107 protein-coding genes (1 of these 107 running past the window's edge) are annotated in these 115343 nt (G+C 38.9%); 65 read left to right on the top strand and 42 right to left on the bottom strand.

Going from position 1 to position 115343, the window contains the following annotated elements:
* The 4 genes from PSF42_RS06960 to PSF42_RS06945 form a co-directional block, all read left to right on the top strand.
* A protein-coding gene (locus PSF42_RS06960) for a pyridoxal phosphate-dependent decarboxylase family protein (protein WP_272679756.1) crosses the window boundary here: on the top strand, window positions 1-474 show its 3' end. It extends 1467 nt beyond the left edge of the window; the window shows 474 of its 1941 coding nt (coding positions 1468-1941); its start codon lies off the left edge, out of view; the stop codon is at window positions 472-474.
* Window positions 475-494: 20 nt separating this feature from the next.
* Complete coding sequence (gene tyrP / locus PSF42_RS06955) at window positions 495-1703, top strand: tyrosine transporter TyrP (protein ID WP_125894384.1); 1209 nt, start codon at window positions 495-497, stop codon at window positions 1701-1703.
* 270 nt (window positions 1704-1973) lie between these two features.
* Window positions 1974-2516, top strand: coding sequence for a PadR family transcriptional regulator (locus PSF42_RS06950; RefSeq protein ID WP_272679709.1), 543 nt, complete (start codon window positions 1974-1976; stop codon window positions 2514-2516).
* A gap of 1 nt (window position 2517) precedes the next feature.
* Window positions 2518-2721: a DEAD/DEAH box helicase gene (locus PSF42_RS06945; RefSeq protein ID WP_272679708.1), complete on the top strand. Its 204-nt coding sequence runs from the start codon at window positions 2518-2520 to the stop codon at window positions 2719-2721.
* 224 nt (window positions 2722-2945) lie between these two features.
* On the opposite strand, the gene PSF42_RS06940 is transcribed toward PSF42_RS06945, so the two are convergent.
* On the bottom strand, window positions 2946-4691 hold the full coding sequence (locus PSF42_RS06940; protein WP_272679707.1) for an ABC-F family ATP-binding cassette domain-containing protein: 1746 nt from the start codon (window positions 4689-4691) through the stop codon (window positions 2946-2948).
* Between the two features lie 435 nt (window positions 4692-5126).
* Between PSF42_RS06940 and PSF42_RS06935 the strand changes: the two genes are divergently transcribed.
* Entirely contained in the window at window positions 5127-5603 is a 477-nt protein-coding gene (locus tag PSF42_RS06935) for a GNAT family N-acetyltransferase (protein ID WP_213912759.1), read from the top strand.
* A 47-nt stretch (window positions 5604-5650) separates the two neighbouring features.
* On the opposite strand, the gene PSF42_RS06930 is transcribed toward PSF42_RS06935, so the two are convergent.
* Window positions 5651-6748, bottom strand: coding sequence for a mandelate racemase/muconate lactonizing enzyme family protein (locus tag PSF42_RS06930; RefSeq protein WP_213912758.1), 1098 nt, complete (start codon window positions 6746-6748; stop codon window positions 5651-5653).
* A 637-nt stretch (window positions 6749-7385) separates the two neighbouring features.
* Between PSF42_RS06930 and PSF42_RS06925 the strand changes: the two genes are divergently transcribed.
* The 8 genes from PSF42_RS06925 to yajD all read left to right on the top strand — a co-directional run bounded on the left by PSF42_RS06925 (window position 7386) and on the right by yajD (window position 17847).
* On the top strand, window positions 7386-8456 hold the full coding sequence (locus PSF42_RS06925) for an HlyD family secretion protein (RefSeq protein ID WP_125894396.1): 1071 nt from the start codon (window positions 7386-7388) through the stop codon (window positions 8454-8456).
* Entirely contained in the window at window positions 8453-11209 is a 2757-nt protein-coding gene (gene rbbA / locus PSF42_RS06920; protein ID WP_272679706.1) for a ribosome-associated ATPase/putative transporter RbbA, read from the top strand. Before PSF42_RS06925 ends, rbbA begins: the two co-directional genes overlap by 4 nt.
* 5 nt (window positions 11210-11214) lie before the next feature.
* Window positions 11215-12339 (top strand): ABC transporter permease, encoded by a 1125-nt coding sequence (locus tag PSF42_RS06915; protein ID WP_185746949.1) that lies wholly within the window; start codon window positions 11215-11217, stop codon window positions 12337-12339.
* Window positions 12340-12540: 201 nt separating this feature from the next.
* Window positions 12541-13104: an alkyl hydroperoxide reductase subunit C gene (gene ahpC / locus PSF42_RS06910; RefSeq protein WP_004910793.1), complete on the top strand. Its 564-nt coding sequence runs from the start codon at window positions 12541-12543 to the stop codon at window positions 13102-13104.
* Between the two features lie 118 nt (window positions 13105-13222).
* Window positions 13223-14797 carry an alkyl hydroperoxide reductase subunit F gene (gene ahpF, locus PSF42_RS06905; RefSeq protein WP_125894402.1) on the top strand — a complete coding sequence of 525 codons (1575 nt, stop codon included), beginning with the start codon at window positions 13223-13225 and terminating at the stop codon, window positions 14795-14797.
* A gap of 491 nt (window positions 14798-15288) precedes the next feature.
* A complete protein-coding gene (locus tag PSF42_RS06900) occupies window positions 15289-16266 on the top strand; it encodes a DUF1852 domain-containing protein (RefSeq protein WP_272679705.1) in 978 nt (325 codons plus the stop codon).
* A 29-nt stretch (window positions 16267-16295) separates the two neighbouring features.
* Window positions 16296-17327: a methionine synthase gene (locus PSF42_RS06895; RefSeq protein ID WP_272679704.1), complete on the top strand. Its 1032-nt coding sequence runs from the start codon at window positions 16296-16298 to the stop codon at window positions 17325-17327.
* Window positions 17328-17499: 172 nt separating this feature from the next.
* Window positions 17500-17847 (top strand): HNH nuclease YajD, encoded by a 348-nt coding sequence (yajD, locus tag PSF42_RS06890; protein ID WP_102140678.1) that lies wholly within the window; start codon window positions 17500-17502, stop codon window positions 17845-17847.
* 82 nt (window positions 17848-17929) lie between these two features.
* Here the strand turns inward: yajD and PSF42_RS06885 are convergent, their stop codons facing one another.
* The gene (locus PSF42_RS06885) at window positions 17930-18511 is read right to left on the bottom strand and encodes a YebB family permuted papain-like enzyme (protein ID WP_125894467.1); all 582 of its coding nucleotides are present in this window, start codon (window positions 18509-18511) and stop codon (window positions 17930-17932) included.
* Window positions 18512-18604: 93 nt separating this feature from the next.
* On the bottom strand, window positions 18605-20092 hold the full coding sequence (gene pdxR / locus PSF42_RS06880) for a MocR-like pyridoxine biosynthesis transcription factor PdxR (RefSeq protein ID WP_272679703.1): 1488 nt from the start codon (window positions 20090-20092) through the stop codon (window positions 18605-18607).
* Between the two features lie 103 nt (window positions 20093-20195).
* Between pdxR and PSF42_RS06875 the strand changes: the two genes are divergently transcribed.
* The gene (locus PSF42_RS06875; RefSeq protein ID WP_125894471.1) at window positions 20196-20654 is read left to right on the top strand and encodes a GNAT family N-acetyltransferase; all 459 of its coding nucleotides are present in this window, start codon (window positions 20196-20198) and stop codon (window positions 20652-20654) included.
* A 98-nt stretch (window positions 20655-20752) separates the two neighbouring features.
* Here the strand turns inward: PSF42_RS06875 and PSF42_RS06870 are convergent, their stop codons facing one another.
* The 4 genes from PSF42_RS06870 to PSF42_RS06855 all read right to left on the bottom strand — a co-directional run bounded on the left by PSF42_RS06870 (window position 20753) and on the right by PSF42_RS06855 (window position 23707).
* Complete coding sequence (locus PSF42_RS06870) at window positions 20753-21301, bottom strand: NADAR family protein (protein WP_272679702.1); 549 nt, start codon at window positions 21299-21301, stop codon at window positions 20753-20755.
* Between the two features lie 99 nt (window positions 21302-21400).
* The gene (locus PSF42_RS06865; RefSeq protein ID WP_272679701.1) at window positions 21401-22123 is read right to left on the bottom strand and encodes an amino acid ABC transporter ATP-binding protein; all 723 of its coding nucleotides are present in this window, start codon (window positions 22121-22123) and stop codon (window positions 21401-21403) included.
* Entirely contained in the window at window positions 22110-22874 is a 765-nt protein-coding gene (locus PSF42_RS06860; protein WP_102140354.1) for an amino acid ABC transporter permease, read from the bottom strand. Before PSF42_RS06860 ends, PSF42_RS06865 begins: the two co-directional genes overlap by 14 nt.
* Before the next feature lie 65 nt (window positions 22875-22939).
* Window positions 22940-23707: a basic amino acid ABC transporter substrate-binding protein gene (locus PSF42_RS06855; protein ID WP_125894476.1), complete on the bottom strand. Its 768-nt coding sequence runs from the start codon at window positions 23705-23707 to the stop codon at window positions 22940-22942.
* Window positions 23708-23993: 286 nt separating this feature from the next.
* On the opposite strand from PSF42_RS06855, the gene PSF42_RS06850 reads away from it, so the two are divergent.
* The 6 genes from PSF42_RS06850 to PSF42_RS06825 all read left to right on the top strand — a co-directional run bounded on the left by PSF42_RS06850 (window position 23994) and on the right by PSF42_RS06825 (window position 29485).
* Entirely contained in the window at window positions 23994-24902 is a 909-nt protein-coding gene (locus PSF42_RS06850) for an AEC family transporter (RefSeq protein ID WP_272679700.1), read from the top strand.
* A gap of 125 nt (window positions 24903-25027) precedes the next feature.
* Window positions 25028-26488: an AMP nucleosidase gene (locus PSF42_RS06845; protein WP_442959221.1), complete on the top strand. Its 1461-nt coding sequence runs from the start codon at window positions 25028-25030 to the stop codon at window positions 26486-26488.
* Window positions 26469-27032 (top strand): GNAT family N-acetyltransferase, encoded by a 564-nt coding sequence (locus PSF42_RS06840; RefSeq protein ID WP_213912750.1) that lies wholly within the window; start codon window positions 26469-26471, stop codon window positions 27030-27032. The genes PSF42_RS06845 and PSF42_RS06840 overlap by 20 nt, the downstream gene beginning before the upstream one ends.
* A gap of 30 nt (window positions 27033-27062) precedes the next feature.
* Window positions 27063-27485, top strand: a complete 423-nt coding sequence (locus PSF42_RS06835) for a helix-turn-helix domain-containing protein (RefSeq protein ID WP_272679698.1) — start codon at window positions 27063-27065, stop codon at window positions 27483-27485.
* A 104-nt stretch (window positions 27486-27589) separates the two neighbouring features.
* The gene (gene accA, locus PSF42_RS06830) at window positions 27590-28549 is read left to right on the top strand and encodes an acetyl-CoA carboxylase carboxyl transferase subunit alpha (RefSeq protein ID WP_125894486.1); all 960 of its coding nucleotides are present in this window, start codon (window positions 27590-27592) and stop codon (window positions 28547-28549) included.
* Between the two features lie 45 nt (window positions 28550-28594).
* Window positions 28595-29485, top strand: coding sequence for a LysR family transcriptional regulator (locus PSF42_RS06825; protein WP_213912747.1), 891 nt, complete (start codon window positions 28595-28597; stop codon window positions 29483-29485).
* Here PSF42_RS06825 and PSF42_RS06820 read toward each other — a convergent pair whose 3' ends face one another.
* The 5 genes from PSF42_RS06820 to PSF42_RS06800 form a co-directional block, all read right to left on the bottom strand.
* Window positions 29486-29944 carry an RES family NAD+ phosphorylase gene (locus PSF42_RS06820; protein ID WP_272679697.1) on the bottom strand — a complete coding sequence of 153 codons (459 nt, stop codon included), beginning with the start codon at window positions 29942-29944 and terminating at the stop codon, window positions 29486-29488.
* A complete protein-coding gene (parS, locus tag PSF42_RS06815; RefSeq protein ID WP_125894492.1) occupies window positions 29941-30402 on the bottom strand; it encodes a type II RES/Xre toxin-antitoxin system antitoxin in 462 nt (153 codons plus the stop codon). The genes PSF42_RS06820 and parS overlap by 4 nt, the downstream gene beginning before the upstream one ends.
* 86 nt (window positions 30403-30488) lie before the next feature.
* Entirely contained in the window at window positions 30489-30956 is a 468-nt protein-coding gene (locus PSF42_RS06810; protein WP_125894493.1) for a DUF1456 family protein, read from the bottom strand.
* A gap of 187 nt (window positions 30957-31143) precedes the next feature.
* Complete coding sequence (locus PSF42_RS06805; RefSeq protein ID WP_125894496.1) at window positions 31144-31458, bottom strand: AzlD domain-containing protein; 315 nt, start codon at window positions 31456-31458, stop codon at window positions 31144-31146.
* On the bottom strand, window positions 31455-32156 hold the full coding sequence (locus PSF42_RS06800; RefSeq protein WP_272679696.1) for an AzlC family ABC transporter permease: 702 nt from the start codon (window positions 32154-32156) through the stop codon (window positions 31455-31457). The genes PSF42_RS06805 and PSF42_RS06800 overlap by 4 nt, the downstream gene beginning before the upstream one ends.
* Window positions 32157-32620: 464 nt before the next feature.
* Between PSF42_RS06800 and leuE the strand changes: the two genes are divergently transcribed.
* Window positions 32621-33262, top strand: a complete 642-nt coding sequence (gene leuE, locus PSF42_RS06795) for a leucine efflux protein LeuE (RefSeq protein ID WP_125894689.1) — start codon at window positions 32621-32623, stop codon at window positions 33260-33262.
* A gap of 278 nt (window positions 33263-33540) precedes the next feature.
* Window positions 33541-34014, top strand: a complete 474-nt coding sequence (locus tag PSF42_RS06790; RefSeq protein ID WP_125894767.1) for an NUDIX hydrolase — start codon at window positions 33541-33543, stop codon at window positions 34012-34014.
* A gap of 23 nt (window positions 34015-34037) precedes the next feature.
* On the opposite strand, the gene PSF42_RS06785 is transcribed toward PSF42_RS06790, so the two are convergent.
* Window positions 34038-34652: a LysE family translocator gene (locus tag PSF42_RS06785; protein ID WP_272679695.1), complete on the bottom strand. Its 615-nt coding sequence runs from the start codon at window positions 34650-34652 to the stop codon at window positions 34038-34040.
* A 153-nt stretch (window positions 34653-34805) separates the two neighbouring features.
* On the opposite strand from PSF42_RS06785, the gene PSF42_RS06780 reads away from it, so the two are divergent.
* Both PSF42_RS06780 and ddlA read left to right on the top strand, forming a co-directional pair.
* Complete coding sequence (locus PSF42_RS06780; protein ID WP_125894693.1) at window positions 34806-35690, top strand: LysR substrate-binding domain-containing protein; 885 nt, start codon at window positions 34806-34808, stop codon at window positions 35688-35690.
* Window positions 35691-35823: 133 nt separating this feature from the next.
* Window positions 35824-36927, top strand: a complete 1104-nt coding sequence (ddlA, locus tag PSF42_RS06775; RefSeq protein ID WP_272679694.1) for a D-alanine--D-alanine ligase — start codon at window positions 35824-35826, stop codon at window positions 36925-36927.
* 52 nt (window positions 36928-36979) lie between these two features.
* On the opposite strand, the gene PSF42_RS06770 is transcribed toward ddlA, so the two are convergent.
* The 3 genes from PSF42_RS06770 to PSF42_RS06760 form a co-directional block, all read right to left on the bottom strand.
* Entirely contained in the window at window positions 36980-37528 is a 549-nt protein-coding gene (locus PSF42_RS06770) for an adenylate kinase (protein WP_272679693.1), read from the bottom strand.
* A 118-nt stretch (window positions 37529-37646) separates the two neighbouring features.
* A complete protein-coding gene (locus tag PSF42_RS06765) occupies window positions 37647-38420 on the bottom strand; it encodes a GNAT family N-acetyltransferase (protein ID WP_125894699.1) in 774 nt (257 codons plus the stop codon).
* Between the two features lie 3 nt (window positions 38421-38423).
* On the bottom strand, window positions 38424-38774 hold the full coding sequence (locus PSF42_RS06760) for a hypothetical protein (protein ID WP_272679692.1): 351 nt from the start codon (window positions 38772-38774) through the stop codon (window positions 38424-38426).
* Window positions 38775-38939: 165 nt separating this feature from the next.
* Between PSF42_RS06760 and PSF42_RS06755 the strand changes: the two genes are divergently transcribed.
* Window positions 38940-39863 carry an alpha/beta hydrolase family protein gene (locus PSF42_RS06755; protein WP_272679691.1) on the top strand — a complete coding sequence of 308 codons (924 nt, stop codon included), beginning with the start codon at window positions 38940-38942 and terminating at the stop codon, window positions 39861-39863.
* Between the two features lie 85 nt (window positions 39864-39948).
* On the opposite strand, the gene PSF42_RS06750 is transcribed toward PSF42_RS06755, so the two are convergent.
* The gene (locus PSF42_RS06750) at window positions 39949-40731 is read right to left on the bottom strand and encodes a GNAT family N-acetyltransferase (RefSeq protein ID WP_272679690.1); all 783 of its coding nucleotides are present in this window, start codon (window positions 40729-40731) and stop codon (window positions 39949-39951) included.
* Between the two features lie 185 nt (window positions 40732-40916).
* Here PSF42_RS06750 and yqfB point away from each other — a divergent pair, with 185 nt between their 5' ends.
* Window positions 40917-41246: a N(4)-acetylcytidine aminohydrolase gene (gene yqfB / locus PSF42_RS06745; RefSeq protein WP_272679689.1), complete on the top strand. Its 330-nt coding sequence runs from the start codon at window positions 40917-40919 to the stop codon at window positions 41244-41246.
* Window positions 41247-41374: 128 nt separating this feature from the next.
* Here yqfB and PSF42_RS06740 read toward each other — a convergent pair whose 3' ends face one another.
* From PSF42_RS06740 to PSF42_RS06725, 4 genes are all read right to left on the bottom strand, one after another.
* Entirely contained in the window at window positions 41375-42241 is an 867-nt protein-coding gene (locus tag PSF42_RS06740) for an SDR family oxidoreductase (RefSeq protein ID WP_272679688.1), read from the bottom strand.
* Window positions 42242-42494: 253 nt separating this feature from the next.
* On the bottom strand, window positions 42495-43484 hold the full coding sequence (locus PSF42_RS06735; protein ID WP_272679687.1) for a D-cysteine desulfhydrase: 990 nt from the start codon (window positions 43482-43484) through the stop codon (window positions 42495-42497).
* Between the two features lie 15 nt (window positions 43485-43499).
* Complete coding sequence (locus tag PSF42_RS06730) at window positions 43500-44927, bottom strand: Na+/H+ antiporter NhaC family protein (RefSeq protein WP_125894709.1); 1428 nt, start codon at window positions 44925-44927, stop codon at window positions 43500-43502.
* A gap of 175 nt (window positions 44928-45102) precedes the next feature.
* Entirely contained in the window at window positions 45103-45645 is a 543-nt protein-coding gene (locus PSF42_RS06725; protein ID WP_125894711.1) for a GNAT family N-acetyltransferase, read from the bottom strand.
* A 153-nt stretch (window positions 45646-45798) separates the two neighbouring features.
* On the opposite strand from PSF42_RS06725, the gene PSF42_RS06720 reads away from it, so the two are divergent.
* Window positions 45799-46659, top strand: coding sequence for a helix-turn-helix domain-containing protein (locus PSF42_RS06720; RefSeq protein WP_272679686.1), 861 nt, complete (start codon window positions 45799-45801; stop codon window positions 46657-46659).
* Window positions 46660-46829: 170 nt separating this feature from the next.
* On the top strand, window positions 46830-47912 hold the full coding sequence (gene ada, locus PSF42_RS06715; protein WP_272679755.1) for a bifunctional DNA-binding transcriptional regulator/O6-methylguanine-DNA methyltransferase Ada: 1083 nt from the start codon (window positions 46830-46832) through the stop codon (window positions 47910-47912).
* Between the two features lie 121 nt (window positions 47913-48033).
* On the opposite strand, the gene PSF42_RS06710 is transcribed toward ada, so the two are convergent.
* Window positions 48034-49278 (bottom strand): MFS transporter, encoded by a 1245-nt coding sequence (locus PSF42_RS06710; protein WP_272679685.1) that lies wholly within the window; start codon window positions 49276-49278, stop codon window positions 48034-48036.
* 537 nt (window positions 49279-49815) lie between these two features.
* Here PSF42_RS06710 and PSF42_RS06705 point away from each other — a divergent pair.
* Window positions 49816-50970 (top strand): MFS transporter, encoded by a 1155-nt coding sequence (locus tag PSF42_RS06705; RefSeq protein WP_125894717.1) that lies wholly within the window; start codon window positions 49816-49818, stop codon window positions 50968-50970.
* A gap of 43 nt (window positions 50971-51013) precedes the next feature.
* Here PSF42_RS06705 and ydeE read toward each other — a convergent pair whose 3' ends face one another.
* Window positions 51014-52204 carry an efflux MFS transporter YdeE gene (gene ydeE, locus PSF42_RS06700; protein WP_125894719.1) on the bottom strand — a complete coding sequence of 397 codons (1191 nt, stop codon included), beginning with the start codon at window positions 52202-52204 and terminating at the stop codon, window positions 51014-51016.
* Between the two features lie 304 nt (window positions 52205-52508).
* The gene (locus tag PSF42_RS06695) at window positions 52509-53666 is read right to left on the bottom strand and encodes an iron-containing alcohol dehydrogenase (RefSeq protein ID WP_272679684.1); all 1158 of its coding nucleotides are present in this window, start codon (window positions 53664-53666) and stop codon (window positions 52509-52511) included.
* Window positions 53667-53908: 242 nt separating this feature from the next.
* Between PSF42_RS06695 and PSF42_RS06690 the strand changes: the two genes are divergently transcribed.
* Window positions 53909-61228 carry a C80 family cysteine peptidase gene (locus PSF42_RS06690; RefSeq protein WP_272679683.1) on the top strand — a complete coding sequence of 2440 codons (7320 nt, stop codon included), beginning with the start codon at window positions 53909-53911 and terminating at the stop codon, window positions 61226-61228.
* A gap of 195 nt (window positions 61229-61423) precedes the next feature.
* Window positions 61424-62308, top strand: a complete 885-nt coding sequence (locus tag PSF42_RS06685) for a DUF362 domain-containing protein (RefSeq protein WP_213912725.1) — start codon at window positions 61424-61426, stop codon at window positions 62306-62308.
* Between the two features lie 41 nt (window positions 62309-62349).
* On the opposite strand, the gene PSF42_RS06680 is transcribed toward PSF42_RS06685, so the two are convergent.
* Window positions 62350-63231 carry an alpha/beta fold hydrolase gene (locus PSF42_RS06680; protein WP_272679682.1) on the bottom strand — a complete coding sequence of 294 codons (882 nt, stop codon included), beginning with the start codon at window positions 63229-63231 and terminating at the stop codon, window positions 62350-62352.
* Window positions 63232-63474: 243 nt separating this feature from the next.
* Here PSF42_RS06680 and PSF42_RS06675 point away from each other — a divergent pair, with 243 nt between their 5' ends.
* Window positions 63475-64011 carry a metallophosphoesterase family protein gene (locus PSF42_RS06675; protein WP_102138544.1) on the top strand — a complete coding sequence of 179 codons (537 nt, stop codon included), beginning with the start codon at window positions 63475-63477 and terminating at the stop codon, window positions 64009-64011.
* Here the strand turns inward: PSF42_RS06675 and PSF42_RS06670 are convergent.
* The 3 genes from PSF42_RS06670 to PSF42_RS06660 all read right to left on the bottom strand — a co-directional run bounded on the left by PSF42_RS06670 (window position 64008) and on the right by PSF42_RS06660 (window position 66133).
* Window positions 64008-64637, bottom strand: a complete 630-nt coding sequence (locus PSF42_RS06670) for a helix-turn-helix transcriptional regulator (protein WP_102138545.1) — start codon at window positions 64635-64637, stop codon at window positions 64008-64010. The genes PSF42_RS06675 and PSF42_RS06670 overlap by 4 nt on opposite strands.
* Window positions 64638-64735: 98 nt before the next feature.
* Complete coding sequence (locus PSF42_RS06665; protein ID WP_272679681.1) at window positions 64736-65701, bottom strand: threo-3-hydroxy-L-aspartate ammonia-lyase; 966 nt, start codon at window positions 65699-65701, stop codon at window positions 64736-64738.
* A gap of 27 nt (window positions 65702-65728) precedes the next feature.
* Window positions 65729-66133, bottom strand: a complete 405-nt coding sequence (locus tag PSF42_RS06660; RefSeq protein WP_272679680.1) for a RidA family protein — start codon at window positions 66131-66133, stop codon at window positions 65729-65731.
* Between the two features lie 356 nt (window positions 66134-66489).
* On the opposite strand from PSF42_RS06660, the gene PSF42_RS06655 reads away from it, so the two are divergent.
* The 5 genes from PSF42_RS06655 (at window position 66490) to PSF42_RS06635 (ending at window position 77209) form a co-directional block, all read left to right on the top strand.
* Window positions 66490-70224, top strand: a complete 3735-nt coding sequence (locus PSF42_RS06655; protein WP_272679679.1) for a DUF4132 domain-containing protein — start codon at window positions 66490-66492, stop codon at window positions 70222-70224.
* A gap of 24 nt (window positions 70225-70248) precedes the next feature.
* The gene (locus tag PSF42_RS06650; protein ID WP_272679678.1) at window positions 70249-71358 is read left to right on the top strand and encodes an ATP-binding protein; all 1110 of its coding nucleotides are present in this window, start codon (window positions 70249-70251) and stop codon (window positions 71356-71358) included.
* 105 nt (window positions 71359-71463) lie between these two features.
* Entirely contained in the window at window positions 71464-74010 is a 2547-nt protein-coding gene (locus PSF42_RS06645; RefSeq protein WP_272679677.1) for a DUF5682 family protein, read from the top strand.
* Window positions 74010-75164, top strand: a complete 1155-nt coding sequence (locus tag PSF42_RS06640) for a VWA domain-containing protein (RefSeq protein ID WP_272679676.1) — start codon at window positions 74010-74012, stop codon at window positions 75162-75164. Before PSF42_RS06645 ends, PSF42_RS06640 begins: the two co-directional genes overlap by 1 nt.
* Complete coding sequence (locus PSF42_RS06635) at window positions 75161-77209, top strand: SWIM zinc finger family protein (protein ID WP_272679675.1); 2049 nt, start codon at window positions 75161-75163, stop codon at window positions 77207-77209. Before PSF42_RS06640 ends, PSF42_RS06635 begins: the two co-directional genes overlap by 4 nt.
* Window positions 77210-77255: 46 nt before the next feature.
* On the opposite strand, the gene PSF42_RS06630 is transcribed toward PSF42_RS06635, so the two are convergent.
* A complete protein-coding gene (locus PSF42_RS06630; RefSeq protein ID WP_272679674.1) occupies window positions 77256-77750 on the bottom strand; it encodes a MarR family winged helix-turn-helix transcriptional regulator in 495 nt (164 codons plus the stop codon).
* An 84-nt stretch (window positions 77751-77834) separates the two neighbouring features.
* On the opposite strand from PSF42_RS06630, the gene PSF42_RS06625 reads away from it, so the two are divergent.
* The 4 genes from PSF42_RS06625 (at window position 77835) to PSF42_RS06610 (ending at window position 81536) form a co-directional block, all read left to right on the top strand.
* Entirely contained in the window at window positions 77835-78707 is an 873-nt protein-coding gene (locus PSF42_RS06625) for an EamA family transporter (RefSeq protein WP_272679673.1), read from the top strand.
* 116 nt (window positions 78708-78823) lie between these two features.
* On the top strand, window positions 78824-79459 hold the full coding sequence (gene alkB / locus PSF42_RS06620; RefSeq protein WP_272679672.1) for a DNA oxidative demethylase AlkB: 636 nt from the start codon (window positions 78824-78826) through the stop codon (window positions 79457-79459).
* A 193-nt stretch (window positions 79460-79652) separates the two neighbouring features.
* Window positions 79653-80678 (top strand): threonine aldolase family protein, encoded by a 1026-nt coding sequence (locus tag PSF42_RS06615; RefSeq protein WP_272679671.1) that lies wholly within the window; start codon window positions 79653-79655, stop codon window positions 80676-80678.
* Between the two features lie 102 nt (window positions 80679-80780).
* Complete coding sequence (locus PSF42_RS06610) at window positions 80781-81536, top strand: DUF4184 family protein (protein ID WP_272679670.1); 756 nt, start codon at window positions 80781-80783, stop codon at window positions 81534-81536.
* Here PSF42_RS06610 and PSF42_RS06605 read toward each other — a convergent pair.
* A complete protein-coding gene (locus tag PSF42_RS06605; protein ID WP_272679669.1) occupies window positions 81533-82120 on the bottom strand; it encodes a TetR/AcrR family transcriptional regulator in 588 nt (195 codons plus the stop codon). The two genes, PSF42_RS06610 and PSF42_RS06605, sit on opposite strands and share 4 nt — an antisense overlap.
* Window positions 82121-82231: 111 nt before the next feature.
* Between PSF42_RS06605 and PSF42_RS06600 the strand changes: the two genes are divergently transcribed.
* From PSF42_RS06600 to PSF42_RS06585, 4 genes are all read left to right on the top strand, one after another.
* Window positions 82232-83449 carry an MFS transporter gene (locus PSF42_RS06600; RefSeq protein ID WP_272679668.1) on the top strand — a complete coding sequence of 406 codons (1218 nt, stop codon included), beginning with the start codon at window positions 82232-82234 and terminating at the stop codon, window positions 83447-83449.
* A gap of 64 nt (window positions 83450-83513) precedes the next feature.
* Window positions 83514-84005: a GNAT family N-acetyltransferase gene (locus tag PSF42_RS06595; RefSeq protein ID WP_272679667.1), complete on the top strand. Its 492-nt coding sequence runs from the start codon at window positions 83514-83516 to the stop codon at window positions 84003-84005.
* A 78-nt stretch (window positions 84006-84083) separates the two neighbouring features.
* Window positions 84084-84548, top strand: coding sequence for a YaiI/YqxD family protein (locus tag PSF42_RS06590; protein ID WP_102138560.1), 465 nt, complete (start codon window positions 84084-84086; stop codon window positions 84546-84548).
* A gap of 106 nt (window positions 84549-84654) precedes the next feature.
* A complete protein-coding gene (locus PSF42_RS06585) occupies window positions 84655-85308 on the top strand; it encodes a LysE family transporter (RefSeq protein ID WP_272679666.1) in 654 nt (217 codons plus the stop codon).
* Window positions 85309-85392: 84 nt separating this feature from the next.
* On the opposite strand, the gene mnmH is transcribed toward PSF42_RS06585, so the two are convergent.
* Window positions 85393-86481: a tRNA 2-selenouridine(34) synthase MnmH gene (gene mnmH / locus PSF42_RS06580; protein ID WP_272679665.1), complete on the bottom strand. Its 1089-nt coding sequence runs from the start codon at window positions 86479-86481 to the stop codon at window positions 85393-85395.
* 156 nt (window positions 86482-86637) lie between these two features.
* Between mnmH and PSF42_RS06575 the strand changes: the two genes are divergently transcribed.
* Both PSF42_RS06575 and PSF42_RS06570 read left to right on the top strand, forming a co-directional pair.
* On the top strand, window positions 86638-86901 hold the full coding sequence (locus PSF42_RS06575; protein ID WP_125894759.1) for a DUF3811 domain-containing protein: 264 nt from the start codon (window positions 86638-86640) through the stop codon (window positions 86899-86901).
* Between the two features lie 82 nt (window positions 86902-86983).
* Entirely contained in the window at window positions 86984-87517 is a 534-nt protein-coding gene (locus PSF42_RS06570; protein WP_125894761.1) for a beta/gamma crystallin-related protein, read from the top strand.
* Between the two features lie 24 nt (window positions 87518-87541).
* Here the strand turns inward: PSF42_RS06570 and PSF42_RS06565 are convergent, their stop codons facing one another.
* Window positions 87542-88270 (bottom strand): GntR family transcriptional regulator, encoded by a 729-nt coding sequence (locus PSF42_RS06565; protein WP_272679664.1) that lies wholly within the window; start codon window positions 88268-88270, stop codon window positions 87542-87544.
* Between the two features lie 248 nt (window positions 88271-88518).
* Between PSF42_RS06565 and PSF42_RS06560 the strand changes: the two genes are divergently transcribed.
* The 3 genes from PSF42_RS06560 (at window position 88519) to PSF42_RS06550 (ending at window position 91413) form a co-directional block, all read left to right on the top strand.
* Window positions 88519-89682: a mandelate racemase/muconate lactonizing enzyme family protein gene (locus PSF42_RS06560; protein WP_272679663.1), complete on the top strand. Its 1164-nt coding sequence runs from the start codon at window positions 88519-88521 to the stop codon at window positions 89680-89682.
* Between the two features lie 64 nt (window positions 89683-89746).
* Window positions 89747-91045: an MFS transporter gene (locus tag PSF42_RS06555; protein ID WP_213912708.1), complete on the top strand. Its 1299-nt coding sequence runs from the start codon at window positions 89747-89749 to the stop codon at window positions 91043-91045.
* 38 nt (window positions 91046-91083) lie between these two features.
* Window positions 91084-91413 (top strand): cupin domain-containing protein, encoded by a 330-nt coding sequence (locus PSF42_RS06550; protein WP_213912707.1) that lies wholly within the window; start codon window positions 91084-91086, stop codon window positions 91411-91413.
* A 325-nt stretch (window positions 91414-91738) separates the two neighbouring features.
* Here PSF42_RS06550 and PSF42_RS06545 read toward each other — a convergent pair whose 3' ends face one another.
* Window positions 91739-91921, bottom strand: coding sequence for a hypothetical protein (locus PSF42_RS06545; protein WP_272679662.1), 183 nt, complete (start codon window positions 91919-91921; stop codon window positions 91739-91741).
* Window positions 91922-92249: 328 nt separating this feature from the next.
* Here PSF42_RS06545 and PSF42_RS06540 point away from each other — a divergent pair, with 328 nt between their 5' ends.
* Window positions 92250-92726: an Hcp family type VI secretion system effector gene (locus tag PSF42_RS06540; RefSeq protein WP_272679661.1), complete on the top strand. Its 477-nt coding sequence runs from the start codon at window positions 92250-92252 to the stop codon at window positions 92724-92726.
* Between the two features lie 52 nt (window positions 92727-92778).
* Here PSF42_RS06540 and PSF42_RS06535 read toward each other — a convergent pair whose 3' ends face one another.
* The gene (locus PSF42_RS06535) at window positions 92779-93000 is read right to left on the bottom strand and encodes a hypothetical protein (RefSeq protein ID WP_272679660.1); all 222 of its coding nucleotides are present in this window, start codon (window positions 92998-93000) and stop codon (window positions 92779-92781) included.
* Between the two features lies 1 nt (window position 93001).
* Entirely contained in the window at window positions 93002-93919 is a 918-nt protein-coding gene (locus tag PSF42_RS06530; RefSeq protein WP_272679659.1) for a hypothetical protein, read from the bottom strand.
* A gap of 290 nt (window positions 93920-94209) precedes the next feature.
* Between PSF42_RS06530 and PSF42_RS06525 the strand changes: the two genes are divergently transcribed.
* The 4 genes from PSF42_RS06525 to PSF42_RS06510 all read left to right on the top strand — a co-directional run bounded on the left by PSF42_RS06525 (window position 94210) and on the right by PSF42_RS06510 (window position 97390).
* Window positions 94210-95832 carry a DUF4139 domain-containing protein gene (locus PSF42_RS06525; protein ID WP_272679658.1) on the top strand — a complete coding sequence of 541 codons (1623 nt, stop codon included), beginning with the start codon at window positions 94210-94212 and terminating at the stop codon, window positions 95830-95832.
* Between the two features lie 76 nt (window positions 95833-95908).
* A complete protein-coding gene (gene ydfG / locus PSF42_RS06520; protein ID WP_272679657.1) occupies window positions 95909-96658 on the top strand; it encodes a bifunctional NADP-dependent 3-hydroxy acid dehydrogenase/3-hydroxypropionate dehydrogenase YdfG in 750 nt (249 codons plus the stop codon).
* A gap of 81 nt (window positions 96659-96739) precedes the next feature.
* Entirely contained in the window at window positions 96740-97111 is a 372-nt protein-coding gene (locus PSF42_RS06515) for a DUF1283 family protein (RefSeq protein ID WP_272679656.1), read from the top strand.
* A gap of 45 nt (window positions 97112-97156) precedes the next feature.
* Window positions 97157-97390 (top strand): DUF1161 domain-containing protein, encoded by a 234-nt coding sequence (locus PSF42_RS06510; RefSeq protein ID WP_125893206.1) that lies wholly within the window; start codon window positions 97157-97159, stop codon window positions 97388-97390.
* 69 nt (window positions 97391-97459) lie between these two features.
* Here the strand turns inward: PSF42_RS06510 and bioD are convergent, their stop codons facing one another.
* The 3 genes from bioD to PSF42_RS06495 all read right to left on the bottom strand — a co-directional run bounded on the left by bioD (window position 97460) and on the right by PSF42_RS06495 (window position 100491).
* On the bottom strand, window positions 97460-98134 hold the full coding sequence (gene bioD, locus PSF42_RS06505; RefSeq protein WP_125893205.1) for a dethiobiotin synthase: 675 nt from the start codon (window positions 98132-98134) through the stop codon (window positions 97460-97462).
* Between the two features lie 142 nt (window positions 98135-98276).
* Complete coding sequence (locus PSF42_RS06500; protein WP_272679655.1) at window positions 98277-99488, bottom strand: ROK family protein; 1212 nt, start codon at window positions 99486-99488, stop codon at window positions 98277-98279.
* A 91-nt stretch (window positions 99489-99579) separates the two neighbouring features.
* Window positions 99580-100491, bottom strand: coding sequence for a LysR family transcriptional regulator (locus PSF42_RS06495; protein WP_125893201.1), 912 nt, complete (start codon window positions 100489-100491; stop codon window positions 99580-99582).
* A 124-nt stretch (window positions 100492-100615) separates the two neighbouring features.
* On the opposite strand from PSF42_RS06495, the gene PSF42_RS06490 reads away from it, so the two are divergent.
* The 3 genes from PSF42_RS06490 to tus all read left to right on the top strand — a co-directional run bounded on the left by PSF42_RS06490 (window position 100616) and on the right by tus (window position 103590).
* Window positions 100616-101887, top strand: a complete 1272-nt coding sequence (locus PSF42_RS06490) for an MFS transporter (protein ID WP_125893199.1) — start codon at window positions 100616-100618, stop codon at window positions 101885-101887.
* Between the two features lie 84 nt (window positions 101888-101971).
* Entirely contained in the window at window positions 101972-102535 is a 564-nt protein-coding gene (locus PSF42_RS06485) for a lytic polysaccharide monooxygenase (RefSeq protein ID WP_248466562.1), read from the top strand.
* Window positions 102536-102672: 137 nt separating this feature from the next.
* Window positions 102673-103590 carry a DNA replication terminus site-binding protein gene (tus, locus tag PSF42_RS06480; protein WP_272679654.1) on the top strand — a complete coding sequence of 306 codons (918 nt, stop codon included), beginning with the start codon at window positions 102673-102675 and terminating at the stop codon, window positions 103588-103590.
* Between the two features lie 55 nt (window positions 103591-103645).
* Here the strand turns inward: tus and fumC are convergent, their stop codons facing one another.
* A complete protein-coding gene (gene fumC, locus PSF42_RS06475) occupies window positions 103646-105043 on the bottom strand; it encodes a class II fumarate hydratase (RefSeq protein WP_125893193.1) in 1398 nt (465 codons plus the stop codon).
* Window positions 105044-105222: 179 nt separating this feature from the next.
* On the opposite strand from fumC, the gene manA reads away from it, so the two are divergent.
* From manA to add, 3 genes are all read left to right on the top strand, one after another.
* The gene (manA, locus tag PSF42_RS06470; protein WP_272679754.1) at window positions 105223-106398 is read left to right on the top strand and encodes a mannose-6-phosphate isomerase; all 1176 of its coding nucleotides are present in this window, start codon (window positions 105223-105225) and stop codon (window positions 106396-106398) included.
* A 106-nt stretch (window positions 106399-106504) separates the two neighbouring features.
* Window positions 106505-108148: a YdgA family protein gene (locus PSF42_RS06465; RefSeq protein ID WP_213912700.1), complete on the top strand. Its 1644-nt coding sequence runs from the start codon at window positions 106505-106507 to the stop codon at window positions 108146-108148.
* 193 nt (window positions 108149-108341) lie between these two features.
* The gene (add, locus tag PSF42_RS06460; RefSeq protein WP_213912699.1) at window positions 108342-109343 is read left to right on the top strand and encodes an adenosine deaminase; all 1002 of its coding nucleotides are present in this window, start codon (window positions 108342-108344) and stop codon (window positions 109341-109343) included.
* A 243-nt stretch (window positions 109344-109586) separates the two neighbouring features.
* On the opposite strand, the gene PSF42_RS06455 is transcribed toward add, so the two are convergent.
* Both PSF42_RS06455 and PSF42_RS06450 read right to left on the bottom strand, forming a co-directional pair.
* On the bottom strand, window positions 109587-110564 hold the full coding sequence (locus PSF42_RS06455) for a bile acid:sodium symporter family protein (protein WP_213912698.1): 978 nt from the start codon (window positions 110562-110564) through the stop codon (window positions 109587-109589).
* 59 nt (window positions 110565-110623) lie between these two features.
* Window positions 110624-111667, bottom strand: coding sequence for an oxidoreductase (locus tag PSF42_RS06450; RefSeq protein WP_272679653.1), 1044 nt, complete (start codon window positions 111665-111667; stop codon window positions 110624-110626).
* Window positions 111668-111796: 129 nt separating this feature from the next.
* On the opposite strand from PSF42_RS06450, the gene PSF42_RS06445 reads away from it, so the two are divergent.
* From PSF42_RS06445 to rsxC, 4 genes are all read left to right on the top strand, one after another.
* The gene (locus tag PSF42_RS06445) at window positions 111797-112237 is read left to right on the top strand and encodes a DUF2569 domain-containing protein (protein ID WP_125893183.1); all 441 of its coding nucleotides are present in this window, start codon (window positions 111797-111799) and stop codon (window positions 112235-112237) included.
* Between the two features lie 84 nt (window positions 112238-112321).
* The gene (gene rsxA, locus PSF42_RS06440; RefSeq protein WP_004910983.1) at window positions 112322-112903 is read left to right on the top strand and encodes an electron transport complex subunit RsxA; all 582 of its coding nucleotides are present in this window, start codon (window positions 112322-112324) and stop codon (window positions 112901-112903) included.
* The gene (rsxB, locus tag PSF42_RS06435; protein ID WP_125893181.1) at window positions 112903-113517 is read left to right on the top strand and encodes an electron transport complex subunit RsxB; all 615 of its coding nucleotides are present in this window, start codon (window positions 112903-112905) and stop codon (window positions 113515-113517) included. Before rsxA ends, rsxB begins: the two co-directional genes overlap by 1 nt.
* Window positions 113510-115343: electron transport complex subunit RsxC (gene rsxC / locus PSF42_RS06430; RefSeq protein WP_272679652.1), on the top strand; the 1834-nt coding region annotated here is incomplete at its 3' end. The genes rsxB and rsxC, both read left to right, overlap by 8 nt.

Below are 115343 nucleotides of genomic sequence, written 5' to 3'. Positions count from 1 at the left end.
ATGATTGACAAGATAAATCAATGTGAGCCCTTTATTATTGAAGAGCGCCAGTTTTCAATTATTGCGATGCCCACACCGGACTTTCACATGATTAATTTTATGTTTCGTGAAATCGGTAACACATCTTTAGAAAAACAAAATCAATTAAATAAACGGTTATATGAATTATGTTCTTATGCCGCAGGTCGAAGTTATTCTAATGATTTTCTCACCTCATCAACCTCACTAACACATGAAGAGTATGGCGATAACCCACTGAGCTTATGCCGAGATGCACAGTTTTCTGATAATGAATGGCATAAAGTACGGTCAATTTATGTGCTACGGGCAGCGATAATGACGCATTGCTTGCGCGATAAGGCTCATTTTGAAACCTATTGGATGGAATTAAAAAATATTTTTGAAGACAAACTGCAACATCTCATTAATGAAGAAAATAAGTTAAATCATTCCAATTATAAAATTAAAATTTAATTACTTGTTAGGATCTCAATATGAAAAATCGCACACTTGGTAGTGTATTTATTGTTGCAGGTACTACGATTGGCGCAGGTATGTTAGCTATGCCTATCGCTGCCGCTGGTAATGGTTTTTTAGTGAGTTTGGCGATGTTATTAGTATTGTGGGCATTGATGTGTTACACGGCATTGCTTTTGGTTGAAGTTTACCAACATGAATCTCACGAAACTGGGATCGGTAGTGTTGCTCAACGGTACTTAGGGCCCAGCGGTAAATTTATTACAGGTTTCAGCATGATGTTCCTTATGTATGCATTGACAGCGGCTTATGTGAGTGGCGCAGGGGAAATTATTACTTCAAATTTAAAAAGTAGTTTTGCCATTGATATGGCTGATTGGATGGGAATTGTTGTATTTACCATTATTGGTGGGGGAGTTGTATGTTTTGGGACTTCATCAGTAGATTTTATCAACCGTATTTTATTTGCTGCGAAAATTGTTTTCTTAGTCATTATATTGGCGTTAATGATACCTCATGTTGAGCAACAGAATTTATTAGCAGCACCAACTGAAAAAGTCCTCATTTTATCGGCGATCCCCGTATTTTTTACCTCATTTGGTTTTCATGGCAGCGTTCCCAGTATCGTTAAATATATGGGGGGAGATGTCAAAAAACTCCGTGTTATCTTTATCATCGGCAGTGCTATCCCGTTAATCGCTTATATTTTATGGCAAATTGCAACATTAGGGAGTATTGGCACAACAACATTTGTTGGTATTCTGGCTGAAAACGCAGGGCTTAATGGGTTGCTCGATGCAATTAAGGATGTAGCTCAATCAGGAAAAACAGAATTAATCGCACAGATGTTCATGAGTTTGGCTTTAGCAACTTCTTTCCTTGGGGTCGCTTTGGGGTTATTTGACTTTTTAGCTGATTTATTTAAACGCCAAGATAACGCCTCTGGGCGCATACAAACGGGGTTACTCACCTTTGGACCACCGCTAGTTTTTGCTTTATTTTATCCGAAAGGGTTTGTGATGGCGTTAGGGTATGCTGCGATTGCACTTTCAATACTGGCCTTATTGTTGCCTAGCGCAATGGCATTCAAATCAAGATCATTAAATCAACGGAAATATCAAGTATTGGGGGGTGGGTTAGGCCTATCATTGGTATTTATTTGTGGAATTATCGTTATTGGTGTTCAGTTAGGGATTGTCTTCAACATATTACCAAATATTGGTTAATAGAATACATGTATACCAGCCAGCCATCTCTTGATGGCTGGCTCAATTCCTAAAAGCCTTTCCTAAATTTACTGCATAATTTACTCAGCTAGACAATTTACCGCACATTTTTACTGTTGTATCGACAGTTAGTCGGTATAATCCATATAAGAATGATTATCATTAGCACGTTATGCACAAAACAGATATATCTAAAGCTAGCATTTTCTGTAAAAGTAACTATTATATTAGATATATCGGTTTTAGTGCGAATAACCACTGAGAATTTTAATGGCAAGTGAACAACAACTAGACCTGTGTTTGTGTAACGGTAAAAGTGTTAGCCGTATGTTTAACCCTAAACAGTTGAGGATTTATATCCTGCATCTACTGACAGGGGGAATTAATTACGGCTATGAGCTAATAAAAAAAATTGCAGAAGAGACAGCAGGTTTTTATTGCCCAAGCCCAGGGGTGATATATCCAACTCTGACGTTGCTAGAGGAGTTAGGGTTTATTTCAGCAGGTAAAGATAATGGAAAAGGGCGAAAGTGTTATGTCATTACACCTGAAGGCCGCTGTTTTTTATTACTCAAGGCTGAAATATTGGCAGAAGTTCAACTAAAATTAAAATATGCACAGGAATTAAAAGCAGGTAATCAATTTGCAAATGAAATTGAATGTGCTGTAGACAAATTTAAGTCATTGTTAAGACACCAAATCGTGATACAACAGTTGACGAAAGAAGAGACAACAAGAGTCGTTGAGATCATTAACCGAGCAGTGGAACGAATAGAGCAAGTCAATGCCGTGTTAGTGGCAGAGGAAAAATAAAATGGCTAAAACGAATGATATTATACAAGCAAAAGAGCGTTTATATATGAAAGAAACAAGTGAAATACCACAAACTGACGTCCCGGTTTCATCTGAAAATGAACAGCCTGTAAATACGAATAAAGATGTTAAGTTTAAAGAGGTTGTATGTCCGAGTGTCCCAACTTCATATTTTAAGCGAGCTAAGAAACAAAAAATAAAATAACAATTTGGATAGTTTACAAAATCTTTATTCACATAAAATGCATAAAGAATAAACTTTGTTTATTCTCATTATTGGTAAAAACGGGATTTAAATTTCTGTAATGTCGTCAATAAGGTAAATTTCAGGGTGTATATAATTATTTTGTAAACTGTAACTATCATCCTATATTAATATACAACTTCTTCAGAAAATCCCCTGGTCACTAATGTGACCAGGGGTATTGGTTACAAGCCCAATTTAGCGTGTATTTTGGCTATTTCGTTGCTCCATTGTTGTTGTAACTGTGGTTTTTGGTGGCTTAATTTGCGTTTTTGATCCGCAAGTAATTTTTGCTCCAATATTAGCAATGTCTCTAATAACACATCCTCATGAGCAGTTTCTCCTCGAGAAATTTCAATCGTCGATTTAATTGGGGCATCTCCCCCAAGCGTAGCCGCTAATAATGGTTGTGCTTGCTGCTCGATTTTATGATAGATATCATCAAGATTAAGGTATTCCTCTAACCGATTATCATCGATAAACCAGAATCGTTGACAGCTATTTTCAATGAGCCACCTATCATGGCTTACAATTAATAGCGCCCCTGAAAATAAGCTAATTTGCTCGCAAAGTGCTTCCTTACCTTCTAAATCAAGGTGATTGGTCGGTTCATCCAACAAAATCAACTCGTACTGGGCCAAACTTAAGCCAATAAACAACAATCTAGCGCGTTCGCCACCGCTGAGTGTAGCGACTTTTTGTTGATGGCGAGAGTAGGAAAAACCGGCGCCAATCAATGCCATTTTTCGTTGTTCATCGGTTAAAGGTGCAAAATGCCGTAATGCATCTAATAGGCTATCATTATCATTTAGCTGCTCTAATTGTTGGTCATAATACCCAGCACTAATTGCCGGATGAAACTTCAATTGTGCGCTATAGCGTAAATCTTGCTGATAATGTTGCCAAAGTAGACGCAGTAGTGTTGATTTACCGCAGCCATTGGCCCCCATGATAGCGATGCGATCACCACTTTTTACTTGATGAAATGCCGTTTTAAATAACGGATTTCCTTTCGGTGTTGAGACAACGGCGCCTTCCAATTCCAAAACTCTATCTGCTGGAATGGCTTTGCCATTTAATGCAAGCCTCCATTGATAGCCTTCGGTTAATTCAGTTTGAGTGTCTTTAAGGCGGTCAATCTGTTTTTCCATTTGCTTAGCTTTACGTGATAAGGCTTCATTATCATAGACATGTCCCCAAATCGCTAAACGCTTGGCGCTTGATGCAATACGGTCAATCTCTTTTTGCTCTGCTTGATTACGGCGTGCATCTGTGATGTCTTTTTCACTCAATGCTTGCCGTGCTGCACTGCAAGGTAATCGATAAAAATGCAGTGATTTATCTCGTAAGATCCAAGTGCAGTTACTGACCTTATCTAATAACGATTGGTCATGGGAAACTAGCACAAAACTACCTTTCCATGATTGTAAGAAATTGCCTAACCAAATAAGTGTGGGTAAATCTAAATGATTACTTGGTTCATCGAGTAACAGTAAATCGGGTTGTTCAATTAAAGCACGCCCAAGAAGCAAACGTGTATGTTGCCCGCCACTGATTGCATTCGCTTTTTGTTCCCATTGCTCAGACGTAAAACCTAATTCTGATAATATAACTTCCGCCCGCCAACGGTCAGTGACTTTATCTTGTTCAGGTAATTTTTGAACAAGTGCATCAAGCAGTGTCAAACTGGCAACATCATCGGGTAAGTGTTGTTCAATATAAGCAGTAACACAATGATTCGAATAAGTGATACTGCCACTATTGGGGGAGAGTTGTTGGGTTATTAGCTTCAACAATGTACTTTTGCCACTTCCGTTATGGCCAATTAAACCAATACGGTCACCTTGTTGAACAGTAAAAGAGATGTCATTCAATAAGGTAGAGGTTGAGGTATCGTAATTTAATGATTTTACAGTTAATAAAGTGCTCATAGCTTACTCAAATTTTAGGCATAAAAATGCCAGGGTATAGTCGTTACGACAACCCAGTAAGCTGAGGGAAGGTTTTCTTTAGTGACTTCGCTCAGGCAGGGTTATCGCAGTATAAAACTGTGAAAGCCTGAGCTCTGGCGATTACCAAAGAAGTGTGAATATTCAATAAGATCACACAACAACATAAATTAGCCTCCTTAATATTCATCTAGTTAATCGATGAGGTAATTATAGCAAATATATTATTTAATCAACAATGTCTAGAAATGCGTTGTTTAATGATTATTGTAAAAGCAGTATTGTTGTAGATGTAAGTATATTCGCAGGTATAAATGATACTTATATCATGCGGGAAGAGATGAATAATATTGCTGTGAATTGGGTTCTTGTTATGTAACGTTTAAAATCATGATTCAAATAACAAGAGAGCCCCAAATGAATGTAGAAATAAAAACCGCAACCCGTGATGACGCTGCTTTGATATTAGATATGATCATTGAATTGGCAGATTATGAAAAAGCACGTCATGAAGTTAAAGCCTCGGTGGCCGATATTGAAAACTCCCTATTTGGCGCTAATTCAAGCACAGAAGCTTTAATCTGTTATGTGGATGGGACGCCAGCAGGATATGCCGTATTCTTTACTAGCTATTCAACATGGTTAGGCAATAACGGTATTTATTTAGAGGATTTATATGTCTCCCCTGATTTTCGTGGTGCGGGAGCAGGAAAAAAATTATTAAAGCATATTGCAGTGCTAGCCGTCGAACGAAAGTGCCAACGGTTGGAATGGAGTGTGTTAGATTGGAATCAGCCTGCAATTGATTTTTATAAAAGTATTGGTGCAGAGCCTCAAGATGAATGGGTTCGCTACCGAATGGATGCGAAAACAATTGCGCAATTTGCTAATTAGCTTGCTCACCCCCCGATGTTCTCGGGGGAAGTTAACTAGTTTTAAAATTATTTATCACAACGGTAATAGGTTAGTTTATCTTCATCTACCATAATACCCGTCCCCGGTGCCGTTGAAGCCTCTGCGAAACCCTCTTTAATGACTAAAGGAACTGCGCTCAAATCATCTGCAATTTCAAGGAAATTTGTTAGTTCTGCTGCATGTTGGCAAGTATTTTTTCTTGCGCAGGCAAATTGGATATTAGCTAGCGTACCTAACTGAGTATCTCCTTGATTACCCACGTATACCGGCACTTGTAAACCTTCACATAATGCCGCAATTTTAGCGGATTCAGTAAAGCCTGTACGCGCTGTTTTGATACAAATAAATGAAACCATTCCGTCATTGATTTCTTGAGCAACATCATTAAGAGATGTGCAACTCTCATCACCGCAAATAGGTTGAGCCAGCACATTCGCCAATTTTTTGCGACCTATACGATCACTGGCTGGGGAGGGTTCTTCGAAAAATAAAAAATTTTCATCGCGCAAAGATTGAGCTGCATAAATAGCATCATGAGCAGGCCAGCCATGATTAGAGTCAAGATATAAACAGGCTTCTGGCATAGCTTTGCGTAATGCTTTGCATGCAGTGATGTCCGCATGAACGTTACGACCCGTTTTTACCTTAAATGTTGTCACTCCATATTTGTCTTTCATCATCAACGCGTGTTCAACCATTTTTTGTGGTTGGTCGTAACCTATCATATGGCTAACTGCGATTTTATTATCCCATCCACCCAAAAGTTGATAACAGGGGCGTTGGTATAACTGACCTAATGCATCCCAAATGGCCATATCTATTGCCGCCCGGGCGGTTTGATTTCCAGTGACCCACCGCATTGCATGATAGACACGTTCAATATTTCTAAGATCAATATTTGCCAGTGAAGGCCAAAACCAAGATTGGATAGCATAAATGATAGACGCTTGGGATTCGCCATAAATATAAGGTCGTGATGGGGCTTCTGCGCAGCCTATTATCCCTTCATCAGTATGAATACGGACTAATACATTTTCCACTTCAGTAATGCTACCTGTGGCAAACTCAAGTGGTGTTAAATAAGGAATTTTATAAGGAATAGTCTCTATTCGTATGATTTTCATTATATTTCACTCATGTTATAAAGAAAAAAACAGCCATATTGGATTTACTATGAGTAAATTTAGCGCTAATTACCGGATTAAAAATGAGAGCTAAGTCAAATTATAGTCTTAAAACGATTGGTTAAAGATATGAGGAAGACGAAAAGCACAATGAGTGCAAAAAAGTGGCTAAAATGATGGGTCTTGAGTTATCTAATTTAGTTGATAAAATTTAACATGTATTTTCTTTGCGGAATAAATACAAAAGTATTTTGAGTCATTAATTTATTATTTATGGTATTTACGCATAAAGTATTTGTTAAATTTAGATAATTTATTGTATCGAAAAGTTAAGCCATTTAGCATGATATAAAACATTTTTGGGCATTAAATGCGGTATCTGTACCATATTCGTTTATGCAATGATTTTTGTGATGAAAGACAGTATATGTTTGTTAGTTAACTGATAAAATTTTATAAAATATAAAAAAATATAATAATAAACCAGATCTGCTTTTTATCGGATCTAAGAATAGCATCACCTATTGAGATATACGTATTTCAGCTGTAAACAGTTATTCCATTTTATTAATTCACCTGGGGTAATAATCATAAATAATTGTTGAATGTTGTTTTTCATATAAAGAAAAGGGATGGTATGAAAATAAATAAGCAAAAAATATCTTTTTACATCATTTTAATATTAATTATTGTAGCGGGTGGTCTTTATTACTGGAATGTTAATTCAGGCGGGCTACCTGCTGGGTTCGCGCAAAGTAATGGTCGCATAGAAGCAACGGAAATTGATATTGCTACTAAGACTGCCGGGCGCATTGAGACAATTAATGTTAAAGAAGGGGATTTTGTTAAAGAAGGGCAAGAACTTGCTCGTATGGATACGCGAGCACTCCAAGAACAACTCCATGAAGTACAGGCTCAGTTACGCCAAGCGGTTAGCGCGGTGACGACAGCCGAATCAGCATTAGCGCAACGTAAAAGCGAAAAAGTTGCAGCCCAAGCGGTTGTTCGTCAACGTGAAGCGGAATTAGATGCTGCACAGAAACGACTAAATCGCTCTAGAGCTTTGGTGAGAACAAACGCAGTTTCCCAACAACAAGTGGATGATGATACCGCACAGATGCAAGGTGCTCGCGCAGCACTGGAAGCGTCGAAAGCCCAAGTGGCTGCTGCGACATCAGCGATTGATTCTGCGAGCGCGGGTATTGTTCAAGCTAAAAACCGTGTTGATGCAGCGACAGCAACGGAACGTCGTATTATCGCGGACTTAGATGACAGTATTCTCAAAGCACCGAGAAACGGACGTATTCAATATCGTGTAGCAGAACCCGGTGAAGTCCTTGGTGCTGGTGGACGAGTTTTGAATATGGTCGATTTGAGTGATGTGTATATGACCTTTTTCTTACCAACAGAAGACGCAGGTAAAGTTGCCCTGGGGAGTGATGTCCACATTATACTCGATGCTGCACCAAATATCGTGATCCCAGCGAAAGCCACCTTTGTAGCAAGTGTCGCACAATTCACGCCGAAAACCGTAGAAACACAAAATGAACGCTTAAAATTAATGTTCAGAGTACGTGCGCGTATTTCTCCTGAATTATTAGAGCAACACCTCGAATATGTGAAAACTGGGCTACCTGGAAAAGCGTATGTGCGTTTAGATCCGAATGAATCTTGGCCTGCTGAACTTGAGGTGAGATTACCACAATGACCAATAAACTGATGGATGATGTGATTATCGATATACAGCATGTCAGCCAACATTATGGTGATAATTGTGCGTTGGATGACATTGTACTTTCCATCCCAGCCAGAAAAATGGTTGGGTTGATTGGCCCAGATGGTGTAGGGAAATCAAGCCTGATTTCTCTGATCGCAGGGGCAAGAGTGATTCAACAAGGCCAAATAACAGTACTTGATGGTGACATGAATGATATTGAACACCGTCGTGCAGTTTGCCCTCGTATCGCTTACATGCCTCAAGGGTTAGGAAAAAACCTTTACCATACGTTGTCGGTTTATGAAAACGTTGATTTTTTTGGCCGCTTATTTGGCCAATCAAAAGCTGAGCGTGAATATCGCATTCAAGACTTACTTGAAAGTACTGGCTTAGCACCCTTTAAAGATCGTCCTGCTGGCAAGTTATCAGGGGGAATGAAACAAAAGCTGGGGTTATGTTGCGCCTTGATTCATGACCCTGACTTATTAATTTTGGATGAACCTACCACTGGAGTTGACCCCTTATCTCGCGCACAATTTTGGGATTTGATTGATCGCATTCGTTTACGACAAACCAATATGAGTGTTTTGGTCGCAACCGCTTATATGGAAGAAGCGGAACGTTTTGATTGGCTAGTGGCAATGGATGATGGCAAGGTGCTCGCTACAGGCCATGCATCTGAATTAAAAGCCCAAACGCAATGTGATGACCTTGAAGCTGCATTTATTGAATTACTACCTGAAGAAAAACGCAGTGGGCACAAAAAGGTGGTGATCCCTGCGCGTGATACCTCGAAAGACAATATTATTGCCATTGAAGCCCAAGACCTTACCATGCGTTTCGGTGACTTTGTGGCGGTTGACCATGTGAATTTTAAGATCCCAAAAGGGGAGATTTTTGGTTTCTTAGGCTCGAATGGTTGTGGCAAGTCAACCACGATGAAAATGTTGACGGGTTTGTTACAAGCCAGTGAAGGGCAGGCATGGCTATTTGGCCAAGAAATAGACCCGAAGGATATCGAAACACGCAAGCGTGTCGGCTATATGTCACAAGCATTCTCGTTATATAGTGAACTGAGTGTTGAGCAGAACCTCGTGCTTCATGCCAAGCTTTTTCATATATCTGAGGATAAAATCCCTCAGCGAGTTGACGAAATGTGCCAACGTTTTGAGCTTGAAGAAGTCAGGGATACCATGCCAGATGACCTGCCTCTGGGTATTCGCCAGCGCTTATCGTTGGCCGTAGCGGTGATCCACGAACCAGAGATGCTAATACTGGATGAGCCAACTTCAGGCGTAGACCCCGTTGCCAGAGATATGTTCTGGAATTTAATGGTTGATTTATCAAGACGTGACGGTGTCACAATTTTTATCTCCACCCACTTTATGAATGAAGCGGAGCGCTGTGACCGTATTTCATTGATGCATGCAGGCAAGGTCTTAGATTGTGATACTCCCGCTAACCTGACCAAAAAAAGAGGGCTTGGCACGCTTGAAGAAACCTTTATCGCCTATTTACAGGATGCCGTGGGGGATGCAGGACAAGGACAAGAGACCGCGCCAGAGTTCCACGTTGACCCTGAACTAAAAGAACAAGCGACTGAAGCATTGAAAAAACGTTTTAGTTTGCGTCGGTTATTCAGCTATTCCATACGGGAAGGCATGGAGTTACGTCGTGATCCAGTACGTTCAACATTGGCGTTATTGGGAACGGTCATTCTTATGTTTATCATGGGTTACGGTATCAGTATGGATGTGGAAAACTTACGTTTTTCAGTGCTAGATCGTGACCAAACTGGGCTAAGCCAGGGATATACGTTGAACTTAGCTGGTTCACGTTATTTTATCGAACAACCACCAATCAAGGATTATGATGATTTAGAGGCGGGTATGCGTAGCGGTAATATTACTGTTGCGATAGAAATTCCACCTAATTTTGCAAGGGATGTGGCCCGAGGGAGTAACGTTAAAATTGGTGTATGGATTGATGGTGCCATGCCAAACCGTGCTGAAACTGTGCGTGGCTATGTACAAGCGATGCACTTAGCATGGCTGAGCACGATGGCTGCACGCCAACCAGCTGGCGTTGCTGGGATGCCGGCTATCGACATTGAAACTCGATATCGCTATAACCCAGATGTTCGTAGCTTGCCGGCAATTGTTCCCGCAGTTATTCCATTATTATTAATGATGATCCCAGCCATGCTGAGCGCGTTGAGTGTTGTTCGGGAAAAAGAGCTCGGTTCGATTATCAACCTTTATGTTACTCCGATCACCAAATTAGAGTTTTTGCTTGGAAAACAGCTCCCTTATATTTTATTGGGTATGTTTAACTTTGTGTTACTTTGCATATTATCGGTATATATATTTGGTGTTGAATTTAAAGGCAGTTTTCTGACGTTAACGTTGGCTGCATTTTTGTATATCAGTATTGCAACAGGCATGGGGTTATTAATTTCATGCTTTATGAAAAGCCAAATTGCGGCAATTTTTGGGACTTCTATCATTACGTTGATACCCGCGACTCAATTTTCAGGAATGATTGACCCTGTCTCATCATTGGAAGGTATTGGCCGCTGGGTTGGGATGGTTTATCCAACATCACATTTTTTGACTATCACGCGAGGAACTTTCTCTAAGGGATTAAATTTATTCGATTTACAATCATCATTTATCCCATTACTGATCACCATACCTTTGGTTATTGGGCTAAGTGTTCTATTCCTGAAAAAGCAGGAGGCATAGGGATGATCCGTAAAATTCAGAATATTTTTAACCTAGGGGTCAAAGAATTACGCAGTTTAGGCCGCGATAAAGCGATGTTAGCTTTGATTGTTTTTGCTTTTACGGTGTCGATTTATTCGTCAGCAACCGTGACGCCTGGATCTTTACATAATGCGCCTATTGCGATTGCTGACCAAGATAAATCACAGTTATCAAACCGAATAATCAATAGTTTTTATGCGCCTTATTTCTTACCCCCTGTTGATATTACGCCAGACCAAATCGATGGTTTGTTAAATCGTGGTTCATATACATTTGCATTAGATATTCCACCTAACTTTCAACGTGATGTACTTGCAGGGCGGCACCCAGAAATTCAAGTCAATATTGATGCGACAAGGATGAGTCAAGCTTTCTTAGGAAATAGTTATATTCAAAATATTACTTTAGGGGAAGTGAATGAGTTTCTAGCAAAATACCGTAGTAATGCGAGTTTACCTGTCGATTTGGAAGTGCGCATGCGCTTTAACCCCAACTTGACGCAGTCGTGGTTTGGTTCTGTTATGGCAATTATTAATAATATCACCATGTTATCAATTGTTTTAACGGGAGCGGCGCTGATCCGCGAGCGGGAGCACGGTACAGTCGAGCATTTGATGGTTATGCCACTCACGCCATTTGAAATTATGATGTCGAAAATATGGTCAATGGGGCTGGTGGTACTGATTGCATCAGGCGTTTCCTTAATTTTGGTGGTAAAAACATTGCTACAAGTCCCCATCGAAGGGTCTATCTTATTGTTTATGTGTGGGGTGGCCTTGAGTTTATTTGCGACAACGTCGATTGGTATCTTTATGGGGACGATTGCGCGGTCTATGCCTCAATTTGGTTTATTGATGATCTTAGTGCTATTACCATTAAATATGCTTTCTGGTGGGATGACAGCGCGAGAAAGTATGCCTCAGCTTGTTCAAGATATTATGTTAACCATGCCGACAACGCACTTTGTTAGCCTTGCTCAAGCGATTTTATATCGCGGTGCTGGCTTCCAAATTGTTTGGCCTCAATTTGCGGTGCTCGTGGTGATTGGCGCTGTTTTCTTTTCCCTCGCACTCATTCGTTTTCGTAAAACGATTGCCACCATGGCATAACGGACTGTACATAAAATAGCCTTTATAAATAGATCTTATAAATAAAACGCTTGCTGAATGGCTCAGCAAGCGTTTTAATGCTTCACCTATTAATTGTTATGACATAGTTAGGTTGCGCCTATCAAATCGATAGCGGGTAATGATTGGATAAAGCTGCTGTAAAACAGTAACTTAATAGGCAACCAAACAGGAGAACATCATATGTCATTAATTAATACTCAAATCAAACCATTTACTAATCAAGCATTTAAAAACGGTGAATTCATCGAAGTTTCTGAAAAAGATGTTGCAGGTAAATGGAGCGTTTTCTTCTTCTATCCAGCAGACTTTACTTTTGTTTGCCCAACTGAATTGGGTGACATTGCAGACCATTACGAAGAATTCCAAAAATTAGGTGTTGAAATCTTCTCTGTTTCTACCGACACACATTTTACCCATAAAGCATGGCACGCAAGCTCAGAAACTATCGGTAAAATCAAATATGCCATGATCGGTGACCCAACAGGTGCATTAACACGTAACTTCGAAAACATGCGTGAAGATGAAGGCTTAGCAGACCGTGGTACTTTCGTTGTTGACCCACAAGGTATTATTCAAGCGATTGAAGTTACTGCAGAAGGCATTGGCCGTGACGCTTCAGATTTACTGCGTAAAGTAAAAGCGGCGCAATATGTTGCTAGCCACCCAGGTGAAGTTTGCCCAGCTAAATGGAAAGAAGGTGATGCAACGCTGTCTCCATCTTTGGACTTAGTCGGCAAAATCTAATTAATCTAACTCGATTGATTAATTACTGAATAATTCAGGTTGCAGGTGTTTAGGCCTGCAACTTGGATCATGACGGGTATATGTACCCGATTTTACGATAAAAATTAAAGGGGATTACATGCTCGACAATAATTTACAGGCACAATTGAAAGCCTATTTAGAACGTTTAACTAAACCCGTTGAATTAGTTGCTAATATAGATGACAGCCAAAAATCAAATGAAATCAAACAGCTGTTAGAACAAATTGCATCACTGTCAGATAAAGTCACTGTACGTGAAGAACGCAACAGCGCATTAAGAACACCGTCTTTTTTAATTACTAACCCAGGTACAGATAGTGGTTTGCGTTTTGCAGGCTCACCTCTGGGACATGAATTTACTTCTCTTGTGCTGGCATTATTGCAGATTGGTGGTCATCCATCGAAAGAAGCGCAAGAGTTATTAGAGCAAGTTAAAGGCCTTGAAGGCGAGTTCCACTTTGAAACTTATTATTCTTTATCTTGCCATAACTGCCCAGATGTTGTTCAAGCACTGAACTTAATGGCGGTTTTAAATCCAAATGTTAGTCATACCGCTATTGATGGTGCACTTTTCCAAAATGAAATTGATGAACGCAATGTCATGGGCGTTCCTGCCGTTTTTCTGAATGGAAAAGAGTTTGGCCAAGGCCGTATGACACTCAGTGAAATTGTGAGCAAAGTTGACACGAATGCCGATGCGCGTGCAGCGAAATCACTGACAGAGCGCGAGCCTTTTGAAGTCCTCGTAATTGGTAGTGGCCCAGCTGGGGCTTCAGCAGCAATCTATACCGCACGTAAAGGGATCCGCACAGGCGTGATAGGCGAGCGTTTTGGTGGGCAAGTGATGGATACGGTTGATATTGAAAACTATATTTCAGTTATCAAAACGGAAGGGGCTATTTTTGCAGGCGCATTGAAGAACCACGTGGACAGCTATGATGTTGATGTCATTGATGGCCAATCAGTTGCAAAACTGATCCCTGCGGCAGAAGAAGGTGGATTACACCAAATCGAAACTGCATCAGGTGGGATCTTAAAATCACGCAGTATTATTATTTCAACGGGTGCTCGCTGGAGAAATATGGGTGTTCCAGGGGAACAAGAATACCGTACGAAAGGCGTTACATTCTGCCCACACTGCGATGGCCCATTATTTAAAGGCAAGCGTGTTGCCGTGATTGGCGGTGGTAACTCAGGTATTGAAGCGGCTATTGACTTAGCAGGTGTCGTTGACCATGTGACTGTACTGGAGTTTGCGCCAGAACTAAAAGCGGACTCAGTATTACAGCAAAAAGCACGTAGCATGAAAAATGTGGATATTATCGTTAATGCGCAAACCTTAGAAGTAAAAGGTGATGGCAGTAAAATGACGGGTCTTGAATATAAAGATCGCACTGATGATAGCGTACATTTATTAGAAGTGGCGGGAGCATTCGTACAAATCGGTTTATTGCCGAATACCAATTGGTTAGGTGACACCGTTGCCAGAAACCGTATGGGCGAAATTGAAATTGACGCACGCAATGAAACCAGTATTAAAGGTATCTTCGCTGCTGGTGACTGTACAACCGTTCCATATAAGCAAATTATTATTTCAGCCGGAGAAGGGGCCAAAGCCGCACTTAGCGCATTTGATTACCTCATCCGCACAAGTACCAGAACCGCTGAATAGGTGTAATTTACTTTATATTCAGTGAGTTGTAGTCAAAAGGCACTCGGGGGCGAGTGCCTTTTTTTGTGCATAATAATACGCCACCTTTTATTATTGTAGCGAATGGTTCTTACTGTATAACCCAAGTGTTTTCTTTATGTATCAAATAAATTTATTTCACTAACCAATGTTCAAACCTTCGCAACGATTATTCGCTCCTCTCAAAATTCAGGAAAGCAAATCTCTTAATATAATGATTTTTCAGGAAAAATAATATTTATTTGTTCTTTGTCACATAATTAAAATAAGTGAAAAAGATGATCATGAAAATCGTTCATGTTCGAAATGAAATTAAGTCGCTTTCACTCAGTCAGCAGCTCTGGCATAAATTAGATAACGCAAACGAATTAACGTATTTACAACATAAAGATTGATGAATGGGTAACTAAAACTTCTAGAAAATCAAGAAGTCAATTGAGTTTCCATCTTGGAATTTAGGGTGTGACGAGACGATGAACAAAAATTTTACATTTACGATTAAAAGTAGTCTTTTTGATGAAAATTATAATCCTTCTGAAAATACACGTATTACAACTAACTTTGCTAATTTAGCCAGAGGGAAAAATCGCCAAGAAAATTTGCGTAATACGCTTGTCATGATGAACAACCGTTTCAATACCTTGGCCTATTGGGATAACCCTAAAAGTGACCGTTATTCAGTCGAGTTGGAAATTATTTCTGTCGAGATGAGTGTGGAAGGGAATGGTCGCACCTTTCCGGTGATTGAAATATTAAAAACCAATATTGTTGATCATAAAACGGGTGAACGTACTGAAGGTATTGTTGGAAATAATTTTTCATCTTATGTGCGTGATTATGATTTCAGTGTTTTATTGCTAGATCACAATAAAGACCAAGCCAACTTTAGTGTCCCAGAAAACTTTGGTGACTTGCATGGGAATATCTTTAAATATTTTGTAAATTCGGACGAATACAAAGCACATTTTAGTAAAGCGCCAGTGATATGCTTAAGTGTATCAAATAAAGATATTTACCACCGAACTGGTAATCTCCATCCTATATTGGGTATTGAATATCAGCAAAATGGAGCTTCATTAACGGATCAATATTTTAAAAAGATGGGGTTACAGGTTCGTTATTTCATGCCTAAAAATAGCGTTGCACCGTTGGCATTTTATTTTACGGGAGACTTGCTGAGCGATTACAGCAATATTGAATTGATTAGCACAATCAGCACGATGGAAACATTCCAGAAGATTTATCGGCCAGAGATTTACAATGCGAACTCTGTTGCGGGGCCATGTTACCAACCGAGTTTGACGAACCAAGACTATTCATTAACAAAAATTGTTTATGACCGCGAAGAACGTAGCCGATTGGCTATTGAGCAGGGAAAATATACAGAAGAACACTTTATTGAACCCTATAAGCATATTCTAGAGCAATGGTCTGCTAACTACGCGCTTTGATTCATTATAAAAATTTAAGGTCAATTATTATGAAAACATTATTACCAACATCTACCGCAGGCAGCTTACCAAAGCCTTCTTGGCTTGCTCAGCCAGAGACTCTTTGGTCTCCTTGGAAGTTGGAAAACGAAGAACTTGTAGAGGGAAAACAAGATGCACTGCGCTTGTCCCTAGAAGATCAACTGCGCGCAGGAATTGATATTGTTAGCGATGGTGAACAAACGCGTCAGCACTTTGTGACGACATTTATTGAGCATCTCAATGGCGTTGATTTTGAAAAGAGAGAAGTGGTTAAAATTCGCGATCGCTATGATGCGAGCGTGCCGACGGTGGTTGGAACGGTTGAACGCCAAAAACCTGTTTTTGTGGAAGATGCTAAATTTTTACGTAAGTTAACGAACCAGCCGATAAAATGGGCGCTTCCTGGCCCAATGACAATGATTGATACACTGTATGATAACCATTACAAAAGTCGTGAAAAACTGGCATGGGAATTTGCTAAGATTTTGAACCAAGAGGCAAAAGAGCTTGAAGCAGCGGGGGTTGATATTATTCAATTTGATGAGCCTGCTTTTAATGTATTTTTTGATGAAGTGAACGATTGGGGTGTAGCTGCATTAGAAAGAGCCATTGAAGGGCTAAAATGTGAAACCGCAGTTCATATTTGTTATGGATACGGCATCAAAGCCAATACTGATTGGAAGAAGACTCTGGGTTCTGAGTGGCGACAATATGAAGAGGCTTTCCCAAAACTGCAAACCTCGAATATCGATATTATCTCTTTGGAATGTCATAACTCTCATGTTCCCATGGACTTAATTGAACTTATTCGCGGCAAAAAAGTGATGGTGGGGGCGATTGACGTAGCGAGCAATATCATCGAAACACCAGAGGAAGTCGCTAATACATTACGTAAAGCGCTCCAATTTGTCGATGCAGACAAGCTTTATCCATCCACTAACTGTGGTATGGCACCGTTATCTCGTCGTGTTGCAACGGGTAAGCTTAATGCATTAAGCGCAGGGGCTGAGATTATCCGCAGAGAATTATTGAATAAGTAATCTAAGGATAAATTAACGAATAAAAGGACCCAGAGTTGATGACGAGCCCGATAAAATAGGCGTTGTCATCATATCTGGGTTTTTTGTTGTTTTGAGTTTCTTTTTTTGCTCTAAACTGAGGTATATTAGGCGTATTATCTCAAAATTACTATTTTCAACAGGAATATCGGCAATGGCTTTGATCCCTAAAAACTATGCGCGATTAGAAAGTGGCTATCGTGAAAAAGCACTTAAAATTTACCCATGGGTTTGTGGACGCTGCACCCGCGAGTTTGTGTATTCAAATTTGCGTGAATTAACCGTGCATCATATCGACCATGATCATACCAATAACCCAGAAGATGGCAGCAATTGGGAGCTATTATGCCTATTTTGTCATGATCATGAGCATTCGAAGTATACAGAAGCTGAAATGTATGGCACGAATGTCGTGGCAGGGGAAGATGCGCAAAATGACGTTGAGGCAGCAACTTATAACCCGTTTGCTGACTTGAAATCGATGTTAAATAAGAAAAAATAAGTCTCATTGTAAATTCAGTCGATTATATCAAAAAGCACTCGATTGAGTGCTTTCTTGTGTGAGTTTACATCCGTATTGGTTGTTAATGTATATCCTCATGACTGCGGTATATGAGTGATAATTCAGGGTGATGCCATAGACTTGCAGGAGTCACTGTTTTACGTTCCCATGGAATTTGTCCAATAAACCATAATTTCCAAAAAGTTAATTTTGCATTCGGGTTTTTAGTTAATAATTCCTTGAAGGTTTCTAATTCCCCTATTTGAACTGATAACGCAGATTGATAAATATCGAAAACAAACTTTGAACAAAACTGCCTAGAAGACTCATAATTAAATCCAGTGTGATAAAACTTATTTAAACGAGCAGGAACTTCGGAAACTAATGCAGATTTTTGTTCATTGGTTAATGTATGAGTAAATCGACGTACACTGTAACGTTTATCCGATGAACGGGCAATAAAGCGAGATAGGGTCGTGGTTGTTGAAAGCGGAACGCGACTTTCTGCAATCAAATAGTCTTCGCCATTATGGCCGACAATCATACCAACATGGTTACTCCAACATAAAGACGCCGAGGCTATTTGCCGAAATAACTCGGTTCCAATACTGGTAAAGACAACATCGCCAACTTCGTACTCATGGGGATAATTTATTTTTGTCATAAAAGTACCTCAATATAAACAATGCTATTAAGGTACAGTTATAAAGACTAGAAAAATTCTCGCTATCGGATAAACGCTGAAAATCATTCTTGTTTAACTAGGGTATATTTTACTTAATTGTTCGCCAAGTAATTTTACGTTGTTAACGATCTCGTCCTCACAATGAGCGGCATAGCCGAAAAGGATCGCATTTTGGTGAGTATTTTGAATAGAGTAACGCGATAACGGTTGAGCACCAAAGCCTAACAGACGGCATTGGTTAAGGATCACGTTAGTATCATAACCGTCTTTAACCCAACAGACAGTATGAATGCCTGAATCCGTCATTTGTACATTAAATAGGTGAGGGAGATAGTGATTAATGGCATTGATAAACGTATTTTGCCTATCGTAGCATATCTTCCGTATTTTTCTGACATGGCGTGCATAGTGGCCTTCTTGGATAAACTGGGCTAAAGCGGCCTGTTCTAAATAACCACAATGGCTATCACTGTAATATTTCATCATGGTGAATGCCTCACTCAGAACTTCTGGCACAATTAAGAAGCCTAAACGAAAACCAGGATACATCATTTTAGAAAATGTCCCTGCATAAATAACACGTTGATGATTATCTAAGCCTTGTAGCGCTTGAATTGGCTTTGATAAAAAGCGAAATTCACTGTTGTAGTCATCCTCAAAAACCCATGCGTTGTTTTGCTGTGCCCAATCCAATAATGCTAAACGCCGCGGTAAGCTGAGGGTTGTGCCTAGCGGAAACTGGTGAGAAGGTGTGGTATAAATTAATTTTGCTGTTTCATGGTGTTTTGCACCGTAGGCAATATCCATCCCTTCTCTGTCAGATGGAATAGCAGCAATATCAGCACCTGCGGCGGTGAAAATAGCTCTGGCGCTATCATAGCCAGGGTCATCTAACCATACTTTGTCCCCTTGCTGTAATAAGATTTTTGCTACTAAATTAATGGCTTGTTGCGTCCCATTAACAATAATAATTTGTTGTGGTTTGCAGTGAACCCCGCGAGTCGAACGGACGTAATCTACCAATAAGTTTTTTAGCGGTGTATAGCCATCGGGATGATTAAAATGTGCAATCGTTTGTTTGGATTTACGCCAAACACGGCCTAATAGTCGTCCCCATAATTCATGTGGAAATTGGTCAACACAGCCAATACCAATATTAAACATTTGGTACTTGTTGGTGTTTGGGCGCGATTTTTCCCATAAATTCGTTAAAGTAGAAACTTGGGGATTCAGATTTAATGCAGAATATCTAGATTGCTCACTTTGCTTAGTACTATCTATGGTGCCAACTAATTCATCAGGAATGTGGGGAGAAACATAAGTTCCCGAGCCTTTTTTGGAATAAATATATCCTTCATCAATTAATCGTTCAAACCCAGCAATGACCGAGTTTCGTGAGATCGACATCATTTCGGCTAATGCTCTAGAGGAGGGGAGTTTAATGCCGCCAGCAATACGACCATCTAAAATGGCGTTACGTATTGTGTGATAAACATTTTCCTTAATATAGCCTTCTTCAAGTAAAAGTAATGGAAACTGTGCATGCTGTTGGCGTCGCATAAAGTGGATCCTAAATAAATAACAAAAGTGTCTCTTATACAGAGCCAGATTGCTATGTACTATAGCGCCATTATGTAATATGTCTATAAATGGAAGGGTTATTATGAATAAAACGGCATTACCAGTGACAGTAGAATTCGTTACTCCTGATCATTACTCAGCATGGTTAGTATATTGGTTGGAATACCAAAAATTTTATAAAGTCGATTTAAGTGAAGAGATTACCTTAAAAGCATGGGCGCGTTTTTTTGATGAAAATGAACCTATGTATTGTGCTGTTGCTCTTGAAAATGGCAAAGTTGTTGGCTTTGTGAATTATTTATTTCACCGATCAACATGGGCTGAAAATGATTTTTGCTACCTTGAAGATTTATATGTGGCGCCAGAAATGAGAGGGCGGCATGTCGGGAAGCAACTAATTGAATTTGTACATGCACAGGCACAAGAAAAACAATGTGGCCGCTTATATTGGCATACACAAGAAACCAATCTACGTGGGCAAAAACTGTATAACTGGGTGGCAGAAAAACCTGGTGTGATTGAATATAGGATGCCTTTGTAATAAAGCTCAGTAGTATATCCTATATTTTGATAAAATATTGGCAGGCCCGCGGTTTAACAACAACGGGCTTTTCTGTCTTATCAGAAAATAAGCAAAAATTAGCGTGTTAAATTGGCTAGCTGACTTCTAACGTCCATTAATGCGAAACCGAGCAGATTTAACCCTTTCCATGTTAATGGGTTTTCAATATTTTCAGCATCCTCAGCAAGGCCTATTCCCCATATTTTATCGACAGGGCTAGCTTCAACGAGCACGCGCTCATTTGTGGAGAGTAAAAATTGTCCCAATTCTTTATTCTGAGAAAATTTTGCCATATTAGCCGCAACGACAATAGCAAAACGGTTTTCATCCCAAACATCTTGCTTAAACCCACGAACTTCACGGCCAAATGCTTTAGCCGCTCCAGGATTTGGTGCATAAATAATTTTATCCAGCGTTTCAAAATCGCCAAATAAGCGTGCTTTCTCGGCCATCATAAAATGTTCTGCACTGGCAAAGCGGTGGTTATTGACAATAAATGGGGAAGGGTACCATTGGCTGAAACAGCTTTTTGTTATTTGATTTTGTTTGGTTTGGTGGCCCCAGAAGAAAACATATTTAAATTTTTTCCCTGAGCGATATTGTTTGCAGAGGCTTGTGATATCCATAAATTAAACTTTATTAAGTAATAATATTCTTAGCATATCGATAATAAAAAGATTTGGATATCAGAAAAACCTGCTTAGCATGCTAAGCAGGTAATAAAACTAAAGTACTTTACTTAAAAATTCCGCAGTTCGTGGGTTTTTAGGTGCAGTAAAGAGTTGTTCTGGTGTGCCTTCTTCTTGAATGATACCTTGGTCAATGAACATGACTCGATCAGCAACTTCACGCGCAAATCCCATTTCATGGGTGACGATGACCATCGTCATACCTTCATTCGCAAGAGTTTTCATCACGGAAAGTACTTCACCAACTAATTCGGGGTCAAGTGCAGATGTCGGCTCATCAAATAACAAGATGGATGGCTGCATAGCTAATGCTCGGGCAATCGCAACTCGTTGCTGCTGCCCTCCAGATAAACTGGCTGGCCATGCATCAATTTTATCTAACAGTCCTACTTTGACCAGGAGTTGCTCAGCTTGCTTAAGTGCCACTTCTTTTTTTATCCCTTTCACTAAGGTAGGGGCCATCATCAAGTTTTCTAACACAGTCATGTGAGGGAATAGGTTAAAACGCTGAAACACCATCCCCACATTTTCCCTCATCTTATTTAAATCAGTTTTAGGATCATGAACGTCAAAGCCATTGACTTTAATCTCACCGCCATCTGGACGTTCTAGTGCATTTAAACAGCGTAGAAAGGTGCTTTTTCCTGAACCAGAAGGGCCAATGACACAAATCACTTCTTGAGGTTTAACTTCGCAAGAAATGCCTCTAAGTACATGGGCATCGCCAAATTTCTTTTGTAAATTATTAACGTAAATCACTTCTGCCCAACCTTCTTTCCATATATTGCACCAACTGAGCAAGTATAAATGTCAGCATCCAATAAATCACAGATATCGTTAAGTAGGGTTCCCAATATGTTGCATAAGCCCCGGACACGGTTCTCGCTGCATAAGCGAGATCTGCCAAGCCGATAGCGGAAGCGAGGGAGGAATCTTTGACAATCGCGATGGCATTATTTCCCAGTGGGGGAAGAATGCGACGGAAAGCTTGCGGAAGAATAACCTTACGCATTGTTTTTGCCCAACTCATGCCAAGAGCACGAGAAGCCTCCATTTGTCCTTTATCAATAGATTGAATACCCGCACGGAAAATTTCAGAGACATAAGCCCCTGAGTTTAAAGTAATTGCAATGACACAAGATAGAAATGCGCCGTAATCGGAGCGGAGCATTTTAGCGGTGTCAACGGACATTATCCCAGATGTAACAAATAACCCATCACGAGGGTTAATGAATAATGGCACTAAGGCAAAGTGAACAACCATTATTTGAACGAATAGCGGGGTACCACGAAAGGCACTGACATAGAAACGAACTGGCCATTGCACAAAATAATGTAAAATTGGTTTCCAAATTCCTTGTTCAGCTTTGGCCGTTCTTCCTAAGCCGAGGGTTAACCCCCATAGTGAGCCTAAAATAACGCAGATGATGGTCGCTTTTATCGTCATCATTGCGCCTTCAGCAAATAATGGAGCGTATTCTTCAATTATTTCCCAACGAAACGCAGACATCTTAATGTTCACCCTGATTTATAACGTGAAAAAGCCATCCAAGGATGGCCTTAAGTTAGATTAAATTATTGTTTTGGTAATTGAGGAACGTTTTCATCAAACCATTTTTGGTAAATTTTATTGTACGTACCATCTGCGATGATCTTATTTAAACCATTATTAATTTTTTGCTGTAATTCACTATTTCCTTTTGCGACAGCAATACCAAAATATTGTTTTTCGAAATGGTTATCGTAGATCAGTTTAAATTTTTTCTCAGGGTGAGTTTTTATGTAGTATTTAATGACACCGACATCACCAACAGCTGCATCAATGCCATCTTCAAACAGTTCTTGTAATAAAAGCGGGGTATTGTCGAAACGTTTAATTGCAGTGCTATTTTTGCCGATTACGTCAGAAACAACGATATCACCAGTGCTGGAGTTTACGACACCCACATTCAGGTTTTTTAAACTATTTAAGTCTTTTACATCAGAGGTTTCGCTGATGACGATCGCTTGTTCAGCAGGAAAATAAGGGTTAGAAAAATCAACCATATTTTTGCGTTTATCTGTAATCGTGATCCCTGAAATTAAAATGTCTCTATCACCAGACGACAAGGTTGCAAAGATCCCTTCCCAAGGTGTATTGACAAGTTTAACGTCAAAACCTTCTGCTTCTGCAACCGCTTTAATAATGTCAATATCAAAGCCTTCAAGCTGTTTTTGGCTATTTTCATATTCGAATGGACGGTAAGTCCCACCAGCACCAACGGTATAGCTTTCTTTTGCGTAAACATTCCCGGCGAAGGCTGCCAATGACATACAGCCAGCAAAAACGAGTTTTTTAAACATACCAACCTCTTTAATTATGCATTTATAGTGAATAAAAATACATAATATTTCTGTTATAGGCAAATGATTTTTTATATAAGAAAGTGGATAATTTTAGGGTTTAATTTTTTATGGGTAGAAAAGTATTTATTTAAAGATAAATAAGTGAAAGTTGATTAAATCGAAAATAAATTGATAAAAGTAAAATATAGGAATAGCGCTTTTTTTACCTATCAGTTACAAAAATTTAACGATAGACTGATTAACAAACTTACTCAATACTCGAATAAAAACAGATTACGCTCTCATGGATAAGATTCTATTAGTTTTGTGGCCATTATTTGCTCTCATTGCAATGGGGTTTGTATTACGACGCTCAACAATATTGACGACTGATTTTTGGCCGAGTGCGGAAAAATTAAACTACTTTATTTTGTTTCCCGCACTGTTAATTAACAGTTTAGCCACCGCGCCTTTGGATAATCCTAAGTTACCCTATCTAGCGAGTGCTATCCTTTGTGTTTTAGCGATTAGCTCTGCACTAACTCTAGGTTGTAAATATTTATTCAAAATACCTATCCCGAGGTTTGGTGCGTATATCCAAGGAATTACGCGGTTTAATACTTATTTAGGGTTGGCTATTGTTGCTGATTTATTTGGCAAAGAAGGGATCGCTATTGCTGCGGTAATTATGGCTGTTTTGGTGCCAAGCTGTAATGTCATTGCGGTACTTTCGTTATCTTCGGGGCAAAAGGTTTCAGTTAAGCAAATTTTATTACCGATCATAAAAAATCCATTAATCATTTCCTGTGTCGTTGGTGTGTTATTAAATATATCACCTATCGGATTGCCATTTGGCTCTGACCAATTTTTAAAATTACTCGCAGCCGCCAGCTTGCCACTGGGGTTAATATGTATTGGGGCCGCATTACAAACAGCAACGCTAAGAAATGAATTTAAACCTATTATGGCATCGACATTGCTACGTTTATTTCTTATGCCTATTTTAGCGGTAACAGTGGCGGGGCTATTTTCGTTGCCAAATCTTGAAACCGTCCTATTAGTACTATTTTTTGCTATCCCTACGGCGCCAACAGCCTATATTTTAACGCGTCAGTTAAATGGAGATAGCCAACTAATGGCAGGTATAATTACATTACAAACCGTGGCAGCGGTGTTTACATTACCAATTGTTCTATCCTTTGTAGTGCATTGATCATGATAATAAATGCATTGCTGAAGATATAAGTACATTAATCGCAATATATTTTGCAACTATCACATTGATACTCTATGTTATCGGAGATGATTTTATCTGATGATAAGGAGTTGTGTGTGTCTTTGGAAAAATGCCAGAAATATGAAAACTTATCTATTGACGATGTTTTAGATAAACTTTCGTTGTTATATAGCAATGCAATTGATTCATTAAGAGATGCTATCGCTATTTATGTAAAAGAAGGCCACATACCAGATATTACTGAAAGGGAGAATGGGCTATTTGCTTACCCTGAGCTGTGCGTGACATGGGAAGGTAAAGTCGATCACTGCGAAAAAACACGTGCTTATGCACGCTTTGTTAAACGCGGTAATTACACCATTACGGTGACTCAGCCAGAGCTATTTTGTGCTTATTTAGTTGAGCAACTGTCTATTTTGCAGCAAGATTATGATGTCACTTTTGCTGTTCGCCCTTCAAAAATTGAAATTCCGTATCCTTTTGTCATTGATGGTTCAGACTTAGTGTTGGATAGGAGCATAAGCAGTCATTTAGCTGCACATTTTCCGATAACCGATTTATCTCATATCAGCGATGATATTACGGATGGTTTGTACTCTGCTACGGATGCAATGCCGCTATCTCATTTTGATGCATTACGTGTGGATTTTTCATTAGCGCGTCTGAAGCACTATACAGGAACCCCGCCTGAATATGTCCAACCGTATATTTTATTCACCAATTATAACCGCTATGTCGATGAATTTGTGAGTTGGGCCTGTGAACAGGTCCGTGATCCTGAAAGTCGTTATATTGCATTATCTTGTGTAGGACATAATTATTTAACCGCTGAGAATGCAGACCCACAAATTGCCACTTCTGATTTAACCTGGAAAAAATTTCAAATGCCTGCATATCATCTGATCGCGAGAGATGGTGCAGGAATTACTTTAGTGAATATTGGTGTCGGGCCTTCAAATGCAAAGAACATTTGCGATCATTTAGCCGTTTTACGACCACATGCTTGGTTGATGATTGGCCATTGTGGCGGGTTAAGAGAAAGCCAAAAAATTGGCGATTATGTTTTGGCTCATGCCTATTTGCGTGATGACCATATTCTTGATGATGTATTACCGCCAGATATTCCTATTCCAAGTATAGCGGAAGTCCAACGCGCCTTATATGACGCAACAAAACAAGTTAGTAATATGCCTGGGGAATTGGTAAAACAACGTCTCAGAACAGGAACCGTTGTTACAACCGACGACCGAAATTGGGAATTACGTTTTTTTGCAACAGCTCGCCGTTTTAACTTAAGCCGCGCGGTCGCAGTGGATATGGAAAGTGCCACAATTGCAGCTCAGGGTTATCGTTTCAGGGTTCCCTATGGCACGCTGTTATGTGTTTCTGATAAACCATTGCATGGCGAGATTAAATTACCCGGTCAAGCCAACAGTTTTTATGAAGGTGCAATCTCAGAACACTTGCAAATAGGTATTCGTGCTATTGATTTATTAAGGCAAGAAGGGGATAAATTACACTCAAGGAAATTGAGAACATTTGATGAACCCCCATTTAGATAGCAAGGAGATGCAATCAATGGCTGTAATACCTGTGCTTGAAACAGAAAGATTGATATTAAATAAACACCAAGTGAGTGATTTTCCTGCACTTGCGAAATTATGGGCAACTGAGTCGATGGTTCGCTACATTGGTGGTATGCCATCTAGTGACCGCGAATCATGGATGCGCATGCTAGCTTATGGTGGTTTATGGCCGTTATTAGGATTTGGTTATTGGGCTGTCCGTGAAAAAGCAAGTGGCCAGTATATTGGTGATTTAGGGTTTGCTGATTTCCATCGCATGGTTGAACCCCAAGTTAAAGGTATTCCAGAAGCGGGTTGGGTCATTGCACCTGAATTTCAAGGAAAAGGTTACGCAACAGAAGCAATGAAGGCCGCATTGTCTTGGTTAGTAAAAGAAAATAAGTTCCGGCAATCTATTTGTTTTATTGAGCCGAGGAACTTAGCCTCTTTACGGGTGGCTGAAAAGTTGGGTTACGTAGTTGACCGTGAAATTTTTATGAATGGCGCAATCACGGTATTATTACGGCAACAATTAGCTTAAGTTGTGAATGTTAGAGCGGGTTATAATTTCATGCATGATGAACTGGATATTTCTCAAGTTAGCCAATTATCAGGTCTAGCGGCATCAACCTTACGTTATTATGAAGAAAAAGGGTTGATTAAACCGATTGGGCGCAAGGGGTTAAAACGGGTTTATCAAGGGAAAGATGTTATCACCCGCTTATCTTTAATTGCATTAGGGCAAGAAGCTAAATTTACACTCGACGAAATTGCTATCATGCTCAATCATAAGGATGGCCCGAATATTGAACGTGCGAGCTTACTTGAAAAAGCTGAAGAAATTGAGCAAACCATACAGGGGTTATTAGCCTTAAAAAAGGGTATTTTGCATATTGCGAACTGCCCTGAAGAAAATCACTTTTTATGCCCTAATTTTCAAAAAATTATGGAAAATAGCTTAAAATCGAAGCCATTAAAGAAAAGTCAGCGTTAAACATTATCCCACTATTGATAATAATCAATCCTATTTTTAAGCATAGAATGGGATTGATTCTCTGATTAAACTCCTAAGATTACCGTCACCATTTTAGGAAAGTTATGACTAACCATTTTCTTGCATTTGAGAAACCCATCGTTGAACTCAATGACAAAATTGAGGCACTTATTGCTTTCAAACAAAAAGGGCATCCTTCAGAAATAAAGTTAGAAGAAGAGATCTTGCTCTTGAAAAAAAAGAGTCATTCGCTGACGAAAACGATATTTGCATCTCTTGGGGCATGGGAAATTGTCCAGTTAGCGAGACATCCACTAAGGCCTTATCCCCTTGATTATATTTCATTGATATTTACTGAATTTCAAGAGCTAGCAGGTGACCGCGCTTTTGCTGATGATAAGGCGCTGGTGGGAGGGCTTGCTCGTTTGGATGGTAGGTCTGTTATGGTGCTGGGGCAACAAAAAGGGCGTACAACAAAAGAGAAAGTTATGCGTAATTTTGGTATGCCGTCGCCAGAAGGCTACCGTAAAGCACTCCGTTTAATGAAAATGGCAGAACGTTTCCATTTACCTGTTTTGGTATTTATTGATTCTGCTGGGGCTTACCCCGGTGTTGGCGCTGAAGAGCGCGGACAAGCTGAAGCCATTGCACGCAATATTATCGAAATGTCGCGCTTAAAAACGCCCATTATTTGTGTTATTACAGGTGAAGGTTGTTCTGGTGGTGCGTTAGGCATTGGTGTTGGCGATCGTATTAATATGTTGGAATACAGTACTTATGCAGCGATATCCCCGGAAGGTTGCGCTTCTATTTTGTGGAAAGATCCCCAAAAGGCACAAATTGCAGCGGAAGCAATGGGTATGACTGCTCCACGGTTAAAAGAGCTTGGTATTATCGATACCATTATTTCTGAGCCTTTGGGGGGAGCGCACCGTGACTATCAATTAGCTGCACAACAGTTAAAGCAACAGTTACTGACTGATTTAAATGAGCTAACTCAATTAGACACAGAAGTATTATTAGCGGAACGGTATCAAAAAATAATGGATTTTGGCTACTGCTAGTGCTATTAGTTCAGGTTAATAGAAAGTGAACTGTAGGGGTTAAATATGGCTGTTGACCTGAATCTATTGAAAGTGTTTATTGCTGTCGCGACTCAAGGAAGTTTTGCCAATGCAGCAAAGTTACTCTCAATGCCAACATCGAATGTGAGTCGTTATATTAAACAGCTGGAGCAACAACTTAATAGCCAATTAATTGAACGCACAACACGGCAAATGCGGTTGACCGAGACGGGAAACATTTTATTTGAGCAAAGTCAAAAGCTAGTCAGTGAATTAGAACAGGTTGTGGTGCAAATTTGTCATCCACAACAACTTACCGGAACGCTACGGCTAACTATCCCCAGTGAATTTGGTAGCCTACTATTCGCGGATTTATTAGCGAAGTTTGCATTACTACACCCACAATTAAATATTCACTGTGATACACAATTAATGCCTCAAGATGTTATTAGTGATGATATTGATTTATTACTCACATTTCACCGTGGTCACCTTGAGGACAGTAGCTATCACTCACGTTTAATCAAATCATGGCAAAGTGTTGTAGTTGCCGCTCCCCAATTAATTGAACAAGTAGGAAAACCGCATTCATATACGGACTTAGCTAATATGCCATGTATTTCAAGCTTGAGTGCATTGCAGGGGCAACCATGGATATTTATTGATTCAGAGGGATTACAGCAAAAAGTGATAGTTAACAGTAACTATCGCGTAAATAGTGGCATTCTAGCTCACGCTGCTGCAATGCACGGTGTTGGTTATGCCATCCTGGCATTAGAAGGGTGTGCCGAACAGATTACACAAAATAAATTAGTGCGAATAGAATTCGATGAGGTATCACCAGCCCCAATAGAACTTCGCGCGGTTTATGCGAGCCGTAGTGCATTATCACCGAAGATAGATGCTTTTTTACAATATTTGTTAGCAAACATTTAGTTATGCTAAGCGTGGGTCAACGTTAAAATCCAGTGGTTTAACCGTCTGTATGGCTTTTTGAAATTGCGGATGCAATGGGTTGAGTATTGCGTTGTATTCATAGGGAATAATACAAGAGGGAATTAACAATACTAAGCTATCTTGGTTATTAAGCCATGTAGTGCCAATATCCATAGTAGAGGTTGGCGCTGGGTCTTGCTGCCAATCCGTTGGAAGGTAGTCTAACGACAACTTCATAACGTACTTATCATTGATATCTATGGATAGTAAACTGAACTGGTTTAATAGTATGTCTTGATTGATGTGAACGAGTATTTCAAGGGTTGCTAATGAAATACTCGTCGATGTATAAACAGCAGGAGTCCCTTTATGATTCCACCGGCCACCGTACAACATAGCTCCTTGCCCCGACCATGCATCGTGAACAAAACTGGATTTCACCAATCGATATAAAATCATGAAAATACACCATGTTCAATGCGGCCAATTAAATCAATTACTTCAATAGCACCGCTTTCTGTCGCGATAAGCTCAATAGGGCGTAAGTGACCCAAGCCTTTCACTGGATGATTGAGCCAATCACTTGCTGCGTGTTTATCACCATTAAATAAACGCACTGCGGCATCAAATACCCGTACTAGACGTGCAATTCGTTCACTTTCATCTACATTTAGGGGCTGGCCAGCATTTTTACGACGAGCAATATTGCGTTCATTGATGCCAGATATTCGCAATAGTTCTGTTTTGCTCACCCCTGACCACTCTTGGATATTGTCTAAGACAGAGACAGACAGGCCTTGACGTAAATAGTGGGTCAATTCAATACCCCTTTCAGCGGGTAACCCGACATGGCGCCATAGTGGCTTAAAAGCAGAAGCTGCGGGTTGAAGTGGCGTTGTGGGGATATAGTTTCTCATTTGAACCTCCTGACATTTGTCATTTTTATTATAGACAAATGTCAGGAGGATGTAAAATAAACGAATAAAAAACGAGCAGGATACGGTTACTTATTACCACGTAGGCGAATTGTCAGGCCTTTTAGGAAGTAACGCAGCAATTGGTCTCCACATTCGCGGTAGTTTTTATGACCTGGTTTGCGAAATACAGCGTTAAGTTCAGGCTTAGATACACGAAAGTCAACAAGCTGATAAATTTCAATCATATCTGTATCTTTTAATTCAAAAGCCACGCGTAATTTTTTGAGCATAATATTGTTATTAAGGCGGCTATCAACTTCAGGTGCGGGATGGTTTTCATCTTTTCCACGACGGTGATAAATTAAACCGTTTAGAAAATGCCCCATGACATTATCGTTACATTCAACATATTCAGGCTCATTATCTTTTTTTAACCAAGCCACCATTTCTTCTTTTGTAACATCCAAATCTGCAAGTTTTACGATTTTAACCATTTGGGCGTCGCTTAAGTCCAACATATAGCGAACGCTGCGTAAAACATAATTATTAAGCATGGTATTGTATTATCCATTATCTATAAAAGTTAATTGGCTATTTATTGAGTAAGGCCAATAAAGTATTCACTATGACAATCAATGACAGGGTAAAATTGAAAAGGAATGTATTTTGAGAGGGGCATATTATGAGGGATTAACCAAGATAAAGCAAAGTGCTAAACGATGCTTTATCCTGAATAATAAGTTAACCGATGAAATAAATAAGGGAATAGAAAAATACTAAGGTAAGACCGACAGTTAACAGCATATTTTTCAATACTAAGGCAACAACGACACAGAATAACGCCCCCCATAAATAAGGATTATCTGGGAAGGAACGTAGCTCATGGTTTTCCAATAAGATAACAGGGGCACAAATTGCGGTTAATAAGCAAGGTGCTGAGTACCCTAACGCTTGACGAACTACAAGTGGGAGGCGTATTGGCAACTGTGGTATTAGAAAAATATAACGTAGAGTAAAAACAACCGCTGTTAAGGTAATAATTAAAAGCCAAATCATTTTTCTTCCTTCAATATACGTGAAACAGCCACTGATACAAACATCCCACCCACACCTGCGATAACAATAGCACTGCTAAAGGAGTACATTGAAAGTACGATAGCGACAACGAGCGAAAAGATAACGCCACAAAGCGTACTAATTTTTCTGGTTAATGGAACGACGATCGCGAGCAAAGTTGCAACCACAGAAAAGTCGAGATGTAAGCGGCTCAAATCGCCCACAATATTGGCCATGGCAATACCACAAAGGCTAGTAATTAACCAAACAAGATAAAAACTAAACCCAGCACCAAAGAGATAGGGAAAACTTAAACCCTGGCGTTTAGCAGCGCTAATCGCAAATAGTTCGTCAGTCAGCAAAAAGCCGATGCTAAGGCGCTGAGGCGTTGTAAAGTCTTTAACTTGGGGGCGCAAAGTCAGCCCATAGAGTAAGTGCTGGGAAGTAATAAAAAAAACAGAAATAACAATTGTGATATAGCCAGCACCCGAGTTAAGCAACCCAAGAGTGACTAACTGTGCTGCGCCTGCAAATACCATTGCAGACATCGCTACGCTTTGCCAGAAATCGAGACCAGTTTCAACTGCCATTGAACCCGCTAAAACTCCCCAAGGAATAACAGCGAGATTGAGAGGAGCGGTATGAACCGCGCCTGCCATCATCGCTTTTTGCCATTGATTACTTTGTTGTGACGCCATTTAAGCTAACCTTATTGTAGTTATGAGCACTTATATAATTTGATTGATTTTAAAATTAGTGGTGGGATATTTTAGTTTCATACAGGCTTTATCCGATTTTACTTCTAAATAGCACCGACTTTTATGTTATAACGCGAAACCTTAATCAAATCACTACTGCTATTTTTATTTGCTCCGTGGCATTAAATGCCACCTAAACTTTGAATTTTGGTGTTTATTGCTATTTGACTAGCTGTTTATAGCTAGCTTCTGATTAAGATGGTTATATTGGATTATTGTTTCGATTTAACCCTCCAATTCAATGGCGTTCATCTAGTATTTTGCATTTAATTGGTTTTATATCTTGTAATGTAATTATCAGGTAGTGATATCTTTTACAAGTCATATAAAGCCTGTATCATAATAACCATAAAGAAACAATGTGAATTTTTTGTTATAACTTTTATTGAGTTAGCGGGTTTCCTATGCTTGAAAATCTCGGTATTACAAATTTATGGACTTATCTTATCGGTGTTATTTTTATTACACTGGTACCAGGCCCTAATTCTTTATTTGTTTTAACTAGCAGTGCAAAATATGGTGTGAAAAATGGTTATAAAGCCGCATTAGGTGTCTTTACAGGAGATGCTATCCTCATTTTTCTCTCATTTTTAGGCGTTGCATCTTTAGTAAAAACATCACCTATCTTTTTTAGTGTTATAAAATACGCAGGGGCAGCTTATTTATTTTATTTAGGGATGAAAACCCTGTATAGCGTATTATATAAGAAAGAAAATACAGGTGATGTTGATTCAATTATCTTAGAAACCAAGGGTACCTATAAAAAAGCTGTTTTTTTAAGTTTACTAAATCCTAAGATGATCATTTTTTATGTTTCATTTTTTATCCAATTTATTGACCCAGCTTACCCAAGTGCAGGTGTGCCATTTTTTATCCTTGGCGTCATTTTAGAAGTCTGTAGCATGATTTATTTATCACTATTGATTTTTGGCGCGATTGCCGTAACGAATATGGTCAAACATAATAAAAAACTGTCTAAGTTCTCTAATAGCTGTATTGGTGCCGTATTCTTGATGTTTGGAGCAAAACTTGCACTAACCGCATAATGGTTTTATTAGAAATAGCTGGCCCATGGTTGGCTATTTTTTTACCTCTAACGTTTTATGACGGTTACTCCCTTAACATTCACCTATCTCTGCTCTGTGTCCTCCCAGTCCATTTGACGGTATAGTACTTATATGCTTGGCGAGTATAAATAGCTAATGTAGCGATAACATTTAAAGTAACAAGATAATACGCTAACCCTTTAATCTTTAATGGTTATATAGAAAGTGACTATGTAGCTTCTGTATTAGAAGTAAAATGAAAAAAGGAATGTGATGGAATGAGTGGGGAAATTAAACATTTTACAGCAACAGCAATGATCCGTAATGAGCATGGTGAGTTTTTATTACACGAACATCAAAAACTTGGTTTTTGGTTACCCCCAGGTGGCCATATTGAAGAGAATGAAGAACCACAACATGCGGTTTTTCGAGAAGTTCTTGAGGAAACAGGGCTAGAGTGCCAAGTGATTAGTTGCGGTTTCCCATTTGCCTCACAAGTGCATGATTCATCTCATACACAAGTACTACCGTTACCCATTGCTATTTTGAAAGAATTTATTGCGGATAAAAAGAGAGGAAATCATTGGCATATTGATATGATTTACTTATGTGAGCTATTACCCTCATCACAACTGCCTTTTGCTCCATTTGAATGGGTACCATTTGAGAAACTCGCCAAACTCAATATTCCTGAAGATGTCATTGAGCTGGCGAAAGTGGTTAATGAATACTATCGGTCGCAGGGTAAATAGCGATAATTTATGTGAATATAAGATTAATTTACATTAAAAAATAATAAAGATAATCCCAATAGAATGAGTAGCGCGCCAATTGTTCTATCCATAATAAATTGGTAGTTAAGAATTTTGTTACGTACTACTGGTGTTGCAAAGAAAATAGCAATTAGACTAAACCAAAGCCAATGAGCGAACGAAATAAATAGGCCATAACTCAAATTTAACCAAATTGAGTTCTGTGTACTGATCACTTGGCTATACACAGAAACGACAAAGAACATGGTTTTTGGATTTAATGCATTCGTTAAAAAACCATTTTTAAACGCATTTAAGGCAGATAATGGTTGTGAGTCGGTTTTGTCTGAGGATATTTTGACTTTATTGGTCAATGATTTAAACCCGATGTACACCAAATAAAATACACCAATAAGTTTAACGATTAAGAATAATGTTGGTGAACTCAAAATGACTAAAGTGATACCGAAAACGGTATAAAACACATGAACTTGCACACCTATAGCGATACCTAGCGCACACAGTAAGCCTGTTTTAATTCCATAGGTATAACTATTACGAGTTACCATAGCAAAGTCCGGCCCCGGACTAATGACAGCTAAAATGGTTATAGTCGCTACTGCAATAATTTCATTCATATTAATTTCCTAAAAGGTAATAAAAACAGACCAAAAATGTGTTTTTTTTGAAAAAGTTTGTTTATTTATTGTTTTTATTATCAATAGATTGAATAAAACTAAAAAGCGATTTATCCTGACACAAATCTGTCAGTTTTCGTTACCTATATATATATGAAACTACCACCATTAACGTCATTACGTTTTTTTGATACTGCGGCAAAAGCAGGCAGTTTTGTGCAAGCGGCACATGAGCTGAATGTGACTCACAGCGCAATTAGCCGACAAATTCGTTTATTAGAAGAATACCTTGGTGTTGAGTTATTCGAACGAAGGAACCGTGCTGTTTTTTTAACAGCGAACGGCCAGATATTGTTACAAACTACTAGTGCGATATTTGAGCAACTCAAAGAAGGGGTTGAAAAGATAAAAAACAGCGCATTTCCGGATGTTGTTAGCTTATCTTGTGAGCCAACCATTGCAATGAAATGGTTAATACCTCGACTTACGCATTTTTATCAGCAATATCCTCATATTACGGTACATTTAGTCGCGGCTGGTGGTGTCATTGATTTCACAAAAACGAATGTTGATTTAGCATTGAGGCGTAATGATTTTAAATGGAATGACAATCTTTTCGCGGTAAAAGTGTGTGCAGAACGAATGGGCGTTGTGGTTCGGCCTGAACTTGATTTTAAGAAAAACGTTAATCATATAGCACTGCTATCAACCACCTCTAGGCCTAATGCATGGGAAACTTGGCAAGGTATAAAAGAAATAGATCTTAAAAATAGTAAAACGATTACATATGAGCATTTTTACTTGTGTATTCAAGCGGCCTTAGCTGGGCAAGGGGCGGCTCTCGCGTCATTTTTGATGGTTGCCGACGAAATACAATCGAAACAATTAGCCGCGCCATATGGTTTTATTGAAGATAATTCAGCGTACTATTTATTGTCATCGAAACCTGTTGAGCAAGGTAGTGCAGCGGCTATTTTTACGCAGTGGCTAATTGAACAGGTGAATATCAGTATTGAAACTCTGATAGATAAAAGATAATTAGCTATCAAAAAAAGAAGGTTTGGTTATAAAGCCAGCGAGTCTTAATGAAAAATAAATAATTTATGCCATAACCTTTTCTTTGCATGCTATATTTCTCGGCTAGGTCTAGTGTTTTATGTCGGAGCAAATAATGAGCAAAATACGAGTCGGTGTTATTTTTGGTGGTCGATCAACAGAACATGAAGTTTCACTACAGTCCGCTAAAAATATTATCAATGGGTTAGATCGCAATAAATTTGATGTATGCCTTTTGGGGATTAATAAAGAAGGGCAATGGCATGAATATAACGAATCTGATTATTTATTGCATGGTGATGATCCCTCTCGTATTGTGTTAAATACGCCTAAGCGAGCCATCGCACTTGTTCCAGGTAAAACGAGCGAGCAATTTATTTCGTTAGAAGATGCCAAGCCATTGCCACAAATCGATGTTATTTTTCCTATTGTTCACGGTAACTTAGGCGAAGACGGCTCGCTGCAAGGGTTATTGCGCATGGCGAATTTGCCATTTGTAGGCCCAGGTGTTTTAGGCTCCTCTGCCTGCATGGATAAAGACGTTACCAAAAGACTACTTAGAGACGCAGGCTTAAATATTGCTCCATTTATAACAGTGCTCAAAAATGAACGTGCAACAACTGAATATGAAGCAACCGTGGCGCAATTAGGCTTACCGCTATTTATTAAACCGGCGAACCAAGGCTCGTCCGTTGGGATCAGTAAAGTCAGCACTGAATCGGAATTTAACGCGGCATTGGATTTTGCCTTCTTATTTGATATGAAAGTCCTTATTGAAAGCGCAGTAAAAGGGCGTGAAATTGAGTGCGCCGTATTGGGTAATGAAGAACCGCTTGCCAGCCCTTGTGGTGAAATCGTATTACACGACAGTTTCTATGCGTACCACACTAAATATATTGATGAAAATGGCGCTTCTGTCGTGGCTCCTGCACAATTAGATGATGCCGTGAGTGATAAAATACGTGAGATTGCCTTATCTGCGTACCGCGCACTAAATTGCAGTGGCATGTCCCGTGTAGATGTTTTCTTAACGGAAAACAATGATGTAGTCATCAATGAAATCAACACATTGCCTGGCTTTACAAATATCAGTATGTATCCAAAATTGTGGCAGCAAGGTGGTATGACATACCCGCAATTAATCAGCCGATTGATTGAGTTAGGAATTGAAAAATACCAACAAACTGCGATGTTAAAAACGGCATGTGATGAGCTTTAATCGCTGAGTAAAATACTGTCTCGGTGGTCTTTATGACTACCGAGATGTTTCTTTACCCTGAAACTTGAACTTTCATCTGCTGCAAAAATAAATTTGTTTCTTTTGGAGAAGTGAGCCGTACAAACTGAATATGGCGTAAATTGAGATTTGCCATATGACTTAGGTTTCTTTTCTTATTTGGATAGTAGGTCTTTAGCAGCCACAAAATTATCGAATCACGGCTGAAAAAAGCATTTTTCCAACATTCTTTATTGCCTGTATGTTCCCATAACTCCTGCCCAGAACGAATGCGTGATAATGTGCGCGTAATTGACTGATAAAGGGTTCGAGAAAAGGAGTAATCCAACCAGACCACCATATCAACCTCTTTCCATTTAATAGGTTGAGTCCGTGTATAGTTGCCATCAAGGACCCAGCCAGATCCCGCTTTATTTAATGCAGAGGTGAGTTTCTGGTTAAGCTCATCATCCGAAGAACCTTGCCAATTTGCTAGCCAATATAAGCTATCTAACTCAATAGAAGGGACATTTAATAACAAAGAAAGTTGCTGGCAAAGGGTACTTTTACCGCTGCCACTCGTGCCAATAATATTAATTTTCATATGTAAACATCAGACGGATTTTGTTATTAGGGTTGATTTGGAATGACTGAAAGTGGAACCATTGCCTGAGCAATAGTTCCAGATTAGATGCATCTACAAGTAACGGAATCGCTGTAAATTACTTGCACCAAACATAATTGATGTAGCGAAACAGTGGCTCAAAGCCAAATTTTTTATATAGGTCAAAACCTGCTTCAGATGCATCTAGGAAGCAGTGCTCTACGCCTTGCTGGCGGCAAAATGCAAGTGCGTAATCAATGAGTTGTGAAGCGTAACCATTACCTTGGTGGCTTGGCTCAGTCCCAATATCATCAAAACGGGCTAACGTTCCTTCAATCGTCACAGTCATTGAGGTCGCAGGCTCGCCATTGACGAGTAACACAAGGTGAAACTGAGGAGCGCCTTGCTGTAGTGCATCTTCATGATAACGCACATATTCCTGAATAACCTGGTCGTGTTCTTCAGACAGATAAAATGCAGAAACCAGCGGTTTTGCCCATAATGACAAATCGTGATTCGCTAAGACGATATCGACTTGGTTATCAGGCAGTTCAACTTCATTTTGCTTCGCTAAGGTTAATGCCATCGCAGTGGTGACGCTGTCACGTTTATAACCTAAAGATTCGGCTTCATTAACCACCTGCGGGAGCATCTCTTCGGGGATCACTAAGGTATGGTTTTTTTTCTGTGAAACAAACAGGTTGTGAGCCTGCATAAAGGCGTGACTGGTCGAGTCAGGCTGCAAATAAATGAAGTTAAACGCCGGCGAATTAAGGGGCGTTAAATAGCAAATTGTGTGTTGTGCAATCTGGATACTATGTTCACAAATAGATGTCCAAAACGTTTTTTCAATGGATTGGTAATGTCTTAAATAGTACAACGGAATATTCATTTGTCAGTTACCTGATGCAAAACGAGTTAATCGATATGGGCCAAGGGCAGCTTGTTCTATTCCATGCAAGATTTCATCTTGAGCCAATTGGCATATCAAAGGCGCTAGCGTGATCGCAGCGTGCATACTGATAATATATAAACCTTCGAAATCAGCAACTTTTCCGACAATTGGCATCTCATCTTTAGGCATAGGTCGCATTCCTATGAAAGCGTTTTCAAAATTTAACGTATGACTACCTATAAATGAATTTTTAATCGTTGTAAGGGCATTTTGTGCGATAGCCATCGCACAATGCTCGGGCTTTTCACTAATATAATCTTCAGCACAGAGTATTTTACCTGAACCTACCATTCGTAGCTCCATTTGTGGTGTCGAAATGATATGTTGAACCAATGTTTGTTCGATAGAATCATTTATATGCACAATGATGGAGGGGGAGGGAATAACAGGTAATTATTTATTATAAAAAACGTAATATAATGTCGTCGAAAGGCCCTTACAAAACATGATGAGTGTATGATGAAATTAAAAATCACTGCTTTGTTATTTTCAACTTATTCCCTAAGTGTATTTGCTCAGAATTTGCCTACAAATATGCAAACTCTTCACCTAGCGGGCAAAGAAATAAACTATTACTTAATCCAAAAGCAAGCAGAAAAATCAAAGGATTTATTAGTTTTATTACAGGGTTCTGATTGTAAAAGTGTTATTAATAATCCCAATATGTTGAAAAATTTCGGTGCTGTATTCCCTGATAATGATATTTTATTAGTTGAAAAAACAGGGCTAAACAGTCATGTGGGGACTAAAGATGAAGAAGCTTCGGAAGAAGAATGTCCTGTTGACTATATGTCGAAAGACTCGCCATTAGAACGCGCCAATAATTATATCGTGGTATTAAAACAATTGAAAAATGATTACCAACACATCGTGCTATTAGGCGGAAGTGAAGGTGCGTTGGTGACTAATTTAATTGTTGCTCAAGAAAACTTTATTACCGCATCCGTTGCATTGAATGTCGGCGGACAATATTTTATTAATGATGTTCTGTATAGTATTGAAAATAATACACCTAAAGAAGAGGTTGCAAACTCAAAAGAAGGTTTTAAACAATTTGCAGAGGCAGTAAAACAAAAACAATTAAATAACGACCAATTTGTCAGCGGCCATGGCTCAAGATGGTGGTATGAGATGCTCACCATTGACAATTTAGAACTTATCCAGTCAGTTAAAACACCACATTTGGTGATACAAACGATGGCGGATACCAATGTGGATGCTCATGGTACAGATAATATGATGAAAAAAATCCGTAATCCCCATGTTAGTTATCGAGCATATCAAGATTTAGACCATTTTTTCAAAGATAAAGATGGGCAATTGCAGACAGATCACATTGTGGCGGATATTCAAGATTGGTACCAAATGGTGACAAAATAAAGTGGATATATTAGTGGGTGACTCCCAACTATGATGTCACCCTGTACAATTATGTATCTTGGTTATTAAGATGCGTTCAATAAAATCACTCTGCAATATAACTGTAGTAATTAAATATAGGTTCAAAACCCAGCTTTTTATAAATAGACAAACCATCACTGGATGACTCTAATACACACTGTTTAATCCCTTGCTGATGGCAAAGGGATAGCGCATGTTTAATAAGTAAAGTCGCGAGCCCTTTACCTTGGTATTGAATATCAGTGCCAATATCATCAAGTCGAGCTGTTTGATTATTAAATGTCATAGTTAAGGTTGAAACTGGTTGCTGATCTGCAAATAAGACTAAGTGCACCATATTAGTTTGCTTATCAAGGGCTCTTTGATGGTACCGAATATACTCGTCGGTAACCGTTGAATCATCTTCATCTGTATCAGAATCGACAGGGAATGCCGTAATTAAAGGCTGAGCCCAATCTTTAAGTTGATTATTGCTAAACACTACCTGAAAACCAGAACTAAGCTGTGGTGGTGAATTGTATTGTGATAAAGCCTCTTGCGGCAAAATCATCGCGGTTGATTCACCATCTGCGACTAATCCGCGTGTTGCTATTTCCGTCTCAAATACTGAAAGCACCTGGTCATGAACAACCAATACATAAGGTTTAGCTTGCTGTTTGAATAACGCTTCGGCCTTTTCGTAATCTGAAATGAGGGCGCCTTGGTGGAGATAAATATAATTAAATATAGGTAATGGTAGCTCAGAAAAATAAGCGCTAGTTTGGTTGCTGATTTTCACCGCATTCGCACATATTGCAGACCAAAAATAGTGCTCTTGTTGATAGAACAAATTTTCATTGTTATCCATTATGTATACCTAATTTATTGTAGTAGATAATATTTTCGGGTTTGATTGTATACAAAATGAAATGATCTCTATAGTGGTCGTAAAATTGAAAGCACGAAAAGAACCATTTTATTGCAATTTATTGGGTTTATAAGAAAATAGACTGACCCTAGAAGAAACATAGCATAATAAATAAGAGAAATATTATGAATAACGCACCAGACACAATAACCTTTTTTGAGCGTTTACTTCCACTGGTCGTTTCCGGTAAAAAAGTGATCACTATCCGTGATAAAAGCGAGAGCCATTATATCCCTGGGACTATTGTGAAGGTATATGCGTTAGAAACAGGTGAATATTATACTGATATTAAAATATTGTCGGTAGAGCCCATTTCTTATGATGACATTTCTGAATACCATGCTAAGCAAGAAGCCATGAGTCTAGAGACGTTGAAAGTGCTTATCAAAGAGATTTACCCAAACGAGCAGTATTTATACGTAATCACTTACCAATTGCTGAATAGCACTGATTAATCACGATGTTTCGAAGATGAGCAAATCAGCACGGTGATCTTCATTGGCGGAATATTAATCATTTTGGGAATACTGACTGTGAGTAAAAATTAATATAAAAATAGGCCAAGTAAAGGCCTATTTTACGTTTATTTAAATTGTTCTTGGTGCTTCAAAATAAATTCTTTAAGTGATGTCGGTGCTTTGCCTGTTATTGTTTGAAAATTATCGAAAACCATTCCTGAGCGGTCTAATGTTCCATTAGTAAAATCTACATAATGGTCATAGATACTTTTCATATAGGCGAGCTCTAAATTATTTTTAAGGGCATGTTGCCAAAATTCATCGGGGTTTTCTGCCTGATAACTGAAAGGGATCCCCAACTCTTCTGTTAATAACTCAGCTATTTGTGTGTAGTTTTTATTTTCATAACCAAGGCGATAAATTTGACCTGCGTGTTGTTGCGGGTTAAGTAAGCAATAAGCCGCAAGTTCAGCAACATCAGCACAGTCTACCCAACTGAGTACCGCATTGCCAAAATAAGAGCGCAAGACACCTTTTTGTAAGTTTTCATCCCCTTGATAACCCAGTAAGTTTTGCATATAAGATTCGGGGCGAAGGTGAGTAAATTGTATTCCTGACCATTCAATATAACGTTCAATAAGCTGGTGCCATGCCCAATGAGCCACTTGTGCGTTATCGTCCCCACAGGCACCTAAATGCACAATATATTTCACGGCTGATTTTTTTGCGATATCTACGAAAACCTTACTTTGTACAAGCATATCAATGGTATAGCCTGTCATCATAAAAACGGAGTCGATACCTTGTAAAGCGATTTCAATAGTATCTGGCTTATCATAATCCATTAACACAGTGCGATAAGATGTATTTTTTAATTTAGCGGCGTCTCTAACGGCTAAAACAACATCATGATAGCCTTTTTCCTGTAATGATTGAACGAGGTAGTGACCAACCTGACCTGTAGCACCAGTGATAAGAATTGTATTTTTCATGAATATCCTATAGTGACAATATATTCAGTTAAAGTGTTTTGCTCATAATATATTCAAGATATTATTGAGCAATAAAGCGTTATATTTTGTCGCTTTTCTTAATGTAAGAGGAACTTGGTTTATAAACATATTCTCCTGTGCTTTATCAGTGTATAGCAATCAATTGATAAATGTCATAGAAGAGGAAAAGTAGAGCATTTTTGGTACTAGGGGGAAGATAAAAGGGCAATCTAACCCTTTTATCTGAAAATGATTATTTAATTGTTTGGCTAATATCTGAGTAAGCAAATAACGCTTGGGCTCCACCTGTATGAATAAATAGAATGGGTGTTTTTTCTTCAGAGTTTTCTAAGTAATCAATTAGCCCAGCCATGGCTTTACCCGTATAAACGGGGTCTAATAAAATACCTTCTTGCTGCGCTAATAAGTTGATTGCGGCGAGGCCTTTTTGGTTTGGCATTCCATACATTGGAGCAAAAAAGTTATCCCATAGCTGTACCTTTGGGGTTTTATCTAGAGACAACCATTGAGCCAGTTCGGATTGCAATTTTTCAACTTTAGGGGCCTGGTCTTGTTGCTTTCTTGAAACGGTTACGCCAATTACTTGACTTTGCGGTAATAGTTCTTGTAAACCAATGGCAAGGCCTGCATGCGTTCCAGCACTCCCAGAGGCAACAATCACTTTGTCAAATTCAATATGTGCTGGTTTCTGTTGAGCTATTTCAATAGCGCACTGAATATAGCCTAAAGCACCTAATGTATTTGACCCACCCACAGGGACAATGTAGGCATCTTTTAGAGACAGTGTTTCAATTAGTGCTTCCATTTGAGATTGCGGGTCGGTTAATTCATCACACATGACACAGCGAGTGCCAAATAAGTCAGTTAATAGTTTATTACCATTATGTAGAAAGTTAGGGTTATCACTTTGAATTGGGTTTTCTAACAAAGCGACACACTCAAGCCCATACATGGCAGCAACAGCCGCAGTTTGGCGGACATGGTTTGATTGAATTGCTCCCGCAGTAACAATAATCTTTGCATTTTTGGCTAATGCATCGGCCATTAAAAATTCGAGTTTACGTAATTTATTTCCCCCCATAGCAAGAGGGGTCATATCATCACGCTTGATATAGATCTCACGGCCAAACTTATGCGATAAATTATTTAATCGATTAAGAGGAGTCGATGCGTTAAGTAAATCTATTTTTTTAAACTGTGCTAATTGTTGTTGAAGAGACATCTAAACTCCCAATAATTAATAAGAGAAACCAAGATAAAGGTAAATAGCAAGTACAACACTGGCCGTTACAAGAGCATAAGGCATTTGTGTTCGGATATGTTCAATATGTTCGCAGTCTGTCGCCATTGAAGCAACAATAGCATCCGCAGAAATTGGAGAGGTCATATCACCAAATATTGAGCCAGAAATTGCTGCACCTATCATATATTCTACAGGCATTCCTACTGATAGGCCTAATTGGACGCCGATAGGGATCATTATAGCGAAAGTTCCCCAAGAGGTACCTGTAGCTAAAGACATAATAGCGCTAATAATAAAGATAAAGCCAATAGAAAACCCTGGAGGCATAACCCCTTGAGTAACTTCAGCAATATAAGCACCAGTATTTAATTCTGCAGAAACATTACCCATTAAGAATGCTAAAATCATAATTGAGCTAATTTTTAGCATGTTGGCATAACCGATAAACAACTCTTTGAAAAATGCATCAATATTTAATAGACGTCGGCCGATAAACCAACAGAAAGAAACTACGGTACCAAACATGACACCCCAATATACGGATGTCGATCCACTTCCTTTGCTAAAGTCACCGTCGCCTGTAATATACAGAGCAATAGGTACCATTAACACCGTCGATAAAATAGGAATAAAAAAGTTTAATGAGGAATGAGCATTAGGATGGTCAATAATCTCTTCTTCGCTATCTTGGCTTTGTAATTGAGATATATTTCCAGCAATAAAATTCTGTTGATACTTTTCTTCTGCTTTTTTCATGGGACCCCATGAAACGTTAGTAAATACATAGAATAGGATAGTTAGAATGGATAGCCATGCCATCAAGTTGTATCCAATCGACGTAATTAAAATATCAAAAGGCTCGCCTTGAATCAGTCCTTGGGATATTTGTACCCCAATTAACCCCATTATTACCGCTCCCCAACCATTGATGATGGCCGAGGAACAAACAGAAACACACGCTGTTTGGATAATATAGGACATTTTTTCAGGGGCAACACCATATTGCCGTGCTAGATTTTTAGTTGAGGCGCCGGCGACTAATTGGTTAATTGAGCTTTCAATAAAAATAAGAGAAGTAATGATGATGGCAAGCAACTGGGTAGATTTACGGTTTTTAATTAATTTTGTCTTATTGGTAAGTAACTGAACTAACGCACGAACACCACCGGTAACCACAACAAGCCTCATGATCCCACCGATCATAACCATAAAGACAATTGTTCGCGTATTCCCTGCAGATGAAAATGTATCAATAATACCATCAACGGTACCTTGAACACCTAATAATACGTTGTGGTCATGAATGACAGTAAAACCAACGAGTATTCCTAACATTAATGAAAGCATGACTTGGCGAGTTAATATCGCCAATATTATAGTCACAATGGGAGTGATAACGGTCCAAATACCATAGTCCTGCATGTGTTTACCTGTGATCTGAGAGAAAATATGAATTTTATAATTATTGAAAAATCATAGCATTAATAGGAACACGGTAGAATAATTTTATGTAGTTTGAAATGAGTTGTGACAATAAATTAATAAGAAAAAGGCCAAACAGATAAATGCTGGCCATATGTACAGATAGAATCAAATATTACTGTCGAGCTTGCCACTCTTTAGCCGTTATTTTACTAATATCTTCTGTTTTAGTTTCACCAATTAATTCAATAAATTGTGGTTCAAGAGTTGCATAGTATTTGAAACCACATTTCTCTTGAGCAATTTTAGATTGTTCGTTGCCTTGAAAGTAACCGCACCACAAATTATCTAATTTCAAATCAGTGAAAGCATGGTGCATGATGGCGTTAATTGATTCTGGGATAATACCTTTACCCCAGAACGGTACACCTATCCAATAGCTAACTTCTGCATCATTTTCACCAATAGAAAAATTACTTTCATGGCTGAATGATAAACCAATCAAGCCAATAGCTTGGTTCTCATTTTTTAACGTTACAGCGTAAATTTCATCACGCATAAAAATATTCTTGATGATAGAAAGACTCTCTTCTTCGTTTTTGTGAGCAGGCCAACCTGCGATTGGGCCAATTCTTTCATCTTTTGCATAGAAATATAAATCAGCGGCATCTGTTTCTTGCCAAGGACGCAATACTAACCTATTTGTTGTAAGAACCATTTTATCAGCTCCTCATTATGGCATCTCCTAACTTGAAAGCTATTTTAGGTATTTATGGAAATAAAATAAGGGCATAATTTGTTCATTTTAGGTACTTATCGCAACTTTCTTGTTATGATTACACGATATAACGCGAATTAAAGAACAATAATCATGCTACATTTAAATAATTATCAAATTGATTTGCCAAAAGTTATTCGGATTGGTGAAAGCAATATGGATGAAATGCAATATAAACCGATTAAAACATCTTATGTGACAGTTTGTATGTGCAAGCAAGGATATGGCGTATTTAATATTAATTTTAAACAACAGCCAGTACGCAAAAACGATATTATCGTTTTATATGATGACTCCTTTGCAATGCTACAAACCAAATCATGTAATTTTCGTTTGGAATATTGGTTGATTGATAAAAAGCTAGCAACAGAAATTGCTTATGTATTGCCACGTCAGCTTTTTGCCTTTTTTAATGATTTTCCTGTTATTTCAACGCCATTAGGAAAAGTGGAACTGCTTGAAAATTGGAGATATATTCTCCTCGCTATAGTGCATAACTGGGGTGAACATGGGGTATTACAGTTAAAAAATCATTTGCAAAATTTATTTTTAGAAATCAGTCATCATACTCAACACACATTCAGTAAATCAGAAAGTAAAAGTCGCCAAGAGCAACTATGCTGGCGTTTTTGGGATTTAATTATCGCTTACTGTAAACAGCATAAAGAAGTGAAATTTTATGCTGAAAAATTGTCTATTACGCCATTTTACTTATCTAAGATTAGTCAAAGTTTCTTTAATGACCCGCCAAAAGTATTAATTGATAGGCAAGTTATTCTAGAAATAAAAGCATTATTAGAAGTTGGTAATCTGTCCATTAAGCAAATTGCTGATGAATTAAATTTTGAAGATACATCCTATTTATGTCGCTATTTTAAACGGCATACAGGGATGACGTTAACGGGATTTAAAAAACGGATTGCACAAAGAGAGCTGGGAAATCAATACCAGTAGTATGGTTCATTTTTGTTGAATTCTTTTTATGAATTTAATTAATCAATATAATTCAATTATTTATAACTAAGCGCTTAACGGATAGAAAGTGAATTAAAAAGCAATGTTCGGAGTTTTTTGCAATTGTAGTTTGTCATAATTAATGCAATTAACTAAAGAAGGACGACATGATGACAACTAAAAATTTGTGGAATACGCCAGAACAGAGATGGCAAGCGGTGGTTGAAAGGAATAAAGCTGCAGATGGTCACTTTGTTTACGGTGTAAGAACCTCTGCTATTTATTGCCATCCGTCTGCTGCTGGGCGTTTACCAAATAGAAATAACGTTGAGTTTTTTGATAGTGAGCAGCAAGCGATTGAACAAGGCTATCGTGCTGGAAAACGCTTTCGTGCAGAGACCTCACGATTAAGCCAATTTTATCAAGAACAAATTGAAAAAGCTTGCCGTTATATTGAACAGCAGGAGCAAGCAGTGAGTTTGGCAAGTTTAGCTGATTATATCGGTATGAGTCGTTACCATTTACATCGTTTATTTAAAGCACAAACCGGGTTAACACCAAAAGCCTATGCAGATGCATTTCGCCATAAAACCTTGCAACAACGACTTCAAGAAAAAAAACGAATTACTGATGCTATTTATGATGCGGGTTATCAATCAAATAGTCGCTTTTATGAAGTTTCATCTAAACGATTAGGTATGACACCAAGTGAATGGAAATCAGGTGGTGGTGGCAATAAAATTTATTTTGCTCTTGCGGCTTGCTCATTGGGGACACTACTCGTTGCACAAAGTCCGATAGGTGTTTGTGCAATTTTATTAGGAGACGACCCTGAACAATTACTGAATAATTTACAAGACAAATTCCCAAAAGCAGAGCTGATAGGGGGAGATGGTGACTTTGAACTATTGGTAGCCCAAGTGGTTGGCTTTATCGAGGCACCTGAAATTGGTTTAAACTTGCCACTTGATATCCAAGGTACCGCATTTCAACAGCGTGTCTGGCAAACTTTACAAAAGATCCCTATTGGAGAAACAGTCAGTTACGCTGATATTGCAGAGAAGATAGGTCAGCCTAATGCAGTTAGAGCGGTAGCGAACGCCTGTGGTGCAAATATGTTAGCTGTCGCTATTCCGTGTCATCGAGTGGTTAGAAGTAATGGTGACCTTTCAGGCTATCGTTGGGGTATTGACCGAAAACAAGCGCTATTGCTAAAAGAAGCTAAGTATAAGTATAAGGTAGATAATAATTAACTAAATAGTACTAGAAAATGAAGAGTAACCCGAATGTGACTATTTCAAACTCGCCTATTTGAGATAATAGAATTCCCCTTACTCGGTCAATATGCTACATGAATAAGGGGAGTAATAGCCGTTAACTATTTGTATTCGAATGACTATTTTTAGAATAGAATAAGTAAATAACATAGAGAAGCGTAAAACTGGCAGTGTAACCTGTAAAAATCATCCAAAAGGTTTTCCAATCTACTATACCATTGACGGTATTAAGCTCGATAACCCAACCACATAAAACAGCCCCTAAAAAAGTCCCAAAACCGTTAACTAATGTGGTGAATACACCTTGCGCTGTTGAACGGAACTCAGCAACAATTTCCTTTTCCAAAAATAACGCGCCAGCGATATTAAAGAAATCAAATGCGCAGCCGTATACAACCATAGATAAGAATAAAGCGATGGTACCAATTGCTGTGAAATCACCATAAGCAAATAAACCAAGTCGTAAAATCCACGCCATCATACTCATGAATAAAATGGTTTCAATTTTGAATTTTTTGAGTAACAGAGGTAAAAGCAAAATGAAGATGATTTCTGAAAATTGCGATATTGATAAAAAGATAGTGGGATATTCAGAAAAAATAGAGCCTCTAGCTTCAGGCATTAATGCCATATCTTGTAAAAAGGGAACACCAAAGGTATTGGTAATTTGTAAGACGGATCCTAATAGCATGGCAAAAAATAAGAATACCGCCACTCTCCCTTTTTTAAACAGAAGAATAATATTTTGGCAACTAAAGCTGGATTTTTCTCTCTTTTTCTCAACTTTACAGCTCTGCGTGGAAATAAAGAACACAGAAAAAATACTGAGTATAACTGATGCAATTGCACCGACATATAATTGATAAAAACTCATTTCCAATTTTAATAAGCTAATTGTCCACATAGCGACAATAAAGCCTACGGTACCGTAAACGCGTATTTTTGGAAAATAGACATCAGAATCGAGTTTTTTTGCACTCAACATTTCAAAAACAATACTATTACAAACAGAAATCGTGGGCATATAAAACATTAGATGAACTAATGTCATAATAAATAGCAGGGTTATTGAATCACTATGAGCCATTGCAATCAAAAATACAGCAGAAATAATATGTGATGCAACGTAAACAAGCTTTCGGTTGTTAATTTTATCTGCAATAAATCCAATGATAATTGGTGAACATAAAGCTGAAATGCCTAATGTACTAAAAATTAGGCCAATTTCACCGCCTTTGAAATGCAATGTATTGAAGAGATAAGACGCGAACGTAACTAGCCATGATCCCCAGATAAAAAATTGCAGAAATGAAACAAATTTCAATCGAGTCGTGATATTCATGTTTATATACCTTCCGTTAGCTTAAACATGCTTTAATCTAATCATTAAATAAACTGTTCTTTTCAATTAATTTAATAACCAAGTCTGGAAGCATCTATCTTGTTATTGTTTGTGCATTATAAAATAGCTAATGAGAGTTTTTTTTGATATGGAGGTGGGTAATCATCGATTAATAGTAGGAATTAGCCTGTTTATATAGAGGGTATTACGTATTTATATACATAGGAATAATAAAATTGGTTAATATTTGGCTTTTCTGAGTTTAAAGTGCCTAAAGAGTAGATGCTGTAGATTCAACTTTTTTATAGGTTAGTTGAATTTAATTAAAATTTAAGGTTTAATAGCTGTCTCTTCACGCTTATCTTCTAATTTACTGCCTCAATCCATTATTTCAATATTTCCAGTGGTTAAATGCCACTTGCATCCTGCAACTCATTGCCAAAACATTCCCTCAATTTCTTTAAAAAAACAAATGACAATAACTCCAATCATAATAATGATTGGGAGATTTAATGTATGTGAAAAAACGAGAAAATTATGATTTCCACTCATTACTTGCTGCTTTTATCCGCAGTAGCGGTATACCTTGTTGGTACCGCAGAATTTATGTTGTCGGCTATTATATCGCCGTTAGCGACTGTGTTTAATGTTCGACCTGAACAAATTACTTGGTTGATATCAGCTTATGCTTTGTCCTATACCTTGGCTGCTCCTATTATTGGTTTTTTATCGGATAGAATCGATAGGCGTAAAATTGTGCTCATAGCTCTTTTGTTATTATCACTCGACAGTTTAGCCATCATTTTCTCACCTAATTTATTGATTGCTCTAGTTTTAAGGGGATTCGGTGGATTGGCATCAGCAGCGCTTGTCCCAGTTATTTTTGCCCTTATTGCTGATGCAGTTAGTGAAAGAAAGCAAGCTGCAGCAATGGGAAGCATTATGATGGGAATGACGGTAGGTATTATTACGGGGCCTATTGTTGCTGGAATATTAGTTCAATATTTTGCTTGGTATGCCCCATTTGTATATACCGCTGTAGGATGCTTATTGGTATTTATCATAGCGTTATTTACACTACCGCACTCTCAAAAAACGATCGGAAGAAAATTATCGTTTAAAGCGATTAAGCACGTAGGTATTGTCAGGTTCATATTAGCTAAAGGCATATGGAATGGCGTGTCGGTTTGCATGTTTTTGCTTGCTGGTGAAATATTAAGGCAACGATCTCACTTAGAAAGTGTAGAGGTTGGTAGCTTAATGGGACTATTTGGGATTGGACTATTATGTGGTAATGGTTTAGTTACAAAAATTGAAAAACTTAAAATATCAAATAATGCAAAACTCGTGGTTATTATTTTAATAATTATGGTAACGATTATCTTATTTCTCAGTGGGTGGCTTCCGTTAATTGGTCATGGATTATGTTTAGCTGTTTTAGGGGGGATGTTGGGTCTGGCATCACCGATAAGTACAGCAATGTTAGCAAGAAAAAGTGCAGAGAATAAAGGTTTTATTCTGTCTATATCCGAGAGTGTTAACAACTCGGTTCTACTATCTGCATTACCGATATTTTCTTTGTTTTTTTCAAAAGGTCTAATGGTTACTTCTGTAATCATGATTATTGTATTGTTAAGTACAGCTATTTATTTAGTTTTACCAACAAAAGAGAAAAAAGAGGCTGTAGATTGATTGCTTTTCTCCACTAAGATTATTTTTTAGTGGAGAAAAAGTGTTATTGAGCAATTAATATTTGTTTTTTTCTTAAACGCATTCCATTTAACATGGATAGCCAGGCTAAAAACGTAACAAACATAAGAATAATGAAAATAAAATAAGGTGGAAGTTCAGTTAGTACAACTCCTGTTAACATCGGATTAAATGCACCACCAAGTAGCCCTAGAGATTGAGCTGAAAAATAACTGGCCTTCATTCCGTCTGGGGCAATACTATCAATTAACATATATTCTCCAGGGGCATAGATTAACTCACCTAGAGTGAATATAAAGGCGCCAAGAGCCCAAAGGTATAAATTTTCATGGGAATACATAAAGGTTGCCAATCCTAAAATGAAAAATAGGCTACCTAATGTCATTAATTTTCTTAAATTATCTGGCGTGATCCGTTTGCCAACCGTATATTGCAAAGTTACTACGACAATCGCATTCACTGGTAAAATAACGCCAATAACCACTTGTGCAAAATCGCTGTTAGCAACGGTAATGGCATACTGCGATATCCAAGTCGTAAAAGTACCGAAAACTAATGAGCCTAAGAAAGTGGATAAAATAAACCATGCTAGGACTTGATCTCTTAGCATAGCGACAGGGTTCCATTTACGGTTCTGTCCTTCTTCTAAAGGTATTGGTTTTATGCTCTGCACAAACCTCTGTATAAAGAATATTGGGAAAGCGGCAGAAATTGCAGCTAAATAGAATGGTAGGTTAATGCTATACATTAATAACCAAGTACCAATAGGGGGCCCAACGGTCCAGCCAATATTAATGAATGTATAATTTAAGGAAAATATTTTTGCTTTTAATGCAACCGTAAGGGTATCGGCAAAGTACGCTTTTAGTACCGTTGAGAACACGGAATAAGAGCAATTTATTAGCGAAAAGAAAATAATGACGAGAATTGCATTATTAACGATAGGTATTGCAATAAACCCACAAATAAAAGCGATAACTGCAGATAACATGCAGCGTTTTTTGTCAACACGATCAGCTAGCATGCCAAAGCCCATGCTAAATAAAACACCGACCACCATAGCCATTGACATTGCAACACCGACAATATCAATAGCCATTTTATATTCACGGGTTAAGTAAATAGCCATAAAGGGTAATGTTGCACCACGGCCAATCGTTAAGAGCAGTGACGATGCAAGTAATGCACTGTTTGATATATTAAATTTAGATAACATTGCACACAACCTAACTCATTAATTGTTGTTATAGATTTATTACAGACTCTCTGCAAGCTATAAAATACCTAAATTTACGGCAGTGAGATATGGTGATTAATGCTCAAAATTGAAAACGATATTTTGCTGATGCTAATGTGCCATTCTCAATTAAAAATCCGGCAATATGAAATACAATCTGGCCAATAAAATGTTATATGCTGTTGTAATTATCGATAAATTTAAATGGGTTGTAAGGAGATAGTGTCTTGATGATAAAACAGGAAAAAGGTGCAATGTTGCACCTTTTCGAAGGAGATGAAAATTATAAAGCAGCCGTATATACGCGACGGCTAACCTCTAAATTAATATCTTGGTGCTCGCCTAATTTTGTCATACTGTGAGCTTCCAAGCTTTTTACTAATGGTTCAATAACATCGTGAGTGAGCTGGTAGTCACTAAAGCGCGTGCCTACTTGCATTTTTTCAAAGAATGCTCGGGTTAACTCGATGGATTTTAATGCTTTCTCTTGTTCTGAACCTGACGTAATCCCCCAAACTTGTTCGGCATATTGCACTAACTTGGCCTGTTTTTGTGGTAATTTTTCTGTCAGCATGGATGGAAGAACAATGGCAAGAGTTTGTGCATGATCCAAGCCATATAAGACCGTGATTTCGTGGCCTAACATATGGGTAGACCAGTCTTGCGGAACACCGACACCAATTAAACCATTTAAAGCTAATGTGGCAGTCCACATTAAATTGGCCCGAAGATCATAATCGTTTGGAGCCTCAAGCGCTTTAGGCCCAATTTCGATTAATGTTTTTAATAAGCCTTCCGCAAATGCATCTTGTACGTAAGCATTTACTGGATACGTTAAATATTGTTCAATAACATGAACGAAGGCGTCAACGACACCATTACTGATTTGGCGAGCGGGTAATGTATAGGTTTTTACTGGGTCAAGAATAGAAAATTGAGGGAACACGTGGTCACTCATAAACGCAAGTTTAGAATGTAATTCTTCACGAGTGATCACAGAACCTTTGTTCATTTCAGAACCAGTTGCAGGTAATGTTAATACAGTCCCAAAAGGCACTGCAGTTTTAATGGTTGCACCTCTGTTTGTGACCACTTCCCATTTATCGCCCGGATAATTTACTGCCGCAGCGACAAATTTAACGCCATCAATGACGGAACCGCCACCAACAGCCAGCAAAAAATCAAAGCCTTCTTTTTCAACTTTATCGACGGCTTTGATCAAGGTTTCATAACGAGGATTAGCCTCAATCCCACCAAAATGGTCGAATATCCGAGAGCCTAAAGCTTGCTCAACTTCGCTTAAGGTTCCTGTTTTTCTTGCACTTTCACCGCCGAATAAAATAAGAACCTTAGCATTTTTAGGGATAACTCGATCAAGTTCGCAGATTTTACCTTCACCAAAAATGATACGAGTAGGGTTATAAAATTCGAAATTGTTCATATGTAACCTTCGTCGAAAGTAGAAACGAACCTAATGATTACATGCATACAATTATAAGTAAACATAATATAACTTTAAATAATTAAGAGTTATATATATTTGATTTCTTATATTCCAGTGGGGGAATTATATTAACAATATTTAATTGTAGTTAATCTTAATTGTTATTTTTATATTTTATTGATACAGCAATCTTGTTAATTTGATGATGGATTTTAATTTAACATGGAAAGAAAAATTAGATGATAAATATAAATAATCAAAAAACGAATGATAACGTAATTGATAAAGATGAAGATTTAATGTTTTTGATGGAACACTTAGATGGAAGCCCCTTAGTGGGGGAACAATCCTCTGAGCTTAAAAATATATCCAATTGGTTTAACCCTATAGATGAATACACAAGACTCAAAACCTCTAAGTATTTAATGAGTAAGCCAATAAATGACTCTACATATGATTATCACGTTTTAATCCAAATAGGCGGTGACGATACAACAGCTAAATCAACGGGGCGGTTATTAGCAAAATTCCCTGATAACTCACTTGTCATACAGTTTGATGTTGTAAACGAACAGTGGAAGATACTACATGGTGATTTAAAAACTAAAGTTAATGGGAAAATACGTTGGGCGGTTATTGGTCATGGACAGTACAAAGGGCGCAACCAACAAAGTTACTTTGAAGGGTACCAAGCAAATCAACTTATTGCAGGACTGAAGTACCTTAAAAATCATGTATTAAAAGCATACCCACCAAATAAGATTGTCTTAGCTGGCTGCCAATTAGGGCGCGGGGGCGTAAATGAAAATTTTGTCTTCAGAGCAAGTGTCGAGTTAGCTAAACAGGGAATATACCTTCCTGTGGTGGGGTATAATCGGCTTATCGGTGTCACGAGTGACAGTAAAAAAATAACTTGGCCGTATGACCTCGCAGGGGAAAAACAATCTACTAAAAATTGGCGGTTAGAAATTAGTATTAGCCAAACTGACCAACAAGCCTATATTAATGGTAAGCATGCTATTTTATATTTTATCGATGAATTAAGACGTGATGAGCTCGGCGTATGGCAGTTAATAAAAGATGACCACTCTACTTCAATGGATATTTTTAGGGAACCAAATAATGAGCATAAAATCGACATTGATTTGATTAAAAAAGTCGCTTTTAATCATGATGCATACGCTATTTTTAAAAATAAACTAAACACGAAGAACATTCTATTTAATAGTGATTTTAGACGTGAGTTACTTCATGAATATGAGAGTGTTGGAATATTAGAATCACCATTGTGGTTAATGATTAATAAAGACAATGTGAATATTAACTCACAAAAAAATAACGATAATATCAAAATTATTATTCGCACAGGAAGGGGCGTTGTAGGGAAAAAATATGCGGAAGATCTCCTGAAGGACTCCCCGAATAGCACACTGTTGCTTCAGTTAAACCCGAATACAATGGAGTTTTTCTTAGAGCATGGGGATATAGAGCAGTTACTCAAAGTACCCAAACAACAGTGGATATTAATAGATAATCTTCATCCTGAGCCTGGTTATATACAAAACTATGCTAACTCGCTAAATGTATTAAAGTTAAGATATGAATTTAAAATGCCAGAAAGTATTTCACTGTATTTAACCGATACAAAGTCATTATTAACTAAAGATGAGAAAGTAAGTTTTTTTGATGAGTTAACAAGTAAGCTGAAAATAAATGGAATATATGCGAAATTTTTTTTGGAGAGTAATTTTGAAATAAGACATAGAATAAGGGCGTTACTTGAGGATGTTAGCATTGGTAATTTATTAATAGAAAACATTGACATAAATAAAAATTCTTTTTTAAAAGGTTTTTTTACATTACAAGATGGAAGTATTGATAGAGATAAATTAAAAATTGCAGCATATGACCCCATTATCAGTAAAAAAATTAATAAAATATGTGATGCTGAGAATGAAAATGACTTTTCTCAGATGTGGGATCCAATTTTTTCTGACGATAATTCCACGGGGATTAAGCAACAGGCTATTGAAGTAAAAGAAATTTTGGCGTTTTTAAGTCATCAGCCTGAAAAAATAAATCACTTAAGTAAGCCGTCTATAAGCCGTTTGTCTGAGTTATTCCCGAGCGGGCAAGGTTTTAATCATGCAGATGTTTTAAAATTGGTCCAAGACCCAATAAAGTTAAGGGAATATAACCAATATATTGATGATTTTTTAACTATCTATATAGATATTGAAATATCATTTGCAGATAAAAAATCATTAAGCGAAGAGTTTAAATTGATTTTTGATTTAAACGAAAAAATAAAATCTAATCATGCAGCACTTTCTCAGTTATCATATAAAGACGGGCTTGATATTACACTCAACAAATTACCCGTTGAAATAAGTTCCTTTGAAGGGCTCTACTTTTTACATCTTTTTCAGCACAGTAATTTAACTGATGAACAACGTTTGCAACTTAAGGACAAGCTGGGGATTTTAAAAAAGCTAACACGAAAAAATGGATTGGGTAATATTACAAGCAAAGAGCAGGAAGCACTCAATCGGTTTGATGAAATATATCAATGTAATTCTGATTTATTAGGCACCATTTCTAGTGAAATAAGCGAACAATCTCACATAGTATTATTTGAGAATATGGAGAATAACCAAATCATCACGTTTCAAAGTGATGAAGAGATATATACAATCACAAGCTACTCGCGCAATGATAAGTATATTTTGACCTTATCCGATTCGATAGGGATCGAGCTGATTATTAGTCATTCAGAATTTAACCAAGCAAAACAACAGTTATTTAATGTTTTTAATGAATATATTAACCAAGAAATAACCAAAGATGATGGTACTGTATCAACAAGAGGAAATATTGCTGGATTTAAGCATGGAGTAGGTGAAGCCCTGTTTGGTGAAGTGAAATCTATAAATACAAAGAGTGAAGAATATCAAAGTCTGCAGAAAAACATGATGAGTGAACTGGATACCGTTTTCAGGGGATCTGCAATATCAGTGACTGATGGCCCTGAAGTTATTTTTGGCGAACAGGTCACATCACTGAAAACACTTAGAGATATCGGGGCTACGATAGATAACGAACCATTAGATTTTAAACATACTCAACTCCCTAATTGGGGGGATAATGTTAAATTTAATCCTGACAAATTAGTATTTCAGTTAACCTTTTTAACAGGGAATGAAAAGGATATTAATTTAATTAAAATGCTCAATAAGAGCTTACAAGGGGATCAAATAGCAAGACGAATTGGTGCTAATTCAATGATCCAGCCAAGAGCGATACTACAAGAACAACTCCAGATTATTCAAAAATTACAATTTGGTCACCAGGCTGGTGTAGAGAAAGTCGTGGAAGATTTACGGCGTGCCGGTGTTAAATTACCCGTCTATGCCCGAATGGCTAATTATTTCGGGCAAGGAATTGGTTCTACAGGAATATTTTTGACGGTCAATTCGGTTTATCAGTTGATAGATGAATTAGATAATCCTAATTTATCGGAGAAAGAGAGACGAGAAATACAGAGAAATCTTGATCTAGCCTGCGCAAATGCATTTTTTAATTATGGAGATATGGTTTTACAGCCTATTTTACTCAAGCTCGCTTATAAACAAGCTGGGTCATTTAATGTATCATCAAAAATTACAGCTCGTATTACAATCATATTTAATTTAATTGGAATGGGGTTAGATGTATATCAAGCGTGTGAAGCATTTGAACAGCTAGATAAAGTTACAAATGATAAAGATCGGCAAGATTTAATGGTGAATGGTTCCTTGTCAATTGCCAATATTGTTGTGGGCGGAGTAACCATAGTTGGCATAATCATTGGCTCATCCGCAATCCCCGTTGTTGGCTTAATTGTTGCGGGGTCCTTATTAATTGGAGGGATGGTATATACAGGTATTCGTGCAGTAGAAAAAATTGAAGAGGAACTCGGTGAATCTCTAGACTGGGATGAAAAAGCCAGAGAAGGTATTCGTGCCGCACTGGGTTTTTCCCCTTCAGACAACATATTAAATCGGTTTAGTTATAAACAGCATTTAACTTACTTTCAAAATATAAATTGGCAACAAGATTTAGATACTTTCAAGTCATCATTTTTATATCAGGGGTTTGATGAACACTTACAATTGGTTGGTAAACCGATCCTTGTGGAACACGTGAAACATTATATTTATTATAGGGATAATTCAAAAATAATTAACAGCACAGCATTTTCTGATTCGGATAACAGTGTATTTCTTCGTCATATTGATAGTGATGAAATCGGGCCTTACTATACTATCGAGCAAATCAATTTTATTCGAGAAAATTATCATTTTGACTCTCAAGATAATCTCTGGGTAAAAAACACGCAACATCAAAGTATTAATGAACTGAATTTTAATTATCGTTTTAGACTTGTGAATAAAACGGCGCCTATCGCTTATAAAGACATTGGTGAGGAGGTTGCCAATGATATTATTGTCCTTAATCCTGAATATGATAGTTCATTATTAAAAGACTTTTTACATGAAAATAACTTGGATACGTCTTATCGCCTAAAAAAAAGGCAGTCAGTTGCGGCACAATTAAGCTCTTTATCAGCATCAGAGTTACGGTTATTCCAAGCCAGGAACAATTACACCAATATTACTCACCCAGATATTAATAGCAATATCGCAGTTAATAGATTAGGTAATGAGTTTTTAAATCAGCCTATTGATATCGCTAGGGAATTATTAAGTGAGAACCCTAGGGTTATTTATGAAGGCATGCAAAATATTGGTTTTCGATATGAAAAAGAATCAAAGCAAAAAAACATCAGTTTTAACCCGGGAAATGGGACAGATATTATTGTTGGTAAAAAAGATTCACGGAATTTGTTTAATATCAATACAGGGCGTAAATTTTTAGTCGGAGGAGAAAAGGATGACATTACAAACTTATCCTTATTATTTAAATATGATGTTCAAGAAGATAACGACGTTTATTTTGATGGTAACGGCGGCAGTAATGGCATAATCATTAAAGATATTCCATCTAAATCTAAAGTTGATATCAATTTGAACAATAAGGTATCAGAGGTTGCGTTAATAAATCAAGGTGTTAGGCGAGTCCATTTACGTAATGTACATGATGTGATGCTAATTGGAGATAGAACGACAAAAGCGGAACTATTAGGTAATAAAGGCTCCAATACATTAGATGCTGGGGCTGCGATTGCCTTTATTCAAGGTATGGAGGGAGATGACCAGCTAATATTTGAATCTGGCATAGTTAATGGTGGTGAAGGGGATGATAGTTATTTTCTACGTCGTGTTGATTGGTACAATGAGCAAGAACAATTAAATAATAACCTATTAGAGTTATCTGCTGTCATTATTGAAAACACCCAAAGTCAAAGCCGAGTAAATTTAGGATATACGTTGAATGAAATCAAGGGAGCGAATATCTCTGGTAATGATCTTATCTTAACTGTTGAAATGAACTTAGCAGAGTCAGAAACTAAAAAATTAATTTTGAATGTTACTTTAAAAAATATGTATAAACGTCATAGTCATGGTAGGGAGATTGTTCATCGATATCAATTGCATACACGGGATGGGTTTGTATTAAATACCAAATTAAATGACTTAGACTCAAGCGCCTCACACATTATCAGTGAAAATATTTTCAATATTACTTATCAAAAGGGCGTTGGTTCTACAATGAGCATTGATGAGAGTGAAAAAACAATTACAGTTGATAATAAAATATACCATCAACCACGATGGGGGGATTTCAAATTTCATGGGTTAGCAAGTCATCTAGAATATAAGGGTAGCAGTAGTGATGACCACCTTTTAATGGTAAGTAGAAACAGTCACATTATGGTTACTAAAGGGAGAGATATTTATCAGGTGAGCCCAGAACAGATTTGTCAAGGTAAAATAACGTTTGATTTTATAAATATGAAATCCGAAATGAAAGATGATTTTGATATGCTAATTCTGTTACCTTATGAGAACGGGTTTAATATTAAAGCGTTGGGAACATCAATATTCTTGCATGATAAGTTCAGTAATAAAAAACTTGAAATTAACCTTATTAATTTATCATTTCCAATGAATGAAAAAATTTACATTAAAGATGGTCATGGAAATCTATTTAAAATAATAGTGGGGCAAGAGTTTCATGATGTAGAGGTCGTTGAATGTTTGGAGTTACCCACGGAAAGGGATGATTATATAAAAATCCTTAAGGGATATAATTCCCGCTATCCTATTTTAGATACAAACAATGGTGATGACCTCATTGAAGATAATAGCATGACAGGAAATATCATCAATTCAGGAGAGGGTAATGATATTGTGATTGCCAATGGAGGGGCGAATGTTTTGTATGGGGGGAACGGTGATGATTATATTTACGGTGGTGAGAAGAGTGATTTAATTTTATCTGATTTAGGTAATGACAAACTTGATGGACAAGGTGGTGGAGATCATTATTTGATCGATGGAAGCAAAGGCGTCGGTAATACCGAGATAGTAGACCAAATTGGACTTAATCGTATTCATTTAGTTAACTTTAAAACCGAGTATCAGGTCATAGAACAACGAGAAGAGACTTACCATCTTTATACCTCGGAATCTAATTTGCGGACAGTCAAAGTAAAAATTCCTCCAAATAATAAAAACAACAATAATCACGTTTATCACCACGAACGATTACCTTCCCATATGCCAATCCATATTCATAATGATGGTATGGCACATTTAATTCGCTATCTTGCTGAACAACAGCAATATAAAAAAGAATTATCGCCTGAGCAGGTTTGGCACCCTATGGATGAGTTTAAACATTTTTCTAACGATTTAAGTTTTTCATCCATTATTGATACAGAGGCAGAAAATATACATATTAGTGAAAACATGCCATTTAGGCGCTTGTTTATTCGGACAAGTGGCGCCGAGCAAAAAATTTGGGATAGAAGTGGCGTTGGGCGGGTATTTAAAGGGCAAGCGGCCACAGGCGCTATTTCAATACCCGATGGTATCGAAGGGAATAATGTTCTTTATGCGTCAACAAGTGATACCAATTTATATGGTGGTGAAGGGAATGATGTCTTCATCTCCAATGGTTCAAATGGGTTGTTAACAGATGCCAGTGGGAAAAATAGCTTTATTATCAATGGTGAAATTGCCGGTTGGAATTCGCTGTACAGCCTTGGCGGTGAAAACACGATTTACCTCATTAATTTCAATGAGGACGTTACTCGAGAAGACCCAGATCACCGAAGTAATGCAACTCGATATATTTATACTTCAGAGCAGGGACGTAGCGTGAAAATATTTCAGTATCCGAACACGATAGCGCCTACGGTTGTTCATGTGCAGTCTTTAGAGGGGCAAAATACGCATTCCACTCAACAAAAATTGGATCATTTAGTCGAGTCCCTAGCTACGCTGCGTTTACAAGATGAAGAAAGCGGCATTGGTATGCAGGATATTGAACATTTACAGGTGGATTGGGCCCCTGTTAACCTTGTGGATAATTACATGAAAAAAGCTAGTTAGCGAGACGAGGAAAACCACAAAACGTAAAAATACAGGAAGTTTTGTGGTTTTTAAATCATTATTTAGTCCAAATCATCTTTATCTACAACGTGTTGTACTAAAATAGTTTTAAAATTAATGCTAGAATTTAACGATTAAATGTAGCAAGTTATTTAAAATATTTTATTTTTTGTTGTAACGGGAGGGGATATAGCAATGAGACGTTTTATTAGTTTAGAGTTGCCTCCTGAACCTATAATTAATGGCCAGTGCGTAAGAAAACGCCTGAAAAATAGTATTTGTGATAATTGTGCCACCAGCTGTCCCGTCGGTGCGGTATCGTTTAGCCATATGAATGCAGAAATTAATAATGAATTATGTTTTCAATGTGGTAATTGTTTGTTTGCGTGCCCTGTAGATGCTATTGAAAATATCAGCCCCCATGAACGTAGTTATCAAGGGGAGTATCTGATAGTAAACCATGATGAGCCTATTGCGAATGAGGATGAACTGATTGTTTGGCACCGGCAATATGGGATCCGTGGCATGCAAATTGCTGAACCCTGGGTTGATAAATGGTTGCCAGCGATTGCAGCATTAAATTTAAAGCTCAAAGCGTTACAAGAACCTATTTGGCAATTACGCATTGTTCAGCCGGAACAAGTCGATAGTGGTCGCCGTATGATGCTATTTCGTCAAAAATTGGATTCGAAACCTTTGGACAAGGGGCAGGTGAAAACTGGGCTAAATGCGAGAAAGCAATTTTATCCAGAAGATAGTTGGTTTAAAGTCGAGTTAGATACGGAAAAGTGCATTCTCTGTGGTGCTTGTGCAAAAATGTGTGATGAGCATGCGATAGAAATTGAAAATAACCAATTTTTGATAGATGAAAAACGTTGCACGGGTTGTATGAGCTGCCAAGTCGTTTGTTTTCCTAAATCTATTCATGTACAAACCTATACAGCTAAAAACAACGTGCCGAAAATCTTCCATTATTATGATGGGAAGTGTAATACTTGCCATTTACCATTCTCTTCTTGGGAAGAAAATACCCATATTTGTCCAATTTGTGCTCAGCATAAGAAACAAGGGTGGTTATGATAGTAACTAAGGCTCATTTTAAGAGCCTTAGGGCGTCTAATTTATTGGTTTAAATGTTCAAGGATCAGCTTGGCTATTAATGGGTTAATCATTGGTGGCGTTTCGTGGCCCATACCTTCAACAACTTCCAATTTTGCGTTAGGAATATTGTCAGCAATATCTTGCCCTGCGGCTAAAGGGAAGAGCGGGTCGATTGAACCATGAATAACCAACGTTGGTACGTTAATTTGCTGAATATAAGGGCGCAAATCTCCGGTAACGGCAACCGCAACAATTTGACGTTTAGTGCCTTCCGGTGAATGATTGCGCGCGAGTGATTGCAGTATATATTCACGATAATAATTTTCGTCAAATGGGCCGAATGTTGAGCTGATCCGACGATAAAATGCAAGTTGTCCTGATAAATACCCTTCTAAATCCTCTTTTGGGTTAGCACTTGGGCTCATCAGCATTTGCATTACATCGGGAGCACTTTGTGGCAGCGCTGGGTTCCCTGTTGATGACATGATTGTGCAAAGAGAGAGTGTACGTTCAGGGAATTTCGCTGCGACTATTTGCGCTATCATTCCGCCCATAGAACGTCCAATAACGTGGGCTTTATCAATAGATAATGTATCCAATAGATGGATAATATCCTCAGCCATATCGAATAAAGTATAAGGAATAGTGAAAGGCTCACCTTTTTGCATTTTTTCAACCAATTCCCCTAAATTAATAGATGGAAACTCATTGATATGATGAGATAAACCCGCATCACGGTTATCTATACGTAAGAGGTAAAAACCCGCATCTGCGATTTGCTGACAAAAGTCTGTGGTCCAACTAATGCTATGGCCACCTAAACCAGGAATAAGGACAATTGCAGGGTTATCTGGTGTTCCAAATGAGTCATAAAAAAGTGGAGCTGAATTAGTTTTGATCATTTTTCTTCCGGGATCGTTTATTAATGAATAGTGCTATTTATATGCCGTAGTTTCGTTGTAATTGCGAGCCATAAAAATTGGCAATGATTACCTTTGATATAATTGAAATATACCATGCCAACGCAATATAAGTCTGTTTTTCAGTCAATTCCGTAAAGCAATTAAAACTCATTGAGATATGATAAGTAGTAAGCAAATCGTTTGCTTGAGTAGAATAATTATTAATATATTTTTAGGTTTTATATGATTTACTTTATTTCAGATACCCATTTTTGTCATTCGAACATTATTAACCTATGTGATCGCCCATTTAAAAGCACCAGTCACATGAATGATACATTAATTCATAACTGGAATGCGTATGTTACTGATCATGATGAGATTTACATACTCGGTGATTTTTTATACAAGGGTAATGGTGCGGATGCCAATAAAATATTACGCCGCTTAGCAGGGAAAAAATATTTGATCCGCGGCAACCATGATAAATTTTTAGATGACCCCGAATTTGACCAATCGTTATTTGAATGGGTTAAAAGCTATCATGAGTTGGAATATCAAAAACAAAAATTAGTGTTATTCCATTACCCAATACTAGAATGGCAAGGTTTCTTCCGTGACGCGATTCACTTATATGGACATGTTCATAATTCAGGTAAAGACCCCGAGCAGTTTAAGCGTTTAGCGGTATTAGGGCCCCGGGCTATTAATGTTGGTGTGGATGTGAATAATTTTTTCCCTATTAGTATTAAACAGATATTAAAAAAGGCAAATAGTTAACTTTCTTTTTTTGCATACAAATAAACTGAAGCTCTTGATACTCCTAAGTGTTGTGCCACTGTTTCCATAGATTTTTTGATATCTAACAGGCCTTCATTGCGCAGCACTTCAATTAAGTTTTTTCTTTCGTCTGCTTTCAATGTCCGAGGTGTCGCTGCTAAGGTTGCTGCATATTGGTCGATACGCATGCGAATGGCTTCCGCGCCATTAGGCTCAATATGCTCTTTTATTGGGCTATTTCCCACATCTATAAACTGCGACAGCATACTTTGCATGCCTCTAAACAACGTCATATCCAGATTTAAACACAATGCTGCGATATATTGCCCTGACTCATCTTTAATGCCAATCGACGTACTTTTCACAGGGCGCCCATCAGAAAATTGGTTGGTATAATTGGCGATGATGTTCGGAAAATCTGCAGATTCAATTCTTGCATGACCGAGTTCAGTAGTCGGTTCACCAACTTGGCGACCAGATAAGTTATTATGAATCGAAAGGATTGAATGTTCTGGATTTTTAAGGTCGTGTACAACGACTTCACAAAAAGGCGCGAATGTTTCACTAAGGCCTTTTGCAATAATTTCAACTTGAGCCAGTAATGAATTATCTTTTTGATCTGACATGTCATTTCCCTTCATCTATCAAGCGGTAATAGTTAATTTTAACCTATTTTCAGTGTTGCTAATAGATGAAGGGCGGTGAACATTATGAAACCCATTCTTTATGATACTAATTGTGCAAAGTGCTGAATATCGACATTGCCTCCACTGACAATGATCCCCACACGCTTACCTTGAAACAACTCTTTGTAGGCAAGGGCGGCAGCATAGGACAAGCAACCTGTTGGCTCCACGATAATTTTCATTCGTTCAGCATAAAACTTCATGCGGTCAATAAGTTGTTCATCAGTTACAGTGAAAATATCATCAACCTTATTTTTGATAACTGCAAAGGTGTAGTTACCGAGATGTTGGGTTTGCGCACCGTCTGCGATGGTTTTCGGCGTATCAATGTGCACAATTTCCCCTCGACGAAATGATTGTTGCGCATCATTGCCCGCTAAAGGTTCTACCCCATAAATTTGGCAATTAGGGGATAACTCTCTGGTTGCAATGGCACACCCAGAAAGTAAGCCTCCGCCACCTAAGCAAACAAACAGGGCATCTAATTCACCTACTTCTTCAATCAGCTCTTTTGCTGCTGTGCCTTGGCCAGCGATGATATCAGGGTGGTCATAAGGAGGAATAATCGTTAGCCCTTGTTCCGTTGCGAGTTGTTGGCAAAGTACTTCTCTATTTTCTTTGTAGCGATCAAAACGGATAACTGTGGCACCGTAACCTTGCGTAGCGGCAACTTTCACGGCAGGTGCATCATTAGGCATTAGAATGGTGGCTGGAATGTGTAGAAGTTGTGCTGCTAAAGCGATGCCTTGCGCATGGTTACCAGAAGAAAATGCAATAACACCGGCTTTTTTCTGCTCAGGGCTTAATAAACTCAACGCATTAAAGGCCCCGCGAAATTTAAAAGCCCCCATACGCTGGAAGTTTTCACATTTAAAAAACAGCTCACCACCAAATTCTTTATTTGCGGTTGTTGAAGTAAGAACAGGGGTTTTATGCGCAAAACCCGCAATACGTTGTGCTGCTGCTTTCACATCTTGATAATTCGGTAGTATTAATTCTGACATGATATAACCCCAATAAATAATAAGTCGTTAAACAGACACTGCAATTGCTTCAATTTCTAAGGCTGCGCCAAAATGAAGTTCAGAAACGCCTGCAACAGCACGGGCTGGGCGATGCTCTCCTATCCACTTAGCATATATCTGGTTGAATAGCGGCCAGTTTTCCATATTTGCTATATAAACTCGGACTTGAACCAAATGCGTTTTATCGCAATTAACGGAACTTAAGCATGCTTGTAAATTAGCAAGGACAAGGGAGGTTTGTTCTTGGAATGACGCGTTCGTAATGGCATTACCGAGTTTATCAACGGGCAATTGCCCTGAGATAAAAACCAGTCCATTTGCAGTAACGCAGTGTGAATAATGCCCTTTTGGTGCAATGAGTGTTGGTGCATTGACACATTCAATATTCACACTCTCAATAAGTTGACTCATGTCGACCTCTCGATAAAAAATCATTAACTAGATTTTTAGTCTAATGTTAGACTATGTGTTTAGTCAATACTTTCTTGGAGCATAAATTTGGTGTAAATAGCAACAAATTGTTATTGGAGTGTCCATCAATATGGCAAAAAGAAAAATATAAATATAAGTGAGTTAATCAAGTGATTTATTGGGGGAAAGGTAATTATTAAGCGTAAATTCATCACTATATTCCTATAGGCAGAATTTAAAGTGGCTAGGCAGGCTAGGTGATATATCCTAATTGAAAATGATTAAGAATAATCAAATTGTGACGATATCATTAAAATGGTAAGAAGTTGTTATATAAATACTTTTAGGGATATCAGATGGCAAAGTTCACATTTAATCTTCTTTCAATTTTTGGGAAAAAAGAATTACCCGTTGCAGAACAATATTTACAAGAAGCGCTCTTGCCTTTGTCAGTACTAGATGAAGCATTGCCTAAAACTGTTTTAGAGTATGTGTTAGATGGAAAATCGCCAGAAGTATTGGTTCAATTAAGCCAATTGGATAACGAAAAAGCCGTTATTTTACTCGATAAACCCGGTACCGTAGATTGGTGGTGGGGGGGAAATGGTTTTAACTCGAGTCAATATAATAAATTAATTCGCCAAGGGGCAAACGCAAGGCATAAGTTATATTCAAAAGTGGGGGATGGGGTTACTTCGTCTCAAATCGCCCGTTTTGCAAAAGTTTTAGCTGCGGCATGTCAAGATATTAATATTAAAGTATTAACGCCTGAATTACCGTCATGGGTGAGCTATTTAATGGGCGATGCCTTTGCAACAACCTATGATAATTCGCGGGATACCAAATTAGAGCATCGAAAACATTGGCATTTTGACCTACTAACGGAAATTATCGAACAAGAGACCGATAAACCAGCTAATACCATTTTATATATCATTTTCGATCGCCATCATTTATCCGATTATCATTATGATAACTTAAATCGTTTTTTTGCGATCCCGGGTTTCAAGGCGTATTTAATCGCAGAGCAAACGTTTATTAAGCAAACGTTAGTCAATCACTTATCCGCGGCAGGGCAAATTCAATTAATCAATACGTTGAAGAAAGACGTTGACCTTTATACGCTTTTTGCTGACGTATTAGTTTCTTTCGCCACCAGCTCGTTAAAAACAGTGCGTGCAGCTGCGGAACCGACAATGGCAATTTTACCTGCACAATCGGTCACGCAACATTTAACCCAAATTTTAACAGAAGGGACGCCTAAACAGCGCACTCAAGCTGCAGATTTATTTGCCCGTATAGGCGAACATCGAGAGATATTAGAAGCTGCATTAACAACAGAAACGAATAAAACCGTCCTGAAAAGTATTGAAAGTGCGATTTCGAGATTTTCAGTGATGGATACCGCTAGCCAGGTTGAAGAAGCTGAGTTACCTGAATTCGTTGAATTAGAAGACACGCCACTGCCTGAAAGTGCAAAAACTATTTTAGTTGATAATTTCAATGAAATGCTGCAAAAAGCAAAAGAAAATGCAGAAAATGAAATGGAAGAAAATAGAAAGCAGACGCACAGCTACAACTGGGCGCAGCGTCATTACAAAGAATTCAAAAAGCTCAACGCACAAGCGTGTTGCAAGGTGATTGATAAACTGAATTCAGGTAAAGAAATTATTACTGACCATGAATATAGTGTGGTGAAATTTAAAGAACGTATTACTAACTTACCTGAATTTACGTTATTCCATGCATTACGTCTGATCAGCCATAACCGCACAAATGAAGAGCATCTATCCCATTACCATCTTACTCGGGAAGTTCCACCAAGAATTCTTGGGCAAATTGAATTGCGCCAATTAGAAAAAACGTTAACACAATGCCATTTTAAAAATGCAACACGGTTGATTGCAGACCTTTGCTTACGCTCATATGCCAATGGGTTAGCCATTTTTAACCAGCCAGCACAAGTTTGGCCGTTTTTTATTCAACACCCAGATTTTATTGCAGAAGCATTGGGTTTAATTCCTCAACAAGAAAAGCAACGCCATTACCAAGAATATGATGCGGCGAGTGCAATTGATGTACTTGCCATGCTACCGACCATTCCCGCGCGATTTATTCCGCGTATTATGGAGTTGGCCCTTGGGGAAAATAAAACCCATCGTCTGAGTGCGCAGAAACTACTAGAGACATTACCGAATATTCACCTTAATGCGGCGGAAGGGTTAGACTCGGGCAAACAAGAAATTCGTGTTACCGCAATTGAATGGCTGGCACGCTTGAAAAGCCCTGATTCATTGAAACCACTTTATGCTTTGTTAAAGAAAGAAAAACGCGAAGTGGTCCGGGCTGCCTTATTAACCGCTCTGGAACAATTTGGGGAAGATATTTCCGGTTACCTTGCGCCTAAAGTGTTATTAACAGAAGCGCAAAAAGGGCTAAAAGCGAAAGCCCCTACCAGTATGGCGTGGTTTAACTTAGATACGTTGCCCGTATTGACGTGGCAAAATAATAAACCCGTCGAAGCTGATATTATTCGCTGGTGGGTGATCTTGGCGGTTAAGTTAAAAATGCCTGCGGGTAATGGGTTATTGCAACGTTATATTGGTTTACTTTCAGTCGATAGCCAAAAGAAACTTGGCAGTTTTATTTTAAATAGTTTTATCGGTCAGGACATTGCTGGGCCATCATTAGAAGCGGCAATGGCGGAAGCCGAACGCGATGCGCCAGCACGTTTAGCGAATTATCAAGATTGGGTGAAACGTTGGCCTGAATATTATAGCCAATATGAAAACTATACATTAGAGCAGACGTTTAATGAGATAAAAAATGAAGTTCTGCGCCGTTATTTAGGTTCCGCTATTAGTGATAAAGGAATGTTAGCACTGATTTGTGGTATTGAAGGGCACCTTGCCGTGACTACACTGCGTAATTATATGCGTGATCACTACCAACGGCGTGCACAAATTGAAGCCATGATTGATGCGGTGGCGACAAGCAATGACCCGCTTATCATTCAATTATTATTGTCGCTTTCTCGCCGTTATCGTACCGCATCAGTTCAAGAAAAAGCGCGTAACCTGGTTGCTCAGATTGCCGAGCGTAATGGTTGGAGCGCCGATGAGCTTGCGGATAGAACTATCCCGACAGCGGGAATGGATGAAACCGGTATTTTGGCACTTGAATACGGTGACCGCACGTTCACGGCGAAACTGGATGCACAGCAAAAATTAGTTTTGTTTAATCCAGAAGGTAAAGAAATCAAAGCATTACCTGCTGCACGCAAAACAGACAATGAAGAGCTGGCTAAAGAATCTAAAAAGTTATTCACTGCGAGTAAAAAAGAGCTCAAACAAGTGATTGAACTACAAACCGCACGTTTGTATGAAGCGATGTGTGCAGAGCGCCTTTGGACAACCGCAGATTGGCAGGAATATATTCAAGCACACCCGGTGATGCGTGGTCTTATTGAAAAATTAGTCTGGATAGAAACCAAAGACAACAATACCCTGAATGTATTTCGTCCATCGGACGATGGCAGTTTATTAAATTTGGATGATGATGAAGTGACGTTATCCTCTGATTCTTATATCAAATTAGCCCATGCGGCATTGGTCAGTGAAGATGAACGTAAAGCGTGGATAGCACACTTTAAAGATTACAAAGTGAAATTTTTATTTTCACAAATGGAGCATAAAATCCCTGATTTAGATCTGAAATTAACCGAAATTGAAGACCGCAAAGGGTGGTTAACCGACACCTACACCTTGCGTGGCGTCTTGACGAAAATGGGTTACCAACGCGGGCAGGCGGAAGACGGTGGGAGTTTCACCCATTACGCAAAACATTTCACCAGCTTAGGGTTTTATGTCTATATCGAATTTAGTGGCAGTTATGTACCTGAAGAAAATATCCCAGCTGTCTTATATTCATTAAGCTTTGAAAAATCACAACAAAGCTCATGGAACCGCAGCTATATCGAGTTAAAAGATATCCCACCTATTTTGTTAGCTGAAAGCTATGCGGATTATTTAAAAGTTGCGGATGCGTGTGCAGGTTTTGATCCTGAGTGGGAAAAGAAAACACCTTGGTAAGCGGGATTAACGTAGGATTTTAGAATGACTGACAATAAAAAAACAGAAGGGAATGTTCTGCGTGAAAGCGCAGAAATTCGTTTTGCTGACGAATTGGCCCGTTTAACCGAAGCGGATAAACAGAACCCAAAACCGCAAGGGTGGTTGCGATCGCCTCGTGCGGTTAGGCAATTTATCTTAGGTGATGGAACACTCAATATTTCTGCGAAATTTTTCGGTGATGATGCTTTAGTTGACCGCGCAATTGTGACGTTATTAGGCAAACAAGGACTAATGTTAGTGGGGGAACCCGGAACAGCGAAATCTATGTTATCGGAGTTATTAGCTGCTGCAATTAGTGGTGACTCAGGTTTAACCATTCAAGGAACCGCAGGTACAACTGAAGATCATATTAAATATTCATGGAACTATGCTTTGTTATTAGCAGAAGGCCCGACGGAAAAGGCTCTGGTGAGTTCACCGTTATATCAAGGCATGCAAGAAGGTAAAATCGTTCGTTTTGAAGAGATAACCCGCTGCCCACCTGAAATTCAAGATGTGCTGGTCAGTTTAATGTCAGAAAAACAAATGATGATCCCAGAAATGAAAGACAATGCACGGATCAGCGCGAAGCAAGGTTTTAATTTGATTGGTACAGCAAACTTACGTGATCGTGGTGTTCATGAAATGTCATCAGCGTTAAAACGTCGCTTTAATTTTGAAACAGTACGGCCAATCCAAGATCCCGCCTTTGAAATTGAGCTGATTAATAAGCAATTAGCCACAGAGTTAGCCGACCTCAACGGCCAAGTGACTATCCCTAGCAACGTTATTGAACTGTTAGTCACCACCTTTCAAGAACTGCGTTCAGGAAATACCAAAGATGGGGGCAACATTAAAACCCCAGATGCGGTGATGTCGACAGCTGAAGCCGTGAATATTGCTTACGCATGTGCGCTTGAAGCCCATTACTTAGGCGATGGCACTTTAAACGCAGGCGCAGTTGCACGCCAGCTTATTGGTGTGGTGTTAAAAGATAATGCAGATGATATCAAACGGATGCGCTATTACATTGATAATGTCGCGAGAGAAAGGGCAAAACACAGCCAAGAGTGGAAAGCCTTTTTTGATGCATCAAGGGCGTTTTGGCAATAAATTTTTTATCGCAATAGCAGAGCCGCGAAGGCTCTGCGAATTCATCTTCATGAAAATTAAATCAGCAAAGGCCATTTAAGGCGAATAACCCCTAGGGAAACAGCGGTGAGCTTGCTATCGATACCTTTACCAGAACGCATTGAAAAAGCATTACAAGATAGGCGACAACTTGAGTCAGTGGGTATTTATTTCGCGCCAATTCGCCATCATAGTCCTGCGTGTGCATACAGCACACTCTCTTTGATTGAGCACATCAAACCCGACTACGTTTTAATTGAAGGGCCTGATAGTTTTAATGGGCTACTGACAAGTTTGCTACATCATGATGCCGAGCCACCTGTCGCGATTATGGCGCAAACAGAGTTAAAACGCACACAAGAGGATGACAAAAGTGACGCTGTCACTCGCTCTGCCTATTTTCCTTTTTGTGACTATTCCCCTGAATGGCAAGCTTTACAAATAGGCCAGCAATGCCAAGCTCAATTACGTTTTATTGATTTACCTTGGACAGCACAAGTCAATGAAGACGAAGCCAATGACCTGCAATCTCAAAGCTTGCAGAAAGAGCGCTACTTAGCACATAGCTTGTTTATTAGTCAGCTTGCGAAAAAAAGTGGTTGCCGTGACCATGATGAATTATGGGAACAGATTTTTGAATTACGAGCGATTGAACAGCTCGCAGATTGGCCAGCCTTTTTTATGGATAGCTTTATTTGGTGTGCATTGGCTCGACTTGATTATGAACCCCAAGTTCTTGAGTCAGAAGGTTCCATACAGCGCGAACAATATATGCAATCGCATATCCAAACCATCAAATCTCAATATCCAGAAGCTAAAATTGTGGTGGTAACGGGGGGCTTTCATACCCTTGCGTTACTTGAAGGGTTGGAAGAGGCGCGCAAACAGCAGTTTAAGCTTTCTGCGGCACAACAAAAAGCATTTATTCAACAACAAAAACTGGGGGAACAAGACAAAGCTTGGTTCATTCGCTATAGCTATGACAAACTCGATGCATTGAATGGCTATGCATCAGGGATGCCATCCCCCGCATTTTACCAGCAATCGTGGTTATCATTATTAGAGCAACGCCAAGCCCAGATGGCAGGCGACAATCAACCTACGCAAGCTTATCGAAATCGTTTAGGTGTTGCCTATCTGTCTAAAGTTGCGCATGTCTTACGTGAAAAACAATTTGAAGCCGCTCCTGGCTTTCTATCGGTTAAACTGGCCGCAGAGCAAAGCATTCGCCTTGCTGCCTTTCGTGGGCATGCAGGTCCAGGGCGCTATGACTTGTTAGATGGGTTACAAAGTGTTTTTATCAAAGGTAGCTTAGATGAAAGCCAGATTGAACTTTGGCAGGAGATAAAAACCTGCTTTTCGGGTTTTTTGCTCGGGAAAATCCCCAAAGGGACAGCAACGCCTCCGCTGGTCACTGAAACTTATGAAATCGCAAAAAGTTTTCGTTTCAAACTTGATGATACCTTAAGTAGGGTGAGTCGCTTAGATGTCTATCGTAATCAACAACATCGTGCGCGTAGCCGATTCCTGCATTTATTAGCATTTCTCGATATCCATTTTGCGAAACATCTGTCTGGGCCAAATTTTTTGTCGGGCAACCAAATGGATTTATTGTTTGAAGAGTGGCAATACGCGTGGACGCCCAATGTTGAAGGGGAATTGATTGCCTTATCAGAACAAGGAACACAACTCAAAGCGATTGCCCTAAATCGTTTGTTTGAAATGGAGAAAAACCTAGAACAGCAAGGTGTTAGTCGTTCAAGCCAAAGTGCGGTCGGGTTACTCATGCAAGCTGCATTGATTGGCTTGCATCAACGGATGCCGGCATTATTTTCCTTGTTAGATGGTTATATTCAACAGGATACAAAGTTTGCGTCATTGATCGCGTGTGGTCATAAACTTGTTCATCTGTGGCGGGGTCGCCAATTCTTTGATATTGGCGATGGTTTTGCTATCGAAGCACGATTAGATGCACTGTTGCAACAAGCATTTTATTGCTTTGCACAAATTACGCAGGGGGATGAACAGCAGCAAGAACCCCATTTTTCAGCTTTGCTCTCTTGCCGTGAATTAATCACTTTCATGCCTGAAATCAATAAAAATCATGATTATACCAATGATTTTTATCAGGAATTAGACCGTTGTGAAGGTCAGTTAAATCATATGCCGCTTTTAAAAGGCGCGGTGGATGCATTGCGCTATCTCGGGGCAAAAATAGATGAATCCGTCCTGACAGAAGAAATTAATCGGGCGTTTAGCACGGGTAGTGATCCTGAAATGGCCATTGGCTATTTTATTGGTGTTATGCGAACGGCGCCAGAGTTGGTTCTACGAATACCATTACTTATTGATATGTTAAATCAGCTGCTTAATGGATGGGATGAGGGGCGTTTTATTCAAGTGTTGCCCGATTTACGGTTTGCATTTAGCCAATTAACACCTAAACAAAATGCACAAATGGCACAATATGTGGCACAAGACTTAGCGATTGAGGCAAAAGAACTCACATTGCACCAAACCGAATTTAATGAGCAACAAATGATGCAAGCTATTCAACTCGAACAACAATTACAAAGCCAGCTCATTGAATTAGGGTTGCACAATTGGTTTTCTAGCACTCAGGAAGGTAAATAATGAGTCAAAAAAATGTCACATTAACCTCTGAACAACTTCTACTGGCTAAGCGCTGGCGTTTAATACTCGGGCAATATGCCGATAACGCACTGGGCCAAGCCACCTTCAGTGCTGAAGAGTTGAAAATAGAACGTTCTTTGGATTTTTTATATCGACGAGAATACCAACGCCGAGGCTTAAAGCAAGAAGCTGGGCGCCATGGTTCTTTAGATGCATCTCAATTAACTGCGGTTAATTGGTTAAACCAAGCCCGTAAATTGTTTCCTAATAGTACCTTTGAGCGGATGCAATCTCAGGCTTTAGAACGCTATGAGATCAGTAGTTTGTTAAAAGACCCACAAGCGCTCAATGCCATGGAACCAACAAAGTCCCTCGCAAAAGCGTTGTTAAGCCTGCGCGGGAAGATGAATGAAGAAACCCGTGATGCCGTTAAAAATATCATTCGCAAAGTTGTGGATGATATTCTAAGTCAAATGCGTAACCAATTTCGCCACGCACTAACAGGGCGACGTAACCGTTTTCAGCGTTCCCTGATCCCAAATAGCCGTAATTTTGATTGGCGAGGAACGATTGCCGCTAATTTGAAAAATTACGATAAGCAAAATCAACGGTTAGTGATAAAAACGCCTCATTTCAACTCTCGTCAGCAACAACATTTACCCTGGGATGTGATCCTGTGTGTAGACCAAAGTGGCTCGATGGCGAGTTCTATTATGTATGCGGCCGTGTGCGCGAGTATCTTAGCGGCATTACCGACTGTACGCGTATCTTTGGTCGTTTTTGATACTCAAGTTGTTGATTTAAGCCACCTTGCACACGACCCTGTTGAAGTGTTAATGACCGTGCAATTGGGTGGCGGAACGGATATCGCTAAAGCGATGCAATATTGTGAAAGTTTGATACGTAATCCAAAACGCACGGTGATTAGCTTAATCAGTGATTTTGAAGAGGGTGGCGCGCTGAATCATTTACTCAATTGCACACAACGTTTGCATAGCCAACAAGTTAAATTATTAGGTTTAGCAGCGCTAGATGATGAAGCACTCCCTGTTTATGATCCTGAAATTGCCCAAAAACTCGCCGATAGAGGGATGCATGTTGCTGCATTAACCCCGGAACATTTTGCCCAATGGTTAGCAGAGGTCATGCAATGAGTTGGAAAAACAGTTATTTACAGTATGACGACGATGCTTTAACTGTATTTGCGAATGTGGGGTTACTTAGACGTGCCCGCAAAGATGTTGAAAACCAAAAGGTTATTCCAACAGACTTAGGAGCTGGCACATTCACGAGTGATGGGCAGAGCGTTTCTTTAGATGCGCAAGGGATCCAAAAGGCCACTTGTGATTGCCCTGCAACAGGGTGTTGTAAACACATTTTGGCAGCAGTTTTGTGGGTGCAGTCGAATACAATCGAAGAAAGTGATCCCGAAGAGTCGATTGCCAGTGAAAGTGACACAGTACTAAGCGAATTATTGGCACTGCAACCAGAGAGCCTAATCACACAAGCCACTAAGCCTGAACTTCGTTTAGCGTTGAAATTTGTCGCACAATGGCAAGACAACGAACTGGTTTATGACGCGCAATCCAACCAGTTAAAAATAAGTCTGCCAGAATATGATGAGCCCATTATTTATATGCGTAATAGTGGCTTGCAGGGCATGATTTCATCTCTACCCGAAAAACAAAAAAAGGCGATTCACCTCGCGATTATTGCAAAACTGAAGCTTCAGCATGGCCAAGATTGGCATTGGCCAGAAGAACTCACCGCAGGTCAAGTTCAGCAACAGGGACTTAGCCAAGACGATAAAGTGGTGATGGGTTCCATCGAACAATTTATTCAGGATATGTTACGGCAAGGGCTGTCACATATTAGCCAAAGCAGTGCTAGCCAGTTGCAATTACTGAATATGTCAGCGCGTGCGGAAGGGTTGCCTCGCTTAGCTAAGGATATGAAACGCCTTAGCCAGCAAGTTAAACGCTTAGCTGATAAGCATTTTACGATGGATGAAGGGCAAGTTTTGCGGTTAATTGCAGAAATATCAGCTTATTTGTACCAATTATCAGTGGCAAATGAACATCAGCTGATTGAGCTCAAAGGGTTACAAAGACGGCAGTATAGCGATCAATCCATAGAATTTGATTTATTGCCTATTGATGCAAACTGGTGGAAAACCGAGAGTGGTGCGATTGGGGCTACATTGAGTTTCTGGGATCGACAAAATAAAAAAATCATTCAATGCACACAGGGGCGTGGAAATAGCCTTGACCCAACGTTTAATCGACAAAATGTTTGGCAAACATTGTCGTTATGGAAACATACTGCAGAACATTTGATGAAAACCCCCTTTAGATTGCATTCACCAAGGTTATCTGAAGAGGGTGAGTTATCAGCTAGTGGCGAAAGCTACGCCGTTAGCGGCAAAGAAAAAGGGTTAACAGCCGATGATTACCTTAATATTAAAGCTGAATTCGGTTATACCGATTGGCAGTTAGTGGCTAACGAGTTACCCACACTCACACAGGACAATCGGTTTTCTCCTGTTTTATTGCATATTACTAATTATGAGCCGCTCTATTGGGATGAAACAGAACAATGTGTCTTGTGGACGGTGACTGACGCACAACAAAATCGGGCATTTTTACGGTTAAACTGGCAAGGGAGTGATGACCATAAAATTGAAGAGTTGCGGTTTATGACGAAACAGCAATGGCCAATTTGTGCTGTGACGGTGCAGGTAAGTTATTCGCAAGAGGCGATCCAGTTGGTGCCCAAGACGCTATGGTTAAAAAAGGAACAGGGTATTGAGCTGTTCTACTTAGACTTTGAAAGTACACCACGTAAGAAACAACGTTCAGGCTTTTTTAATAAAATTATCGAATATATGGCGAAAAAGCAGCAAAAAAGCCAAGTTTTTGTGCCTGAATTAACGTTGGCGAGCCAACTTGTTCGGCCAATACTTTCAGTATTAGAAACGCAAGCGTGTACAGGAAGAGAGTGCTTATCCCAAACCCAACAAAATGAAATTGCGTATGTTATTAGAACGCTAGAGGATTTGGGGGCTCTTTGGTTGGCTAATCAATTCAAACCATTGATTGCTCCCGGTGCGATACACCCCCAATTACTTTTACAGTTAGTCTATTTATGTGACCGTTTTGAGAGGCTGCAAATGCCATTGCCTTTTCAATTTAATCAATAACATAAGAGGGAGTAAGAACACTCCCTCATTATGCATCAACAGCGTGTTATTTCTCATTAGACTCAAATGACGCTAAGAATGTCCGCAGTAACTGATCTAATGCTTGTTGCTCTTGTTGCGATAATTTAGCAACGAGGCGGGCTTGGTTTTGTGTATGTACTTCAATAAGTTGGTTGATTAATGTTAACCCTTCGGTTGTTAACGAAACCAAAAAACCGCGACCATCATCAGGATTGGCATGGCGGATGACTAAGCCGGCTTTTTCCAATTGGTCTATTCGGTTAGTCATGGTCCCCGATGTGACCATCAATGTCGATAGCATTTCCCCCGGGCTCAGCGTATAAGGGGATCCTGCTCGGCGCAATGTCGCAAGCACATCGAAGCTTGAGCGGTTAAGGCCAAATTGTGTAAAGACCTTTTCCATTTCACGAGTTAAGTGAAACGCGACGTTACCCAACCGACCAATTAACCCCATTGGGCTAATATCGAGGTCAGGGCGTTCTCTTTCCCACTGTTGAGTGATTTTATCTATTCTATCCATAGGCAAATAATGGCGCTTATTTATCTTGACGTCAAGGTAAAATCCACATATCTTGACGTCAAGATAAATTGAGAGAGTAAAAATATGAATCGTATAACGGTTTTAGGACTGACCGCATTAGCACCGATCGTGTGGGGGAGCACATACTTAGTGACAACAGAAATGTTACCCGCAGGGATACCATTAACATTGGCGGTGTTGCGCGCATTACCAGCAGGCTTGCTACTGATATTCATTTTACGAAAGCTTCCTGAAGGTATTTGGTGGTTACGTGTGGTGATATTAGGTGTTTTAAATTTTTCGTTATTTTGGTGGTTATTGTTTATTGCTGCATATCGCTTACCCGGTGGTGTGGCTGCAACGGTTGGTGCTGTACAGCCATTAATTGTTTTATTTTTAAGTCGTTGGTTGTTAAATAGCCATTTATCATCGGTATCCATTATGGCATCAATTGCAGGGGTCTTCGGGGTGGCGATATTACTCTTAACACCGAATGCCGCTTTAGATCCGCTAGGCATTATTGCGGGGTTAGCTGGTGCATTATCAATGGCTGCAGGAACCGTATTGAGTCGCCGGTGGCAGCCACCTGTCAGTGCATTAACCTTTACATCATGGCAATTAACCGCGGGTGGGCTAGTATTATTACCGTTTGCCATTATCTTTGAGCCAGCGTTACCAACATTGAATTCATTGAATTTAATTGGGTTAGGGTATCTAACACTTATTGGTGGGGCATTAACTTATGCCTTATGGTTCCGTGGACTTGCCATATTAGGCCCAAGTTCTGTTGCTTCGCTTGGTTTTTTAAGCCCCGTCAGTGCGGTGGTTCTAGGGTGGTTTTATCTCAACCAACAACTGAGTATCTTGCAATTCGTTGGCATGGTCGTCATTTTGCTCAGTGTGTGGGCGAGTCAGCGAGCGGAAACAAGAAAAGTGACTTTAGCTTATCAACGTTAAAGTCAACTCTATAGGCTGCTCATTACTGGTAAGTTGTTCATTGAATGTAATGAACAACTTTTTCCTGTGTTAATATCCATTAGAACATTCGCGCGGCCTATAAATGAGTGTCTAATATGTTATTTCCTGATGAAGATAATATCGTACAAATTGCACCAGAGGCTTTTTTACTCAAAGGTTTTTTACTGGGGCAAAGTGATGCATTATTGCAGCTATTAAGCAACGTTATTGCTGCTAACCCATTAAGGCATATGGCAACACCTAATGGTTATCAAATGTCGGCAGCAATGACTAACTGCGGTGAGTGGGGTTGGGTAAGCGATGAGAAGGGATATCGCTATAGCAAACGTGACCCTGTCACTAATGAACTATGGCAACCTATGCCTATTCCATTTGTTCAATTGGCTATTTCTGCCGCGAGCGCCGCTGGCTTTGACCATTTTATCCCAGATGCCTGTTTGATTAACCGCTATGCAGTTGGCGCTGCAATGTCATTGCACCAAGACAAAAACGAATCAGACTTCACTCAGCCAATTGTCTCTTTTTCTTTAGGATTACCAGTCATGTTTGATTTTGGTGGGGTAACGCGAGAAGCGCCAAAAGTTGCAGTTTATTTAGAACATGGGGATGTCTTGGTATGGGGCGGTCAGTCGCGGTTAAATTATCATGGAGTACGTCGTATTAAATCAGGTGTACACCCATTGTTAGGACCTTACCGCTACAACTTGACGTTTAGGCGTTCTCAACCCTAAATTCGTTTTTTACAGTATGCCAATTTATCCATTAAATTAACCATGAATGACTTAATATTTCATTTCAGTAGATTAAATAATATTAATCGTTAAATTTGGTATTTGTATAGAAAAATATCATTGAATAATAAATTGGATACACCTATAAATGATGATTATAAATTAATATAACTAGGTATTGGTAGGTAAGTAAATGTATAGCTTTTTAAATGATTATAATGAGATAGCTCACCCTGCAGTTATGCAGACTTTAAATGATTTATCAGGGAAACGTTTTAAAGGTTATGGCACTGATGAGGTTTGTAGCAGGGTCGCGGCTCAAATTAGATTAAGAATTGGCCAACCTAGTGCGGATGTTCATTTCTTTAATGGCGGTACAATTACTAACCTGACAACGATTTCCCATGTATTGCGACCTCACCAAGCGGTGATCACCGTGGAGAGTGGCCATATCGCAGTCCACGAAACGGGGGCAATTGAAGCGACAGGCCATAAAGTCATTACCATTGATTCCCCATCAGGTAAATTAACCCCCGCACATATTACTAAAGTGTTATCTGAGCATGGTGATGAACATACTGTCCAGCCTAAGCTTGTTTATATCAGTAATTCAACCGAAATTGGCACTGTTTACCGTAAACAAGAGCTAGTTGCGCTACGCGAGATTTGTGATGCCCATAACTTGTTATTATTTATGGATGGTGCTCGCTTGTCCTCTGCTTTAATGTCGAAATATAGTGATTTAACCATTGAAGATGTCGCGAAATTGACCGACATTTTTTATATCGGTGGAACGAAAATAGGCGCATTAACTGGGGAGATTTTAGTGATTGTAAACCCTGCGTTGCAATCAGATTTCCGTTTTAGTATTAAGCAAAAAGGAGGGCTACAAGCAAAAGGTTGGCTACTCGCGGCCCAGTTCGAACCACTGTTTAATGATGATTTGTATTTTAAATTGGGAAGTCATCTTAATGAGATGGCATCACAATTAGCTGCATTTTTTGCCGAAAAGGGATTCCAGTTTCTTGCGCCGGTAGAATCAAACCAAGTTTTTGTTATTTTCCCCAATGCATTGGCGAATAAATTATTAACGCACTACCAGTTAAGCTTAATTTGTCAGCCGACACCGGAAACCACCTGCATTCGCTTTTGTACCTCATGGTCAACAACTCAGCAAGATGTAGACAAATTAAAGCAGACTTTCCAAGCTTTACTTTAGGTAATTATCAGCCCAATAAATATTTCCGATATTTCGCCTATATTTATTGGGTTTTATTTATCATGATGGCGGCATATTGATGACGTTAATGAGCAATTTGCCATGCCTTGGACTTTTTCCCATCCTGCGGTTGTTTTTCCGATTAAACAAAGTCGATTTGGGCGCTTTTTAAGCTTGCCTGCATTAATTTTAGGTAGTTTGAGTCCCGATCTATTTTATTCAGTGATGTGGTACTCGGCAGCCACTACGGCTCATGATTTGATAGGCTGGTTATATACGGGCTTACCTTTGTGTTTGCTTATCACTATTTTTGTACAAAAAAGTGTTTTTTATCTCCACTATGCTGTGCCATTTCCCTTGAAAAACAGGAGTGTAGGTTCATTTCGACAATTTTGTATTGTCGTGCTTTCCTTTTATATCGGTGCGGCAAGCCATATTATCTGGGATGCTTTTACTCATCAGTCAGGGGCTTTTGTTCGGCACGCTGAGTTTTTGCAGCTTGTCGTATTTAACATGACGGATAGCCAAGAAATTGCTATTTATAAATTACTGCAACACCTTGGCTCTTTATTGGGAGCGTTGTACTTGTTGATAAAATACAGGCAATACTACCGCCGGCAATCTAAAGCTCAGCAGCAACAATATGCTAAAAAATTAATGGTGTTATTCATAATAGCCATTGTTTCAGCGTGCGTCTTATTGCCATTTACTTATAAATTAGCCATGACAGGGGCTGTTTTTAATTTCAATCGCTTTGTATATTTAGAACTGACACTGCTAGTGCCTGTTTTTTTTACAGCAAGTATATTGTTTGCACTGATAAAATATCAGCGCCAGCGAAAGGCAATGCAGAGTTAGCCTTTCGTGAGTAATAGCCCTGATAACAAGATATCGATGGCAGCGATACTTTTCTTTAATCGCTGTTGGCTATCACCTTGTGAAATCCAATAAGCTGCTTCAGCGAGCCCACCATTAATTAAAAAAGCCAATGCGTGGGTATCAATATCTTTAATGATGCCTTTTTGGGCGAGCTCATAGAGTAAACGTTCAATCTGTTCGGTACATTGCAAGTTTGATTTAGCTAAGAAATCGCCTAATACGGCTTTTGCGTCACGCAAAATAATTTGTTGATATTCGGGCTCTAATGCCATTTCTAAGTAAGCATGACAACGCTGACAAAAACTGTTCCATAGGTCTTCAGTATGGTGAGTAATACCTTGTAAACGCGCATTCATCTGTGAGTCGATTTGCTCAACAACGGCAGTAAATAAGCCTTGTTTGTCGCCAAAGTGGTGGTAAAGGGCACCACGTGTGAGATTGACACTTGCTGCAACTTCATCCATTGAAGTTTCTGCATAACCAAGCCGGCTAAAGTGCTCTCGCGCTGTAGTTAGCAAATTCGCACGTGTTTCTGCCATTTGCGCTTGTGTTCTTCTTGCCATAAAAACTCTCTTACATACAGGGCGTATAATTATTTACATTCAATGTGTATGATTATATCATGATTATACATACACAAAGTATGTATAATTAAATTTCATATTGGAGCTCATATGATAGGTCGCTATCAGCAGTTATTTCAGGCAAAAGAAAACCAACGCTTTATGATAGCAGGGTTACTGGCGCGTTTATCGTTACCGATGATGGGGATCGGGATCATCACCTTGTTAGCTCAACTAAAAGGGAGCTACACACTGGCAGGGCTTGTTTCTGCAACTTTTGTATTAACGTATGCGTTGTTATCGCCACAAATTTCCCGTTTAGTGGATAAATATGGCCAATTTCGCGTCTTGCCCGTGGTGACGGTCATCAGTGTGCTCGGTGTGTTTATTATTATCATAACAACGTGGTTATCGTTACCTGATATCGGTTTATTTATCGGGGCATTATTAACGGGCGCGATGCCCAGTATGTCAGCGATGGTCAGGGCAAGGTGGACGGCGCTGTATAAAAATCAACCCATATTACAAACGGCATATTCATTAGAAACTGTTTTTGATGATGCCACTTTTATCGTTGGCCCTCCGTTGTCTGTTGGGATCACCGTCGCTTTATTTCCTCAAGCAGGCTTGCTGGTGGCCGCAGTTTTATTAGCCGTGGGAATGGCTTTGTTTATTTCACAGCGCAGCACTGAACCTAAAGTCGTAGCATCTGATCATCTTGTAATGCCGAATAAATCAATTATTTCAATGGTTGGGTTACAGTTATTGATTGTATTGATGATTGCTTTAGGTGTGATTGTCGGGAGTGTGGATATTTTGAGTGTTACTTTGGCTCAATTACAACAGCAACCGGCGATGGCCAGTTTAGTGCTGTCGGCCTATGCAGTCGGTTCATGTGCAATGGGGATTGTTTTTGGGGGGTTAACCTTTAACACGCCTTTGCCTCGCTTACTATTCCTCAGCGGCTTAATGACGTTTATTTCTATTGTGCCGATGTGGTGGGTCGTCGGGGTTTATTCTCTATCTGTGGTGGTGTTCATTTCCGGGTTGTTCTTTGCCCCGACGATGATCATTGCAATGACATTAGTTGAGAAAATTGTTCCTCAAAATAAATTGACAGAAGGAATGACCTGGTTACTCGCAGGGCTAAATATCGGTGTTGCTATTGGCGCGATGTTAACGGGTAAAATGGTGGATACTTATGGCCCTTATGCAGGTTACGCCGTTGCTATCTCTGGGGGTATTTTCGTTTTAATTTCAACATGGCTGAGTTACTTACGTGATAAAACCCAACAAAAAATAGCCGTTGAATGCGAAAATGGTCATTAAAAACAACGAAAAAATAAACCATGAAGTGATAAAATCATCAAAAATAATTTAATGAGGTAACCTAATGCATTCTCCTGTCTTTCGTGCCGCCACACTTGATGATATCGACCGTTGTTATGCGATTGAAGTCGGATCCTATGAAGGGGATGAAGCCGCAACAAAAGAAAAGATAGCAACGCGGATCCAACAATATCCAGATGGTTTTTTATGTATGGAATTAGCTGGGGAAGTGATTGGCTTTATTAATGCGGGTTGTGCATGGGACGTTGTGATGTCCGATGAAGAATTTAAAGAGCTTATTGGACATGACCCACAAGCTCCAAATGTCGTTATTATGTCAGTGGTGGTACATCCCAAATACCAAGGTAAAGGGTATTCATCTTTACTGATGAAAGTATTTATCAATTCTATGAGAGAAATGAATAAAGAAACAATTCATCTAATGTGCAAAGAACGTCATATTGACCTGTATAAGCATTTTGGCTACCAATATGTGAAACCATCAGAATCCGACCATGGTGGAATGACGTGGCATGAAATGGTGATGAAACTGTAGAATCTATTTTCTTAAACCTGTGATTTTGTTATCTGGTATCATATTTCATTATATATAATCACTATTTGGGAAGTCATAATGATAATTTGGGTTGATGCGGATGCATGTCCAAAAGTAATTAAAGAAGTTTTATACCGTGCAGCAGATAGAGAAAAAGTGCAAATAACATTTGTTGCAAACCAGCGTTTAACGGTACCACCATCTCCTTTTTTAAAAACTTTGCAGGTGCCTGCGGGTTTTGATGTTGCGGATAATGAAATTGTATTGCGAGCTCAAAAAGATGACTTAGTGATCACAGCTGATATCCCTTTAGCCGCAGAGGTGATGGAAAAGGGCGCGAATGCATTAAATCCTCGAGGGGAACGTTATAGCGAAGCGACTATTCGTGAGCGTCTTAATATTCGTGACTTTATGGATACGATGAGAGCCAGTGGTATCCAAACGGGAGGGCCCGCAAGTTTAAACCAGAAAGACAGGCAGCAATTTGCCAATGAGTTAGATAAGTGGCTGTTACAACGTAAAAAAGCATTAGCGTCATCATAAGTCGGCACATTTTCTGATTTAAGCTCAGAAAATGTGCATAGCAAAACAGAATTACATCCTATACCGTGTCTATAATGGGTAACCTTAAATTTTTTGAAAAAAAATTATGGACCCATTACACAGCATTATCATCACACTTTTCTTATTTATACTGACCTTTTTTAATCCTGGGGCAAATTTGTTTATTGTGGTACAAACCACGTTGAGCTCAGGTAAAAAAGCCGGGTTAACTTGTGGTTATGGCGTGGTATTAGGCAATGCTATTTATTCAGGGCTCGGCTTATTTGGTCTAGTCACATTAATGGCGGAATTCGGCTCATTATTTTCAATCATTAAAATTCTTGGTGGGCTATATTTACTTTATTACGCAGTCAGTGTGTTCACTAATAAAACGCAACTTAATCTGTCCACCGAAAATACCATGGAACGTTTTCCTTCAGGTGTTTATTTTAGGCGGGGCTTGATTTCTGATTTATCAAATCCCCAAACCGTTTTATTTTTTATGAGTATTTTTTCAACGACTATTTCTCCATCAACACCATTATGGACTAAGTTAGTCATTTGGCTGGGAATTGTTATTGCATCATTAATTTGGCGAATTATTTTATGCCAAACATTTTCTTTAACTTCTGTCCGTAGAACTTATTCACGGGTTCATAAAGTTGTCGGTAAAGGCGTTGGGTTAATTTTAGGGGCATTGGCAACAAGGCTGATTTACCAAGGTGTCAGCGAACTGGTTATAAAAAAATCACCGCTCTAAATTAACTGACGATGAATCTATTGATAAATGAAAATAGCTTCAAACTCTATAAAATGAAGCTATTCATAGTCGTAACATGACGGATTATTGATGGGTTAGCCAAGATTCAACTTCTTGATAATTACCACGAAAGATAATGCGATTTTGTTTTTTGCTTAACTGATAGCGATACATGGGGTCGTAATACTCATTCAACAATGGGACTAACCACGAAAAATGTGTTCGGGTATCGCCGGTTGTTTTTTGGTCTGCTAAAGCAAGATCAAGTAAATGAGTCAATTCGATTGTACGTTGTGATCCTAAACGTTTACGAATAGCAGACAAACCATGGTGTAGGTAGTCGCTATATTCTTGCCAACCAAGTTCAAAACCAAAAGCGGCTAAAAAATCTTGAGTCATACGGTCAAAATATTCATATTTTAAACGCTCAAGACGCAGTTCAAAAGGGTCGTCAATAATAGCGATGGGCGCTTTTTCCATTTGTGTTCGTAGTTCAAGGGGCAGACTATTTGCCCCAATGGCACGTCCTTCGTCCTCCAGTACCCAGCGTTGGCAATGTTGAGCTTTTTTCAATAAGCTGACCGCTAAATAATTTTCAAACGTGGCCTGGGAATACTGCTGTTGTAATGTACGGCCAAACGAAGATCCCCGATGATGTGCAAGACCTTCTAAATCAATCCCATTCGCTAAGTGATGAACTAGGGTAGTTTTACCATTACCAGTACAGCCTCCCACTAAAATGATAGGGCGTTGCACCAATTCATTGACGGCATCAATTGCTGTTTGTCGTAATGTCTTATAACCACCGTTGATGAGTGGATATTCAATACCCACCTCTTTTAACCACGATTGCACGATATGTGAGCGCATTCCACCACGGGCACAGCAAATATAGCCGTGTGTATTTTGTTGGCAGGCCTCTTTCCACGCAGTGATCCGAGCCATTTTACTGCCACCACTGACAAGCTGGTGGCCTAATTCAACGGCTTTATCTGACCCTTGTTGTTTATAGCATGTACCGACAGCAGCCCGCTCATCATCATTCATTAAAGGCAGGTTAATAGCATTAGGCATTGACCCTTGCTGAAACTCGATAGGCGCTCTGACATCGATGAGAGGTGTGTCAGTGATTAAAATTTGGCGAATATTTTGTGAAGAAGAGGTTAATTCCATAATAACAGCGAGATTCTTTAAAGTTGCAATAGGATTACTATACTCTTAATCCTATTGCTTAGCATTAATGTTAGGTTTAAAACGATGGTTAGTATTTTACTGCTTAATGATGATATATTGCTGGTAGGTATTTTAATGTGAGTAAGGGGTAATACTATGAAGATGCTAACGATTCAAGAAATGACCGAAACTCAAAAAATCCAAGTGCGCACTAGGCTCGCACAAGAAAGGAAAAAGCTAGGCCGTGAATTAACGAATTCCGAGCAGAGCAAAGTAAGGAAACAAATCATTACCGAAATATCCCAAGAAGTTGAAAAACAAGCTAAAAAATTACGCTCAGAAAAGAAAAAAGACAAATTAGTTCCCAGCGATGCAAGTTACAGTTGGTCTGCTCAAAATCACAAAAGAGGGTATCGCTAATTTTTAATCAGAGTGTTCCGCTAGTGATTTGTATTAAGGAATTGTAATTTTATGCCATTCAAATCATTTAAAGACCTCAAAAATGAAAAAGATTGCGTTATTATTATTGTTATTCAGTAGCTTAACTGTCGCAAAATCCAATTATCATGGGAAACCCTCCCGTCATGATTCTGTTGTTGTGCATGTTTGCGCTTTATCTCCGTTTTCTAACTTCTATGCAGAAGCTGCAATGTCTGAACAAACTGCGCGACACAAAACCTCTCGGCGTTGTGAATTAGGACAAGGGCAAGGCAGTATTTTCTGTAAAGCTCAAGATGCAAAATGCAGTACCAGCAAATTATCGTTTGGTGATCAATATATTGAAGAAAGTCTGATTGTCTACGCTAAATCGTGGCAAAAGGGCGATTATATTGAAGTATTTGATGATATTCCGTATCTTTCCCGTCACCATTTCGCAGATAAAATAGCTTCTTATACTATCCCTGATGGCTGGATGGTACGCTTTTACGAAGGCGATAATTATACTGGCAAATACCATACCGAAATGGGTGGTTCGCACAATACATTGGGCTATAGCCAAAAAACCCGCTCAATTAAAATTATTAAACGGCAATAACGTCAAAGGCCAGAGTGTCTGGCCTTATTGCTCTCTTTTTTTATCGACAGCCTGATTGAAATTAACTTTTTTATTTTGATTGCGGATATGTTCTTTAATTTCTTTTTCTAAAAGTGGCAAATCACCCGTACAAATTTTATCCAGTAACACATGGTGTTCTTGGGTGATTTCTTCCATTGGTTTAGTGAATGTTGATATGCCAATAATAATAGTGAGCTGTTTTGCTACATTCTCCCATAACGACGTTAATGTTTTATTGCCGCTGAGTTCACACAATGTACGGTGAAAATGGACATCACTGAGGGAGAAAAGATAGTTATCTTCGAGTGTCGCTGCTTTGGTCATTTGGTTAATACATTCGGTTAGTTCATCAATGCATTGCTTATCTAAATGCTTTTTCTGAGAAATAAACCTTCTAATAGCATGTAATTCTAATAAGACCCGTACTTCGATAAGCTCATCAAGGCGTTCTTCCGAAACTGGCGCCATACGAATACCTTTAAAAGGCTCATTGATAACAATGCCTTGGCTTTCGAGAACGCGAAGAGCTTCCCTCACAGGAACACGACTTACGTTCATTTTTTCCGCAATTTCTTTCTCGACAATACGATCACCAGGCAAAATATAGCCACGTGTGGCGGCTTCAACTAACCTATCAACCACATCGTCAGTCAGTGTTCTTGCTTTAATAGGCTGCCAGTAATCATTTTTTGTCGTCCCACCTAAAAAAAGGTTTTTTTTACTATCAGTCATCGTAAATGCCTATAAAATTTTTATTAATCAAATAGTAATGATTTTAGTTATTCAAATTTTGTTCTAATAAAATTATCACATCATCAAATCATAGACCACAAAAAAACATAGAAATAACAGTCATACGTGATTTAGACCAAACTCGATGTAGATCACAATTAGAACAATTGAATATTGTATACAATCTTACAATCTAGTTTAATGCACCCAATTGATAAGCCGTTATTGAAAGAAAAGTGAAGGAAAAAATGATGGATAAACGATTGGAAGACATAAAAATTACTGAGATTGTTGCAGTTCCACTATTTGGAGAAAGCCCTAAGGGAGGCTGGTCAAATGAAATAAAACCAGAAGATCCTATTCATGCCATCATTGCAGTTCATACTGACGCAGGTATTACAGGCTATGGCAGTGTATTTACTGATGGCCGCTTAGTTGAGGCCGCTATCCCAGTGTTAGCTTCTTTATGTATTGGCGAAAGCGCGTTACAACCGGAGCGAGTATCTGAAAAGTTAAGGCAGAATACTTTTTGGATGGGGCGTGGAGGGACACTTACACACACAATTAGCGGGATCGACATTGCGCTGTGGGATATTTTAGGTAAAGCAACAGGGCTGCCCGTGAGTACGCTATTAGGTGGTAACTATAGGTCAAAAGTCCAACCTTATTGTTCGTTGCTGATGGAAAAACCAGATGTTATGCACAAGGTGATCCTAGAATATAAGTCATTAGGATTTAAAGCATTTAAAATTGGTTGGGGTCCTTTTGGACGCTGTAATGACCAACAATTAGACCGTGCAATTGTCGAGGCTGCAAGGGATGCCGCAGGGCAAGATTCCCAACTATTTGTTGATGCAGGCGCGAGCGATGCGTACTGGCCGAATGGCTTAAAATGGGCAATCCAAACCTCACATATGTTAGCAGAATATCAGGTGGGTTGGTTTGAAGAAGCTTTACGACCTGATGATATTGATGATTTCAAAGTACTACGTAAAGAAAGTCCTGTTGCTATTGCCGGTGGCGAAGTCTTAACTCGCCGTCAAGCTTTCTTACCTTGGTTGTCGCAAGGAGCATTTGATATTGTTCAGCCGGATGTGACTAAGGTAGGCGGAATTTCTGAACAACGCAGAATCGCGTGGCTAGCGGATGAGTTTGGTGTGAAATATGTCGGCCATGGCTGGAATACCGCGATGGGGCTTGCTGCTGATTTACAAATGGCGGCTGCTTTCCCTCAAGTGGATTATGTCGAGTTTATTGGTGGTAGCCAATATATTGATGGCATTGTTAAAACACCTTTCAAAGTTGACGAACAAGGGTACCTCACAATACCTAATACACCAGGTCTAGGTATTGAGTTGGATATCGAGAAGCTCGCTAAATTCACGATAAACCCTGAACGTTTATTTAAGTAACTAAAGTGATTAGCCGGAGAGAAACCGCTCTCTGGCCTCCATTTATATAAAAGGTCTGGTTACTATGAAATATAAAAATAAAGGTACAAAAGTCAGATTTTCGATAGCAATTTTAATGACACTCGCAATTGTTATTAATTATCTAGATAGAACGGTGATGTCAGCAGCAGCACCAACGATTTCTGCGGAATTACAGATATCACCAGAAATGATGGGGTGGATTATGTCTGCCTTTTTTCTTAGCTACGCACTTTGCCAGATACCAGCAGGATTTATTGCAGATAAATATGGACAAAGAAGAACATTGGCAGGGTCTGTATTATGGTGGTCATTAGCGACTGCAGCAACGGCATTAGCGAAAACACCATTGAGCTTTATCTCCACGCGTATCTTAATGGGAATGGGAGAGGCCGGTGCTTATCCGTGTAATAGCGGTATTGCAGCAAAATGGTTTCCGGATAGAGAGCGCGGCAGGATCACCGCTTTATTTGATAGTGGCTCTAAGTTTGGTACTGCTTTTGCTATGCCATTAGTGGTGTGGATTATTGCAAAATGGGGCTGGGAAGCAGCATTTATTATTTGTGGAGCACTAGGTGTTATTTGGGTGTTTGCATGGCTTAAAGTTTATCATGACCCTGAACAACATCCCAAAATTAGTGCCGAAGAACTTGCTTATATTCGAGAAGGGCAAATTAAAAAAGAGGGTATCGATAACATTCAACCGATGAAATGGTACCAATTAATTCGCTATCGCAATGTTCAAGCAATGTGTATTGGTTTTTTCATGTTGGATTATGCAATCTATTTCTTTATTACTTGGTTTCCTGCTTATTTAATGATGGAGCGCGGAATGAGTCTTGAAGAAATGGGATTTGCTGCAATGCTTCCGCCATTATGTGGTATTGCTGGCCAATGGCTGGGCGGCTGGGTCACCGACTATTTATTTATCAAATATAATAATGTCAGTCTTGCTCGTAAAATTCCTATTGTGGGAGGAATGTTAATTGCCACGAGTATCGCATTCTCAGGCTTAGTTGAATCAGTGACATTAATGATGACATTATTATGTTTATCTTACGCAGCACTTGCATTTGCCGCATCTGCCATTTGGTCTTTACCAGGCGATGTTGCACCACGCAATATGACTTCAGTGTTAGGTGGTATGCAAAGTGCTGTATCTAACTGCGGTGGAATATTAGGTCCGATAGTGACTGGGTATATTATTGCAGCAACCGGATCATTTATATGGGCATTAATTGTTTCAGGAATTGCATGTGCTATTGGCGCATTGGTTTATTTAATTATGTTAAGAGACATTAAGCCAATTGTTCCCAACGAACAAAATGAAGAACAAGTACATTAAAATAAATAACCGCAGAACAAAACGTTGGATTTTAAATAATGTTTATTTTCGATAAGACTATAAATGCGAAAAATATTTCGCCTGGAACATTACGAAAAATATTTTTTGGTAGTGAAAACATGATGATAGCAAAGGTATCATTAACTACAGGAACAATAGGTGAACTTCACGAACATCCACACGAACAGATGAGTTATATCGTATCTGGCTCATTTAATTACCGTGTTGGTTTAATAGAAAATAGAGTCAATAGTGGTGATGTTATTTATATTCCATCTAATGAAAAGCATCAGTGTGAGTGTTTAGAAAGTGGTGAGATATTAGATATATTTGTCCCAATGAGAAAGGATTTTCTCATCGATAACTAATCTATTTTTACATTATCAAGCGGCAACATTTGTTAGCCGCTTTTCTTTATTTATTGCCTAGGGTACTTCAACAAATAGAAGGAATTAATGATAGATGCCAAAGCACTGTTGGTAAAGGAAAGTGGCCAAGTGACGCATGTTTTCTTAACGTGAAGACGATTTAGTAAAGTGAGTGAGTCTTTGGCTAGCAAGGAAGATGAAGGGGGGATCATATGTACTTGGAATTAATTCATATGGTAGTGATATTGGTGCCCACACTCTATTTAACATAATATGCATTATGCGAATCTAGGTATGAAATGAAGAAATCCAGCGATCTGACTGGTTAATCGTGTTGGTTCTTTTGAGCCTCGTCATAGTCATTCATGAGCCTTGTTACTTCATGTAATTGTATGTGTGGGTTTTTGATTCCTTGTCCATGAAAACGTGTTTCAGGTAATCCAACGCCAAGAAGTTTATTATTGCTTAAACACGCATTGTTATAATCAATCCAGACAATCTTAGCCATTTTCAAAAATGATTTCTCACTAATCTAAATAGCCTTCATTAATTTATTCCCTATACATTATCGCGGAAAGATCCTTTCATCTTCGACTATTAAACTATTGAGTTGCTATTAGATCGAACAATTAAAATCTTGTCAATCAGTGGCGCAAGCGCGGTTTCGTGGAACTTAATAAGCCCCCATTGTATCGGCGAATTGGCATTTGATTTTCTTTGAAAAATCAGTGTATCGGCTTACATGTCTAACGACATAAAAATTTAAAAATTTGATTTAAGAATGCCTAATATGTTACTATTCTGTCCACATAAAACAACTTAGGTTATTGAAATAAATGTCTAATATAATTTATTTAAAACTCACAGGTGAAAAACAAGGTTTAATTTCAAGAGGCTGTGGGACTGAAGATTCTATAGGAAATAAATTTCAATTAAATCATCAAGATGAAATATTTATTACTCAGTATTCTGAATCAACATCGCGTATGCAAAATATGACTCACCATCCTATTGATTTTATTAAGATGATTGATAAATCAACCCCACTGCTTTTAGTGGCAAACTCTAATAATGAAAAACTTCAATTAGAATTGAGTATTTATAAAACGACAACAAATGGAACCATGGAAAAGTATTTAGTTGTTAAAATTAATGAAGCCTACATTATCAATCGAAATGTTAGAATACCTCATTCAATCAATAGCAATGATATGCAACCAGAAGAATTGTTTTCAATTATATATAGGGATATTACATATAATCATATAACTGCAGGAACTTCAGGTTATAGTATTTGTGAACAAAATATTTAAAAACAATAGGTTTTTATCATTGTTAAATTTTTAAAAGATAAAAACCTACTGTTTAAATTCTTTCTTTTATTTTATTATAAATGGCATTTTTTAGAATAAAAACACCAATAAAGGAAATTAGAAAGATAATTAATGTAACTCCCGCACTTTCAACCCCCAGATCTTTAAGGAAAAAATATACAGTTCCTGATATAGCAGCTGAAATAAATAAATTCACCCAAATAAATAGCTCTAAGAAAATTAACCCTAAGATACCACTAAGAAAATCCCGCATGTTATTTCCCTACTCTAGCATTATTAATTAATTCATTAAAAGCCAAGTATAAATTATCTAAAACCAGCTTATTATCCCCAGAGGAGACTAAAGTTAATATTTTTTCAAAGAATGGTTCGGCAAAATAATATAACATATTAATGTTTTTTCCTTTTAACTTATTAAAAACAATCGGATGGTTCCTATACAGCTTTCTGGATGAGGTGGACATTTTTTCAACAATACCATACCCAGATAGAACTAAAATAGGGGTACCTAAGGAACCTCTAATGACTGCTGCTTTAGATAAATTATTTAGAATGATAATTGCAATAAGATTAGATAGTGTATACACCAATATATCTTTAACTAGCATTTTTGCTGAAAATTTTTCTAGTATATTCTGTGGGCTTTGATAATTAAAATAAGGACTAAAATTTGTTGCATTATTTATAAACCCTGATAAAGATGAATGTAACTTGCTTCTAAAATAATTTTTTATTTCCTGTGATATGGTTTTATCTTCAATCAATCCATTGTCCATCAAAGCTTTTAATATGACTTCTAATTTCTCATTGGATGAAATATCAATAATTGAATTAAAAATAGTTGATACTAAATCAAATATTACATCATGGTATTTAAATGGAGACGTTACAATTCTATATAAAATTATTAATATTTGTAACTCCTCTTCATTCATTGTCTGTCTTAGAGCTGTTCTTAACGGAATTAAATTATGTTCAAAATAGCGAGAGTGAAAAGGATTTAATTTAGATGGATTTATAGAAAACTCTCTTAACGATGCTCTACTTACTCCTTGATATATGTCATTTACAACGCTTGCTCCTAATTCTGCCGCATCATCAGTAAGCTGCATCCATTGTTCAGTATTTTTAGAACGATATATCCACCCTTCATCAAAATCTTCCATTGCCATTTTCATTCCCTTTTGATTCAAATTATATTTTGATTGTTAATGCATTATAAATTTCACTTAGGTGATATGCAATCAAAAATCCATGAGCAATATCCGCCCCCCGCTGACGTAATGAATGGACACCATTTGCGGAGTGAATGCCCTAATGTCATTAATTGCAATAACCAATGAATTTACGGAACTATTTTTAAAAGTGACTTTAAGCTTTATCTGTTATCAACAGATATAAAAATGCAATACCATGCACTTAACTCAATTTTATACCAATAACTGGTTCTTGGAGCTCAACGATGACGATACCGGTTCGATTAGCAAGTGGCCTGCTGGTTGCTTCACTATTTCATTCTCATTATGTTTTTGCTGAAACCCTATTAAATCAACCTGTCGAAATTAGCCATGCAACTGTATTCTTACGTGGCGCCGAATTAGATAATACCGTGACGCTGTCACTTAATAAAGGGGCGAGCTCGGTCATCCTCACCAATATTGCAAGTAATGTTGACCCACGTACGCTATCGATTAATCTTGAACAGGATGATGTGGTTATTCGTTCTATTAATATCCAAAATATAGCAACAGAAGCTAATTATCCAATGGCGATTGTTGAACTTTTGGAACAGAAAAAACAACTAAGTCAGCAGATAGAAACATTGAATATTGCAATTAATGTGGGTGAAGAACAATTAAGTTTATTGAAAGATCACCGCTTTTTTGGGGAAAATACAGCGCAAACACTCGAAGAATCAGCCCAGAAATTAAATTTTATTCGTCAGCAGATGTCTAATATTTTACAAGAGCAACAAAAACATCAGCTGGAACTAGTTGAGTTAGAAGAAAAGTCTGTGTTGTTGCAGGCGAAAATTGATGAAAATATGCCCTCTTCAATTGGCAAGCAAACTCAAATTGTCTTGTCTATTGATGCACAAAAACCGCTGACAACAGAGTTGCAAATTTCTTATTTAACACCCGATGCGGCTTGGTCTCCAAGTTACGATATCCGCAGTCTGAATTCGCAATCCCCTCTTGTTTTAACGTACAAAGCGGACATAGTACAAAATACAGGCATTGATTGGGATAAAGTTAACTTAACACTTTCAACGATTAATCCGTCTAAAAATATCACGCCTTCTGTTTTACAGCCTTGGCGCTTGTCCGTTTATGATAATAACGCTCAAATAGCGCGTCAGGTTCGAATGAAAATGCCTGCAGCGCCAATGGCAATGTATGAAGAAAGTAGCGTCAGTGAGAAGAAACAAACAATCAATTCAGGTATTTCAGACTTTGTCACAACATCTAGCAACGGTATCAATTTAAATTATCAAATCGCCCTGCCTTATTCATTAAAAAGTGCTATCAAGCCGAATACGCTCACCATCAAACAACAAGCACTTGATGTGAAATACAAATATACCGCCACGCCAAAATTGGCTGAGGAAGTATTCTTACAAGCGGATATTGACAATTGGCAATCACTTAATCTATTGAATGGAAACGCTAATATATATTATGGGAACACTTATATAGGCAATTTTATGATCAATGCGAATCAATTGGTTGACACATTGAGGGTCCCCTTTGGCGTTGATAAGAGTATTCAAATTTCTCGTGAACCAAATGAAAAAATAAAGAAAAAACCGAGTTTTATAGGGTCGACTATTCAACAAACAGAAAGTTACTTGGTCAAAGTAAAAAACACACATACGAAACCCATTGAATTGACTGTTTATGACCAGATCCCAGTGAGTGAGGATAGCGATATAAAAGTGTCTGCCATAGAGGATAAAAATGCGGTCACCAATAAAAGCACGGGAGAAATAACATGGGATATTGCCTTAGAGCCGAATGAAGAAAAGCAAATTTCATTTAGTTATACGTTGAGCTATCCAAAAGATAAACAGATATTAGGGTTGTAACAATCTTTGTAGTTCTTTTTCGATGGCGTTAGAATAACCCCCACACTAACACGACAATTATAACTATGAGGTTTCCATGATTATTTTAGTAACAGGTGCTTCTTCCGGTTTTGGTGAATCAATTGCCCGTAGATTTATCAAACATAATTACGCCGTTATTGGAACAGGACGTAGAACCGAGCGTTTAGAGGCTCTCCATCAAGAGTTAGGTGATAAATTTTACCCGTTAACATTGGATATCCAAGATAGAACAGCCATCCAAGATGCTATTGCAAATTTACCTGCACACCTCAAAAATATTGATGTTTTAGTGAATAATGCCGGTTTGGCCTTAGGCTTAGAACCGGCATTTGATGCCAATCCTGACGATTGGGATGTGATGATTAATACAAATACCAAAGGTTTAGTTAATATGACCTACGAGGTATTGCAAGGTATGGTGGCGAATAATCACGGTCATATTATTAATATTGGTTCGACTGCGGCGAGCTGGCCTTACAAAGGCGGTAATGTTTATGGTGCAACCAAGGCCTTTGTAAAACAGTTTTCACTTGGCTTACGTGCTGATTTACAAGGAAAAAAAATTCGAGTTACCGATATCGAGCCGGGCCTCGTTGGTGGAACAGAGTTTTCAAATATTCGCTTTAAAGGGGATGACGACAAAGCAGCTAGCACTTATCAGGGCGCAGATGCTCTGACCCCTGAAGATATTGCAGAAACAGTCTATTGGGTTGCCACTCTACCGGCTCACATGAATGTAAATACATTAGAATTGATGCCTGTTTGCCAAACTTTTGCGGGTTTAACCGTATATAAACAACTTTAATTTTTAGTACTATTCTATAAGACGTACTAACGTACTTTTAGCTATACTGAGATTATCGGTCCTATTCAGTAAGGAATTTACATGAGTTCACATAAAATGTTGAAAACTGGCTTAACGGCAATATGTTTCTGTCTCCCTTTACTTTGGGCTACATCATCTTCCGCTGCACCATCAACGACATCATGTACTGCAGGCAGTACGTGTGTTTCAGTAGGTCAAGGTGATGACTCTCTTAATAAAGAGCAAGCGCGCCAAGAAAAGGAACAATGGGATGATACCCGTATGTTGCGCAAGAAGGTTAATACTCGTACCGAAAAAGAGTTTGATAAAGTAGATCAGGCTTTTGATGCAAAAGATAAATGCGAGAAAAGTCTCAATCTGAATGCTTACTGGGAACCGAGCACTAAACGTTGCCTTGATGTAAGTAATGGCCGTCCAATTAGTAATCCATAACCTTATAGTAGGTTGTTTTATGGAGCTGTTGATCAAGGAGAGAATATGAAAAAGAAATTATTATTACCCTTATTCGCACTAGCGCTAGCGCCAGCTTTGGCGCAGGCTTCATGTGAAAGCGTGATTGAGGAAATCAAACAAAAGATTATCAATAATGGTGTTCCTGCAGATAACTTTAGTTTGGTTGCAGTGCCTAATGATGAAGTCGATGCGTCTAAAGGCCAAGTTGTTGGTCACTGCCAAAATGATTCTTATAAAATCATTTATACCCGTCATTAATTATAAATTATAAGTAAAAAAACAGGGCGCTACTCATGATGGCGCCCTATTTCTTGATTTAAAACTCAATTAGTTAGGAATAGCAATAAGTTCTTGCAGCTTATCTGTATTAAGGTAATGACCTAACTCTTTTTCTTCTGGCCTTAATAAATACGGGATCTCCCCAATTAATGGAGCTTTAATATGGTGTTGTAACCGTTCAATGATTTGTGCGTAGTGCGCCAATCCTGGATTGATGCGGTTTGCCACCCAACCGATTAATGGTAGACCATCAGCTCGAATTGCATCCGCTGTTAGTAATGCGTGATTAACACAACCATGTTGAATGCCGACGACTAAGATCACACCGACAGGCTGACCTTTTAACCAGTCCGCATAAAAAGTATTATCATCAAGTAGATAGCGCCATCCCCCATTACCTTCGATAACAACCATGTCACATTGATGATGTAAATGGTCCAGGCCATGCTTTATTTTATTAAAATCAATACTATTTTCATGGCTGTAATTGTCTGTAATACGCACAGGGTTAACTTCATCATAAGAAACAAGGTCTTGAGACACACTGTGGATGAGTAATGCATCTTTATTTCTGATTCCTTCAGGGGTATCAATGCATTGATCTGCAATAGGCTTGTAGCCCACGGCTTTAATTCCTTGGTTATTTAGTGCTTGCAAGATGGCAAGCGTCGATACTGTCTTCCCGACATCTGTATCTGTCCCGGTAACAAATAGATTGATCATGGTCTTTTTCTATCCTGAAGTGACAGACTTATACAGCAATAAGCTGCAAAAATGATATGGATTCAGTTTATTGGAATGGGTAAGTGAGAAGTTTGCGTTAGCTCAATTTTGTGTACGATAGTATAAATATTATCGAATTGTTTTAACCTTGTAATAGTTGTAGTAGCAGTGAACCATCATATAATGCTCTCTGTATTAATGATGTTTCACTCTCTTTTACTGTAAATAGAGATTTTTCTATCGATAAATTGGATGAATACAGAGGAACTGCGTATTTATTTATATGGTCATGTAAACATTTTAAAAACAGCTCAGAACCTTGATTCAAAGGTGAATTGACTAAAATTAACTCACTACCAAATAAATTCACCATCAGTGCTAATGGTTTAGCTAATTGCTGGGCAACTTGATTAATAAGGTAAACACAAAGTCTGTCGTTTAAGGTTGCTCCAGTGCAAATTTTTTCAATTGAAATGTCGTGCTGATGCAAAAAAGAATCAGGGTAGTTTATTAGGAAATTATTAGCTTGCTGCAATATTGCAGGAATGGATGTTTGGGTTTCTAAACAGTCGTTGTTACCGCAATAGCAAAAGCTATGTTGGTCTGTCTCACATTGGGTATGGCCAAACAAAATAGGTCGACGGGTATTCGTATCTAAGGCTATTCCATGGTTTAACACCATAATATTAACAACATCTTGTAGCTGTATGTAAATGATGTTTTTTGCTTTTCTTTTCTCCTGATGAGAAAAGTGGTCCATTAACGCCAACGCATCCACTGGCGGATGTAAATAGGTGGGTAAACCCGTTTGCTTGGTAAGGTGCTCTGCAATGGCCAATTGATGGATTTTAAAAGAAGGATGCTGATAAATAACACCGGTATGGGGATCTAAAATACCATCAATAAGAATGCTAATGGCGGTGACTCTTTCTAATATGTTTTGATGATTAGCAAAAAATTGACTAATTAATTCAGAAAGTGAATCCATAAATTCGCTATTCCCTAGCGGTGTAAATGGATATTCTGTTTGCGCTAAGGTAACCGCATTAATTTCTTTCAGGGAAATGGTAAGTTTCTGCTCTTCAATACGGATCGCTAGAAATTGCCACCCTTCACTTTCAATCACTAACCCTATCGCTGGACGTCCACGTAAACCGAGTACGGGAAACTCTAATTCTTTGATTAAGTGGGCATCCATAAGCTCGCGTGTAATTTTAGTGATACTTGCAGGCGCAAGCTGTGCTTGTTTTGACAAGGCAATACGCGAAATTGGACCATGTTGATCAATGATACGATATACAATCCCCGTATTTAATTGTTTTATTTGGTCAATATGGCCTGTTTGATTCACCATGGTAATAATTCAATTCCTTTATAAAGCAATGAGTTATTATGCCTTAATCTGTGTATGAATGATTTCGTTTGCATTGAAAGTGTGAGCTTACTCACTTTTGTTGACCAACAATATTGGCCATCAAAAGATTTGTTAATTTTTTGGCGACAGCAGGTAATGCTCTACGCGTATTGTAGACTAACCAGACTTCAGATGAAGCATTAATATTTGTGAGTTTTAAGTATTTCACACCATCAATTTTCATACGTGTGAATGATTCTGTAATCACTGAGATCCCCATACCTGCGGCAACTAGTCCCAAGATAGTCATTGCTTCCCCTGCTTCTTGAGAAATGGTCGGTACTACTCCCGCAGATGTTAATAATTGGTTTATTTCATCATATAACGCAGTACCGACATCACGTTCAAAGAAAATAAAGGGGTAATCAGCAAGCTGTTGAATATCGACACCAACATCAATAAATTCTAATAATGGGTGTCCTTCATAGACAGCGACCATAAATGGTTCTTTAAATAATAGCTGGTAATCCAATTGTTCTGGTAATACCGTATTTCTCATAATGCCGAAATCAATTCGTCCCGTAATTAAGGGCGCTATCTGTTGTTTCGTATTCATTTGGTGCATATGAATAGACACTTCAGGGTATGTTTCCCGATATTGCCGTAAACTCATTGTGACCTTGTGCATAAACGGCGTAGTTGAAGTAAATCCAATGGACAACTCCCCAAGTTCGCCTTTTTCCATGCGAGCCGCTTTTGTCGCAGCCGCATCGACTTGCGCTAAAATTTGATATGCCTCTTTTAAAAACATCGTACCTGCAGGTGTTAAGGCAACATTTCGGTTATTCCTTTCTAACAATTTTGCATTGATTTTCTCTTCAAGTATTTGTATTTGCTGGCTTAATGGGGGCTGTGAAATATGTAAACGTTCAGCAGCCCTGCCAAAATGGAGTTCTTCAGCGACAGCAATAAAGTATCGCAAGTGCCTAAGTTCTATACTCATCGTTTTCTCAATATCATTGATATGTTTAAAATATCATTATTAATAATTAATATATTAGACAAAAAACTATAAAGTTTCTATTCTTTGATCGAAATCAAACGTGTTGGTATGACAAGGAAAATACATGGAACACTCACAGAATAGCCTTACATCTGAGCAACCTAATGAAGGAATAAGGACACCCCAACAGGGAAATACCACACCAAAAAAACATTACATACAAAGAGATGATGCGCTGTATTTACGTGTGACTTTATCTTTTTTTACGGTGGGTTTTGCCACATTCGCATTACTGTATTTTGTGCAGCCAATTTTGCCTATGTTGTCAGAGGATTTTAATATTTCCCCTGCAACTGCAAGCTTATCATTATCACTGAGTACTGGATTAATGGCATTAGGTTTATTGATTACCGGGCCAATTTCAGATGCAATAGGTCGAAAAAATGTGATGGTGATTGCATTGACCTGTGCTGCATTATTTACGCTACTTAGTTCCGTGATGCAGAGCTGGCAAGGGATCTTAATTGCGAGAGCATTAGTTGGTTTATCGTTAAGTGGTGTTGCTGCGGTTGCAATGACCTATTTAAGCGAAGAGATCCATCCAAGCTATGTTGCTCTATCCATGGGCTTGTATATTAGTGGTAACTCACTGGGCGGAATGAGCGGCCGTTTGGTAACGGGCGTGATCGCTGATTTTTATTCATGGCGTGTTGCTGTTATCATTCTAGGTTCATTAGCCTTGGTTGCCGCTATTGGTTTTTGGCGATTACTGCCCCCTTCTCAACATTTTCGTGCGAGTTCTTTAAAACCTAAAAATCTATGGGTTAATTTGCATCTACACTTTAGAGATAAAGGCTTGCCTTTTCTATTTATTGAAGGCTTTGTTTTGATGGGTGGCTTTGTCACCATGTATAACTACATCGGGTATCGTTTACTTGAAGCCCCTTATTCGTTTTCTCAATCTACAGTTGGGTTGTTATCTGTCATTTATTTAACAGGAACTTACAGTGCAACTAAAACAGGAAGCCTAATTCACAAATATGGACTTGGACAAGTACTCATAGCGTCTATTACCATGATGTTAGTTGGTATTTTAGTCACATTACATTCAAATGTTTGGTTAATTCTGCTTGGAATGACCATGCTGACAACGGGCTTTTTTGCAGCGCACTCTGTAGCAAGTAGCTGGGTGGGACGTAGAGCTAAACGAGCGCGTGGACAAGCATCTTCCTTGTATTTATTTAGTTATTACGCAGGGTCCAGTATTGCAGGTACAGTGGGTGGCTTATTTTGGCAACACTTCGGCTGGAATGGAGTCGCTCTATTCATCGCTGGAATATTATTTATCGGTATTATCATTGCTTATCGTTTGAAATCTATTTGTTATAACCAATAGATTAGGAACTAATAAAGCTTAAACTACCACACCTTCTCGTTATTAGTGGATGATAAAAATGTCTATTAATAACGAGGAAACCCAATGAAATCATTTTTATTAGCACCGTTACTTTTTTGTTGTAGTTTTTTGGTTTGGTCCCATGGCTATGTCGAATCTCCTGAAAGTCGTTCATATTATTGTAAACAAGGTCTAAATACTCACTGCGGGCCTGTGCAATACGAGCCTCAATCGATTGAAGGCCAAAAAGGCTTCCCCCAATACGGTCCCGCTGATGGCAAAATTGCCAGTGCCGGTATTGCTGCATTTTCTCCTTTAGATACTCAAACCGACAACCGCTGGAAGCGAGTTATTTTAAATTCACCTAATGTTAAATTTAAGTGGCGTATTACCGCGAGACATAAAACGACAAAATGGGAATACTTCATAACTAAGCCAGACTGGCAGCCAAATGCCCTATTATCTCGCGATCAATTTACGCTAACGCCATTTTGTCAATTTGAACGAGTAGAATTCCCAAAAGAGATAGTGGAGCACCATTGCGTATTGCCGAAAAGCCAAAAAGGTTATCATGTCATTTTAGCCATTTGGACGATAGATGATACGGTAAATGCGTTTTATCAAGTCATTGATACACAAATAAATTAGTGTAAAAAGACATCGTATATCAGAGAAGGACAAGTGCTAAACTACCCCATTTGTCCTTTTTAGCTTTAATTTATTATTGATAAGCGCAAGAGTTAATGGTAATTATAGTTTATCACCCATATGGATGTTGTAACTAAATGACGATAAAACAAGACTTAATTGAGACGTTTAATGAATTGGAGTCACAAATAAACCAATTCAGCCTCTTACTATTGGAACAATCAAAACAGGTTCCATTTACCGCCCATGTATTTCAGTTACCTTCTGTTATTAAAGGCGAGGAAAACAATGAAATAGAACAAATTTCAGTACAAACACTCGTGAGTCATGATGCAATAAGCGAAACAATAAAGTTAATTAACTTGCTATTTTTACAGAATAAACCTGAAGAAATTAGCAATAAAGCCGCTATCCGCTTACCCGGTGTGATATGTCTGCAAACTAATTTGCAGACATATCGTAACTTTAATTCGTTAATAGCAAAGATCAATGAGTTAAAGATGCATATAAAGGCAATCGTTACACAAGTGAATGAACCTCATCGATTCGAATTTATCCGTGACAGTTTGCATGGACTGCTGACATTAAATACCTATCGCACCCTCACCTCATTAGTTGATGTCGATACGATTAATTTTGGCTGGGCTAATAAAAAAGTTATCAATAAAGTCACAAAAGAAGCAATGCTAGACCGCTTACAAACAAGCTTAGAAAGTGGCCGCTGCCCTCTTCATTTACCCAAAGAGCACTGGCGCTTACAATTGGAAAATGAAATTCGCTTAATTGACTCCCTACCTTACAATGCGGTTTTAAAAACTCAACGGCCTGTCAAAGTTCAGCCAATCGCTCGTGTGTGGGATAAAGAACAACAGAAACAAACCCAGTTTGCTTGTGCGACGCCTTTATTTGTTTTTGCGCTCGAAAAAACAGTATCAGAAATTAAAGTCGGAGAACTGCCCGATTACCATGCAGGACAGATTGCTCTTCGTAATCGACCAAAAGCAAAACAGGTTGAATTATTAATTCCGCGATTAAATTTGTATATTGAACGCTAAAAAAACACCCATCTGTAAAACAGTATGGGTGTTATATGTCGCTAGTTTAGCTAGCTTAAGATTTCATGCTGCCAACCATATCTTCTGGACGAACCCAATCATTGAACTGTTCTTCCGTTAAATAGTTTAGTTTCAATGCAGATTCTTTCAATGTCAGCCCTTCTTTATGCGCTTTTTTAGCAATTTCTGCCGCTTTATCGTACCCAATATGGGTATTTAAAGCCGTTACTAACATTAATGATTCATGAAGTAATTTTTCAATGCGCTCACGATTTGGTTCAATTCCAATCGCACAGTGCTCATTAAAGCTACGCATACCATCCGCTAACAAGCGAACAGATTGCAGGAAGTTATCAATTAACATTGGGCGGAATACATTCAGCTCAAAATTACCTGATGCCCCACCAATGTTCACAGCAACATCGTTACCCATCACTTGAGCACATAACATTGTCAGTGCTTCACACTGTGTTGGGTTAACTTTACCTGGCATAATTGAACTGCCTGGCTCATTTTCTGGGATAGAGATTTCACCAATACCACAACGAGGACCAGATGCTAACCACCTAACATCATTCGCAATTTTCATTAGAGAAGCAGCTAAACCTTTTAAAGCACCGTGTGCGTGTACAAGGCTATCGCAGGTTGCTAATGCTTCAAATTTGTTCGGCGCTGTAATGAATGGCTGGCCGGTTAATTCTGCGATTTTTTTCGCAACACGTACAGCATACTCTGGATGCGTATTTAAACCGGTCCCCACTGCAGTACCACCTAACGCTAATTCACACACATGAGGGACAGAATTTTCAATGTGTTTTTCACTATTCGCTAACATTGCAGCCCAACCTGAAATTTCTTGGCCAAGCGTCAGCGGAGTTGCATCTTGTAAATGGGTACGACCGATTTTAACAATATCTTTAAATTCTTTCGCTTTTGCGTCTAATGTTTGATGCAATGTTTTCAGTTCAGGAAGAAGATGCTCGCGGATTGCGACGACCGCAGCAACGTGCATTGCCGTTGGGAAAACATCATTTGAACTTTGACTTTTATTCACATCATCATTAGGGTGAATAAGGCGATCATTACCACGTTGGCCACCGAGAATTTCGCTACCACGGTTAGCTAAAACCTCGTTCATGTTCATGTTACTTTGCGTACCAGAACCTGTTTGCCAAATAGCGAGAGGAAATTCCGTTGGATGTTTGCCCGCTAAGACTTCGTCAGCGGCAGCAATGATTGCATCACCGCGCTCTTTGGCTAATAATCCAAGATCCATATTGACACTAGCAGCGGCTTTTTTTGTGATAGCGAGTGCGTGAATTAACGCAACAGGCATTTTTTCTACAGATATACGGAAATGTTCTAAAGAACGCTGCGTTTGCGCGCCCCACAAGTGGTCAGCAGGTACTTCAATAGGTCCCATTGAGTCTTTTTCAATGCGAGTGGCTGCCATTACTATCTCCTTAGGTACATACACAGAATAATTGATTTTAGAATCATCTGCTTGCAGGTAAGCAAATAACCGAGCAGTATAATGCCACAAATTGGATTTCATTTATGAGACTTGGTCGAGCTTATTGTATTGTAGTGGAAATGAAATCAGTTGATTTTTATGAAAAAGAGAATTTTGCTATGCTGAAAATGATAAATAAAGTCCAAAACTATGACTGGGGCAGTAAAACGGCCCTGACTAAGTTATATGGGATTTCAAACCCCGATAACTTACCAATGGCTGAACTTTGGATGGGGGCTCATCCAAAAGCAAGCTCGGAAGTTCTCGATATGGAAAAAAATCAAAGTATTCCACTTAATGTCTTAATTGATAGCGATCCTGAAGCTTATTTAGGTCAACATGTTGCAAAGACGTATCATCGTTTACCTTATTTATTCAAAGTGCTATGTGCAGCTCAACCGTTGTCTGTTCAGGTGCATCCAAACAAAACTTATGCTGAAGTTGGTTTCGCCAAAGAAAATTCAGCAGGGATCCCTTTAGATTCCCCAATACGTAATTATAAGGATGATAACCACAAACCTGAATTGATCTTCGCATTAACACCTTTTAAAGCGATGAATGCCTTTCGCCCACTCAATGAAATTGCTCAGCTTCTGGATTTTGTTTCTGCTGCCCATCCTGATATTCAGTTATTTGTTCAGGACCCCACTGAAGAAAAATTATCACGTTTATTTGCACAAATTCTTAACCTAACGGGTGAACAAAAAGATTTAGCGCTTGGTGTATTGAAAGCTGCATTGAACAGCCGACAAGGTGAACCATGGAACTCAATAAAGCAAATGGTTAGCTTGTATCCTGAAGATAACGGGTTATTTACCCCTCTTCTTCTTAATATCGTTGAACTAGAACCTGGTGAAGCGATGTTTTTATATGCTAGAACGCCACATGCTTATCTAGAAGGTGTCGGGTTAGAGGTTATGGCAAATTCAGATAATGTACTGCGTGCAGGGTTAACAAATAAGCATATAGATATTCCAGAATTGATTGCGAATATTGACTTTAAGCCTACGTTTGCAAAGGATTTATTGAACACCCCCGAAAAATCTGGAAATATCTGGAAATATAATATTCCAGTAGAAGATTTCGCATTTAATATATATTCTATAGACCACTCGGAAGTTGCACTATCTAACAATAGCGCCTCGATTTTGTTCTGTATTGACGGCCAGTTAGTTTTGCATTCAGGTAATGATGAAATATGCATTAATTCAGGTGAATCTGTTTTTTTACCGGCTTATGAGAAAAGCATAACCATTAATGGCAGTGGTAAACTAGCCCGAGTATTTAACAAATAGTGTCATATTCTGTATTTAACCGTCTTCAATGTATGAAGATGGTTATTTAAAACTTTTATAAATTTATAAGTACGGCAATAACGTACTGAAAGGATGGATGTTTATAATGAAAAAGTCATTAGTCGCGGTTGGTGTTATTGTTGCTCTTGGTGCCGTGTGGACCGGAGCTTCATGGTATACAGGTTCTAAAGTAAAAGATGAACTTGATCGAGTAATCCTCAAAACCAACGATTTTTTTGCTGTAAATGTGCCTGAGTCAGGTTTGAACTTTAAAGTAGAAAATTATGAAAAAGGCGTATTTTCATCTACAGCAGATATTGTAATCACCTCTGCGGACTCAGTATCACCAGACGACTCTATTGTATTCAAAACGAATATTGATCATGGTCCATTCCCATTATCACAAGTTGCTAAGTTTAATTTATTACCTAAATTAGCAGCGACACAAATTGAATTAGCTAACAACGCAACAACAAAAGAGTTGTTTGAAGCGACTAAAGGCAAACCTTTTGTTCATGGTTCCGCTGTTATTGGCTATAGCAAAAGTATTGATACCAGTTTAGAGCTGATCCCTGTTGAATATCAGAAAGATGATGTTTCATTATCATTCAGTGGTTCTAAGTTTGATGTTTCAACAACTGCGGACCTTGCTGCTGTTGATGCGACTTTAGTGACGGATAATTTAGTTATTGGTAAAAAAGATAATTCTGAATCTATGACATTAAAAGGCTTGAAATTAGTCTCTAATGTTGAAAAATCACAATATGGCTTCTATACAGGTACCCAGTCATTTGTTATTGCAGACACAGATTTCAATATTCCTGAAACGAAATTCTCTTTTAAAGATTTCAAGATTTCCAGTGATACGTCTATTACCGGCGAAGATGCAAAAGGGAATATTTCATATAGTATCAATGACCTAAAAGCATTAGAACAGAATTTGGGTTCGGGTGAACTGACTGTTGCTATTGAGAAATTAGATGCTAAAGCGTTAGGTAAATTCGTTGAGCAATATAACGAAGCTCTAGCGCAAGGTTTAGCTAGCGGAGATCCTACTGAAGCAACAGAGCGTTTAGCGATGGAGATGATGTCTACAACATTGCCTGAGCTAATGAAAAGCAAGCCTGTATTTACGGTTAGCCCTTTCTACTGGAAAAATGAAGCGGGCCAAAGCTCAGTTGACTTAAATATTACATTCAATAAATGGAACCAAGATGAAATGACTGCGTTAGCAATGTCTAACAAAGTTGATGAAGCTATTAAACAACTCATTACGTCTTTTGATTTCAATTTAAAACTGAATAAACCAATGATGATCGAATCAATGACTCAAGCCATGATTTTAGATCAAGGTGTACCCGTTGATGCAGAAGCTAAAAAAGAAATGAAAGGCATGATCACCTCTGAGTTTGAAGGTGTTCAGCAAATGCTGACTTCAGATATGTTCTCTTCGCCATTTGAAGAAATGTTTATGACTGATGAAGAACGTGCTGAAAAAGCTAAGCAGAAAAAATCACCATGGATGATTGATAGTGAAAATGATTTAACTATGACTATCAAATTTGCAGGTAATGACCTGACATTCAATAATGACAAATATACCTTAGCTGAGTTCCTCACTAAGATGAAAATGATGTCTAGCCCAGAAGATGCATTAGAATATGAAGCTGTACCTGCTCCAGACGCAGAGCCAGCACCAGAAATGGAAGTTGAGCCTGAGTTAGCTCCACAAGAAGCACCAGCTAACTAATTTACTCAATACCATCTAGTGACGAAAGCCAGTTAATATTAGCTGGCTTTTTTATTACATCATGAAATTAACGTGATTCAAATCACAATATAAATGTAATAATTGATTTCGTTTCACATTTTTCGTGATTCAAGATTGCCTTTAATGAAATAAAAGTCAAAATAAGGATAGAAAATAGATAAAGGATCATTCCGTGATTAATACACATTTACCTTTAACCGATTTACACCGCCACCTCGATGGCAATATCCGTCCAGAAACAATTCTCTCCTTAGCGGAGCAACACCATATTCAATTACCTGCGACAGAGATTGAAGCATTGCGCCCTCATGTTCAAATTATAGGGCAAGAAGCTGACTTAGTGGGTTTCTTAGCAAAACTCGATTGGGGGGTTGCTGTTTTAGCAGATTTAGATGCCTGTCGCCGTGTGGCGTATGAAAATGTTGAAGATGCCTTTAATGCAGGTATCGATTACGCAGAGCTACGTTTCTCTCCATACTATATGGCCATGAAACACCAGCTACCTGTAGAAGGTGTCGTTGAAGCTATTATTGATGGCGTGCGTGCTGGATGCCAACAATTCGATATTAAAATTAATTTAATTGGTATTTTGAGCCGTACTTTTGGCCAACAAGCCTGTACCACTGAACTACAAGGTTTATTAGCACATCGGAACCATTTATGTGCCTTAGATTTAGCTGGAGATGAGCTCGGCTTCCCTGGGGAACTATTTGAGGCACATTTTATTAAGGCTAGGGATACTGGATTAAATATTACGGTGCACGCAGGTGAAGCCGCTGGAGCGAACAGTATTTGGCATGCTATCAATGTATTAGGTGCACAACGCATTGGTCATGGCGTTAAGGCAATAGAAGACCCTGCTTTAATTGAGTATTTAGTAAAGCATCAAATAGGTATGGAAAGCTGTTTAACCTCGAATATTCAAACAAGTACGGTACCTTCCCTTGCGCAACATCCGTTAAAAACCTTTTTACAACAAGGTGTAGTGGCCTCAATTAATACAGATGACCCGGCAGTTCAAGGAATTGAGTTGCGTCATGAATATGAAGTGGCTGCCCCACAAGCCGGTTTAACTGCTGCAGAGATAGAACAAGCGCAACGTAATGGTCTGAGTATGGCATTTTTATCCGATAGCGAGAAAAAAGCACTTTCACAGAAAGCCGCAACGCGTTAATTCAAATCTATTAAGGGCACTTGTATGAAGCGCCCTTTTGAATTTTCAAATCACTTTCTATATCCTGCATTTTATATTTCTACACACAGCTCTCTCGCGACTATTGAGCTTACTGAATCTCATGTATAGACACAGTAGTTAATTTAAGGACTATCAACCTCTTCAGTATGTTGTAACTAAAAGAGCATGGCCAATAAATAACTCTCAGAACACGAGGAGAAAATCCCCCTCGACCTTAGATACTTATTTCGTCGATAACCGTTTGGCATAGCGCTGAGCAAGTACAGCACTGACCATCAGTTGTATTTGGTGGAAAATCATCAATGGCAATAAAATAACCCCCACTGTCGCAGCAGGAAACAACACATTCGCCATTGGGACTCCATTAGCTAAACTCTTTTTCGAACCACAAAACACAATGGTAATTTCATCTTCTTTGCTAAAACCTAACAACCGTGCAGCCAACGTATTAAATACAATAATAATAAATAAGATAACGCAAGTGACAACCACAATCATAAATAGTGAAAATGCGTCTATTTTCTGCCAAATCCCCTCTACCACCGCTTCACTGAATGCCACATAAACCACTAACAATATTGAAGACCGGTCAGTCATATTAACTAATTTACGATTACGGTTTATCCAATTGGCGATCAGCGGCCGAGATAAATGCCCCACAATAAATGGCAGCATCAATTGCATCAGAATGGAGCCTATCGCATTAAGCGTATCCATGGCTTGGCTGCCATCAGCATCCATCAATAAGCCCACTAAGATTGGTGAAAGAAAAACACCAAGAATACTCGATGCTGATGCACTACAAATAGCTGCAGCAATATTTCCTCCCGCTACCGATGTGAATGCAATGGCTGACTGTACAGTTGCAGGTAAAGCACATAGGTATAAAAAGCCCATATATACAGTGGGTGACATCCATTTCGGAACAATCACGGCAAGCCCTAGGCCTACGATAGGAAATACAATGAATGTACTCGCAAAAACCAAGAGATGTAGGCGCCAGTGCCCTATCCCCGCCATGATTGATTCACGAGATAATTTAGCCCCATGCATAAAGAACAATAATGCAATTGCAGCCGTCGTTAAATATTGAAACGCCGTTTTTATATCGCCTTCACAAGGAAAAAGACTGGCTAGAATGACAACGCCAATCATGATAAGTAAAAATGGGTCTATTCTCAATTTAGCTAGCAAATTCATTCGATTATCCATAATAAAAGCCAGTTATATTAACTGGCCTTATAGTGAGTATTTAGACATTAAAATATAGCTTCAATTGTCCGTTTTTCTTTTGCCGAACGTATACCTGCTTCAATAAGTTTCATAATATCTATCGCTTCGCTCGGAGTGACTGGGTTTGGTTTACCATGGCGAATCGCATCATATATCCCTTGATAGTAACCACTATAATTACCCAGTTGGTTTGGCCACGGTTGTGTTATAAGCTCATCACCTTGTGACAGCGTCACATTACCCATGTTGGTATCAATTCCCCAATCAGCCCCTTCTGGCCGTTGGCCGCTCTTTAAGCAATCTTCTTGGGTATCTAACCCATATTTAACATAGCTACCATTCATGCCGTGAATAACATATATCGGCGTTGGTGCAGCGGCTAATGTTGTTGCATGCAATACCACTTTTTTATCGGCATACTGCAAAACAGCATGAAAGTAATCCACTGCCTGTGCATTAGGGCGGATCATAGCAAGATCAACGTTGATCCCTTCTGGCCGACCAAAATATTGCAAGACTTGGTCTAACAAATGTGGTCCTAAGTCGTACCAAATACCGGCTCCGGGTATATCGGCTTCACGCCAACGCTGTCTAACTATCGGCCGGTAACGGTCAAAATGGGATTCATAGTATTTAATATCCCCTAGCTTACCTTCTTCTAAGATTTTTTTAACAGTTAAAAAACCTGAATCCCATCGACGGTTATGATAAACCGACAGTAATTTTCCAGCTTGCTCCGCTTGTTGTTTTAATTGTTCAGCTTGTGAGACATCTAACGTAAAGGGTTTATCAACAACCACATGTTTTCCAGCTGCCAATGCCGCTTGTGCAAGGGGGAAGTGAGTATCATTAGGTGTAGGAATGACAACTAATTCGATATCTTTATCCGCAAAAACAGCTTCTGGAGATGCAGCAACATGAATATTTGGCCAATCAGCCTTAACCTTATTGGGGTCACTGCTAGAAATCGTTGTTAAATCATACCCTTCTAATATACCAAGGAAAGGTGCATGAAATGTTTTGCTTGCATAGCCATATCCGATGATCGCGACTTTAATTGGTTTAGACATTTAGACCTCATACAACGATAAACACAAGTGGAGATAAAAAGTACCATCAGAAGGAATGAAATGGCAAATAAATCTATGATAGGATTGTAAATTATCCAGCGATTTTTGCCAAAATGGGTTTTATTAATTATGACTTCAGTTTATGACGCTAACCGCATCACTGGCTGGCTATTAGTTCCAGCAATCTATTTGTTGTTAACCTTTTTAGCTGTTTGCAGTATGACGGTTATGTATTGCATTAAATTTTATGAGATTGTCACGACTGTTGACCATTGGACACGTTTTATTCCAGTCGCTTGGTATTTGTCATTCGCTATTGCTATTGGGATGACAATTTTCAGTATCCATGTGCTGCAATTAATGTTTTCTCGTTCAAAACATTTCCCTCGCCGTTTTATTATTTGGCTGCTTATTTTATTATTATTGGGTATAAAAACCTTTGCATTTTCACCTATTGATGATGAAACCGCTTTGCAAGTCTTGGCATGGCCTCTAATTGGTGCGGGTTTCTTTGTTCCTTATTTCAAGCGTTCCCAACGTGTAAAAATGACTTTCACACAAGATCGATAAGCATCATATAAATTGCTTGATATCATAATGATAGTTTAACTGGCTACGGTCAGTTTTTGTTCTTTTTTCATTTCAGGCAATAGCATGACTGATTATTTATTACTCTTTGTTGGAACAGTGTTGGTTAACAACTTCGTCCTCGTTAAATTCCTTGGCTTATGCCCTTTTATGGGCGTCTCAAAAAAACTCGAACCGGCCATTGGGATGGGCTTAGCAACGACGTTTGTTATGACATTAGCGTCAATCAGTTCTTGGTTGATTGACACACTTATCCTCATTCCTCTCGACCTCATCTATTTGCGGACGCTAAGTTTTATTTTAGCGATTGCTGTCGTTGTACAGTTCACTGAAATGGTGGTCAGGAAAACGAGCCCAACGCTCTACCGTTTACTCGGTATTTTTCTGCCTTTAATTACCACCAACTGTGCAGTTCTTGGTGTTGCCTTATTAAATATTAATATGTCTCATACTTTTATGCAGTCTGCCGTATACGGTTTTGGCGCTGCTGTGGGTTTCTCATTAGTGATGGTTTTATTTGCCGCTATTCGCGAACGTTTAGCTGTTGCCAATGTTCCCGCCCCATTTAAGGGCTCGTCAATTGGCTTAATTACCGCTGGCTTGATGTCTCTCGCGTTTATGGGCTTTAGTGGTTTGGTGAAATTCTAATGATGTCTGTATGGATTGCTATCGGTATATTAGCCGTTTTTGGCCTTATTTTCGGGCTGATGTTAGGATATGCCTCATTACGCTTCAAAGTTGAAGCTGACCCGATTGTCGAACAAGTTGAAGCGATATTGCCTCAAAGCCAGTGCGGTCAATGCAGTTACCCTGGTTGCCGTCCTTACGCTGAAGCGGTTGCCAATAATGGGGAAATGATCAACAAATGCGCCCCAGGTGGCGAACAGGTCATGCTGAAAATCGCTGAATTGCTTAATGTCGACCCTCAACCCATTGATGGCGATGAAGCAGCGCAAAACCCCGTCCGTAAAGTGGCTATTATCGATGAAGAAAACTGCATTGGTTGTACTAAATGTATCCAAGCCTGCCCTGTTGATGCCATCGTGGGTGCAACCCGCGCCATGCACACTGTGATTGAAGACTTGTGCACCGGCTGTGACTTATGCGTCGCCCCTTGCCCTACCGATTGTATTGAGCTTGTTCCTGTGAAAACCACCACAGCCAATTGGAAATGGGATTTAAACACCATCCCTGTAAAAAATATTAGTGTTGAACCCAATGAACAGCCTGTGACTAAAGCAAGAGGTGAAACTCATGCTTAAGCTCTTTAATTGGTTGAAAAAAGATAATATCTGGGATTTCAAAGGTGGGATCCATCCGCCTGAAATGAAGCTACAATCTAGCCAGACACCGATGCGTATTGCATCAGTGCCCGATGAGTTGTTTATTCCATTACAACAACATTTGGGCCCTGAGGGAGAACTCATTGTTCAGGTTGGTGACTCAGTATTAAAAGGCCAGCCATTGACTAAAGGGCTTGGGCGTACTGTACCTGTTCATGCATCAACTTCAGGGGTGATCACTGCAATTGAACCTATGGTAACGGCACACCCTTCTGGCTTAAAAGAATTGTGTGTGCGTATTGCAGCCGATGGCCAAGATACATGGTGTACTTTGTCCCCAGAGCCTAATTACGTTCAACTAACCCGTGCTGAATTACTGCAAAAAATTGAACAAGCTGGGATAGCTGGCCTCGGTGGTGCAGGTTTCCCAACCGCATCAAAATTGGCCGGGGGGCAAGATGCGATTAAAACATTAATCATTAATGCAGCTGAATGTGAGCCTTATATCACAGCTGATGATAGGTTAATGCAAGAACATGCACAGGAAGTCATTGAAGGCTGTCGTGTTTTACAGCATTTATTGAACCCCGACCAAATATTAATTGGTATTGAAGATAATAAACCTGAGGCTATTCAGGCTCTCAAAGATGCGATCACGCCACAAGATAAACAGGTATTCATCAGGGTTATACCAACTAAATATCCATCTGGTGGTGCTAAACAGCTGACAAAAATTTTAACCGGAAAAGAAGTGCCGTCTGGTGCGCGTTCTTCACAAATTGGTGTGTTGATGCAAAACGTCGGTACTGTGGTCGCCATTAAACGCGCGGTTGTTGATGGCCAGCCATTGATTGAACGAGTGGTAACTGTCACCGGAGAAGCAATCAGCAAACCGGGTAATTTTTGGACTCGTTTAGGGACCCCAGTTAAACATCTATTACAGCAATCCGGTTTTAATCCAGAGCCAGAACAAATGGTGATTATGGGGGGGCCTTTAATGGGCTTTACCCTACCCGACCTGAATGTCCCTGTCGTAAAAATTTGTAACTGTTTACTGGTCCCCACAATGGAAGAAATGGGACCTAAAACACTAGAAGAAGCGTGTATTCGTTGTGGGTTATGTGTCGATGCCTGCCCAGCCGCGTTACTTCCTCAGCAACTTTATTGGTTCAGTAAAGGGGATGAACACGAAAAAGCGCAAAAACATAATTTATTTGACTGCATAGAGTGCGGTGCATGTGCTTATGTATGCCCAAGTAATATTCCGTTAGTGCAATATTATCGCCAAGAAAAAGCGGAAATTCGTGAAATTGCTCAAGAAGAGCGCCGAGCTGCTGAAGCTAAATTACGTTTTGAAGCAAAACAGTTGCGTATGGAACGTGATAAACAAGCACGAGAAGAACGCCATAAAAAAGCCGCGGTACAAGTTGATAGCGCGGATAAAGATGCAGTTAATGCAGCCTTGGCTCGAGTTAAAACCAAACAAGCAGCCACCGCGGAGCCCATTAAGATTATTTCTGGTGAACTGCCAGACAATAGTGCGATGATTGCTGCTCGCGAAGCCCGTAAAGCTCAAGCTCGTGCAAAAAAAGCTGAAAAACTGGCTAATGCACAAACAGAACCCGTTGACACAGCGGCCTCGGGTGATCCTCGTAAAGATGCTGTCGCAGCCGCCATTGCACGTGCGAAAGCCAAAAAAGCGGCGCAAGCGCAACCAGCAACTGAGCCAGTTGCTGAAGCAGTCACTGATGCAGAGGCTGACCCACGCAAAGCGGCTGTCGCAGCCGCCATTGCGCGTGCGAAAG

The sequence above is a fragment of the Providencia sp. PROV032 genome, from assembly GCF_028484875.1.
Taxonomy (GTDB): Bacteria; Pseudomonadota; Gammaproteobacteria; order Enterobacterales; family Enterobacteriaceae; genus Providencia; species Providencia rettgeri_E.
This window is presented reverse-complemented; position numbering and strand designations above follow the sequence as displayed.

Coding starts and splice junctions, on each gene's coding strand:
- tyrP (WP_125894384.1), top strand. CDS start 495: ATGAAAAATCGCACACTTGGTAGTGTATTTATTGTTGCAGGTACTACG.
- PSF42_RS06950 (WP_272679709.1), top strand. CDS start 1,974: ATGGCAAGTGAACAACAACTAGACCTGTGTTTGTGTAACGGTAAAAGT.
- PSF42_RS06945 (WP_272679708.1), top strand. CDS start 2,518: ATGGCTAAAACGAATGATATTATACAAGCAAAAGAGCGTTTATATATG.
- PSF42_RS06940 (WP_272679707.1), bottom strand. CDS start 4,691: ATGAGCACTTTATTAACTGTAAAATCATTAAATTACGATACCTCAACC.
- PSF42_RS06935 (WP_213912759.1), top strand. CDS start 5,127: ATGAATGTAGAAATAAAAACCGCAACCCGTGATGACGCTGCTTTGATA.
- PSF42_RS06930 (WP_213912758.1), bottom strand. CDS start 6,748: ATGAAAATCATACGAATAGAGACTATTCCTTATAAAATTCCTTATTTA.
- PSF42_RS06925 (WP_125894396.1), top strand. CDS start 7,386: ATGAAAATAAATAAGCAAAAAATATCTTTTTACATCATTTTAATATTA.
- rbbA (WP_272679706.1), top strand. CDS start 8,453: ATGACCAATAAACTGATGGATGATGTGATTATCGATATACAGCATGTC.
- ahpC (WP_004910793.1), top strand. CDS start 12,541: ATGTCATTAATTAATACTCAAATCAAACCATTTACTAATCAAGCATTT.
- ahpF (WP_125894402.1), top strand. CDS start 13,223: ATGCTCGACAATAATTTACAGGCACAATTGAAAGCCTATTTAGAACGT.
- PSF42_RS06900 (WP_272679705.1), top strand. CDS start 15,289: ATGAACAAAAATTTTACATTTACGATTAAAAGTAGTCTTTTTGATGAA.
- PSF42_RS06895 (WP_272679704.1), top strand. CDS start 16,296: ATGAAAACATTATTACCAACATCTACCGCAGGCAGCTTACCAAAGCCT.
- yajD (WP_102140678.1), top strand. CDS start 17,500: ATGGCTTTGATCCCTAAAAACTATGCGCGATTAGAAAGTGGCTATCGT.
- PSF42_RS06885 (WP_125894467.1), bottom strand. CDS start 18,511: ATGACAAAAATAAATTATCCCCATGAGTACGAAGTTGGCGATGTTGTC.
- pdxR (WP_272679703.1), bottom strand. CDS start 20,092: ATGCGACGCCAACAGCATGCACAGTTTCCATTACTTTTACTTGAAGAA.
- PSF42_RS06875 (WP_125894471.1), top strand. CDS start 20,196: ATGAATAAAACGGCATTACCAGTGACAGTAGAATTCGTTACTCCTGAT.
- PSF42_RS06870 (WP_272679702.1), bottom strand. CDS start 21,301: ATGGATATCACAAGCCTCTGCAAACAATATCGCTCAGGGAAAAAATTT.
- PSF42_RS06860 (WP_102140354.1), bottom strand. CDS start 22,874: ATGTCTGCGTTTCGTTGGGAAATAATTGAAGAATACGCTCCATTATTT.
- PSF42_RS06855 (WP_125894476.1), bottom strand. CDS start 23,707: ATGTTTAAAAAACTCGTTTTTGCTGGCTGTATGTCATTGGCAGCCTTC.
- PSF42_RS06850 (WP_272679700.1), top strand. CDS start 23,994: ATGGATAAGATTCTATTAGTTTTGTGGCCATTATTTGCTCTCATTGCA.
- PSF42_RS06840 (WP_213912750.1), top strand. CDS start 26,469: ATGAACCCCCATTTAGATAGCAAGGAGATGCAATCAATGGCTGTAATA.
- PSF42_RS06835 (WP_272679698.1), top strand. CDS start 27,063: ATGCATGATGAACTGGATATTTCTCAAGTTAGCCAATTATCAGGTCTA.
- accA (WP_125894486.1), top strand. CDS start 27,590: ATGACTAACCATTTTCTTGCATTTGAGAAACCCATCGTTGAACTCAAT.
- PSF42_RS06825 (WP_213912747.1), top strand. CDS start 28,595: ATGGCTGTTGACCTGAATCTATTGAAAGTGTTTATTGCTGTCGCGACT.
- PSF42_RS06820 (WP_272679697.1), bottom strand. CDS start 29,944: ATGATTTTATATCGATTGGTGAAATCCAGTTTTGTTCACGATGCATGG.
- parS (WP_125894492.1), bottom strand. CDS start 30,402: ATGAGAAACTATATCCCCACAACGCCACTTCAACCCGCAGCTTCTGCT.
- PSF42_RS06810 (WP_125894493.1), bottom strand. CDS start 30,956: ATGCTTAATAATTATGTTTTACGCAGCGTTCGCTATATGTTGGACTTA.
- PSF42_RS06805 (WP_125894496.1), bottom strand. CDS start 31,458: ATGATTTGGCTTTTAATTATTACCTTAACAGCGGTTGTTTTTACTCTA.
- PSF42_RS06800 (WP_272679696.1), bottom strand. CDS start 32,156: ATGGCGTCACAACAAAGTAATCAATGGCAAAAAGCGATGATGGCAGGC.
- leuE (WP_125894689.1), top strand. CDS start 32,621: ATGCTTGAAAATCTCGGTATTACAAATTTATGGACTTATCTTATCGGT.
- PSF42_RS06790 (WP_125894767.1), top strand. CDS start 33,541: ATGAGTGGGGAAATTAAACATTTTACAGCAACAGCAATGATCCGTAAT.
- PSF42_RS06785 (WP_272679695.1), bottom strand. CDS start 34,652: ATGAATGAAATTATTGCAGTAGCGACTATAACCATTTTAGCTGTCATT.
- PSF42_RS06780 (WP_125894693.1), top strand. CDS start 34,806: ATGAAACTACCACCATTAACGTCATTACGTTTTTTTGATACTGCGGCA.
- ddlA (WP_272679694.1), top strand. CDS start 35,824: ATGAGCAAAATACGAGTCGGTGTTATTTTTGGTGGTCGATCAACAGAA.
- PSF42_RS06770 (WP_272679693.1), bottom strand. CDS start 37,528: ATGAAAATTAATATTATTGGCACGAGTGGCAGCGGTAAAAGTACCCTT.
- PSF42_RS06765 (WP_125894699.1), bottom strand. CDS start 38,420: ATGAATATTCCGTTGTACTATTTAAGACATTACCAATCCATTGAAAAA.
- PSF42_RS06760 (WP_272679692.1), bottom strand. CDS start 38,774: ATGGTAGGTTCAGGTAAAATACTCTGTGCTGAAGATTATATTAGTGAA.
- PSF42_RS06755 (WP_272679691.1), top strand. CDS start 38,940: ATGATGAAATTAAAAATCACTGCTTTGTTATTTTCAACTTATTCCCTA.
- PSF42_RS06750 (WP_272679690.1), bottom strand. CDS start 40,731: ATGGATAACAATGAAAATTTGTTCTATCAACAAGAGCACTATTTTTGG.
- yqfB (WP_272679689.1), top strand. CDS start 40,917: ATGAATAACGCACCAGACACAATAACCTTTTTTGAGCGTTTACTTCCA.
- PSF42_RS06740 (WP_272679688.1), bottom strand. CDS start 42,241: ATGAAAAATACAATTCTTATCACTGGTGCTACAGGTCAGGTTGGTCAC.
- PSF42_RS06735 (WP_272679687.1), bottom strand. CDS start 43,484: ATGTCTCTTCAACAACAATTAGCACAGTTTAAAAAAATAGATTTACTT.
- PSF42_RS06730 (WP_125894709.1), bottom strand. CDS start 44,927: ATGCAGGACTATGGTATTTGGACCGTTATCACTCCCATTGTGACTATA.
- PSF42_RS06725 (WP_125894711.1), bottom strand. CDS start 45,645: ATGGTTCTTACAACAAATAGGTTAGTATTGCGTCCTTGGCAAGAAACA.
- PSF42_RS06720 (WP_272679686.1), top strand. CDS start 45,799: ATGCTACATTTAAATAATTATCAAATTGATTTGCCAAAAGTTATTCGG.
- ada (WP_272679755.1), top strand. CDS start 46,830: ATGACAACTAAAAATTTGTGGAATACGCCAGAACAGAGATGGCAAGCG.
- PSF42_RS06710 (WP_272679685.1), bottom strand. CDS start 49,278: ATGAATATCACGACTCGATTGAAATTTGTTTCATTTCTGCAATTTTTT.
- PSF42_RS06705 (WP_125894717.1), top strand. CDS start 49,816: ATGATTTCCACTCATTACTTGCTGCTTTTATCCGCAGTAGCGGTATAC.
- ydeE (WP_125894719.1), bottom strand. CDS start 52,204: ATGTTATCTAAATTTAATATATCAAACAGTGCATTACTTGCATCGTCA.
- PSF42_RS06695 (WP_272679684.1), bottom strand. CDS start 53,666: ATGAACAATTTCGAATTTTATAACCCTACTCGTATCATTTTTGGTGAA.
- PSF42_RS06690 (WP_272679683.1), top strand. CDS start 53,909: ATGATAAATATAAATAATCAAAAAACGAATGATAACGTAATTGATAAA.
- PSF42_RS06685 (WP_213912725.1), top strand. CDS start 61,424: ATGAGACGTTTTATTAGTTTAGAGTTGCCTCCTGAACCTATAATTAAT.
- PSF42_RS06680 (WP_272679682.1), bottom strand. CDS start 63,231: ATGATCAAAACTAATTCAGCTCCACTTTTTTATGACTCATTTGGAACA.
- PSF42_RS06675 (WP_102138544.1), top strand. CDS start 63,475: ATGATTTACTTTATTTCAGATACCCATTTTTGTCATTCGAACATTATT.
- PSF42_RS06670 (WP_102138545.1), bottom strand. CDS start 64,637: ATGTCAGATCAAAAAGATAATTCATTACTGGCTCAAGTTGAAATTATT.
- PSF42_RS06665 (WP_272679681.1), bottom strand. CDS start 65,701: ATGTCAGAATTAATACTACCGAATTATCAAGATGTGAAAGCAGCAGCA.
- PSF42_RS06660 (WP_272679680.1), bottom strand. CDS start 66,133: ATGAGTCAACTTATTGAGAGTGTGAATATTGAATGTGTCAATGCACCA.
- PSF42_RS06655 (WP_272679679.1), top strand. CDS start 66,490: ATGGCAAAGTTCACATTTAATCTTCTTTCAATTTTTGGGAAAAAAGAA.
- PSF42_RS06650 (WP_272679678.1), top strand. CDS start 70,249: ATGACTGACAATAAAAAAACAGAAGGGAATGTTCTGCGTGAAAGCGCA.
- PSF42_RS06640 (WP_272679676.1), top strand. CDS start 74,010: ATGAGTCAAAAAAATGTCACATTAACCTCTGAACAACTTCTACTGGCT.
- PSF42_RS06635 (WP_272679675.1), top strand. CDS start 75,161: ATGAGTTGGAAAAACAGTTATTTACAGTATGACGACGATGCTTTAACT.
- PSF42_RS06630 (WP_272679674.1), bottom strand. CDS start 77,750: ATGGATAGAATAGATAAAATCACTCAACAGTGGGAAAGAGAACGCCCT.
- PSF42_RS06625 (WP_272679673.1), top strand. CDS start 77,835: ATGAATCGTATAACGGTTTTAGGACTGACCGCATTAGCACCGATCGTG.
- alkB (WP_272679672.1), top strand. CDS start 78,824: ATGTTATTTCCTGATGAAGATAATATCGTACAAATTGCACCAGAGGCT.
- PSF42_RS06615 (WP_272679671.1), top strand. CDS start 79,653: ATGTATAGCTTTTTAAATGATTATAATGAGATAGCTCACCCTGCAGTT.
- PSF42_RS06610 (WP_272679670.1), top strand. CDS start 80,781: ATGCCTTGGACTTTTTCCCATCCTGCGGTTGTTTTTCCGATTAAACAA.
- PSF42_RS06605 (WP_272679669.1), bottom strand. CDS start 82,120: ATGGCAAGAAGAACACAAGCGCAAATGGCAGAAACACGTGCGAATTTG.
- PSF42_RS06600 (WP_272679668.1), top strand. CDS start 82,232: ATGATAGGTCGCTATCAGCAGTTATTTCAGGCAAAAGAAAACCAACGC.
- PSF42_RS06595 (WP_272679667.1), top strand. CDS start 83,514: ATGCATTCTCCTGTCTTTCGTGCCGCCACACTTGATGATATCGACCGT.
- PSF42_RS06590 (WP_102138560.1), top strand. CDS start 84,084: ATGATAATTTGGGTTGATGCGGATGCATGTCCAAAAGTAATTAAAGAA.
- PSF42_RS06585 (WP_272679666.1), top strand. CDS start 84,655: ATGGACCCATTACACAGCATTATCATCACACTTTTCTTATTTATACTG.
- mnmH (WP_272679665.1), bottom strand. CDS start 86,481: ATGGAATTAACCTCTTCTTCACAAAATATTCGCCAAATTTTAATCACT.
- PSF42_RS06575 (WP_125894759.1), top strand. CDS start 86,638: ATGAAGATGCTAACGATTCAAGAAATGACCGAAACTCAAAAAATCCAA.
- PSF42_RS06570 (WP_125894761.1), top strand. CDS start 86,984: ATGAAAAAGATTGCGTTATTATTATTGTTATTCAGTAGCTTAACTGTC.
- PSF42_RS06565 (WP_272679664.1), bottom strand. CDS start 88,270: ATGACTGATAGTAAAAAAAACCTTTTTTTAGGTGGGACGACAAAAAAT.
- PSF42_RS06560 (WP_272679663.1), top strand. CDS start 88,519: ATGATGGATAAACGATTGGAAGACATAAAAATTACTGAGATTGTTGCA.
- PSF42_RS06555 (WP_213912708.1), top strand. CDS start 89,747: ATGAAATATAAAAATAAAGGTACAAAAGTCAGATTTTCGATAGCAATT.
- PSF42_RS06550 (WP_213912707.1), top strand. CDS start 91,084: ATGTTTATTTTCGATAAGACTATAAATGCGAAAAATATTTCGCCTGGA.
- PSF42_RS06545 (WP_272679662.1), bottom strand. CDS start 91,921: ATGGCTAAGATTGTCTGGATTGATTATAACAATGCGTGTTTAAGCAAT.
- PSF42_RS06540 (WP_272679661.1), top strand. CDS start 92,250: ATGTCTAATATAATTTATTTAAAACTCACAGGTGAAAAACAAGGTTTA.
- PSF42_RS06535 (WP_272679660.1), bottom strand. CDS start 93,000: ATGCGGGATTTTCTTAGTGGTATCTTAGGGTTAATTTTCTTAGAGCTA.
- PSF42_RS06530 (WP_272679659.1), bottom strand. CDS start 93,919: ATGGCAATGGAAGATTTTGATGAAGGGTGGATATATCGTTCTAAAAAT.
- PSF42_RS06525 (WP_272679658.1), top strand. CDS start 94,210: ATGACGATACCGGTTCGATTAGCAAGTGGCCTGCTGGTTGCTTCACTA.
- ydfG (WP_272679657.1), top strand. CDS start 95,909: ATGATTATTTTAGTAACAGGTGCTTCTTCCGGTTTTGGTGAATCAATT.
- PSF42_RS06515 (WP_272679656.1), top strand. CDS start 96,740: ATGAGTTCACATAAAATGTTGAAAACTGGCTTAACGGCAATATGTTTC.
- PSF42_RS06510 (WP_125893206.1), top strand. CDS start 97,157: ATGAAAAAGAAATTATTATTACCCTTATTCGCACTAGCGCTAGCGCCA.
- bioD (WP_125893205.1), bottom strand. CDS start 98,134: ATGATCAATCTATTTGTTACCGGGACAGATACAGATGTCGGGAAGACA.
- PSF42_RS06500 (WP_272679655.1), bottom strand. CDS start 99,488: ATGGTGAATCAAACAGGCCATATTGACCAAATAAAACAATTAAATACG.
- PSF42_RS06495 (WP_125893201.1), bottom strand. CDS start 100,491: ATGAGTATAGAACTTAGGCACTTGCGATACTTTATTGCTGTCGCTGAA.
- PSF42_RS06490 (WP_125893199.1), top strand. CDS start 100,616: ATGGAACACTCACAGAATAGCCTTACATCTGAGCAACCTAATGAAGGA.
- PSF42_RS06485 (WP_248466562.1), top strand. CDS start 101,972: ATGAAATCATTTTTATTAGCACCGTTACTTTTTTGTTGTAGTTTTTTG.
- tus (WP_272679654.1), top strand. CDS start 102,673: ATGACGATAAAACAAGACTTAATTGAGACGTTTAATGAATTGGAGTCA.
- fumC (WP_125893193.1), bottom strand. CDS start 105,043: ATGGCAGCCACTCGCATTGAAAAAGACTCAATGGGACCTATTGAAGTA.
- manA (WP_272679754.1), top strand. CDS start 105,223: ATGCTGAAAATGATAAATAAAGTCCAAAACTATGACTGGGGCAGTAAA.
- PSF42_RS06465 (WP_213912700.1), top strand. CDS start 106,505: ATGAAAAAGTCATTAGTCGCGGTTGGTGTTATTGTTGCTCTTGGTGCC.
- PSF42_RS06455 (WP_213912698.1), bottom strand. CDS start 110,564: ATGAATTTGCTAGCTAAATTGAGAATAGACCCATTTTTACTTATCATG.
- PSF42_RS06450 (WP_272679653.1), bottom strand. CDS start 111,667: ATGTCTAAACCAATTAAAGTCGCGATCATCGGATATGGCTATGCAAGC.
- PSF42_RS06445 (WP_125893183.1), top strand. CDS start 111,797: ATGACTTCAGTTTATGACGCTAACCGCATCACTGGCTGGCTATTAGTT.
- rsxA (WP_004910983.1), top strand. CDS start 112,322: ATGACTGATTATTTATTACTCTTTGTTGGAACAGTGTTGGTTAACAAC.
- rsxB (WP_125893181.1), top strand. CDS start 112,903: ATGATGTCTGTATGGATTGCTATCGGTATATTAGCCGTTTTTGGCCTT.